Here is a 91540-nt window from a genome sequence, read left to right on the forward strand (position 1 = left end):
TCGGCCTGGGTTTGGCCGGGCAAGGTCCGCAACGCGGCGAGCGTGCGTGCCACGGTTCGCGGGCCCGGCGAGAATTTGAAGACACGACCTAGCGTCAGCCGGTCAGTAGCCGCGCCGCATGTCCGGCCACATGACCGACCACGGTGCGGTGGTCCCGGTGCACAACTGGACCTGCGCGTCCTGCTCCTCGTTGTCGACGTCCTTGCCGTTGTCGACGCGCCCGACCAGCCGGCAGCCGGTGAAGAAGCGGTCCTGGCCCTCGGCGTCGTCGATGCGCACCAGGAGCACCGGCCCGTTCGCCGAGTCCGGCGGCGGCCCCCAGTCGGCGAAGGCCATGTGGCCCGAGTACGGCTCGGGAAGGCCGCGTTCGGGTCCGTAGCGCACCAGCGCGCCCGCCTCCCCGTAGTTCCCGGCGAACACCACCGCACGGGCCTGCTGGTCGGCGGGGACCTGCCGCCAGCCGAGCGCGACCGCGTCGGCCAGTTCCGGCCAGCCGACCTGCTCGCCCTGCTCCTTGTTCATCGCGTTGGGCACGTCGAGCGAGTCGGCGGGCAGCACGGGCAGGGTGACGACCGCGTTGACCACCGCCGACACCGCCAACCCGGCGATGACCAGCCGGGCCCGGCCGGTACGCCACCCGTCGCGCATCCACCGCACGACGGGCGCACAGCCGGCCGCGGTCATGACCAGCAGCAGCGGCAGCGCGTAGTACGACTTGCCGCCGGTCGCCAGCACTGCGAGGCACACCAGCGGATAAGCGATGGCGACCGCCCGCGCCCAGCGCAGCGCCGGGTCGCGGAACAGCGCGACCAGTCCGGCGGCCCACACGGGGACCAGGAACGGCGACAGCATGATGATCTGCTGCGGCACGAACATCGCCCGGTTCTCGCCGCCGTCCTCCTCGCGGATGCCCTCCGCGACATCGAGGGTCGGCCAGTCGTGGTCGATCTGCCACAGCACGTTGGGCAGGGCCAGCGCCACCACGATCGCGGCGCCGACGAGCAGCCACCAACTGCGCAGCACCCGTCGGGGGCCGACCGCGAGCACGGCCACCAGGAGTGCGCCGGCGAGCATCGCCACGAGGTGCTTGTTGAACAGGCCGATGCCGACGGCGACGCCCATGGCCGGCCACCAGCGTCCGTCGCCGGTGCGCAGCAGCCGCAGTGCGATCCAGGTGATGACCAGCCAGCACAGCAGGTCGAACGTCGAGGTCGAGACCATGTGCCCGCTCGCGAGCACGTACGCCGACACCGTCGCGCACAGCGCCGCGAGCACCTGGACCCTTGGTGTGCCCCCGAGTTCGCGTGCGGTGAGGGCGACCACGAACACCGCGGCGACGGCGGCGAGCAGGGCGACCACACGTAACCCGGTGGGGGAGTCGCCGAACAACTCCGTGCTCGCGCGCGCGAGTAAGGGGGTGAGCGGCGGCTGGTCGACGTAGCCCCAGGCGAGGTGGTCGCCGGCGGCCATGAAGTACAGCTCGTCGCGGTGGAACCCGTAGCGGCCGGAGAAGGCGGCCTGCACGGCCGCGAAGACGACCGCGACGACGGCGACCGGCTTCACCGCGAACGCCGGGAGGTCCGGGATCCGGGCGGTGGCCGAGGTGGGGGTGGCGGGGGCAGTTGGGGCGGCGGTGGACGCGGGCGCCTCCGGGCGCGTTTCGGGATCCGGCCCGGTGCGCTTCGTCTGATCGGAACTCACAAGTCCCCCAAGATGGTTGACCACGAGGCGCCGCCGCACCGCGCCGACCTGCGGTCCACCGGGACCTGCCCGTCCCGCCGGAGCCGCCCCCAAGGATGCCTCGCCCCGTGGCGTTGCGAAACCCCTGGTCTTCAATCATCCGTTTGAATTTTGTTCGACGCCGCGCGGGCGGCGCGGGACGCGTCCGGGCCCCGGTGGACCCGTGCCAGGGCGGGTCGTCGCCGACCTGCGGGCGGAGGTCCTCTCCGGGCACAGGGCACAGGGCGTCGGGCACCGGGAGGCCGGTCGCCGGGACCGCGCGGGGCGGGTGGATCAGTGGCACGCGGGTGGGCGCGGTGCGCCGAACGGGTGGGCGCTTCGTGCGCGGCAGCGCGGAACGCCGTGCGCGCGGCGGGGGACCAGTACCTTCCGGAGTGGTTTGTCACATTGTCTTTAGATTGGGGCCTGCCATGCCGCACGTCGACACCGTCTTCACCGGTGCCGGTGGCCGCACCGGAGCGCGCCTGACCCGTGCACTCCTCGCGGGGGTGCGCCGATGAGCGGCATCGCACGCGTCGACGTCCTCGGCGTCGGCATCAGCGTCGTCAACCGGGCCGCCGCGGTCCACGAGATCACCCGGTGGATCGACACCGGCGAACGCCACTACGTGTGCGTCACGGACGTGCAGGGCGTCATGGCGTCCCGGCGGGACCGCGAACTCCGGCGCGCGCACAACGAATCCGGGCTCACCGTGCCCGGCGGCACGGCGATGGTCCGGGCCGGGCACCGCGCGGGCGCGCCCGGCATGCGGCAGGTGACCGGGCCGGACCTGATGCTGGACGTGCTGGCCCGCGCGGTGGAGCGCGGATGGACGTCGTACTTCTACGGCGGCGCGGAAGGCGTGCCCGAGATGTTGGCGAACCACCTGGGCCTGCGGTTCCCCGGCCTCAAGGTGGTCGGCGCCTACTCGCCGCCCTCCCGTCCGCTGACGCCGCGCGAGCATGCGGCGATCACCGCCCGCATCAACGGCAGCGGCGCGGACCTGCTCTGGGTCGGCCTCCCCACACCCGAGCAGGAGCGGTGGATGGCGGAGCACCGCGGCCGGCTCGAAGCCCCCGTCGTGCTGGGGGTGGGCACGGCGTTCGACAGCCACGCAAGCCGCAGGTCGCAGTCGTGGGCGACGGGACCACGCCGGCTGTGGCAGCGGTACGCGCGCGACAACCCGGCGTACCTGACCCGCATCGCGTTGCGGCGACCGCGGCTGCGCATGCCCGCGGACAGGTGAGGGCGAGGCGCGTCGGCGACGTGCGGCAGACGACCGCGCTCCGCCGAAGCGCGCGGGCGGGCGATGTCGGAGGCTTTGCATAGGGTGGCCGGAACCCCCGAACCGCCGCAAGGAGATCGCGTATGCCCGCCTCGTCCTCCGACCGCCGAACCGCCGCAGCGGACCAACACGACGTGATCCAGGTGCGCGGCGCCCGCGAGAACAACCTGCGGGATGTGTCGCTGGACCTGCCCAAGCGGCGTCTGAGCGTGTTCACCGGGGTGTCCGGATCGGGCAAGTCCTCCCTGGTGTTCGGCACCATCGCCGCCGAGTCGCAGCGGTTGATCAACGAGACCTACACCGCGTTCATCCAGTCGTTCATGCCGAACCTCGGGCGCCCCGACGTCGACGGGCTGCACAACCTGAGTGCGGCGATCGTCGTCGACCAGGAGCGCATGGGCGTCAACTCGCGGTCCACCGTCGGCACCGCGACCGACGCGTACACGATGCTGCGCATCATCTTCAGCCGGCTCGGGCAGCCGCACGTCGGCACCTCGACCGCGTTCAGCTTCAACAGCCCCGAGGGCATGTGCCCGCGCTGCGAAGGCATCGGGCAGACCTCCGACATCGACATCGACCAACTCGTGGACCGCACCAAGTCGCTGAACGAGGGGGCCATCACCGTCCCCGGCTTCAACGTCGACGGGTGGTACGGCCAGACGATGGCGAACTCCGGCTTCTACAGCCCGGACAAGAAGCTCGCCGACTTCACCGAGCAGGAGTGGGAGGACCTTCTCCACAAGCCCGCCTGCAAGGTCAAGATCGGCTCCAACAACATCAGTTACGAGGGCCTGGTCGTCAAGGTCCGCCGCATCTACCTCGCCAAGGACCGCGAGGCGATGCAGTCGCACATCCGCGCGTTCGTCGACCGCGCGGTCGTCTTCGCCGACTGCGCGGACTGCGGGGGCACGCGCCTGAGCGCGGCGGCGCTGTCGTCCCGCATCAACGGGCGCAACATCGCCGAGTGCTCGGCGATGCAGATCAGCGACCTCGCCGAGTTCGTACGCGGCGTGGACGACCCGTCGGTGGCGCCGATGCTGGCGAGCCTGCGCGCGCTCCTGGAGTCGCTGGTCGAGATCGGCCTCGGGTACCTCAGCCTCGACCGCACCTCGTCGACGCTGTCCGGCGGCGAGGCGCAGCGCGTCAAGATGGTGCGGCACCTCGGGTCGAGCCTGACCGACGTGACGTACGTCTTCGACGAGCCGACCGTCGGCCTGCACCCGCACGACATCCAGCGCATGAACGACCTGCTGCTCCTGCTGCGCGACAAGGGCAACACCGTGCTCGTCGTCGAGCACAAGCCCGAGGTCATCGCGATCGCCGACCACGTGGTCGACCTCGGGCCCGGCGCCGGGACCTCGGGCGGCGAAATCTGCTACACCGGGGACGTGGCGGGCCTGCGGGCGTCCGGCACGCTCACCGGCCGCCACCTGGGGCACCGCGTGCGGCTGCGCGACAGAGCGCGCAGGCCGACCGGGCACATCGCCATCGAGGGCGCGGACCAGCACAACCTGAAGGACGTGAGCGTCGACATCCCGCTCGGCGTGCTGACCGTCGTCACGGGCGTCGCCGGATCCGGCAAGAGCTCGCTGATCCACGGCAACCTGTCCGGCCGGGACGGCGTCGTGGTCGCCGACCAGTCGGCGATCCGCGGATCGCGGCGCTCGAACCCGGCGACGTACACGGGGCTGCTCAACCCGATCCGCACCGCGTTCGCCAAGGAGAACGGGGTCAAGGCCGCGCTGTTCAGCGCCAACTCGGAGGGCGCCTGCCCGACCTGCAACGGCATCGGACTGGTCTACACCGACCTGGCGATGATGGCCGGGGTCGCGTCGGTGTGCGAGGCGTGCGAGGGAAAGCGGTTCACGCCCGAGGTGCTGACGTACCGGCTGCGCGGCAAGAACATCAGCGAGGTCCTGGACATGCCGATCGAGGAGGCGTACGCGTTCTTCCCGTCCGGGCAGGCGCACACCATCCTCGGCCGGCTGAACGACGTGGGGCTCGGCTACCTGCGGCTCGGGCAGCCGCTCAACACGCTGTCCGGCGGCGAGCGGCAGCGCATCAAGCTGGCGATCCACATGGCCGAGAAGTCGTCGACGTACGTCCTGGACGAGCCCACGACCGGCCTGCACATGGCCGACGTCGACAACCTCCTCGCGCTGCTGGACCGCCTCGTGGACGAGGGCAACACGGTCGTCGTCATCGAGCACCACCAGGCCGTGATGGCGCACGCGGACTGGCTGATCGACCTGGGCCCCGGCGGCGGGCACGACGGCGGCGAGGTGGTCTTCACCGGGACGCCCGCCGACCTGGTCGCGAGCGCGGACACCCTCACCGCCCGCCACCTGCGCGACTACGTCAAGTCCTAGGCCGCCACGGCAAAGTCGCGCCGGGCGCGGGAGCTGCCCGGCGCGACTTTCCGGGCACCGTACTAGCGGTTGTGCGGGAGGGCCGCCCAGCGGATGGCGCTGTCGGGGTCGGCCGCGTCGGCGACGCGGTGCCGCAGGCGGTCGTGCAGCCGGTCGCGGAGCGCCGCGACGCCGGGGGCCCGGGAGCCGGGGAGCAGCGGCCCGGGGTAGCGGTCGAGCAGTTCGGGAACCGGCGCCGCGGCGACGTCGCGGTCGAGGGCGAGGAAGTCGGCCTCGAACTCGCCGGTGACGCGATAGGGGTCGGAGGCCAGTCGGTGGCCGAGGACGGCGCGCAGCCGGGCCAGTTCGGCGCGTACGGTGATGGCCCGCCCCTCGGGGCCGTACACCTCGGTGGCCAGGGCCTTCGCGGTCATGCCGCCCGGGTCGGCGAGCAGCAGCGCCATGATCTCGCTGTGCCGGCGCGCCAGTTCGTGGGTGGTTCCGGCTATCTCCAGGCTCGCCCGGGCGCGGCCCAGACCGTGGAAGCGCAGTGTCGGCGTGACGACCGGGCCGGTCGCGGCGTCGCCCGCGGTCACCAGGAACAGCCCGCCCGCGGCGAGGCGTTCCAGCAGCACGACCTGGCCGCCCGGGAGTACCGCGGGGCCTTCGCGCGGCGGACCGGGGAGCCGGGCCGGCAGCCAACCCGGCGGGTCGGAGTGCACGATGGCGCCGTCCGGCGCGGCTATCGCGCTGCGGGTGCCGAGGCGCCGGGTGAGGCGTTCGACGTAGCGGTTGCGCACCCGGGCGGTCTCGCGCAGGCGTACCGCCTCCAGTTCGGACAGCGCGAGCCGGCGCGCGGTGTCCAGCAGCGGCACCGCGAGCGGCTGCCAGTCGCGTTCCGCACACGTGAAGTCCAGGACGCCCAGCAATTCGCCGGTCGCGGGGTCGTGGATCGGGGTGGCGGTGCAGGTGAAGGCGGTTGCCGCGGAAAGGAAGTGCTCGGCGCCGAAGACCTGGAAGGGCCGGCCGGTCGCCAGCGCCGTGCCCACGCCGCTGGTCCCCGCGAACTCCTCGCTCCACAGCGCGCCCGGCAGCAGGTGCGCCCGCTCGGCGACGCGCAGGGTGGCGTGGTCGCCTTCGACCCACAGCAAGTGGCCGTCGGCGTCGCTGAGGAACAGCAGTTGCCCCGGGCCGGCGGTGGCCGCGGCCAGCGAACGCCGCAGCACCGGCCACACCTTGGCCAGCGGGTGCGCGTCGCGGCGCCGCGCGAGCGCGTGCTCGTCCAACGGCACGGGAGGCAGATACGCGTCCGGGGGAAGGTTGTTGCGTCGTGCCCGTGACCAGGAAGCCCGGATCGACGGGCGGACGTCGGAGGACGGCCCGCCGCCCCCCAAGGCGCGGTCCCGCGCCCGCGCGCCCCGTCGGTCCGACATACCGCCCACGCTACAACCCTGACGCAACCCCTTGCGTGCGCGTGCTCACAGCGTGGCGCGTCGGCCACAATCGGGAACCGAGTCGCCGAGCGTTTCGTCGAACTGGTCAGCGCCCGCTGTAGCGGAGGATGGGGTCCCCAGTGCCATACGTGGAGTTGTCCGACGGTCTGCCGCTGTCTTACGAGGACCACGGAACGGGCCGTCCCGTCGTCCTGCTGCACGGTTGGACGATGAACAGCGGTTTCTGGGCCGGCAACGTGCCCGCGCTGTCGGCGGACCACCGCGTCATAGCCCCGGACTTCCGCGGCCACGGCAAATCGGGCAAGACGCCTGAAGGCCATTCGATACCCCAATACGCCCGCGACGTCCGCGAGTTGCTCAAGGCGCTGGACGCCGAGGACGCCACGCTCGTCGGTTGGTCGATGGGCACCGCCGTGATCCTGTCGTACGTCCGGCAGTTCGGCTGCGACGGCCTGCGCAGCGCGGTCTTCGTCGACCAGTCGCCGCGCTTTCTGGACGGCCCCGACTGGGACTTCGCGCTCATGGGCGGCTACTCGGCGACCGATCTCGCGGTCTTCGCGCAGACCGTGCGGCACGCCCGGCCGCTGGCGATAAAGCCGTTCATCGAGGCCTGCTTCGCCAAGCTGCCGCCCGCGGAGAACGTCGACGCCGCCTATGCGGAGACGACGCAAACCCCCACGGAAGCCGCATTGGACGTGTGGATGGACATGGCGCACGCGGACTTCCGCGGGGTTTTGCCGGAAGTCCGCGTGCCGACCTTGTTGATCTACGGAGAACAGAGCAAGATTTTCCCCGGCGACCTCGCGGGCCACCTGGCCGACGCACTTCCGGACGCACAGGTGGAGCGCTTCGCCGAGAGCGGACATGTGCCATTCGTCGAGGAGCAGGGCCGCTTCGACACCGTCGTGACGGACTTCCTCCGCCGCTGACTCCCCCGTGACGGGTGGAGGAGGCAGCGGGGCCGCCCGGCGGGATCCACCCCCGGCCCGCCGGGTGCCCCGCGACCAGACCGGAGAACACGAGTGATGCCGATGCCGGAGGACGAGCGCGGGTCCCGCGCGCGCTCCGCATGCCGGGCGCCGGACGCGATGGGGGCGCAGCGACTGCCCCCGCCGCGCGGCCAGGCCGTGCCGCCGCAGGCGGCGCACCCGCCCGAGCCGCTTCCGGTGCGTGTCCCGCTGTTCCGTACCGACCGGCCGCACCCGGCCCGCATGTACGACTACTACCTCGGCGGCAAGGACAACTTCGCGATCGACCGCGAGGCCGCCGAGACCGCCCTCGCGGCGGCCCCGGAGATCCGCGAGATGGCCCGGCACAACCGGGGCTTCCTGCGCCGCGCCGTCGCCTTCGCGGCACGCACCGGGGTCGGGCAGTTCCTCGACATCGGGGCGGGCCTCCCCACCGCGGGTGACACGTACGACTACGCCCGCACCGGGTCCCGCGACGTGCGCGTGGTGTATGTCGACAACGACCCCATGGTCCTCGCGCACGCCCGCGCCCTGCTGGCCCGTCCCGGCGGCGCGGCGAGCGTGGTGGGCGGCGACCTGCGCGAACCCGAGGCGCTGCTCGGCAGCCCGGAACTGGGCGAGGTGCTGGACCTCGCGCGGCCGGTGGCGGTGGTCCTGACCGCCGTCGTGCACTACCTCTCCGAGGAGGACGACCCCGGGCGGATCCTGGCGACCCTCATGGGCGCGCTCGCCCCGGGCAGTCTCATGATCCTTTCGCACACCACCGGCGACGTGAACAGCGACTCCGCGCACGCGGCCGCGGACGCCTACCAGAGCGCGTCGACGTCGATGACGCTGCGCTCGCACAAGGAGGTCGCCGAGCTGTTCGACGGCCTGGAGATCGTGGAGCCCGGCATCGTGCAGGTGCCGTACTGGCGTCCCGACCGCCACCCGCGCGGCGGCAGCGACCGCATGTGGATGTACGCGGGAGTGGGCCGCAAGCCGTAGCGGTTCCGCAGCCCTTCCCGCGGCCGTTTCGCGCGGCCGCGCGCGGCCGTTCCGGGGTCCCTCCGATGTGCGGCTCCGCTTGACACGGGACCGGGGGAGGCGTACCCCGAGAACTATGTGCGAGCGATCGGCGCGGCACGCGCCGCGCCGCGCGAGCCGGCACGCAGGTACGGCACGATGACCGGCATCGCGCCCGAGCCCGGGGCTGTGCACAGGCGTGCCCACGGCCCCCAGACCCCCGCCCACCCTGCGCACGGGCCGCCCGCGCCCGGTCCCGGCGGCCACGACACCCTCACCGACGCCCTCGACGAGGCGCTCTCGACCGGGCTCGCCCAGGCGGTCCAGGCCACCGGCGCGTACGGCGGCGTCGCCTACCTCAGGTCACCCGATCGACGGGCTCTGGTGCTGGCAAAAGTCGCCGGCCTGTCGGTCTCCCTCGTCGACCCGTGGGGGCGCATCCCGGTGCACGGCGCGATGCCCGCCGCCGAGGCGTTCCGGACAGGGCGAATCGTTTTTCTCGCCGACGCGGGGGAGACGGTGCGGCGCTTCCCGCAGCTGGCGCTGGGCATGCCGTACGCCTTCGCCTCGGCCACCGCCGCCGTGCGCTGCGGGGACGAGGCCTACGGCGCGATCGTGCTCCTGTGGCCCGCGACGCCGGGCCAGGGCCTCACCGGGGCGCGCCGCCGCCGGCTGCGGGCGGCCTGCGTGCGCCTGGGCAACGTGCTGGCCGAGATCGCCGGCCGCGGCGAACCGGTCGAGTACGACGGCCCGCCGACCGCCGCCCCGCTGTGGACCCCGGTCCTGTCGCCGATCCGCGTCGGCCTGTTCGACTGGAACACCGAGACCGGCGCCTTCGCGGCCGACGACGTGCTCTGCGAGCTGTTCGGCGTGCCCCCGGCCGACTTCGACGGCCGCGCGACCACCCTGGCCGACCGCGTCGTATCCGGCGGCGGACGGGAGTTCCGTGAGGCCGCCCGGCGCGCCGTGGACACCGGGCGCGTGCTCGCGTGGCGCCTCCAGGTCGAGGGGGAGGGCGGCGTACGCAGGCTCCTGGAGCTGTGGGGCCGTGTCCCCGACGACTCCGGGCCGCACCTGGTCGGCGCGGTCCTCGACCTCGGCTTCGGCGCCGCCGCGGCCGAGGCCGTCGAGCGGCTGCGCGACGGCGTCTTCTCGCTCGACCCGGACGGCCGCATCACGTACGCCAACCGCAACCTCCAGGGCATGCTCGGGATCCGCCTCGAGGACGTCATCGGCCGCACTCCGTGGGAGGCGTTCCCGTGGCTGGCGGACCCCTCGTACGAGGACCGCTACCGCGCCGCGATGCTCTCGCAGCAGCCCGGCGCGTTCCTGGCCCGCACCCCGCACGACCGCTGGCTCGCCTTCTCGCTCTACCCCGACCCCTACGGCGTGACCGGCAAGGTCGTCCCGGTCGGCCCGCCGCCCGGCGCACCGGGAGGCCGTGGCACCGAGCACGACGACCGTCCCGCGCCCCCGCCGACCCTCCCCGCGACACCCGCCCGGCTCGGCGCGATCTACCACGTGCTCCAGATGGCCGGCGCGCTCACCGAGGCGGTCAGCGTCGACGAGGTCTGCGAGGTCGTCGCCGATCAGATCCTGCCGGCCTTCGGCGGTCAGGAGCTGGCCGTCTACATCGTGCGCGACGGCCGCTTCCACCTGGTCCGGCAGACCGGCTACCCGGAAGGCTTCCTGGATCCCTTCGAGGGGGTCACGACCGACGCCGGGCTGCCCGGCGTCGACGTGCTCACGCACGGCGTGCCGATCTTCTTCGAGTCGGTGAGCGACCTGACCGGCGCGTACCCGGGCATCCCCGTCGACGAGATGTCGTCGTGGGCGTTCCTGCCGCTGATCGCGTCGGACCGGCCGGTCGGCAGCTGCATCCTGGGCTTCGGCCGACGCCACGTGTTCAGCCCCGAGGAGCGCTCGGTGCTCACCGCGCTCAGCGGCCTGATCGCCCAGGCGCTCGAGCGCGCGCGGCTGTTCGACGCGGAATCCGCGCTCGCCCGCGGCCTCCAGCACGCCCTGCTCCCGCACCGGCTGCCCGACCTGCCGCACCTGGAGGTCGCCGCGCGCTACCTGCCCGGCACCCAGGGCATGGAAATCGGCGGCGACTGGTACGACGTCATCGACACGGGCAACGCCGTCGCCCTGGTGATCGGCGACGTCGAGGGCCACAGCGTCGCGGCGGCCGGGATCATGGGCCAACTCCGCAGCGCCGTCCGTGCCTTCTCGACCGGCGGCAAGGAACCGGGGCAGGTCGTCGCGTGTACCAACCGGCTGCTCGCCGACCTGGACCCGGGGCTGTTCGCCAGCTGCTGCTACATCGAACTCGACACGCGTACCGGCGTGTGCCGCATCGTCCGGGCCGGGCACCCGCCGCCGATCGTGTGCGGCCCCGACGCCGACGCCCGCGTCCTGGACGTGGCGGGCGGCACCCTCCTCGGGGTGGACCGCTCGTCCGACTACCCGGTGACACGGGTCGTCCTGCGCCCCGGTTCGCTCCTCGCCCTGTACACCGACGGCCTGGTGGAGGATGCGGGCGACGACATCGGCAACGGCATCGAACGGCTGCGCGCGTCCGTGGCCCGCGGCCGCCCGCCGGGCGGGTCGCGCGCGACGGTGGCGGTCGCCGACCTCGCGGACCGCCTGGTACGCGAGGCGGGCCGGGTCACCGACCGGGCCGACGACGTGGCCCTGTTGCTCACGCGCTGGACGGGGCAGGGAGAGAGAGGGAGCGAGACCCGGGTTGACACCGGGACCGCCACCGGGACCGACGACACCGGGACCGACACGGGGACCGACGACACCGGGACCGACACCGAGACCAATGCGGGGGCCGACGGGGAGCACCGACGACGGAATGAGGTGGAGAACCATGGGCACGCCGAACGCCCGGCCTGACGGCCGCGACGCCGACGAGCCCTGGAGGCTCCCGGCCGGCTGGGACTGGGCACTCGTCGACCACCTCCTCGGCCGCGCACCCCTGGGCATGGCCCTCATGGACACCGACCTGCGCTGCGTATGGCTCAACGACACCCTCGAACGCGGCGGAGGGATCCCGCGCGCGAAGCGCCTCGGGCGCACCCTCGGCGAAGTCCTGCCGGACCTCCCGGCCGCATCCATCGAGGCCAACATGCGCCGCGTGCTCGCCTCCGGCGAACCGCTGATCGATCTGGAGTACCGCGGGCGCACGGCCGCGGATCCGGAGCACGAGCACGCGTACTCCACCTCGTTCTTCCGGGTCGACGACCCGGCCGGGCAACCGCTCGGCATCTGCTACGTCGTCGTCGACGTCACCGACCGCTGGCGCGCCCGGCGGCGCATGGCGCTGCTGAGCGAGGCCGGCATGCGCATCGGCACGACGCTGGACGTCGCCCGCACCGCCCAGGAACTCGCCGACGTCGCGGTGCCCGGCCTCGCCGACTTCGCCGCGGTCGACCTGCGCGAGTCCGTGTTGCGCGGCATCGAGCCGGCCCCGGGCCCGGTGCCCGGCGACCCCGGCCTGCGACGCGTGGGGCAGCGCTCGGCCCGCGACGATCCGCGCGAGTCGTACGCCCGGAACGGCGAGTACGTCCCGGTCCGCGCCGACTCGCCCGCCGCCCGCTGCCTCGTCGACCGCCGCGCCGTCCTCGAACCGGTGCTCGACCCGGACTCGGTCGGCTGGATCGCCCGGGACCCCGAGGTGGCCCGCCGCCTGCGCGCGGTGGGGCTGCACTCGCTGATGGTGGTCCCGATCGCGGTCCGCGACCGCGTGCTCGGCGTGGCGCACTTCTTCCGGCGCGGCAGCCCCGAGCCGTTCGAGGGCGACGACCTCATCCTCGCCGAGGAGTTCGTGTCGCGCGCCGCGGTCAGCATCGACAACGCCCGCCGCTTCGCCCACGAGCACGCCGCGACGCTCGCCTTGCAGCGCAGCCTCCTGCCGCACGGGCTGCCCCGGCAGACCGCGGTCGAGGTGACCTCGCGCTACCTCCCCGCCGACGACCGCACCGGCGTGGGCGGCGACTGGTTCGACGTGATCCCGCTGTCCGGCGCGCGCGTGGCCTTGGTCGTGGGCGACGTCGTCGGCCACGGAACCCACGCGGCCGCGACCATGGGACGCCTGCGGGCGTCCGTGCACACCCTCGCCGACCTTGACATGCCTCCGGACGAACTACTCGCCCACCTGGACGACTTGGTCATGCGCTTCGTCGACGAGGAAGGCCGGGGCGAAGGCGGCCTCGACACCACGGCCCTGGGCGCAAGCTGCCTCTACGCGGTGTACGACCCGGTGAGCCGCGTCTGCACCCTCGCCCGCGCCGGCCACCCGCCGCCCGCACTTGTGCGTCCCGACGGGACGGTGGAGTTCCCCGACCTGCCGGCGGGTCCGCCGCTCGGGCTGGGCGGCATGCTGTTCGAGTCGACGGAACTCGAACTCCCGTCCGGCACCCTGATGGTGCTCTACACGGACGGCCTGGTGGAGTCGCGGGCCCACGACATCGACCAGGGCCTCGACCTGCTGGGCGTGGCGCTCGACCGCCCGGACCGCCCGCTCGACGACATCTGCGCGACGGTGCTGGACACCCTTGTACGCCAGCCGCCGGAGGACGACGTCGCGCTGCTGGTCGCCCGCACCCGCACCCTGGACGCCTCGCATGTCGTGTCGTGGGAGCTGCCCGCGGACCCGGCCGTGGTGGCGGAGGCGCGCGAGCGTACGACCCGGCAGCTCGCCGACTGGGGGCTCGACGACATCGCCTTCACCACCGAGCTGGTGGTCAGCGAACTGGTCACCAACGCGATCCGGTACGCCGCCGGCCCGATCAACCTGCGCCTGATCCGGGACGACAGCCTCATCTGCGAGGTGTCGGACGCGACGAGCACGTCTCCGCGCCTGCGGCACGCCCGTACGTCGGACGAGGGCGGCCGCGGGCTGTTCCTGGTCGCGCAGTTCACCCAGCGGTGGGGCACGCGCTACACGGCCGGCGGCAAGACGATCTGGGCAGAGCAACCGATCGCCGCCGCCTGAGGCCGCCGGGCCGGTCCCCGCGTCGCGGCCGACGCACGGCCCCTTCACCCGTCCGAGTCGTCATCGCGCGAAGTCGAATGCCCGGTTGGCGCCTTGGGTACGGCCCCTGCGGCGCCGCAGCGGCGCCTGACGCCGTGCCCGGTCCGCGTGCGCTCCGGGTCGAACGAGTTGGGGGATCCACGTGCGTGTTCGCGCCGTCGTCGGCGGGCTGGTCGTCGTGCTCCTGTCCGCACTCCTCGGCCCCGGGGCCGGGACCGCCGAGGCGGCGGGGGTGGACTGCCGCCATGCCAAGTGCGTCGCACTGACGTACGACGACGGACCCGCGGCGGCATCGACGGGACGCCTGCTCGACCACCTGCGCGCACACCGGGCCAAGGCGACGTTCTTCATGCTGGGCGTGCAGGCCGACAAGTTCCCGCGCGTCGCCCGCCGGGTGGCGGACGAAGGCCACGAGATCGCGAACCACACGTACGCGCACAAGGACCTGCGCACGCTCTCCACGACCGCCGTGCGCCGTGAGGTGAGCCGCTCCGCTACCGCGATCACCCGGGCGACCGGGCGCTACCCCTCGCTCGTGCGGCCACCGTACGGCGCGCACAACGAGCGCGTCCGGGCCGCGATCAAGGCGCCCGTCGTCATGTGGAGCGTCGACCCGCGCGACTGGGCCGACCGCGACGCACGCGTCGTCACGTCGCGGGTCCTGGGCAATGTGCGCCCCGGCTCGATCGTCCTGATGCACGACATCCACCGCTCGACCGCGGACGCCGCCCCTGCGATCATCACCGGGCTGCGCAAGCGGGGCTACCACCTCGTCACCGTCTCCGAGCTGTACGGCGGCACGAGGCTGACGCCGGGCAGGGTCTACACCAAGCGCTGACCGCCCGCGCTCCCGCACACGCGCAACCGGGCCGCACCACCCCTCCACAACCCGGCGCACCCCAAGCTTTGGGCAAACAACTCTCCCGGAGCCCCGGCCCGCTCGGCACAGGCCCGTGCCGCCTCATACGATGGTGATCAAGTGAGGGGGCGGTGTGAGCGTCAAGACCGTAGGACCGGCATGGTCGCCGGCAAGAGCGGGACTGGGCCCGGTCGCCGCATGGGCGTCGGCCGAGGGTTCGCCGCGTGAGGCATTGTTCCTGGGCTTCCCCGCCGAGCGGGGGTCCGAGGTGGACAGTGCCGTCGAGGCCGTACGCGGCCTCGGGGCCCGGACCGCGGTGATCGCGGACGTACCGTACGGCGTCCACCCGCCGGCCCCGGGCGGAGCGCGGCCGCGCGCCTCCCGTCCGTTCTCCCCGCGCGTGCTGCTGCTGCTCGGCGACGAGTCGGCGCGGCTGGCGGTGGGCTCGGCCGCACCGGTCGGCGCCTCGGGCGGCGACGCCCTGTGGACCTCGGTCGCCTGCGACGGCGGCGCCTCGCACGCGATGCTGGCCGACCTCGCGGACTGGCTGGAGATGCTGCCGGGGACCGTCGGGTTCCCGCCGTGGGCGGAAACCCATCTGCGCGACCTGGCCGACATCATCGCCGAGCGACATATAAGCGCCCCCGACGACACGGCGCCGGGGCAACCCGGTACCGAGGCACGCCTCCTGCACAACCTGCACGCTCCTCTGCTCGGCCGCCTTCCCGAGGGCCCCGTGGACGAACTGCATTTGTCCGCACCGGTGGTGGACGCCGACGCACGGGCCGTACGCGCCCTCGTCGAACGCCTCGCCCCCGCCCGCATCGCGCTCGCCCTCCCGCCGCCGCGCGTCGGCTACGACCCCGACGCGTTCGCCCGCGCCCTCGCCGGCCGCGACGCGGAGATCCGTATCGTCGACGACGCGCACATGCCGCAAGGACGCCTCGTCCAGTGGCGTACCGGCGACACCTGGACCGTGCTGACCGGCGGATCCGACCTCACCTGGGCCGCTCTCGGCGAGTCGGCCGGCGCCGGCGGGACCGTGGAACTCGCGGTCCTCGCGGGCGGCGACCCGGCGCTGATGCCCCGCGACGGGCTGCGGATCGCGCAGACCGCTGGAGACCCGGCGGTGGAGGCCCAGGATGCCGCGGCTCCGCGCGCCGCGGCGGTTGTCCCGCCCACAGCTGCACCGACGCCCACCGCGGCGCCGGTGTCGGCGCCGGTTCCGGCAGCCGTCCCCGCGCCCGAGCGGGTCCACCCGCAGGTGGCCGCGGCCGTCCCCACACCTGCTCCGGCTCCGGCACCCGCCGCACCCCCGGCCCCCGAAGCCGCGGACGCAGCAGTGCCCGCCGCGCTCACCCCGCCCGCGCCCACCCTGCCCGCGCCGAGCTGGCAAGAGGACGATTTCCTGGACGACACACCGGAGTTCGAGGGCCCGTACGCCGACGCCCTGGCGTCCCTCGCGCAGTCCGGCTGGTCGGCGGACGACCAGGACGGGATCTGGGAGGTCACCGGCTCGTTCGCCAACCCGCTGCCGGTGGCGGCGCAGGCGGTGGACGCGCTCGGGCCGCACCACGAGGGGCTGTTGCTGGTCCGCGCGGCGAGCAAGGGCCGCTGGGTGTTCCTCGCCTGGAACGGCCACGACCTCGTGATGCTGAAGCACGACCAGCCGGTGTGGCGGACGTACCGCGTGGACGCGCCCGCCACCCCCGGCTCGCGCTTCAGCGGCGGCAGCGTCGCCGTGCCCGGTCTGGTCGCCACGACCCCGCAGGTCAAGGGAGCCCCGCCGGTGCTGGCCGGCATGCTCGGCGAACTGGGCTGGGACTACCCCGAGTTGATCAAGCGGCTGTTCGTCGACTGACGGACCCCGCGCATGCCGTGCCGTGCGCGCACGACATGCGCGGGGACTCGGCAGCCGCCTCAGCCTCCGTGGCCTCCTGACGATCTCCGCGGGCCGCCGGCTTGCCGGGAAACCGGCGGGTCCGCCGGCGACTCAGTCCGGGAGTCCGGCCCGCGCAGCGACCGCCGTGTCCGGCTGGTCGGCGAACACGCCGTCCAGGCCGAGGCCGTAGAACAGCTCGTACTCTGCGGTGAGGTCGCCGCGGGCGTTCGGGTCGGCGCCGAGGCGGAAGTCGGTCGGCAGGAACTGGTTCTCGGCCCGGAACGTCCAGGCGTGCACGACCAGTCCGACGCGGTGCGCGTCGCGTACCACCGTCGTCGGGGCGAGCAGCTTGCCGCCCGCGTCACGCGGCACCAGCAGGTTCTTGTTGGTGCCCACGCCGTCCGCGTACGTCGAGATCCACTTCAGGTTCGCGGCCTTCGCGAGGTCCTGGTAGGTGCGCGGGTCGCCGGACACCACGAAGTCGTACGGCTTGCCGGCCGCGTCCAGCAGCTGCGCGAGCCGGACGTCCGTCATCTTGTCGAGCTTGCGCAGGTTCGCCGTCTCGAAGGATTGGACGATCACCGGCGCCTTGCGGCCGGTCAGCCGGTTCCGGCGCAGCAGGTCCACCAAGGGCTCCTCCAGGGGGAGGCCGATGGACTGGAAGTATGTCGGGTGCTTCGTCTCCGGGTAGATGCCGACCGTGCGGCCGAGCCGACGGCCCTCGCTGCGTGCGAGGTCCACGACCTCCTGGAGCGTGGGCACCTCGAAGCGGCCGTCGAAGGTCGTGTTGGTCGGCCGGACCAGCGGCAGGCGCTCCTTCGCCCGGAGCGTCTTGAGCTCGGTGAGCGTGAAGTCCTCGGTGAACCACCCTGTGACGGACACCCCGTCGATGGTCTTGGTCGCCTTGCGCCCCAGGAACTCCGTGCGCGTGGCGACGTCGGTCGTACCGGAGATCTCGTTCTCGTGCCGCGCCACCAGCACGCCGTCCCGCGTCGCCACGAGGTCGGGCTCGATGTAGTCGGCACCCATGCGGATCGCGAGACGGAACGCCTCGAGAGTGTGCTCCGGACGGTAGCCGCTGGCCCCCCGGTGCGCGATCACCAACGGCTCCGCGGACGACCGCGACGGCCGGTCTCCGCTGCCGTGCGCAGATGCGGGCCCCGCGGCGCCTGTCGTGACCAGGGTGGCAAGCAGCGCGCCGGCCAGCCCGAGTGCGGGAAGAACACGTCTCAACGTCGTCTCCTGTCGTTTGACCCGGCTTTCCGAGCTGAGTCAAACGACGAAGGGCGACGCGGGGTGGCGGTGGACCTGACACACGGATGAAGCTCTCGCGAACGTCCGGAGCACCCCGCTACCGGGTAGTCCCGCACACGACGGCGCGGCAGCGCATCGCGACCGGGGACCATCCTCCCCGACCGAAGCCCCGGCCCGGACGACGGCGTACGAGGCGGACCGCCCCGCGAGTCCGGTCCGGTCCGGTGATTTCTGCGGCCGGGACTACGCCTCCCCGGGGACCACCGTCGATTCCGGGGGCTTCGGGGTGTCCGTCTCCGGTGTTGTGCCGTTGGATGACGTGGTGGCGGCTTTGCCGTTCTCCGCAGGTGTTGCGGCTGTCGTCGTCGGCTTCTCGGGCATTCCGGGGCGGCGGCGGATCGACTGGAGCAGGACCTCCGACACGTCGGTGACGCGTACCGACTCGGCTGCCTTGCCTTCCTGCTTCCGCACCGCGACGCCGTCGGTCAGCATCACGATGCAGTACGGGCACGCCGCGGTGACCAGGTCCGGTTCGGTGCCCAGCGCCTCGTCGGTCCGGGTCTCGTTGATCCGCGTGCCGATCGTCTCCTCCATCCACATGCGCGCGCCGCCCGCGCCGCAGCAGAAGGAGCGTTCCCGGTTGCGCGGCATTTCGGTGAGGCGAACTCCCGGAACACTGCCGAGAATTGCGCGCGGCGGGCTGAACACGCGGTTGTGCCTGCCGAGGTAGCACGGGTCGTGGTACGTCACCGCGGCGTCGATCTCGTTGGTCGGCACGAGCTTGCCGTCCTCGACCAGCTTGGCCAGCAACTCCGTGTGGTGGACCACCTCGTAGTGGCCGCCGAGCTGCGGGTACTCCTTGCCCAGGGTGTTGAAGCAGTGTGCGCAGGTGACCACGATTTTCTTCGTCTCGCGCTCGCCGAACGCGGCGTTCAGCGTCTCGACGTTCTGCGTCGCCAGTTCGTGGAACAGCAGTTCGTTGCCCATGCGCCGGGCGGCGTCGCCGGTACAGCCTTCGTCGCGGCCGAGGACCGCGTACCCGACGCCCGCTTCGTGCAGCAGCTCGGCGACCGCGCGGCTGGTCTTCTTGGCGTGGTCGTCGAGTGAGCCGGCGCAGCCGACCCAGTACAGGTACTCGACGTCCTCGGGGATCTCCTCGCCGCCCAACACCCGGACCTCGAAGGGGAGTCCGGCGGCCCACTCCATCCGGGCCTTCTTTCCGCGTCCCCACGGGTCGCCCTTGCGCTCCAGGTTGCGCATCATCGAGGCGGCTTCCTTGGGGAACTCCGACTCCATCATCACCTGGTAGCGGCGCATGTCGACGATGTGGTCGACGTGTTCGATGTCGACGGGGCACTGCTCGACGCACGCGCCGCAGGTGACGCACGACCACAGGACGTCGGGGTCGATGACGCCGTTGACGTCCGAGCCGCCGACGAGCGGGCGTTCGGCCTCGGCGATCTGTTCCGCGGGGAGTGCCGCGCGGGCCTCGTCGGAGGAGGCGAGCAGGTACGGGGCCTTGGCGAGCGCGTGGTCGCGCAGCGACATGATGAGCAGCTTGGGGGAGAGCGGCTTGTCGGTGTTCCAGGCGGGGCACTGCGACTGGCAGCGGCCGCACTCGGTACAAGTCGCGAAGTCGAGCAGGCCCTTCCAGGTGAAGTCCTCGATCGCGCCGCGGCCGATCTTGTCGTCCTCGTCGGGGTCGTCGAAGTCGACCTTCTTGCCGCCCGAGTAGACCGGGAGCAGCGTGCCGAGGGCGCGCGGGCGCCGCGAGAACAGGACGTTCAGCGGGGCGAGGAAGATGTGCAGGTGCTTGGAGTACACGACCAGCACCAGGAACGTCAGCACGATGCCCAGCGACAGCAACACCGCGACGTGTTCCAGGATTTCGTTGTTGTGCTCGCCCATCGGCTCCAGCACCTCGCCCACCGCTTCGGAGGCGAACGCGCCGTTCTCGAACGGGAAGGTGCCGGTGTTGGTCTGCGAGCCGCGGAAGAGCAGCAGCGTCCACATCACGTTGAAGATCATGAACAGCACCAGCCACGCGGCACCGGTGTGCGAGCCGAAGAACCGCGAGCCCCGGCCCTCCCGTTCGGGCGACTGGCGCAACCGGATCGCGGCGAACGCCACGATGCCGACCAGGACGGCGACGATGAAGGTGTCCTCGAGGGCGCCGAGCCACGCCATCTTGCCGATCAGCGGAATGTGGAAGTCCTCGTCGAACAACGCCCCGTAGCCTTCGACGATCGTCGCGCCGAGGATCACGAAGCCCCAGAACACCGCGAAGTGCGCGGCCCCCGCACCGGTCCACTTGAGCAGCTTGCGTTGCCCGAACACCTCGGTGGTGACGGCCCACAGCCGGGTCCCGACGTCACGTGTGCGGTCCGGGTCTACCGGCTGGCCCTTGCCGCCCAGCCGGTAGAGGGTCAGGACACGCCGACCGGCGAGCGCGAACGCCACCGCCGTGATCGCCAGTCCGATGACGAGTCGTGCGACCACTTACGCCTCCGCGAGGTCTCGGGTACCGGTACGCCGTGCCCTGTGCTCCGTTCTCGCCGTGCTGTTCCGTCGTGCCGTTCCGTTGTGCTGTTCCGTTGTGCTGTTCCGTCTGCTGTTCCGTTGTGCTGTCAGATCGCTTCGGTGGCGGCCGGGTTCCGGCGCCGGGCCAGTTCCTCCAACAGCGCGGGGAGCACTTCGTGCAGGTCGCCGACCACGCCCACGTCGGCGATCCGGAAGATGGGTGCCGTCGGGTCGCGGTCGATCGCGACGATCGTCGCGGCGTGCTGGATCCCCGCGCGGTGGTGCACGGACCCGGAGATCCCGCACGCGATGTAGAGGCGCGGATGCACGATCGCACCGGTCTGCCCGATGAGCGCGTCGTGCGGGCACCACCCCAGATCCGCCGCCGCGTGGGTCCCGCCGACCGCCGCGCCGAGCGCGTCCGCGACCTTCTCCACCAGCGCGAACCCCTCGGCGGAGCCGACGCCGCGGCCGCCCGCCACCACCACCGAGGCGGCGGCCACCGACGGCCTGCGGTCCGGCTTGCGGGTACGCGCCACCACGCGCACCCGGCGGTCCGCCTCGGGCAGCGTGACGCGCATCAGTTCGACCGCCGGTTCCGCGATGGCCTCGGCGGGAGCCGGGGCGGGGGCGGCACTTCCGCAGGCGACCGTGATCACCGGCGCGGTGCCGCGGACCACCGACTCCACGCGGTAGGCGCCGCCGCACACTTCCTGCACGGTGACCGGCCCGTCCGGGTCCGCGAACACGTCGACCGCGTCCGTGACGATCCCCGAGCCGAGCCGTACCGCGACGCGCGCGGCGATCTCCCGGCCTTCGCGGTCGGACGGCACCAGCACGGCCGCCGCGGACATCTGCCAGGCGAGTTCGGAGATCGCGTGCACGGCGACGGCAGTCGAGGCCACGCCGCGCGCACCACCGGCGCCGGCTGTTCCGACGGCCGGTTCCGCCATGTCCTCGACCACGCAGACGCGTGTCGCGCCGTACCGTCCCAACGCCGCGATGACGCGCGGCTCCACGGGCCGCCGTACGACCGCCACGGGCGAGCCCAGCCGCCGGGCCATGCCGAGCAACCGGTACCCGGACACACAGACGGCGCCTTCGGCGCCGTCACATTCCACGAGCACGAGCACAGGTTGCATGCAGAGCCTCCCGCGCATTCCTCGGCCGGACCGCCGGCTCAGATCAGTTGGTGCTCCGACAGGTAGCTCGCGAGCCGTTCCGCCGCATCACGGGCGTCGCCGCGGACGATCAGGGCCGGTCCCTGTCCCGCGTACGGCGTCACGCTGCGCACCACGGTCGCCGACGCGCCGAGGCCCACTTCGTCGGGGCGGATCCGCAGGTCCGCGAGGGACCACGTGCGTACGACCTTGCCGCGCGCCTCGACCACCGAGCGGTACGCCGGATAGCGCGGCTCGCCGACCCGTTCGGTGACCGACACGACGGCGGGCAGCGTCAGGGCGATGTCGTCCGTGGTCGGACCGGCGTCGCGGCGTACCACGACCTCGTCCTCGCCGGCCCACACCGCGTCCGCCTCGCACGCCACCGGCACGCCGAGCCGCTCGGCGACCATGGCGGGCACCACGGACATCCCGGAGTCGGTGGACGCCGTACCGCACAGCACCAGGTCGAAGCCGATGCGGCGGACCGCCGCGGCCAGCACCAGCGACGTCGCCTGCGCGTCGGAGCCGTGCAGCGCGTCGTCGACGACGTGCACGGCCTCGTCCGCGCCGAGGGCCAGGGCCCGCACCAACGCCCGTGCGGCGCCCGGTGGTCCCATCGTCACGACGCAGATCTGCACGTCCATGCGGCGCCGGGCGATCCGCATCGCCTGTTCGACGGCATATTCGTCGGGCTCGCCGAGCCGACAGGTCAGTGCCTCCCGGTCCACCGTCAGGTCGTCGGCGAACACCCCGTCCGTCAGGGGACGGTCGACGGTCTCGTCGGGGACGTGCTTGACCAACACCACAAGCTTCACCGCTGCTCGCCTCCGCTCAGCTGCGGATCGTGCTGCCGGATGCCGAGTGTAGGGGCAGCGCATCACGATCGACAGGGGGTCGCGAGCATTGGATCAGCGGCGAAATCCCTTGCCACGCATGATCATTCGTCACCTTGATCGATGCGCGGAGAGGATCACGGGGAGGGTCGCGGATGGTTGGGGCGTGATCCCCAGGCGCGTGATGCCTCCGAGGGTGCGACGCCCCGCCGCGTCAGCGGAGTTTGGCGGTTCCGATACGGCGCAGCCACGGCTCGCCGCCTCGGCGGGGCCGCATGGCGCGGTCCAGGGCCAGTTCGGCTCCGCGGCCGTGAAGGGTGAGGGTCATCAGGTGGTTGCCGAACCAAGGCCCGCCGAGTTTGGTCCAGTGCACCGGCTTGGGCGGGAGGTCCGCGTGACGGGCGAGGAAGGTGCCCAGGCGGGTGGCCGCGGCGCCCCAGCCGAGGCGGAAACCGATCCGGATTCCGGCGGGGACCGCGTTGTGCAGCGGCGAACAGGTGAACTGGACGACGCGGGAAGGCCGTTGGGAATCTCCGCCGACGGTGGAACGGGCGTCGCGGTCGAGCCAGTGGGCCTCTGCGGCGTACGCGTGGTGCACGTCGCCGGACAGTACCGAGATCGTCGCGGGCGGCCGGCCCTCGGCTTGGGGACCTTCCGCGGAGATGCGCTCCAGCAGTGCGGTGAACGTCGCGAAGGACTCACGGAAAGCGGCCCAGTGCTCCAAGTCACCGGCGCGGCGCACCTTTTCGCTGAGGCGGGCGATCCGCGGCCCGCGTGCGCCCGCGCACAGCGCCTCGTTCCAGGACTCCAGATCGTGGATGGCATGCGGCAGCAGCCAGGGCAGTGAGCTGCCGATCAGGAGATGGTCGTAACCCCCCTCGTCGAACTGCTCTTCCGCCCAAGCCATTTCGCCCGAGCTGATGATGTGGCGGTGCTTCGGGGTGAGCACGCGTCCGGCGCGGGTGTCCAGCATGACCAGGCGGGTGCGTCCGAAGTCGCGGCGGTAGCTCCACCACGCGCGCGGGCTGTCCTGGTCGTCGTTGTCCGCGTCGGCATCGGCGCGCAGGGCGAAAGAGCGGAGGATCTCGTCGGCCTGTTTGGCGTCGGCCGCTTCGCGCACCGCGATGTAGGTCTCGTCGGCGGCCAACGCTTCGGGGTCCAGGTTGCCGAGGTGCTGGTACACCCAGTACGAGGCGAACGCCCCGCTGATCCGCTCCGACCACCACGGCAGTTGCGCCATGTCGGCGCGCCACGAGTACGAGGTGTTCCAGTCGTCCACGATCTCGTGGTCGTCGAAGATCATGGCGCTCTGCACCGTCGAGAGCAGCCAGCGGATCTGCGGGTCGCTCCAGGACTCCTGGTAGAGCAGCGCGTATTCGTCGAAGTCGGCGACCTGCGGGCCCGGCGGCCGGCTGAGGTCGCGGCGGGCGGCGAGGGTGTCCCGCATGCGTTCGGAGATCTCGTCCGCGTACACCTGGTCGCCGAGCAGGAGCAGGGCGTCCGGCAGTTCGTCCGGGGTGCCGCGCGCGAGCCGGGACGCGAGGGTGTCGAGAACGTCCGGGTCGAGGTGGCGCTCGTCGGGCTCCTCACGGCTGGGCGGGCGCGACCACCGGCACGAGCCGAAGGAGATTCGCTGGGGCTCGGAGTCGTCGCCCACCGTACGGATCATGCTCGGCGGGAACACCGAGGGGCGCGGGGGCCACACCTGGTGTCCGTCCAGCACCACCCGGTAGGGGCGCGTGCGGCCGGGAGCCAGGCCCTCGACGACCACGATCGCGTAGTGCCGGTCGAACACCGACCAGGTGGCGGCCTCGCCCGCGGCGTCGTCGCACTCCACGCGTACGGTCCCCGGCCCGTCGGTCTCCACCCACACGGTGGCGGTCGTGCGTCCCGCGTAGCGCAGCACGGGGCCCAGCACGAGGTCGGCCATTGCGGCACCTTTCCTCTGCCGGCTCGGTGGCCGGATCGGTTTTTGGCTCCGCCATGTGTCTGCCCGGTCGTGGGCAGGGTACGCGGAAGCGCCCTGCCCACCGAGCCGGGATGCCGCACGCCCCGTCAGCCCGCGGCGATGACCTCCACCTCGACCAGCCACTCGCCGACGAGCGTTTCGGCGACGATCGCGGTGGTCGGGACGGCCCGGCCGTTCAGGGCCGCCACGCGCGCGGCGGCGTTCGCCTCGGCGTAGGACGCGTCCCGCAGGTAGCTGGTCAGCCGCACGATGTTGTCCACCGTCATGCCGGCGGAGGCGAGGATGGCCCTGATGTTCGTCCAGAGCAGATCGAGTTGTTCGGCGAGGGTGGCGCCGGGCTTTCCGTCGGGGGCCAGGCCCATCGTGCCGGCCACGAACAGCAACCGCTCGGCGCCGCGTACCTCCATGGCGTGCACGTAGTCGTCGGTGGCCGGGTAGACGCCCTCGGTCGGGTTGTGCGGCAGAAGCTGCATGCGCTAGCCCTTCAGGATGGGAAGGCGGGGAGCGGAGATGGCGGGGAAGCCGTGCCGTCCGTCGGACCTCAGCGCAGCCCGTGCCGCCGCGACACCATGCGTTCCGCGGCACCGCGCGGCAGCAGGCGGCGCAGGGCGAAGACCAGGGGCGCGTTGCTGCCCACGGCGTACAGGGGCTTCGGCCGCGCGGCGTCGATCGCCTTGAGGACGACGGCCGCCACGTCGTCGGCCGAGATCCCGTCGGCTTCGTTGGTGTTCAGCGCGGTGAGCATGGTGTGGTACTCGTCCCGGTAGGGGGAGTCGTCGGCGAGGTACTGCGTCCGCCGGGCGCTGATCCCGGTGTTGATCGACCCGGGCTCGACGGTCGTGATGCCGATGCCGTAGGGCGCCACCTCGCGCCGCGCCGCGCTCGCGAAGCCCTTGAGCGCCGCCTTCGAGGCGACGTACGACGAGCGGTACGCGAGCGGGAAGCTGGCCAGCATCGACCCGACCATCACGATGCGGCCACCGCGCCGAGCGCGCATGCCCGGCAGGAGGAGCTGGGTAAGGCGCACCGGCCCCAGCACGTTGGTGCGGAACAGCCGTTCGAGCGCGTCGGGCGGCAGCTCCTCCAGCGGTCCGCTCTGGCTTTCGCCGGCGTTGTTGACCAGCACGTCGACGTCGCCGGCCGCCGCCGCACACGCCTCGACCGACGCGTTGTCGGCCAGATCCAGGGCGAGGTACTCGACGCCGGGCAGCGGGTCGGTGATCTTGGCGGGGTCGCGCGTCGTCCCGAGGACGTGGTCGCCGCGCCGCACGAGGGCCGCGGCCACCGCGGCGCCGATGCCCGACGACGCGCCCGTGACGAGCGCCGTGCGCGGGCTCATCCGAGGCTCCTGGCGAGTGCGCGGCCCGCCGCACGGCCCGAGAAGATGCAGCCGCCGAGGAACGTGCCCTCCAGTGCGTTGTAGCCGTGCATGCCGCCGCCGCCGAAGCCGGCGACCTCGCCGGCCGCGTACAGCCCGTCGAACACCTCGCCGTCGGGCCGCACCACCTGGGAGTCGAGCGTCGTCTCCAGGCCGCCGAGGGTCTTGCGGGTGAGCAGGTGCAGCCGGACCGCGATCAGCGGGCCGTGCGCCGGGTCCAGGAACCGGTGCGGCGCCGCGACCCGGGTGATCTTGTCGGGCAGGTAGGCGCGCGCGTTGCGCACGGCCATCAGCTGGAGGTCCTTGGAGTACGCGTTGCCCACGTTCCGGTCGTGCGCGAGCACTTCGCGCTCGACGTCCGCGAAGTCGAGCGCGGGGCCGGGGGAGATGGCGTTCATGCCGTCCACGAGTTCGCGCAGCGTCGGGCGTACGACGAAGTCCTCGCCGTGGTCGAGGAACGCCTGCACCGGGCCGGGGGCGCCCTTCTTCACCCGGGACAGGACCAGCTTGAGGTCCTTGCCGGTGACGTCGGGGTTCTGCTCGGAACCGGAGAGCGCGAACTCCTTCTCCACGATCGAGCGCGTCAGCACGAACCACGAGTGGTCGTGCCCGGTGGACAGGATGTGCCGCATGGTCGCGAGCGTGTCGTGGCCGGGGAACAGCGGGGCGGGCAGGCGCCGCCCGGTCGCGTCGAGCCACAGCGACGACGGGCCGGGGATAATGCGGATCGCGTGGTCGGGCCACACCGGGTCCCAGTTCTTGATGCCCTCGGTGTAGTGCCACATGCGGTCGCGGTTGACGATCGACCCGCCCGCGCCCTCGGTGATCTCCAGCATGCGGCCGTCCACGTACGCCGGAACGCCGGTGATCATCGCGCGCGGTGCCGGGCCCAGGCGGTCCACGGGCCAGTTCTTGCGCACGAGTTCGTGGTTCCCGCCGATGCCGCCGGACGTCACGACGACCGCCTGCCCGCGCAGCTCGAACTCCCCGGCGGCCTCCCGCTCCGCGGCCACGCCGCGGCCGTGCGAGGAGGTGGCCAACACGGTCCCGCGTACGCCGACCGCCGCACCGTCCTCGACGACCAGCCCGTCGACCTGGTGCCCGTACTTGAACGTGACGAGCCCGCGCGCCGCCGCGGCGAGCACCGGCTCGCGGAACACGCGCACGACCTCGGGCCCGGTGCCCCAGGTCAGATGGAAGCGCGGCACCGAGTTGCCGTGCCCGGTCGCCGTCCCGCCGCCGCGCTCGGCCCAGCCGACCGTGGGCATCACCCGCAGGCCGAGGCCGTGCAGGTACGCCCGCTTCTCACCGGCCGCGAAGTCGACGTACGCGTGGGCCCATTGGCGCGGCCAGTGGTCCTCACGATCGCGGTCGAACCCGGCCGAGCCCAGCCAGTCGGCGAGCGCGAGTTCGTAGGAGTCGTTGATGCCCATGCGCCGCTGCTCGGGGCTGTTGACCAGGAACAGCCCGCCGAGCGACCAGAACGCCTGGCCGCCGAGGTTGGCCTCGTTCTCCTGGTCGACGACGAGCACCCGCCGCCCCGCGCGCGTGAGTTCGTACGTGGCCACGAGCCCGGCCAGTCCCGCTCCCACCACAATGACGTCGGCGTCGTCCTTCATCGTGCTTCCTCCGGGGCGGGTGTCGGCATGGCGGTCCGCGGGGTTGGCCGCGCGGGTGGCGCAAGCGTCGTGTCGGGTGTGCTGTACGCGTCGAGCACGGCCGTGAAGAGCGCACGGCGGCGCTCCCGCACCACCGGGTCGTGCGGCTCCAGGAGCACCTGCACGGCGGTGCCGTCGTGCACCGCGACGAGCGCGTGGCCGAGCCCGGTCCGGTCGGTGACGCGGCGGCCGAGTCGGGCCAGTGCGGCGACCAGGGCCGGCAGCACGGTGTCCTGGATCGCCTGCTCCCGCGCGGCCATCACCCGGCGCAGCGGCGGGTTGCGCAGCGCGTGCGCGGTGAACTCGGCGGTCACGCGGTACCACGCGTCGTCCACCGGGATGGCGTCCACGGCGGCCCGCAGGCCTTCCTCGGCCGACGCGGCGGACACCTCGGCGAGTGCCGCGCGGACGCCGTCGAGCATGGCGCGCGAGCGCTGCTCCCACATCGCCAGGAACAGTTCGTCGAGGGAGGTGAAGTTGGAGTAGAAGGCCCCGCGGGTGAACCCCGCCCGCTCGCAGACCTGCTCGACCGTGGCGCGTCCGAAGCCTTCCTCGGCGAACACGTCGAGTGCGGCGTCCAGCAGGCGCTGCCGGGTGTGTGCCCGCCGCGCGGTGACGGATGCGACCACCGGTCCCACCCCCTCTCGATACACGAACGTATCCAATACGTTCGTGTATCGACAAGGCTCGGCCCGCTCTCTCGGCAGTCCCGGTGGCGCGTCCCCGGTCCCGCGTCCTCAGTCCGTCGTGGGCACGCACAGGACCGGGATCGGCGACAGGTGCAGCAGCTTGTGCGGCGTCGACCCCAGCAGCGCCCCCCGCAGCGGGCTCTCGCTCCAACTGCCCACCACGATCACCCGGGCGGAATGCCGTGCCGCCGCGTCGACCAGCGCCTCGGCCGGCTTCTCGTCCAGGATCTCCACAGTGGTCTCCAGCCCGGCCTCCTCGGCGGTCCGCACCGCGCGGCCGAGCGCGGTACGTCCCATCTGCCGCACCGCCTCGTAGTGCGACTGGTACTCCTCGCCGCCGAGCCCCGGCGGCGCCGCGCCGAAGACCAGCACGAGCGGTTCGCCGAACGCCGACGCCCACTCGATCGCGACGCCCAGCGCCCGTGCGGCCCCCGCCGACTCGTCGTATCCCAGGACGACCGACATCTCACGACTCCTTGCCGGCCGCGGACTTCCGCGGCACCAAAGCGGGATCCACCACGCCACGGCGTTCGGACCAGAACGCGGCCGACCGAACGCGCCACACGAGCATGATGGCGACGCCGACGGCCGTGATGCCGATACCGATGACCAGCGGCGGTCCGAGGCCGAGCCACGAGTCGCCGCTGTACGAGTTCTCCGGGTCGGCCATGTCCCGCACCGACTCCACCAGCAGCCACGCGAGCAGGCCGGCGCCCACCAGCGGACCGACACCGATCAGGAAGAAGTTGCGGGCGCTCTCGGTCAGGTGCCGCCGGTAGTAGACCGCGCACGCGACACCGGTGAGCGCGTAGTAGAAGGCGATCAGGAGCGACAGCGCGGTCAGCGAGTCGAACAGTGCGTTCTCGCTGATCTGGTTGACCACCACGTACCAGACGATCGCCACCGCGGCGACCCACCACGTGGCGATGTCCGGGGTGCGGAACCGCGGGTTGATGCGGGCGAACTGCCGCGGCAGCGCGCCGCGCCGGGCCATCGACAGCGCGGTACGGGACGCGGGGATGATCGTCGTCTGGGTCGACGCGAACGCCGACGTCGACACCGCGAGCAGGACCACCCAGTCCCAGCCGCCCATCGCCTCGTTCGCCAGCAGCGCGAAGATCGACTCCTCCTCGTCGGCGTTCTCCGCGAGGAAGGTGGTGCCGGCGTACGCCACCACCGCGATGCACACCGACAGGTACGTCACCAGCAGCAGGATCGTCGACCAGATGCCGGCCCTGCCGGGTGCCGTCGCGGAGTCCTCGACCTCCTCGGTCAGGTTGACCGCCGACTCCCAGCCCCAGTACATGAACACGCCCAGCAGCAGGCCGCCGGTCAGCGGGGAGCCGCCCTCGCCGAACGGGTTGAGCCACGACCAGCTCGGCTCGATGCTGTCCGGAAGGCCGTTGTCCGCGTACACGCGCGAGATCGCCACGATCGCGAAGACCAGCAGGAACGCCACCTGGGCCAGGATCAGCACGCGCTGCACCCGGGCCGACGCCTCGGTGCCGATGACGCACAGCGCGGTCAGCGCGATGATCACGAAGACCGCGAGGGGCTGCCGGATCGCCTCGTTGTCCGCCCAGTCGTCGAGGTTGACCGCCAGCAGCCCGAAGCGCACCGCGACATCGGCCAGTGAGCCGACCACCAGCACGCCGGTCATCATGATCGCCCAGCCGCCGAGCCAGCCCGCCCACGGGCCCATCGCGCGGGTCACCCACGAGAACGTCGTCCCGGCGTCCTGGTCGGCCTTGTTGAGGTAGTAGAACGCCGAGGCGATGAGCAGCATCGGCACGAACGACGCGAGCACCACGCCGGGGGCGTACACCCCCACGAGGGCGACGACCGCGCCGATGACCGCCGCCAGCGAGTATGCGGGCGACGTCGCGTTGAGACCGATCACCAGCGCGTCGAGGAACCCGATGGCGTTGGCCTTGAGGCCGACTTCCTCGGGAGCGGGCGGCTGGGCTTCGCGCTCGACACCGTGAGTCATGGCCTGCCTCACTTCAGCGGTACGCCGACAGAAAGGGCGGCCGCTGCCCTAACGGGCCGGTCGCCCCCTGCCACCGGTGCGCGTGTGCCGCGCGTGCCCTCTGAGTTGCCGTCCCAGGGGTCATATACCCCGATCGCGTGTTCGGCGCATAGGCCGTACGAGTGTCGGTCTCATACCGAAAGCGGCAGTCTCGTGCCGCGTTCAGGCGACCTCGACGCCGAAGTCGGCGAGCAGCGGTTCCAGGCCGTCGGGGTACCCCCGGCCGCCGACCACGAACTTCCAGTCGCCGTTCGCCCGGCGCCGGAACGAGCCCAGCACCAGCGCCGTCTCCCCGGCCCGGCCGTCGGACACGGCCAGGCGGTCCAGCTCGGCGCCGGACGCGTTCGACAGCCGGATCGCGGCGTCGGTGAAACCGGACAGGTCCGCGGTCGGGTTGACCGCCGGATCGATCGCCGCGACCAGGACCACCCGGTCGGCCCGGGCGGGCAGGGCGTCGAAGCGCACCGCGACCGCGGCCTTGTCGGAGCCGCGCGCCGCGACCGAGCGGACCGTGCCGTCGGGCGTCGCGGGGTTGTTGTAGAAGACGAAGAAGTCGTCGCCGAGCACCCGGTCGCCGCGGCACACGAGCGCGCACACGTCCAGGGCCACGCCGCCCGACCAGGTCATGCCGAGCACGGCGGCGTCCTCGGCGGGCGGGTCGCCGGCGGCGGCGGGGACCGCGAAGCCGTTCGCGGGCAGGGTGCCGTCCGGTGTCGCGGCGGCGCCCGGGCCCGAGGCCCGGCCGGAGGACGCGCGGGGGCCGGGCACCGCGTCGCCCCGGCTCGTGCGCGAACCGCCGCGTCCGCCGCCACCACCGCCACCCGCACCGGGGCCGCCGGGAGCGTCGCCGGTGCCCAGCCTGCCGCGCAGCCCGCACTGGGCCAGCAGGTCCACCAGTTCGTCGCCGTTGATCAGGGTCAGCGGCTTGCCGCGGGCGAACGTGTAGGAGGTCGGCCCGAACGAGGACGTCGTCACCAGCACGCCCTTGTTCGCCCCGACGTCGTGGACCGTGCCGTACAAGTCCCGCACCGCGGTCGGCGGCACGGTGTGCCGGTACCGCTTCACCTGCACGACGATCTTGCCGCCGCTCAGCGGGTCCGGGTCCAGCGCCTCGACGTCGACACCGCCGTCGCCCGAGCGCTGGGTGGTGACCGCCTGGAGCCCGCGGGCCCGGAACAACTCGGCGACCAGGCCCTCGAAGGCGATCGGGTCCATCTCCAGCAGGTTCGGCACGGCGTCGTCGTCCGCGTGCGACACCACGGCCGCGCTGCCGCCCACCTCGTCGGGGCGGCGTACCGCACGGACCGCCGTACGCTGGTCCGGCCGCGCGGACAACTTGCCGTCGAGCGCATCCGCCAGGCAGTCCTGCGCGCTCACCCGCGCGAGGTCCAGCCGGGTGAAGTCGGCGCGCGTCGCCCGGACCGACGCCAGCACGATCTTCGCCGGGCGGCCGGTCGCCGGATCCCGGTCGTCCACGAAGCCGTTCACCACGGCCGACTCCAGCGCGCCGAACTCGTCGGCGGCGAACACCTCGCGCAGCACCAGCAGCACGGTCTGCGCGAGCACGTCCCGGTACAGCGCGCGCCGCTGCGTCACCGGGCGCGCGACTTCCTTGTCCTGGTCGGTGCTCGGCATGTACCGGACCGCCTTGGCCTCGGGGACGACGTCGATGCCGGGCAACTGCCAGTCGAGCACCAGCTCGCGCGTGCCCCGGTCGTACGCGGCGGCGACCTGGTGCGGGAAGCCGTCCGGCCACGCCGCCGACGAGTACAGCGCGGCCGAGAAGTACTGCACCGCGGCATCGGGGTCGCCGCGGCGCAGCGTGTCGCCCAACGTCCGCACCTGCGCGTTGTGGTGGCGGATCTGGGTCAGCGTCGTCTCGGCCCACTGCTGGTACTGCTGCCGGTACGCCTCCAGTTGCCGCAGCCGCTGAGCCTCGGCGTCCTGCGCCGCGTACCAGTCGCGCTCGAACCTGGCCCGTGCCTCCGCGCGCGCCTGCGCACTCGGGCCGAATCCCCAACCACCCTGTGCGGGCTGGTAGTTGGCCTCGACCGGGGCCGGGACCGCGACCGCGAGATGCCCCGGCTGGAACGGCTCGACGTGCTCCGCGCGCAGCATCGCGGACGTGCGGAACGCCGGCCCCCGGCACCCGGCGGCCAGCAGCCCTTCCAGCACCGCGACCCGGGCCTCGATCTCGTCGGTCCGCAGCCGCGCGTCCGCCTCGCGGCGCTGCTTGTACGCCGCCTGCTGCTCGCGGTGCGCCTGGGCCATCGCCCGCTCCGCGGCCCGCTGTTGCCGCTCGGCCTCGCGCCGCTGCTGCTCGCGGGTTCTGCGCTGTGCGTCCTGTCGGCGCTGCTCCTGCCGCTGAGCCTCGGCCCAGCCCCCGATCAGCCCGTCGTTGCGCCGAGTCATGAACGCCGTCGTCCTCCCCACCACCAGCGGATACCCGCCGACTCTAGCGCGCGGGGACCGACAGCTTCCGGCGGCTCGTCAGGTCCGGTCCGGCGCCTCGGGTTCGTGGTCCCAGTCGGCGGTTCCCTCGGCGGAGTGGAAGACCAGGCGTCCGCCGGTCTGTTCGTAGCGGCGCATCAGGGTGAGGGCGGGGGAGTAGACGTGCAGGGACACGGCGTGACCCGCCTGGGCGGTGTTGCGGACGTCGTGGATGTGGTCGCGGGGGAAGGAACGCGCGGAGCCGGAGGGGAGGCGGACCTGCGTCTCGGTGCCGGGCGTGAACGGCACGTCCACGTGGCTGCCGGGACGCACGTCGGGATGCGGGGGCGTGAACTCGTGCAGGGTTCCGCGGACCACGAGGAACGCGCCGACCGCGCCGCCGTGGTCGTGCCAGCCGGTGCCGGTGCCGGGCGGCCAGCCGATGAGCCACGCCTCGGCGGCGCCGGGGCCGCCGATCCGCAGCCATGTCCGGTCGACGGGGTCGAGGGGCAGGCGGGCGACGAGCGAGGGGTCGGCGGCGGCCCGGTCGGCGAAGGCCAGGAGCGCGGCCGGGTTCGGTGCGGGAGCCGGGGCAGGGGTGAGCGAACGTGCGGGCATGTCGTCCTCGTACGTAGTGAAGGCGTCGGGCGTCGGAGGTGGGGCGGTCTACCGGCAGCCCGAACAGAGCGCTCCGGCAAAGCGCATGAGGTCGACGTGGACCCGCTTCACAAGGATTCGACGTGAGTTGCACACAGTGCCGGTACGCAAGCAGGCCCGTGTCGCCGCGGTCAAATCCGTGTTCCGGCGAACAACCGCGCCAGTAACCCGGATTGCCCTGTCGATCAAGACCACGAAGCGCAAATGGCCCGCGCTTTCCGCCCCACCGGGAAGCCCCGGCAACAACTGCGTGATACCAGTGGAACCCGCCAGTTGCCGACCGGCCGACGCGCGACGGACCGCAACGCTGCGGGTCCGGCGCTCCGGCCGACCGGCGGCCCGGCGAAAGCCCGACGGACCGACGGACGACAGACCGGCGGACGAGACCGAGGAGGGGCCCGTGTCGGAGCGCCCGTTCGGTCTGCCGTGCGCAATCGTCCGGCACCGCATCTGGCAGCTTCCCGTCCCGCCCGGCACCCGCTGTCGGTGAACCGCCCGGACGCGCGCCCGCACCGCCAAGCGCCGTCCGCCGCATGCAGGTTCCCGATATGCAGGTTCCCGACCACCGGCGACGGAAGCGAAGACGACACCCATGTCTGCCACCACGCGGCGACGCGGCCCGCACCCATTTCCCGAGATCCTCGCCGGTGTCCTGACGGCGGCCGCGCTCGGCATCCTGCTCCTCGGCTACGTCGCCCGGCGCGGCGGCACGCTCGCCGCCGTGCTGTCGGCGGCCGCCTTGGGCGCGGCGGGAGTTCTGGTCGTGACGGCGGTGCGGCTGCGCGCCCGGCGGCCCGCGATCGACCGGACCGCGCGGCTGCTCGCCGGGCCGGCGGACCTGCCCGGCATGACGACGTCCGGAGCGGCGGCGACGGCCGCCCGGCTCGGCGTCCGGGCCCACGACCCCGGGGTGTTCATCGGCCGGTCGGTACGCCGCGACCGCGAACTGTGGGGTTCGTGGGAGGACATGCACATGGACATCTGGGGTCCGCGTACCGGCAAGACCGCCGCCCGGGCCATCCCCGCCGCGGCCGCGGCCCCGGGTGCGCTCGTGGTGACGTCCAACAAGCGCGACATCGTCGACGCCACCCGCGGGATACGCGAAAAGCGCGGCCCGGTATGGGTCTTCGACCCGCAGGGGCAGGCCGGCGAGCAGCCCACCTGGTGGTGGAACCCGCTCTCGTTCGTCGGTGACAACGTCGTCAAGGGCCTCATGCTCGCGTCGTTCTTCAACGGCATCAACCGGCAGTCCCACGTCCGCGCGGACGGGTACTTCGAGCCCGCCGGCCAGCAGTTGTTCGGTGCGCTGCTGCTCGCCGCGTCCCTCGACGAGCAGCCGGTCACGCGGACCCTGACCTGGCTGAACCGCCCGACCGACGACACTCCGGTACGCATCCTCCGGGCGGCCGGGGCCGACCGGGTGGCCGACGCGGCCGAGATGATCATCGCGGCCCCCGCGTCGCAGCGGGCGGGGGTGTACGGTGCCGCGTCCCAGATGGCGTCGCCGCTGGCCGCACCGGACGTCACCCGGTGGGTCACGCCCGGCAGCGGACCGCGGCGCCCCGAGTTCCGGCACGCCGACTTCGGGGACCGCGACGACGGCACGATCTACCTGTTGTCGGAGGAGACCAACCGCGCCGCGGCGCCGCTGATCCTCACGCTCACCTCCGCACTCGCGTACTCGCTGGAGGGCCGGGCCATCGCAAGTCCGGGAGGCCGCCTGCCGGTGCCCGCGGTCTTCGTCCTCGACGAGGCCGCCAACGTCTGCCCGTGGCACGAACTGCCGTTTCTCTACAGCCACTACGGTTCGCGTGGGATCGTCATGATGACGATCCTCCAGTCCTGGGCGCAGGGGGTCACAATCTGGGGCGAGCACGGCATGGCGTCGATGTGGAGCGCGGCAAACGTCCGGGTCTACGGGGGTGGTTCGGCCGATGCCCGGTTCCTGCACGACCTCGCGCAGGCTGCCCCGAGGTTCGAACCCCGGACGAAGTCCGTCTCCTCGCGCGTGGGAATGCCGTTCGCCGGCTCGACCACGCGGTCTTCCCGAGAGGAGCAGGTGCTCGACATCGCCGACCTGGGCGCCATGCCCCGGGGGCGGGCGCTCGTGCAGGTGAGCGGGGCCAGGCCCACGCTGGTGCGCACCGTTCCGTGGTGGCAGGGCCCGTACGCGGAGGAGATCAGGGAGTCGTTGGCCGCGTACGCCCCGGGCCCCGGCACGCGCGCTGATACCGGGCAACGGGATGCCGGACGGCGGACGGCGTGACGACGGACAGCACTGCGGGGACGGCGTGACGGCGTGTCGAACGGGCCGCGGCCGGGGACTACGGCGTACGCGCCGCGGAGGCGCAGGACGACAACGCGCGAAGACCCTGGAAGCAGGGTCTTCGCGCGGGTGTGGGTCGGCGCGGGCCGGTATGGGCGGCCCGGCGGCCGTGCCCGGTCGGGGGCCCGGTCCGCGGGCCCGGTGGATCGGCTCGGTACGTGGGCCGGTCGGCCGGCTCAGTATCCGAGGGGAGAGGACGGGTCGAACTGGGTGGGAGCCGGGTTCGCCGCGGGAGCCGGGTGGCAGGTGAAGCCGATCCGGGTCAGCGCCCGGACGACCTCCTTCGCGGAGAAGTCGCGGCGGTCCTGGCGGGTGATCACTTCGCCCACCTGCTTGACGGGGTAGACCCGGCGACCGATGGTCACCGAGTCCCCTTCGACGGGTTCCGGCTTGATGTCCCGCATCGCTGCCTCGACCTCGTTCTTGACGAGGTCGAAGGAGAATCCGGCGATGACGCAGCGCATAGGGCCTCGGCAGAGTTGAGAGAAGGGACGGCCATACCGCCGACCCGGTGGGTTCAGCCTGTCACAGCGAGGGCTCGCCGTGGGGGGATCCTCAGTCGCTTCCGCGCGGTCCCGAGCGGCGGCGGCGGGTTCCCGCACCCCGGGGCGCCCGGCGCCGGCCGGGCTCCGGGGGCCGTCCGGATCCGCGGCGGCGCTCGCCCCGCGGCGCGCCGCCCCCGGACGAGCCGTGCTCCTTGGTGCGCTCCGCGGTCACGGTGGGTGCGACCGGTACGCCGGACGGGGCCTGTGCCCCGGTGATGCGGCTGAGCTCGGCGTCGCCCGAGCGCACGCGGGTGGTGCGCGGCGTGATGCCGGCGTCCGCCATCAGGCGCGACATGTCGCGGCGCTGGTCGGGCAGGACGAGGGTGACGACCCGGCCCGACTCGCCGGCGCGTGCGGTGCGGCCGCCCCGGTGCAGGTAGTCCTTGTGGTCGCCGGGCGGGTCCACGTTGACCACCAGGTCGAGCTGGTCGATGTGGATGCCGCGCGCCGCGACGTTGGTGGCCACGAGCGCGGTGACGTGGCCGGTCTTGAAGTGCGCGAGCGTGCGCGTGCGCTGGGCCTGCGACTTCCCGCCGTGCAGCGCGCCCGCCCGCACCCCGCTCTTCAGCAGGTGCTTCGTGAGCTTGTCCACGGCGTGCTTGGTGTCCAGGAACATGATCACGCGGCCGTCGCGGGCCGCGATCTCGGTGGTGGCCGCGAACTTGTCGGCCAGGTCGACCTGGAGCACGTGGTGCTCCATCGTGCCGACCGCGGCGGCGGACGGGTCGACCGAGTGCACGACCGGGTCGTCGAGGTAGCGGCGGACCAACTGGTCGATGTTGCGGTCCAGCGTCGCGGAGAACAGCATGCGCTGGCCGCCCGGGCGGACCTGGTCGAGGAGCCGGGTGACCTGCGGCATGAAGCCCATGTCGGCCATCTGGTCGGCTTCGTCCAGCACGCACGCCGCGACCTGGTCGAGGCGGCAGTCGCCGCGCTCTATGAGGTCGGTGAGGCGCCCGGGGGTCGCCACGACGATCTCGACGCCGCCGCGCAGGGCCGCGGACTGGCGGCCGAGCGAGACGCCGCCGACGACGGTGGTCACCCGGAGGCGCAGCGCGCGGGCGTACGGCGTCAGCGCGTCGGTGACCTGCTGGGCCAGCTCGCGGGTCGGCACGAGGACCAGGCCGAGGGGCTGCTTCGGGTCGGCGCGGCGGCCCGCGGTGCGGGCCAGCAGGGCCAGGCCGAACGCGAGGGTCTTGCCGGAACCGGTCCGGCCGCGGCCGAGGACGTCGCGGCCCGCCAGGGTGTTCGGCAGTGTCGCCGACTGGATCGGGAAGGGCACGGTCAGGCCCTCGGACGTCAGCGCCGTCAGCAGGGCCGCCGGCATGTCGAGTTCCTCGAACCGGGACACCGGGGGCAGAGGGGGTGTTGCGGTGACCGGGAGGGCGAACTCCCGGGGGCGTGCGGGTGCGGCGGAGCGGTGTTGCCTGGGGGCACCGGAACGGCCGCGGCCTCCGGGCCGGCCGTCCGGACGGCGAGCCGTACGGGTCATGCGAAACCTCCTTGATCCGGCACGCATCAAGGAATTCCGGGCGGCGCCGGGAGGCGCCGTGGATCGCAAGACCGAGCCGAAGTATGCCGGCGAAAGCCGGTGAATGCCGATGGGACGGCAAGGGGAATTAACCGGGCCGAGTGCCCGCCGTCAGAACGGCGGGACCGCCGCGGTTAATCCCGGTGCGAAAACGCAGCGCTGGGGCCCGCACCCGAAGGTGCGGGCCCCAGCGCCGGGATAAACGCGTCAGGCGGGAACGATGTTCTCCGCCTGCGGGCCCTTCTGGCCCTGCGTGATGTCGAAGGAGACCTTCTGGCCTTCCTGCAGCTCACGGAAGCCCTGGGTGGCGATGTTCGAGTAGTGCGCGAACACGTCGGCGCCGCCGCCGTCCTGAGCGATGAAGCCGAAGCCCTTTTCCGAGTTGAACCACTTCACGGTACCGGTAGCCATGTCATATCTCCTTCGGGGCAGTTGCCCGGAGTCCGCACTGCGCGGAGCCCGCATCGCCGCAATGATGCCCCTCCGAAAAAGCCGGAGACACAGAAATGCACCCGACGGCCGCATCGGCCGAAGAGTGCACTTGAAGTCTTTGGGAACCACAACCGCAACTGGTTCCAACCGTATCACGTTGCACGCGACCGGATGCGGGACGTTATATCGGTGTCGTGAACTCCGGGTGAATCACCGAGGGCGCCGTGCGAATTTCTCCCGTGGCCGCTGGAGATTTTTTGTCTCCGCGGGCGCGTGCCACGCCATTTCCGGCGCTGCGTCGGACACGGCGTCGAGCGGTACGTCGGGCGGTGTTCCCGGCGGTGTTCCGGGCGGCGTGTCGGGCGGCGTGTCCGACGGTGTGCCGGGCGCGGTGTCCGCGGTGCCACCCGATCGGCGGAGCTCCTCGTTGATCCGCAAGGCGCCCGCCAACCGGTCCTCCAGGCTGATGATGCGACACGCGGTGTCGATCGCCGTGCCCTGGTCGACGAGTTCGCGGGCCCGCAGCGCGACGCGCAGATGCGCGCGCGAATATCTGCGGTGCCCGCCCTCCGAACGCTCGGGAGTGATGAGCCCCGCATCCCCGATCGCCCGCAGGAACGCGGGCGTGGCCCCGATCAGTTCCGCCGCCCGCCCCATCGTGTACGCGGGATAGTCGTGGTCGTCGAGCCGGTCGGCCTGACCCGCTCCGCTGTCTGGAACCACTGCACCTCTTCATCCGGCTCTCCACACGGCCCGCCCGACGGACGCCGCCGTGGACGCCGCGACGGACGCCACCGGGGAAAAGGGTATCCACGTCGGTCAGGCGGCGGAGCGTACGGCGGCGGCCGGGGGAGCGGCCACGAGGTGCAGCCGCTCGCGCGCGACCGCGGCCTTCCGCAGCCGCAGGATCTGCACAAGGCCGACGATCTCCAGCACGAACACCGACGAGAACGCGATGCGGTAGTCGTCGCCGGTCGCGTCGAGCAGGACCCCGACCGTCAGCAGGGTCACCATCGACGCGACGAATCCCCCCATATTGACGATCCCGGACGCGGTGCCCTGCCGCTCCGGCGGGTTGGCGGGCCGGGCGAAGTCGAAGCCGATCATCGACGCCGGGCCGCAGGCCCCGAGGACCGTGCACAGCACCACGAGCAGCCACATCGGCGCGCCGTCGCCCGGATGGCCGATCGCCGCGGCCCAGCTCGCCGCCGTCGCGGCCACCGTGCCGAGCGCCAGCGGCAGCCGGGCGGCGCGCGCCCGCGTGATGATCTGGCCGTACGCCAGCCCGAAGACCATGCTCGACACCACCGTCAGCGTCAGCAGCCCGCCCGCGGTCCCCCGGGACAGTCCCTGCGCCTCGACGAGGAACGGCATGCCCCACAGCAGCAGGAACACCATCGCCGGGAACTGCGTCGTGAAGTGCGTCCACAGGCCCAGCCGGGTGCCCGGCTCGCGCCACGACTCGGCGATCTGGCGGCGGACGAACGCCGCCCCGCGCTGCGGCAGCGCCTCCGGCTCGTGCCCCTCCGGATGGTCCTTCAGGAACACCAGCAGGAGGACGAGGACCCCGATCCCCAGCAGCGCGCTGCCCGCGAACGCCTGCGTCCAGCCGACATCGTGCAGCATCCGGGACAGCACCAGCGTCGAGACGAGATTGCCGCCCATGCCCGCGAGTGCGGCCAGTTGCGCGACCAGCGGGCCGCGCCGGGCCGGGAACCAGCGGGTGCCGAGCCGCAGCACGCTGATGAAGGTGAGGGCGTCGCCGCAGCCGAGCAGCGCCCGCGAGGCGAGCGCCATGCCGTACGTGGGGGAGAACGCGAAGCCCAACTGGCCCACGGTGAACAGCACGACGCCCATCGTCAGCACCTTCTTGGTGCCGAACCGGTCGACCAGCACGCCGACGGGTATCTGCATGCCCGCGTACACGAGCAGTTGCAGGATCGAGAACGTCGACAGCGCCGAGGCGTTGACGTCGAACCGGTCGGCGGCGTCGAGGCCGGCGACGCCGAGCGAGGTCCGGAAGATCACCGCGACGAAGTACACCGCGACGCCGACCGACCAGACCGCGACGGCCCGGCGGCCGCCCGGCGGGTCGAGCCGCGGTGCCGCGGCGGCCGCGCTCATCGGGCCTCGCCCCGGACCAGTTCGGACACCCATCCGACGTGCCGGTGCACGGCGTCGACCGCCGCGTCCGCGTCGCCGGCACGCAGCGCCGCGAGGATCTCCTCGTGCCCGGTCAGCGTCCGGGCGACCCGGTCGGGATGCGAGTGGAGGAAGGCCACGCCCATGCGCAGCTGGCGGTCGCGGAGCTGGTCGTACAGCCGGATCAGGATGGCGTTGCCGCAGTTGCGCACGATCGCGGCGTGGAAGCAGCGGTCGGTGGTCGCGGCGGCGGCCAGGTCGCCGGCCTCGACCTCGCGCTTCTGCCGCGCGAGCAGTTCCTCCAGGCGCGTGATCAGGTCCGGGGGCGCGGGCACCGCCTTGCGGGCCGCGTGCTCCTCGACGAGTTGCCGGGTCTCCACGACGTCGGTGATCTCCTGGGCCGAGACCGGCAGGACGAGCGCGCCCTTCTTGGGGTAGAGGCGGATCAGCCCCTCGACCTCCAGGCGCAGCAGTGCCTCGCGTACGGGTGTGCGCGAGACGCCGACGGCATCCGCCACCTCGCCCTCGGTCAGCAGCGTGCCGCCCTCGTAGTGGCGTTCGAGAACGGCCTGCTTGACGTGCCGGTAGACGCGGTCGGCGGCGGTGGGTGCGGCTGGCATGCGCACAAGATAGATACATCAGCGGGTGCGATGCCCGTTCCGTCCACGATTCGGAATGCACCCGGTGTGCCGGTCGGGGTACGAGGCAGCCGCACCGCGGTCGCGGGCCGGCCCCGGCTTGCGCGGCCGGCCGGTAGCGTTCCGGGTATGCCGCGCGATCCCGAGCCCGCCCGCCGCAAACTGCTCGACGCCGCTCTCCTGCTGTTCGCCCGCGACGGCATCGAGGCGGTGAGCATGCGCGAGATCCGCCTCGCCGCGGGCCAGCGCAACTCCGCGGCCACGCAGTACCACTTCGGGTCCAAGGAAGGCGTCCTCAAGGCGCTCCTGGAGGACGTGCTCCCGCCCGTGGTCGCGCGCCGCCGCGAACTGCTGACCGCGGCGACGGCCGACGAGCCGCGCACGATCGCCGAGGTCGCCGTCACCCCTCTCGCGGAACTGGCGACCGGCGACGACCGGCAGCGCGCGGTGGTCCGGTTCCTCTCCCAACTGGTCGACGACGAGAACCGCTCGCCGGCGCGCCTGGCCGACCTGCTCGGCGACACCGTCGCGGCGGACGCCACCGCACTGCTGCGCGCCTGGATCCCCGACGTCCCGCGCGATGTCATGGACGAGCGCATCCTCGTCGGCCTCACCGGCGTCACCCACGCCTGCGCGTTCTACGCCCGCGGTGTCGATGCCGGGCGGCGGCGCGACCCGGACCTGTTCACGGACAACCTGGTCGACATGTTCATCGGCGCCATGTCCGCCCCGGTACGCGCCACCGCCCGCTGACCTCATTCAGTCCGCCACGCCGCCGCCCGCGACCGGGCCGCCCAGCCCGCCGGGAGCAGCGCCCCCAACGTGGCCAGCACCGCTCCCGAGACGGCGAGCACCGCGTACGCGGGCACTCCGTACACCGACACCATCGAGTCGGGCAGCCGCAGATCCGCGGTCGAAGCCATGACCGGCGCCACCAAGTGGTGCAGCGCCACCCCGAGCGGGATGCCCGCGGCACCCCCGACCAGGCCGAGCCCGACCACGGACGTCACGACCATGGCCATGGTCTGACGCGGTGTCATGCCCAGGGACTTCAGGACACCTATCGACTGCGCGCGCTCGCGCGTGTCGAGGGCGACCGTGTTGAGCACACCCAGCCCCGCGACCCCGGCGATCAGCAGGGTCAGCGTCCCGATCAGGCCGATCAGGATCGGGATCGTCGAGTTCTCCTCGCTGCGCGGCATCGCGGCCCCGGCCCCGGCCGCGAACACGCCGGCCTCGGAGATCCGCTCCGCGTACGCGTCCGCATTCGTCCCCGGCGTCACCTGCACCTCGTACGCGGTGATCGCCGCATCGGGCTTGAGCTGCAAGAGCGTGGCGCGGTCGGTGAGCAACGCCTCCTCGTCGGAGGAGAACGCCTCGCCGACGATCCGCACCGTCACGCGCCGCCCGTCGTGGTCGAGCGCGACCTCGTCGCCCACCCGCAGCGCGGACGTGCGCAGGAACGACGTCGGCACCACGATTTCCCCCGCCCCCTGCAACCAGCGCCCGGCGACCACCGGGTACCCCAGCCAGGACGAGTCCGTGTCGTACCCGGTCAGCTCCAATGGCCGGGTGCGCCCCGGCACTTCGACCTCCAGCGTGGTGACCGAGGTGAACCGCGCGGTCGCCGCGTCGGCGCGCAGCATGTCCGCCACTGCCACAGGGTCCGCGGACGGCGGCTGCTCGGCGGTCGGCCGCCCCGATTGCGGGCCCCTGGGCGGGGCGGGCGGCGCGGGCGGCGCGGGCGGACCTCCCGCCGCACCGGCCGTGCCGGCACCTTCCGGCGGCCCCTGATGCATCCCACCCTGTTCGCCCACCATCCCCAGGCTGACCGTGATTTGCGACGACCCCTCCCGCGACAAGCCGTCGTCGGCCCGAGTCAGCGTCTGGCCGAGCCCGTACGCGAACGTCACCGCCGTGGTGCCCAGGAGCAGCGCCGCCAGCGTCATGCCGGTGCGCGCCGGCCGCGCGAACGGGCCGGCCAGCCCGAGGGCGACGGCCCGCGGCAGGCGCGAGCGGGCCAGGAGCCGGTGCGCCCGGAACCCCCGGCCGGCCCGCGGCGCGCGTCCGACGGCGATCGCCTGGATCGCCGGGATCCGCCCCGCGCGCAGTGCCGGGATCAGCGCCGCCACGCAGACGACCAGGAGCAGGCCGACGGGTACCAGGACGTCCACCCACCAGGGGACCCCGGCCACTTCGGGGACCGCGTACGACTGCTCGGTGTCCGCGAGCAGCGGAACGGCCAGCGCGTGGCCCGCGAACATGCCCGCCGCCGCACCCGCCAGCGCGGGCAGCAGGACCTGCGCCAGATACACCGCACTGACCTGCCGCGGAGTGAACCCGAGCGTCTTGAGCACCCCGATCCCGCGGTACCCGGCCACCACCGCGCCGCTCACCACGTTGCCGACGATGAGCACCGACATGACCACGCCGAGCACGCTGAACGCGGTGACGAACGGGACCACGAGAGCCGCCGTCCCGGCCGCCTCGCGCCGGGCGTCCAGGTACGACGTCGACCCGAGCGCCGCCCCGGACGGCAGCGCGGCGCGCACCGCGGCGACGCCGTCCGCCACCGCGTCGCTGTCGCCCGCGTCCGCGAAGCGGTAGAGCGCCTGGAACGTCTTCGCGGCGCCCCCGGGTTCGAGTGCGGCGATCTGGTCCGGCACGGTCCACGCGCCCGCCGTGTCGGTGACGGACGCCGCGATGCCCACGACCGTCAGCTCGACCCCGCCCAGCCGCAACCGGTCCCCGACGCCCAGCCGCGGCCCCTCGCCGTCCCCGAGGACGACCTCGCCCGGCGCCCGGACCCACCGGCCCGACCGGAGCTTGAGCGTGTCGAGCGGACCGTTCGGATCGGCCCGTCCGACCACGGTCATGGTCCCGTGCGCGACCGCGTCGCCGGGCAGCATGATCGGCGCGCTCGTCGACGGATAGGGCCCGGCGACCTCGGCGACCCCGGACCCGGCGCCGGTGGCGCGGACCTGCTCGGCGGTCGCCCGGCCCGCGTCGACGCTCACCGTCGCGTGCGCGCCGTGCAGCGCGGAGAACGCGTGGTCGAACGGCGCCATCGACGCGACCAGCAGGCCGAAGGCGAGCACCGAGGTCGCCGTCGCGAGCAGCGCCACGACGGCGGTCACCACGGTCTGCACCCGGCGGCGTACGACTGCCGCCCAGGCGGCCTTGACGACCGCGTTCACCGGGACGCCTCCGTCGTGCGCCCGTCCTGCGCGTCGTCCCACAGCGAGTCCTGCGGGCCGCCCGGGTCGTGGGCCTGCGGCGTGGCGTCGAGCCTTCCGTCCACGATCCGCACGATGCGGCTCGTGCACGCGCGCGCCAGCTGCAGGTCGTGCGTGACCATCAGCAACGCCTGCCCGTCGCGGTTGAGTTCGGCGAGCAGCTCGGTGATGTGCCGCCCGTTGGCGGTGTCCACGGCCCCCGTCGGCTCGTCGGCGAGCAGCAGCGGCGGCCGGTTCATGAGCGCCCGGGCGATGGCGACGCGCTGCCGCTCGCCGCCGGACAGCCGTGCCGGGTACGCGTCCGCGTGCCCCGCGATGCCGAGGTAGCCGAGCAGTTCGTCGGCGCGCGTCCGGGCGGCGCGCGGCGAGATCCCGCCCAGGCGGGCGGGCATCAGCACGTTGTCGAGCACCGTCAGGTCGTCGAGCAGGTTGAAGAACTGGAAGATCATGCCGATGTGCCGGCGCCGGAACTTGGCGAGCGCGGTCTCCGACAGGCCGCCGAGACCGACACCGGCCACCGTGACCGCACCCTCGGTCGGCCGGTCCAGCCCCGCGATCAGATTGAGCAGCGTGGACTTGCCGCTGCCGGACGGGCCCATGACGGCCACGGCCTCGCGCGCGCCGACGACCAGGTCCACCCGGTCGAGTGCGGCGGGGCCCGTTCCCTCGTACCTCTTCGTCACGGCTTCGAGCCGGATCACGTCTGTCATGGCCCCGGACGCTAGGTTCCGGACCGGCCGCCGGGCGTCCGCACGGCGAGCCAACCTGCGGTCGCTCGCGCGGGGGAGGGCGGGTCGGGTAGCTCTCCCGAGGGACCCCGGACAGCTCGCACGCATGATGTACGCGCCGCGCACAACCGGCGAGAATGCCCGGGTGACGCCCGCCGCACCGCTGACGCCGACCCCGCGCGCCCGGCTGACGCTCCCTCAGAGTGTTCGCCGGGCCGCCGAGTTGCTACGCCGCCCGGGACCGCTGGGCGGGGACGGCCTGCTCGCCCTCGTGTTGGGCGTCGCCACGGCCGTCATGCTCGGGTACAACTTCCCGACGGACGACGCCGGCGGCCCGCCTCCGTACCCCAGGCCCCCCTACGGCGAGATCCCGTACGCGTACCCGGACTCACCGGAGCACGCCGCCTCCGGGCCGAGCGCGTGGACGTTCGCCGTGTGCCTCTTGGCTGCCGCCATGATCGCCTGGCGGCGCACGCAGCCGGTCACGGCGTTCGCGGTGCAGTTCGCCGTCACGCTGGCCATCGACCCCGACTACATGGAGGTCCCCGGGGTCGTGGCCCTCGCGATCGGCGCGTACTCGGTCGCGGCGCACGTACCGCGTTTTTCGTTGGCGGCGGGGGTCTCCGGTGCGGCGACGCTCGCCCTCATGGCGAAGTTCCCCGACGAGGACAACGGCCCGCCCGGCCTGCTGGTGCTCGCCATCATGGCGTCGATGTTCGTCATCGGCCGCACCATCGGCACATGGCGTACCCGGGCCGGGGCCTTCCACCGCCGGGCGCTGCGTGCCGAGCGCGAGCGCGAGGTCGCGGTGGCCCACGAACGCGCCCGGATCGCCCGGGAATTGCACGACGTGGTCAGCCACAATGTGAGCGTGATGGTGATCCAGTCCGGCGCCGCCCGCATGGTCCTGCGCTCGGATCCCGAGGCGGCGACCGAGGCGCTGCGCGCGGTCGAGGCGAGCGGGCGCGAGACGATGGCCGAGCTGCGCCAGATGCTCGACGTGCTCACCGCCCAGGGTGCGCCGCCGCCGCAGGGCGATCCGGGGACGGTGCCGGACGGCGACGCGCTGGGACCGCCGCTGGCGCCGCAGCCCGACCTGTCGCGGCTGCCCGTGCTCGTGGACCGGGTGCGCACCGCGGGGCTCGACGTGCGGTTCACGACCCAGGGCGAGGCGCGGCCGCTGCCACCGGGGATCGAGCTCACCGTGTACCGGGTCGTGCAGGAGGCGCTCACCAACGCGCTGAAGTACGCGCCGGGGGCGCGTACCGAGGTGACCGTGACCTACCGGCCGGACGCGATGCGCATCGAGGTCGCCGACGACGGGCCCGCCGACGGGCGCCGCCCCGAGCCGCTGGGCGCCGGACGCGGTCTGCTCGGCCTCACCCAGCGACTGGCGCTGCACGGCGGCGGGCTGCGCGCGGGGCACCGGCCGACCGGCGGCTACCGCGTGCAGGCCTCGATCCCGGTGCCGACGCCGTGAGCGCGGCAGCGGCGCTGCGCGTCGTCGTGGCCGACGACCAGGCGCTCGTACGCTCCGGGTTCCGCATGATCCTGGCCGCCGACGGCATCGACGTCGTCGCCGAGGCGGCCGGCGGCGACGAGGCGTGCGCCGCGGTCCGCCGCACCCGGCCGGACGTGGTCCTGATGGACATCCGCATGCCCGGACTCGACGGCCTGGAGGCCACGCGCCGCATCATGGCCGATCCGTCGCCCGCGCTGGACGGACGGCCGTGCCGCATCATCATCCTCACCACGTTCGACCTCGACCACTACGTCTACGAGGCGCTGAACGCGGGGGCGAGCGGGTTCCTGCTCAAGGACGTGACGCCCGAGCAACTGGTGGCCGCCGTACGCCTGGTCAGCGCGGGCGACGCGCTCCTCGCGCCGACCATCACGCGGCGGCTCGTGGAGCGCTTCGCGCGTCCGGCCCCCGCGGAACGCGCGCCGGGCGGCGACCTGTCCGTGCTCACGCCGCGCGAAATGGAAGTGCTGCGCCTTCTCGCCCGGGGCATGAGCAACGCGGAACTGGCGGCGGCCCTGACGCTGAGCGTCGAGACGGTGAAGACGCACGTCACGCGCATTCTGACGAAGCTTCACCTGCGGGACCGGGTGCAGGCCGTCGTTCTGGCGTACGAGACGGCGCTCGTGACCCCGGGCGCCCCCGGCGGCGCCGGCGCGATCGAGGCGCCCGGGGGCTGACCGGGCTGATCAAGAGCTGATTGGGCCCGGGCGGCGGTCGACCGGCCGGGTTTTTCCGTGTTCGTGGACGTGCGGCACCCCGGCGAGGCCACGTCGTTCTGGGGCATCCGACGCCGGAGAACCCGCGCGCGGTCGGCAACTGGCCCGACTTCGACCGGCCGGGCGCCGGCGCTCGGTGACGGTCGTGATCCGCAAGCGCGACGGGGGCGTCATCGGGACGTGACGGCCGCTCGCTTCCCTGCCTACGGCGTACGGGGTACGGCGTACGGAGCGTACGGATCACGTCGTGTGACGTACCGTCACGGGGCCAGTCCGGAGAGCGGCAGGACCAGCGCCTCGGCGTCGGCCGCCTCGCGCATCGTCTGGTCGAAGCGCAACACGCTCGTGCCGATGGCGGCGAGGTCGTCGGGGCCGAGCAGTACCACGATGCCGGTGTCGGTGTGCGCGAGCACGCACGGTACGCGGCCTTCGCTGGCCGCGGCCACCGCGTCGTCCCGTTCGTTCAGGTACACCACGTCGAACGGAACACCGAGCGTCGCCAGCAGCGCGTCCCACTCGGGTCTGCGGCGACGGCCGGCATGCGTGAGGTCGCTCAGCGCACAGTGCGCGGTGCCGCGTGCCCTGCCTATGGCGTACGCAAGTTCGCCGCGGAAACCGCCGTCCGCATCGCAGACACCGGTCAGTCGCTGTACTGTCCGTGCTCCTGCCATGGATCCAGTGTGCGCCCGCGGCACAATGCCGCACCTCACACGCTCGACCGAACGCCGGCTCCCCGTACTTACTTCTCCAGTCGTGCGCTCAAGCCGCTATCGTCCGCACCCTGCACGTCCTGCACGTCCTGCACGTCCTGCACGTCCGTCACTTCCCGCGCGCCGACGACCGGCCGCGACGGCCGGCGGCCGCCCGGCACGCTGGCGACGGCGAGCACCGCGGCCGTCCCGCACGCCGCGGCGAGCAGCGCGAACATGTGCGGGTAGCCGCCGAGCGGCCCGGCCAGCGCGGCGCCGGCCCACGGCGCGATCGCCGAGGCGGCCATGGCGGGAGCGGAGAGGATCCCGGACAGCGTTCCGTACGACGACGCGCCCCAGCGCTCGGTGATCGCCGTGGCGTTCAGCAGCGTCGCCACCCCGCGTGCGGTCCCGGCCAGGACCGACAGTGCGACGAGCAGCCAGATCGGTCCGGGGACGAACGCCAGCAGGGCGGTGGTTGCGGCGGTGGCGGCCAGGACGCCGACGGTGCGGGTGCGCACGCTGGTGCGGCGGGCGAAGGCGGCGTACCCGATGCGCCCGACGACCTGGCCGGCGCCGCCGAGGCCGAGCGCCCACGCGGCGACGGTCGTGCCGGAGCCGCGCTCGTCGAGCAGCGGGACGATGTTGACCACACCCGCGTACATGCCGAACGAGCCGAGCGTCATCGCGACGACCAGCACGACGAACGGGCGGCTGCGGACGATCGACCGCACGTCGTCCGGCACTTCCGCGGACCGCTTGCTCGGCGGCGCCGCGGGCCAGGGGCGCCGCAGCACGATCGCGTGCAGCGGAACGGTCACGACGGCCAGCACCACGGCCAGCACGACGTAGACCCCGCGCCACGACAACCAGTGCGACAACGCCACCGTGATCGGCGCGAACACGGTGCTCGCCAGGCCCGCGACGAGGGTCACGGTGGTGAGCGCGGCGAGGTGCCGGGGCCCGTACCAGCGCGTCAGCGCGGCGAACGCGGGCTGGTAGAGGATCGACGACATCGCGACCCCGGCGAGCACCCATCCGGCGGTGAACCACACCAGGTTGGGCGCCCACGCCACGACGAGCACCGCCAGCGACGCGACGACCGACCCCACAGTCATCAGTAGGTGCGGCCCGCGGCGGTCCAGCATCCGCCCCATCGGAATACCGACGATCCCCGACACCGCCAACGCCACCGAGAACGCCGCGGTCGCGGCCGACGTGGACCACCCCGTGTCCTCGGTGATCGCGGGCGCAAGCACCGGGAACGCGTAGTACAGGATCCCCCAGCTGGTGATCTCCGTGACGCACAACGCCACCAACACCGCCCGAAGCCCCGCCCCGCCCCCGCCCTTTGACCCCACCCCGCCAACGATCACCCCGCCAACCTAGAACCACCCCCCACCAGAAACCACCACACCCCTCACCCGGCAGCCATCGCCCCCTCCTCGACGTCAGCCCCCTCCTCACCGCCACCCCCACGAGGCACCGCCCCCCCGTACAACCTGCATGACGTCGCGGGAAAGGCGGTCCACTGGTAGCCGTATGCGTCCCGGTCGGTCAGGGGGATTCGAGTAGGGCGGCTAGGGCGGTTAGGGACATTTGGGTGCCTTGTTCGTTGTCGGCTCGGGGGATGGTGTCGGGGATGCCCTCGTGGAGGATGCGGACCTCGGTGCCACCGGGGACGTCGGTGAGGGTGGTGGTCAGGGTCATGGTGCCCTGGAGGGTGGGGTCGTCGGTCTCGAACTCGAGTTCTTCGGCGACCAGTTCGTCGGGGACGAGGCGGGTGAAGCGGCCGTGGTACGTGTCGGTGTGCGCGCTGGTCTTGCCGACGCCGTCCGGGGCTTCGTAGGTGAGGGAGACGCGGAACCGGCCGCCTTCGCGCGGCTCGAACTCGTGGACGTGGCTGCGCATGTCGTCCGGCACCCGCCACCTGGCGACCGCTTCCGGGTCGAGCAGCGCGCGGTAGACCGCGGGGCGGGCGGCCTTGATGTGCCGGGAGACCTCGGTGGTGTACGCCATCCGGCCAACGTAACCCGCGGTGCGGACAGTGCGGCGGAGGCGAAGCGGGGGCGGGGTAGGCACACCGGGTGCGGACAGCCGGGCGTGGATAGTCGGGCGCGGACGCGCGCCTTCGCGGCGAGGGCGAAGGCGCGCGCGCGGGGGTTACGCGGCGGCCGGGAGGGATGTCTCGCGGACCCAGCGGCGGCCGAGGACCGCGTACGCGGCCGCGGACACGATCAGCGGCAGGAACCAGCTGAGGTCGGCGCCGTCCATGCGCGTGCTCAACCAGCCCTTGACCAGCGCCGAGTTGATGGTCAGCAGAGCCGTCGCCATGCCGGCCAGCATCGAGACGATGCCCGCGACGTTGACGCCCGCGGTGCCCCAGTAGCGGGACGCGGGGGTGCTGATGTGCACGGACTCGCGGTCGTACGTCCAGCGCCGCATCACGCCGTCGGTGATCCACACCGCGCAGAACGGGCCCGCCCAGACCACCACCAGGGCCAGGAACTCGTTGAGGGCGTGCTCGAAGTCGTAGATGAACAGGACCCAGAGGACGGCGGCGAGCGCGAGCATCGCGTCGACGGCGGTGGCGACCCAGCGCCGCGCCGGGATGCCGATGGCCTGGATGGCGAGGCCGGAGGAGTAGAACACCGAGGCGTTGTTGCCGACCGCGCCGGTGAACGACGCCACGATGTAGAGGACGAACAGCCAGCCCGGCAGCAACGGCTCCATGCCCGCGACCGGGTCGGACAGGTCGGCGCGGGTGGCGGCGACGGCGCCGACGGTGCCCAGGAACATCACCATGCCCGCGCCGCCTGCGAAGACCGCGCGGAAGATCTTGCGGGTGGGCGTGCCGCTCGGCAGGTACCGCGCGTAGTCGGGCGCGACGACCATGTACGACAGCGGCCCGGACGAGATGAGCGCGCAGGCGATCAGCACCAGCGCGACGCCGCCCCACCCGGTGGCGGGGTCGTCCGGCTTCCAGCCCCAGTCCACGTCGCCGACGATGTTGCCGACGATCAGCAGGAAGATCAGGGTGACGGCGGCCGCGAAGTACGGCTGGACCCGGACCAGCGCGCGGTGGCCGTACACCGCGATCACGATGGATCCGCCGAGGACGACGACGGTCGCGACGACCTTGCCGAGCGCGCCGCCGGAGTCGTGCCAGCCGAGCTGGTCGAAGAGCGCGAGCATGGCGAACACGCCCAGCAGGCCGTTGACCGTCTTGAAGCCCAGCGACATCGCCCACGTGCACACCGCGTTGACGCGGTTGCCCAGCACGCCGAACGCCGCGCGGCTGAAGGCCGTCGTCGGCATGCCGGCGCGCGGGCCCGCGACCGAGCAGTACGCGACGACGCCGAAGAGCAGGTTGCCGCACGCGATCGCGATGATCGCCTGGACCAGCGACAGCCCCATCCCGACCGCGATCGAGCCCAGTACGAAGAAGAACTGGTACGCGTTGATGCCCATCCAGAACAGCCCCAGCTGGCGCGGGGTCATGTACCGGTCGGACTCCGGGATGTAGTCGTAGCCGTGCTGCTCGACGCCGCCGCCGGACGCGGCGTCCCGCCCGGCCCCGGGCGGGGGTGAGCCGGTGGGCGGGGTCTTGGTGGGGGACGAGCCGGCGGGGGACCGGCCGAGTGTCGCGCTCATGATCTTGCGCCTTTCGCTGGGGAAAGCCTAAGCGGCCGGTGGGACGCCACCGGGCAGGGCGGCGAGGGGTGGAGGGTGAGGGGGCGGGGATCGGCGGCGGTGCCTCAGGTCGTGAGGGCCGCGGGACCGGCGACGGGTTCACGGGCCGGACAAGTGGTTTGCGAGCCCGTCACGCGTCACGGGGGTGCCACGAGAACTACGCGGAACACGAGGAACGCCGCGGAGGCGCAGCCGCGGCCCGGTCAGTTCGCGGACCAGGCCCGGGCGCCGCCGATCCAGGTCTCGGCCACGCCGAGAGCGGCGAAGACCGCCGGGTCGGCGACCGTGTAGGGGTCGATGTCCATGACCACGAAGTCGGCCAGCAGTCCCGGCCGCAGCGAACCGACGGATTGCTCGCGGTGCAGCGCGACCGCGCCGCCGATCCCGTGCGCGGCAAGGCCCTCGGCCGTCGGCAGCCGCATCTCGGGGGTGCCGAGGACGGTCCCGAGCACCGTGCGCCGGGTGGCCGCCGCGGCGGCCGACTCGAAGGGGTTGGGCCGCGCGACCGGGGCGTCCGAGCTGATCGCGAACGCCGTGCCGGCCGCGGCGAGCAGCCCGCACGGGTTGTAGCGGTGGCCCATCTCGCCGATCGCGGTCAGCGTCCCGTCACCGGTCCTCAGGTGGTGCTGCGGCTGGAGGCACGCGTGTACGCCCAGGTCGCGCATGCGGGTGATCTGCTCGTCGGTGGGCAGGCCGCAGTGCTCGATCCGGTGCCGCATGTCCGGGCGCGGGGTGTCCGCCTGCGCCTTCTCGACCGCGTCGAGGACCATGCCGATCGCGAACGGGGACTGCGCGTGGGTGGCGGTCTGCAGGCCCGCGGCGTGCGCGCGCCGCAGGAGGTCCGCGTACTCGCCGGGCTCGTGGTAGAGCTGGCCGTGGTGGCAGCAGTCGTGCGCGTACCCCTCGGGGAAGTACGCCGTCCACCCGCCGAGCGTGCCGTCCGCGTAGAGCTTGACGCCCTGCACGAGCAGCCGGTCGTCGCCCAGCGCGCGGCCGAGCCCGAGGTCGAGCGCGTCGTCGAGCATCGCCGAGGTGAGGTACGCGGACACCCGCATCCGCAGGTCGCCGCCGTCCCGGGCGCGCAGGTACGTCTCCAGCTCCCGGCGTGAGACCTGCGCGTCGCCGACCGTGGTGACCCCCGCCGCGAGGAAGTGCTCCTGGGCGCGCAGCAGGTGGCCGCGCATCTCGTCCTCGGGGTCGTCGAGGTGGAAGTTCGGGCCGTGGTTGGTGGTCTTGACGCCGTCGTCGCCGGTGATGAGGTCGCAGGCGCCGTCCCACAGTTCGCCGTTGGGCGTGCCGTCGGGGTGGCGCCCGATGTGGCCGCCGACCGGGTCGGGCGACTCGCGGGTGATGCCGTATTTCCGGAGGGTGAAGGTGTTGACGACCCCGCCGTGCCCGGACGCGTTCATGACGTAGACCTCGCGGTCGTCGGCGACGCGGTCGAGGTCGGCGGCGACCGGGTGGCGGCCCTCGGCGAGGCGGCGGTGCTCGTACCCGAAGCCGCGTACCGGCGTGTCCGGGCGCAGGTTGCCGGCGAAGCGCCGCATCACCGCGACGAGGGTGTCGATGTCGGGCACGAGTTCGGGGCGGAGGTCGGCCCAGGCGAGGTTCTGGCCGTACATGACCGGGTGGCAGTGCGCGTCGGTGAACCCGGGCAGTACGGTCCGCCCGGCCAGGTCCAGTTCGGCATCGACGCGCCCGAGCGCGGCCCGGCAGTCGGCGGCGGTGCCCGCGTGCACGATCCGGTCGCCCCGGACGGCGAGGGCTTCGACGGCACCGAGCGGGCCGCCGGTGTGCACGGTTCCTCCCGCGACCAGCAGGGTCCGCTCGCGGTCCGGCGTCGTGGTGGCGCTTCGCATGATCCTTCGCCCTTCGTAGTGCTCAATCGAGAGCGAATCATCTGCCGGATGAACCACAGGCGAACGTTTCGCTCGCGATGACCATAGGGAATGAACGAAGCGTTGGCCAGAGTCAATCTGAGGAGATGATCCGATCGTTACCTTGAATCGGGCGAACGAATCGTCTGCCGGGCCCGCGCCACGCGGACGATTCGTCGCCCCACGCCCCTGAACCGTCACACTGGGACCGCCACCGTTCCTCCGCCCCGGGAGTCCGCCTACGTGCGCCGCGCCGACGAACCCATCCCGCACGACCACGCGCCCCACGGCACCCCGGCCACAGCCGCGGCCGCAGCCGCCGGCACGGCCCTGGGCCCGGCACAGGGCCCGGATCCAGGCACGGCCGACTTCGACCGCGTGGCCCTGGACCGGGTGGACAAAGCCCTCGTCGCGGAACTCCAGCGGGACGGCCGGCAGACGTACGAGGCACTGGCCGCCGCGGTCGGCGTCTCCCGCGCCGCCGCGAGATCCCGCGTCCTGCGTCTGCTCGACGCCCGGCTGGTACGCGTCGTCGCCGTCGTCCACCCCCGGGTCGCGGGCCGCACGTCCATCGCGCACCTCGCGGTGACCGCCGACGGACCCGCCGGGCCCGTCGCACGCGGCATCGCCGATCTGCCCGAGTCGGTGTTCGTGACGCTGACCGCGGGCCGCGCCGCCGTCGCGGCCGAGGTGCGCGCGGACTCCTTCGAGGCCCTGTCCCGCGCCGTCGACCGCGTGCGCGCCCTCCCGGGCGTCGCCGCCGCCGACGCGCTGCCCTACACGCGCGTCGTCAAGGACCCCTACGCGCTGCCCCACGACCTGGACACCGCCGCGACCGAGACGGACGAACTCGACCGCGCCATCATGGCGTTGCTGGAACAGGACGGGCGCCAGTCGTTCGCCGACCTCGCCGCCCGCGTCGGGCTCTCGGCCGGCGCCACCCGGGCACGCACGCTGCGCATGCTGGACGCCGGGGTCTTCCGCGTCGTCGCCCTTGTGGAACCCGGCGTCCTGGGCGCCACGCGACTGCTGGGCACGGCGCTGAGCGTGGCCGGGCCCGACGCGCTCACCGCACTGACCGCCGCGGACGGCGTGCAGTTCGTGGCCACCTGCCTGGGCCGGGCCGATGCGGTGGCCACGCTCGGCGCCGACAGCACCGCGGCGGTGCTGGACGTTTTGGAGGACGTGCGCCGGCTGCCCGGCGTACGGGTGCTCGACTCCTGGCTGCACATGCGCATGGTCAAGGAGCGCTACGACGTCCGGAACGGCGGCTGAACCACCGCGTCGCCTGGCACGCCTCGGAAGCCTGGTAGGCCTCGGAGTCCGATACACCTCAGAGCCTGGTGCGGCTCACACCTTGGCTCGGCTCACAGCTTGGTCCGGCTCACAGCTTGGTCCGGCGCAGCGCGTCGTCCAGGATCTCGGCGGCCGTGTCGATCTCGTCGTCGCTCACCGTCAGCGGCGGCGCGACCCGCGCGCAGGCGCTCATCGGACCCGACTGGCTGCGCACGATGTTCATGCACAGCCCGGCCTTCTCGCACGCGGCCGTCACGGCGTCGCCGAACTCCGAGGCGGGCTCCCGGGTTTCCCGGTCCCGTACGAACTCGACGCCCCACAGCAGGCCGAGGCCGCGCACGTCGCCGATCGCCTCGTGCCGCTTCTGCAACTCACGCAGGTGACCGCCCAGTCGCTCGCCCCGCTCGCGCGCCTTCGCCACCAGGCCCTCGTCCCGCACGACGTCGAGCACCGCGAGACCGGCCGCCGCCGGGAGCGGGTCGGACTGGTGGGACGTGAAGTAGAACAACCCCTTGTCGTACGCCGCCTGCTCGATCTCCGCCGTCGTCACCACCGCGCTGATCGGCAGGCCGCCGCCCAGCGACTTGGACAGCGTCACGAACTCCGGCTGGAAATCGAAGAGTTCAAAGCCGAACATGACTCCCAGGCGGCCGAAGCCGGTCTGTGCCTCGTCCAGGAACACCGGCATGCCGCGGTCCCGGGCCAGGCCCGCGAGCCGGGCGAAGTAGCCGGGCGGCGGGACGATCACGCCGCCCGCGGACAGCACCGGTTCGGCGATGACGGCGGCCGGCGCGCCGGTGGTCTGCTCGTCGAACTGCTCGAACCCGACCTCCAGGCAGGTCGTGTCGCAGGTGTCGGAGCAGTGCCGGATCGGGCAGCGGTACGCGTACGGCGCGGGCAGCGCGAACGCCCCCGGCGCCAAAGGCCCGTGGCCACGCCGCGCGGCCGCGTACGTGACCGCCTGCGATCCCATCGTCATGCCGTGCCAGCTGCGCGTCAGGCCCAGCACCTCGAAGCCGCCGGTGGCGAGCTTGGCCATGCGCAGCGCGGCCTCGTTCGCCTCGCCGCCCGTGCTCAGCAGCATGACCCGGTCCAGGCCCTCCGGCATGAGTCCCACCAGGGTCTCCGCGAGGTCCAGGACCGGGGTGGACAGCATGCGGGAGTTCAGGTGCACGGTCTCGCGCAGCGAGCGCTCGATCGCCTCCGTGACGTGCGGGTGCGAGTGGCCGACGGTCGCGCAGAGCTGTCCCGACGTGAAGTCCAGGACGCGGCGTCCGTCGGCCGTCTCCAGCCACGACCCCGACGCGCGCGTGATCACCTCGGGCCAGAAGGCACCGGCATAACGGACCATCAGTTCCGCGCGTGGGTCCATGACTTGGCTCCTCGGATGGGGTACGCGGCGACGCCCGCCGCGCCGGGCGCCGCCTGCCGCCGGGTGCCCGCTCACCCGACGATGCTCCCCGCCGGGATCCGTCGAAACCAGCGCATCTTTTCGACGGATTCACCTGGCAGTATTCGCACGATGATGGACCTGCACCGGTTGCGCCTGCTGAGCGAACTGCGCCGTCGCGGCACCGTCGCCGCGGTGGCGCGGGCGCTGGCCTACAGTCCCTCGACCGTTTCGCACCAACTGGCGGCCCTACAGCGCGAGGCGGGCACGGAACTGCTCCGGCGGGAGGGGCGGCTGCTGCGCCTGACCCCGGCGGCGTACGTGCTAGCCGACCACGCCGACGCCCTCCTCGCCCGCATGGAGCAGGCCGAGGCCGAAGTCGCCGCCACGGCGGGCCTCGTCGCCGGTGTCGTACGCGTGGCCTGCTTCCCGACGGCGGTCAGCCTGGTCGGCCCGGCCATCGCCCATCTCGCCCGGCACCACCCGGCGGTACGTGTCCAGACGACGGTCACCGAACCGCACATCGCGCTCGACATGCTGGAGAGCCGCAGCTGCGACCTGGCGATATGCGACGAGTTCGACGCGGACCCGCGCCCCCGCGTCCCCGGCCTGCACTTCGCCGAACTGGATCCGGACCGCATCTGGCTCGTCGTGCCGCGCGACCATCCACAGGCCGGCGCGTCCGCCGCCCGCATCGGCGAACTGGCGGACGAGGTCTGGGCCGGCGGTCCCACCGAGACCAGTCACGGCCGGATCGTCGCCGAAGTGTGCCGGGAGCGCGGCGGCTTCGCGCCCGACATCCGGCACCGCACGTCCGACGCACAGGCGTTGCTGTTCCTGGTCGGTGCGGGGCAGGCCGTCACGCTGCTGCCGGAGTTGGCGCGCCCGGAGCAGGCGACAGAGGTCGCGGCGGTGGCGATCGAGGGCCCGCCGGTCGTACGGCGCATCCTGGCGGTCGTCCGCGAAACGGCGCTGCGCGACCCGGCGGTGAGTGCGGTACGCGCCGCTCTGCGCCCGCCCGGCCGCCCGGCATCGGGGTGAGCCGCACGGCTGCACGCGTCGCGCACGGCTGCACGGGCCGCGCAGGGCCGCACGCGCCGCACCCGCCGCACCCGCCGCACCCGCCGTACGGCCCGCACCTGCCTGCGTACCCGCATTACCTATACGCGACCGATTCCCCGTCCTCACGGCACTCGTAGCGTTCTGGTCACGGAACACGAACCGCACCACACAGCGGTAAATGCCAACGAAGGGACGTGGTGACCATGTCGACCAACGTGATCGGCGCGACGATCGGCGGGCTCCGGACCTACCGCGCGGACCGCCAGGGATTCCTGCGCTCGGTCCTCTACCTGGACGCGATCGTCACGGGTGCCAACGGCGTCGCGTACCTCGCACTCGCCCAGGTGCTCGACTCCTTCCTCGGCATCGACGCCGCGGTGCTCTACGGAATCGGCGCCTTCCTCACCCTCTACGCGATCGACGTGGCGCTGGTCGCCCGCAAGGCCGCCATCAGCCGCGCCGCGGTCGTTGTGATCGTGCTCCTCAACGCCGCATGGGCCGTCGGCAGCATCACCCTCGCGGTGACCGACACGTTGACGATGACCACCGTCGGTACGACGTGGGCCATCATGCAGGCCGCGGTGGTGGCGCTGTTCGCCGATCTGCAGTTGATGGGCCTGCGCACCAAGACGAGGACCCAGGCCACCCCCGAGGGGGCCCGCGGCTGACCGTGCCGCCGTCGCCCCCCGCCCAGTTGCGGGCGTGCGGCCGGCCGTACGCGGCCCGCAACCGAAGACCCGCCCGGCGCCTGTGACGCGCCGGGCGGGTTTCTCAGTGCGCCATCGCCCGTGGCTGCGAAGGGTCCGGCCTGCCCGCCGGGAGCAGCATCGGTCCGGCCACCGCGACGACGGCGGCGATGACCGCGGCGGCGGTGAACGGCTCGCCGAACCCGCCCGTCCCGGCCGACGGCCCGCCGGTCAGGCTCGCACCGGCGACCGTCGCGATCACCGCGACGCCCAGTGCCGCCCCGAGTTCGTGCGCGGTGCCGACCAACCCCGACGCGGTGCCCGTCTCCCGGTGGTCGAGCCCGGTCATGGCCGCCGTCGTCGCGCACACGAACCCGGCGCCAAGGCCGAGGGACAGCAGGGCGAATCCGGGGACGAGGCCAGACCAGACGCCACTGTCCGCGGACAACCCGGCCAGCAGGCCCGCGCCGACGGCGGCGACCGCGAACGCGGCGGTGCCGACCGTACGCCACCCGAACCGGCCCACCGCGACGCCGCCCAGGTGGGCGCCGACCGTCACGGCAACGGCCACCGGCAGGAACGCCAGACCGGTCTTGAGCGCCGAGTAGCCCGCGACGTGCTGGAGGTAGAACGAGCACAGGAAGAACGCCGAGATGAGCAGCCCCGACGCGGCCAGCATCACGACGCTGCCGCCCCACAAGCTACGACGGGCGAGAACTTCGAGGCGTACCAGCGGATTTCGGGCGCGGCGCTCGACCGCGACGAACACCGCCGTACACATGAGGGCGGCGGCCAGAGGGGCGAGCGTGGACGGAGCGTCGAAGCCGTGGTCGCGCGCCCGCACCAGGCCGTAGATCAGCAGCGCGGGTGCTGCGGTCAGGGCGAGCGCCCCGGGCAGGTCGAGCGGTACACGTTCGGGCGAGGGCCCCACCAGGGACGCCGCCCCGCCGATCAGCACCGGAACCCCGATCAGCGCGACCAGCCCGGCGGGCACGTTGACGAAGAAGATCCACTCCCAGCCCGGCCCGGACACGAACACCCCGCCAAGCAGCACCCCGACCGCCGATCCGGCGCCGCCGACGGCCGCCCACACGCCGAGCGCCTTGGTACGCGCCGGCCCGTGGAACAGCGTTGTGATCAGCGCCATCGCCGCGGGGGAGAGGAGTGCCGCGCCCACGCCCTGGGCGGAGCGTGCGGCTATGAGCAGCCCGCCGTCGGAGGCGAGGCCCGACGCCACGGACGCCGCGGTGAACACCCCCAGTCCGACCAGGAACATGCGCAACTTGCCCACCGCATCGGACAGTCGGCCGCCGAGCAGGAGGAGGCTACCGAAGAAGAGCGTGTACGCGGTGACGACCCACGTCAACGCCGAGCCGTCCAGGTCGAGTTCGTCGCCGATGGTGGGCAGCGCGACGTTCACCACCGTCACGTCGGCGACCAGCATGAACTGGGCGAGGCACAGCAGAACGAGGAGGCGTCCGCGGCCGGGGAGGTCCGGCGGTGGCTCGTGGTGGTGACCGACGGCGTGCGGATCGCCGCCTTGGCGCTCCTGACCGTGCCGCGGCTCTCCACTCCCCTCGGACGCCGAGGTGGAGCCGGCCGACGAGGCAGGCGGGACATGCAGGTTCGGTTCGGAATGCATGGTTGCCGCTCCCTAAACTTAACAGCAGTGTTAGGGATAACGTAAGCGGTGTCACCGCCAAATGTGAACACCTCTGTTAAGTTTGTTGTCTGCCGACAGATCGGCAGATCGGCAGAGCAGCGCCTGAGCAGAGCCGCGGATGGGCAGAGCAGCCGGCGGGCAGCGGCGGACCGACGGGCCGCCACCGACGAGGAGGCAGCAGTGGCAGGACGCCCGGCAGGGCAGCAAGCGGCCGGACAGTCGGCGGGGGAGTCCGCAGGGCAGTCCGTGGAGCATCCGGCAAAGGGCGCGGCGGCACCCGAGCGGCCCCGGCGGCGCGACGCGGAGCGCAACGCCGCCGCGATCGTCGACGCCGGCCTGACCTGCCTGCTGGCCGACCCGCAAGCGGGGATGGCGGCCATCGCACGGGCCGCGGGCGTCAGCCGGGTCACGCTCTACGCGCACTTCCCCACGCGCGAAAGCCTGTTGGAGGCAGCCCTCGACCGGTCGGTCGCGGAAGCGGTGGACGCGGTGGCCGGTACGACCGACTCGGGCCCGGCCGACGAAGCGCTCGCCGGGCTCATCCGCTCGTCATGGCAGGTCCTCGACCGCCACGCGTCCCTTTTCACCGCTGTGTCGGCATCGCTGACGCCCGATCAGATGCGGGAGCGCCACGAGCGGATCCTCGCGCCCGTCCACCGACTCGTGCTGCGGGGGCGGCGCGACGGCGTCTTCCGCGACGACGTGCCGGCGACCTGGCTGGTAACCGTCCTCTACAGCCTGGTGCACGCGGCCGCGGCCGAAATGCAGGCAGGGCGGCTGTCTTCGCGGGAGGCCCCCGACCTGCTCGTCACGACCGTCCTGGCCACCTGGCGCCCGCAGCCGGCGTAGTACCGCGCGTACAGCCGACGCGGCCACCGACGCCGACCCGGGCGCCGAACCCAACGCGCGACCCAACGCGCGACCCAACGCGCGACCCAGCGCCCAACCCAGCGCCCAACCCGACGCAGACCCGCCGCCTAGGCCGCCGCGGACCGGCCGTTGACAGACGCACAAAAGCGGCGTCCAGCCCGGTCCGTCGGGACCGGCCTGGACGCCGCCGTCACTTCTCCCCGCGAACCGTCAGACGCGCACGTCGAACCGGTCGAGGTCCATCACCTTGGCCCACGCCGCGACGAAGTCCTTCACGAACTTCTCCTTCGCGTCGTCGCTCGCGTACACCTCGGCCAGCGCCCGCAGTTCGGAGTTCGACCCGAAGACGAGGTCGACCCGGCTCGCGGTCCACTTGACCTCGCCCGAGGCGTCGCGGCCCTCGAAGGAGTTCGCGTCCTCCGACTCCGGCGTCCACGTCGTCCCCATGTCGAGCAGGTTGACGAAGAAGTCGTTGGTCAGCGTGCCCGGGGTCGCGGTGAACACGCCCTGCTGCGACTGCTGGTGGTTCGCGCCGAGCACCCGCAGACCGCCGACCAGGACCGTCAGCTCCGGCGCGCTCAGCGTCAGCAGGTTCGCCCGGTCGAGCAGCAGGTACTCGGCCGGCAACCGGTTGCCCTTGCCGAGGTAGTTGCGGAACCCGTCCGCGGTCGGCTCCAGCGCGGCGAACGACTCGACGTCCGTCTGGTCCTGCGTGGCGTCGACCCGGCCCGGCGTGAACGGCACCTCGACCTGGACGCCGCCGTCCCGGGCCGCCTTCTCCACCGCGGCCGCGCCCGCGAGCACGACCACGTCGGCGAACGAGACCCGCTTGCCGTTGCTCTGCCCCGAGTTGAAGGCCTCCTGCACGCCCTCGAGGGTGCGCAGCACGGTCGCGAGCTGGTCCGGGTCGTTGGCCTCCCAGTCGCGCTGCGGCTCCAGGCGGACGCGTCCGCCGTTCGCGCCGCCGCGCATGTCGCTGCCGCGGTACGTCGACGCCGACGCCCACGCGGCCGACACCAGCTGCGCCACCGACAGGCCCGACGCGAGGATCTTCTCCTTGAGCGACGCCACGTCCGCGGCGTCGATCGCGTCGTAATCGGCGGCCGGCAGCGGGTCCTGCCACAGCAGGGTCTCGCTCGGGACCTCCGGGCCGAGGTAGCGCACGATCGGGCCCATGTCGCGGTGCGTCAGCTTGTACCAGGCCCGCGCGAACGCGTCCGCGAACTCCTCGGGGTTCGCGTGGAAGCGGCGCGAGATCACCTCGTACGCCGGGTCGAAGCGCAGCGACAGGTCCGTCGTGAGCATCGTCGGGGCGTGCGTCTTGGCCGGGTCGTGCGGGTCGGGAACGGTACCCGCGCCGCCGCCGTCCTTCGGCCGCCACTGGTTCGCGCCGGCCGGGCTCTGGAACAGCTCCCACTCGTACCCGAAGAGGATGTCGAAGAAGGTGTTGTCCCAGGTGATCGGGGTGTTGGTCCAGATGCCCTCGAGGCCGCTGGTGATGGCGTCGCCGCCCACGCCGCTGCCGTGGGTGCTCTTCCAGCCGAAGCCCTGCTGCTCGACGGGCGCGGCCTCCGGGTCGGGCCCGACGCTCTCGGCCGGCCCCGCGCCGTGCGTTTTGCCGAAGGTGTGGCCGCCCGCGATCAGCGCGACCGTCTCCTCGTCGTTCATCGCCATGCGGCGGAACGTCTCCCGGATGTCGCGGGCCGCCGCGATCGGGTCCGGGTTGCCGTTCGGACCCTCGGGGTTGACGTAGATGAGGCCCATCTGCACCGCGCCGAGCGGGCTCTCCAGCTCGCGGTCGCCGGTGTAGCGCTCGTCGTCCAGCCAGACGGACTCCGGGCCCCAGTAGACGTCCTCCTCCGACTCCCAGACGTCCTCGCGGCCGCCGCCGAAGCCGAAGGTCTTGAAGCCCATGGTCTCCAGCGCGACGTTGCCGGTGAGGACCATGAGGTCGGCCCACGACAGGCTTTGGCCGTACTTCTTCTTCACCGGCCACAGCAGGCGGCGCGCCTTGTCCAGGTTGCCGTTGTCCGGCCAGCTGTTGAGCGGCGCGAAGCGCTGCTGGCCGGCCCCGGCGCCGCCGCGGCCGTCGCTGATGCGGTACGTCCCGGCGCTGTGCCACGCCATCCGGATCATGAGCGGGCCGTAGTGGCCGAAGTCGGCGGGCCACCAGTCCTGCGAGGTGGTCAGCACCTCCGCGATGTCGCGCTTCACGGCGGCCAGGTCGAGGGTGTTGAACGCCTTGGCGTAGTCGAACTCCTCGCCCAGCGGGTTCGCCACGGCGGGGTTCTTCGCGAGGATCTTCAGGTTCAGCCGCTCCGGCCACCACTGGCTGTTGCCGCCACCCTGCGTCGGGTGCGGCGCGCGCCCGTGTGCGACCGGGCAGCCGCCGCCGCCCTCCGTCTTCGCGTCTGTGACGATTGCGTCGTGGTTCTCGGACATCGGAAGTCCCTCCGGGCTAGGCGGATCACGCTGCACAGGTACTGCGTGCCAGTGCACATTCGAGGCCCGGGCTCCAGGCGTGGGAACCCGCGTCCTCTCCGATCGAGAAGCTGTGGTCGGCAGGCGCGAACAGGTGGGGCGACCCGACTCCCGGACGGCGGACACGACCGCCGGTCACGCCGATCCGGTGCGCGGCGCGGCGGAATCGCCCCGCGGCGCCCGGCGGCGCAAGACGGATGCCGGACACCCGAAATCCGGCGCCACGCGGTCGGCGGGCGGCGGCTGGGGCCTGGATCGCGCTCATAGCCCAAGCTAACTTCGCAGAGACGAACGATTCAAGGCTACTAACGACTCAAGTATGAGTGTCGCGTCCAGGCGATGTTTGCCCCGAAATGCCGAGGGGCCGTCACCGATGAGTTCCGGCGCCCGTCCCGGTCACCACTTGTGTCAGGACAGGGACGCAGCGAAGGAGAATCCGCGATGCCGAAGTTCGTCACCATCGGGTACGGCGACCAGGCAGGTTACGACCGCACCGACGCCTCGGTGCGCGACGCCGCACACGCCCACGACGACGGCCTCCGCGCCGCCGGGGCCGACATGGGGATCGCCGATTCCCCCGTACAGGTCCGCAACACCGACGGCCACGGTGTGACCGTCGAACGCGGCTCGTTCATGGCCTCGGCACTCCCGGTCGCCGGGTTCGCGCTCATCGAGGCCGCGACGCTGGAGGAGGCGGTGGAACTCGCGGCCAAGACGCCCTGCGCCGTCGCCCACGGTGTCGTCGAGGTGTGGCCCCTGCGCGACACGCCGTAGGCACGACGGCTATTGGCGCGGCTACCGGCACGGCTGACCAGGCACGGCTACAGGGCGCGGCGGGCGGTGGCTATGGCGTGGGGGTCCCAGCCCGGGCGGGGGACCGAGTCGAGCAGCAGCCGGGTGTACGGGTGGCTCGGCCGGGCCAGCACGTCCGCCGTCCCGCCCGCCTCCACGACCCTGCCGTGCCGCATCACGATCACCTCGTCGGTGACGACGCGCACCACACCCAGGTCGTGGGTGATGAAGAGGTAGCCGACCGCCGTCTGTTCGCGGATGTCGGCCAGCAGGTTGAGGATCTGCGCCTGGACCGATACGTCCAGGGCGGCCACCGCCTCGTCCAGCACCAGGATCGCCGGCTCCACGGCCAAGGCCCGGGCGATGGCGACGCGCTGGCGCTGTCCGCCCGACAGTTCGCGCGGGCGCGCGTCCGCGGCCCGGGTGCCGAGGCCCACCTGGTCGAGGAGCCGGCGGATGCGCGCGGCGTGGTCGGTTCCCGGGAAGTGCAGCTTCAGCGTCTCGCGCAGCACCGCCTCGACGCTGGTGCGCGGGTCGAGGGACAGGAACGGGTCCTGGAAGACCATCTGGACCTGCCGGGCCCTGGCGAGCCGGGCCGCCCGGCCGCGCGCCGCGCCGGTCCGGTCGCGCCCCTGGACGTGGACCGTCCCCGCGTCGGCCCGCTCCAGACCGACGACGATCCGTGCGGTCGTGGTCTTCCCGGAACCGGACTCGCCGACGATGCCGAGCGAACCGCCCGACGCCAGCGTGAAGGACACGTCGTCGACGGCTTTCACGTCGCCGAAAGCACGGCACAAACCGGCGACTTCGAGCAGATTGTCAGGCATCGACAGACTTCCCTTCGAGTCGGCTGCCCGCCAGCGCATCGCTGTGGTGGCACGCCGCGCGGTGTGCCGGTACCCCCGGCGCCGGGGTCGCCGACGGCGCTTCCCGCCCGCACAGGTCGGTCGCGAACGCGCACCGGGCCGCGAACGCGCACCCCGTCAACTCCTCGCGCAGGTCCGGCGGTTGCCCGTCGATCGCGGCCAGTCGACGCGGCGGTGGCCCCTCGGACGAGGGCGACGGCGTGGAGCCCAGCAATGCCGCGGTGTACGGGTGCCGCGGCCGCGCGAACAACTCCTCGGCGGGCCCCGTCTCGGCGACGCGCCCCGCGTACATCACGTACACGCGATCGCTGATCGCCGCCGCGAGACCCAGGTCGTGGGTCACGAACAGCAGCCCCGTACCGAAGCGTTGCCGCAGATCGGTGAGCAGCGCGACCACTTCGGCCTGGGTGGTGACGTCAAGCGCGGTCGTCGGCTCATCGGCGAGCAGCAGCGCGGGGTCGCCCATCAGCGCGGCCGCGATCATGACCCGTTGCAGCATGCCGCCGGACAACTGACCCGGGTAGCGGTGCAGCGTCCCGGCGGGCAGGCCGACCGCGTCCAGCAGTTCGACGGCGCGGGCCTCGGCCGCGGACGCCGTCATGATGCGGTTCAGGCGCATGCTCTCGGTGAGGAAGTCGCCGATCCGGCGCAGCGGGTTGATCGCGGCGCGCGGGTCCTGGAACACCATCGCCGCGGTCCGGGTGCGCAACGTGCGCAACTGCCGCGCGTCCATGGCCAGGACGTCGTCGCCGGCGACCGCGACCGTGCCCTCCGCGACCGCGCCGCGGGGCAGCAGCCGCAGCACGGTGCGCGAGGTCAGCGTCTTGCCCGAGCCCGACTCGCCGACCAGCGCGACGGTTTCGCCCGCGCCCACCGTCAGGTCGACGCCGTCGAGGACGGGACGCGCCGTGTTCGGCAGCCGCAGCCGCAGCCCCTTGATGTCGAGCGTGTTCACCGGTTCCTCCCAGCGACCTTGTCGGCCCAGCGTTCGCCGACGACGTTGAAGGCGACGACGGTCAGGACGATCACCACGCACGGCACGATCGCGGACAGCGGATAGCCGCTCTGGATCGCCGACTTGCCGTCGAAGACCATGCGCCCCCAGTCGGGCGTCAGCGCCGGGACGCCGAGCCCGAGGAAGCTCAGCCCCGCCAGGTCGATCAGCGCGTAGCCGAAGTTCACGGTGGACTGCGCCAGCACCACCGGGGCGATGTTCGGCACCACATGGCGCACGCAGATCTGCAGGTCGGAGTGGCCCTGGACCTGGTACGCCGCCACGTACGGCCGCTCGCGCTCGGCAAGCACCAGCGACCGGGTCAGCCGGCTGACGTACGGGAAGTACGCGATGGCGAGCGCGACGACGGGTGCCATCAGGCCCTCGCCGTACACCGCCACGAACAGGATCGCCAGCAGCAGGCCCGGGAACGCCAGCGCGAGTTCCGAACCGCGCGACAGCACCGAGTCCAGCCACCCGCCCCGCCAGCCCGCCGCCACGCCGACCGCGGCGCCCAGCACGGTGGAGAAGACCACCACGCCGAGCGGGCCGAGCAGCGACGTACGCGCGCCCTCGACGATCCGCGACAGCGTGTCGCGGCCCGCGGAGTCCACCCCGAGCAGGTGGTCGCCGGACGGCGGCGCGAGCGCGTTGCCCAGCTCGACCGCGTTGGGGTCGTGCGGCGCGATCCACGGGGCGAGCAGCGCGACCAGGACCACGAGCCCGACGAAGCCGGCGCTGATCACGTAGAGCGGGGCGCGCTTGGTGCGGACCCGGGCCAGACCGGGCCGCCGTACGAGAGTCATGGTCATGATGAGGACCGCGTTCCGAGGGTGATGCGCGGATCGACCAGCGGGAGCAGCAGGTCGACGACGAGGTTCACGGTCATGAAGAGCCCGATGATGATCAGGCAGATCGCCTGGACCGTGGGGAAGTCCTTGGTGGTGGCCGCCAGTTCGAGCAGCTGGCCGATGCCGCCGACGCTGAACGCGGTCTCCACCAGGACGGTGCACACCATCAGCGTGGAGACGATCAGCCCGGCCGTGGTCAGCACCGCGCCCAGCGCGTTGCGGAAGACGTGCCGCCGGACCACGTGCCGCTCCGGTACGCCCCGGCTGCGGGCGACGACGACGTGCTCGCCCTCCAGCGCCTCCAGCATCGCCGAGCGGGTGACCCGGGCGAGCAGCCCGACCAGGTAGAGCGCCAGGGCGAGAGAGGGCAGGGTCAGGTGCCACATCATCTGTCCGATGCCGTGCCCGCTTCCGCTGCCGCTGCTCGGGAACCACCCCAACTCGACCGCGAAGAAGCCCTGGAGCAGGATCGCGGCGACGAACGCGGGCGTGCCGACCGCGAAGGTGGTGCCGACCAGGACCGTGGAGTCCACCGCGCCGCCGCGCACCGCGGCGAGCCAGCCGAGGGCGAGGCCGAGCAGAACCACCAGGACCAGCGCCATGCCGACCAGCAGCAGCGTGGTGGGCAGCCGTGACGAGAGCAGGTCGGACACGTCGGTGCGGTACTCGAGCGACCGCCCGAAGTCGCCGTGCAGCACGTTGCCGAGCCAGCGGAGGTACTGCTCCAGGAACGGGTCGTCCAGGTGGTACTGCTTTTCGATCGCCGCCAGGGCGGCCGGGGACGCCGACCGCCCCGCGAGGAGGAAACTCGCCGGGTTGCCCGGCGCCAGGTACATCGCACCGAAGACCACGAAGGAGGCGCCGAGCAGGGTGACGGCCATTTCGAGGAGCCGCCGTACGGCGAATCTCAGCAGGTTCACCCCGCGGCCCCCACATCGGCCGCCCACGGGTAGTACATGTACGCGATCGTCGTGGGCGCCCCGGTGATCCTCTTGTTGAGGAAGACCGACGACGGCCACTCGGCGACCGGCACCCACAGCATCTCGTCGCCCGCCAGCTTCTGGAGCCGCGCCGTCAGCGCGAAGCGCTCGGCCGGGTCGTACGCGGCGGTGATCCGGTCGACCAGCTCGTCGTACGCCGGATTGCTGTAGCCGGCGTGGTTCTGGTACGCGCCGGTCCGGAAGTTGCGCAGCAGGTCGAACGGGTCGGTGACGGACAGGTAGTACGTCTCCGGAAACATGTCGATGCCCTCGCGCGCGGCCGGGTCGGTGAACAGCGCGGAGAACGCGTCCGGCGCGATCGTCTTCAGTTCGACGTCGAGGCCGATCTTCGAGCCCGCCGACTGCAGCGCGGTGGCGAGCAGCGACACGTCCAGGCCGATCGGGCTGGTCGCGACGACGAGCTTCTTGCCTTCCGCCCCCGCGTCCTTGACCAACTGCCTGGCCTTCTCGATGTCCTGCGCGGTCGGCGGCAGCGCGTCGAACGCGGCGGCCTTCGCGGCAGCCGGGGCGTCCGCCCACGAGGCCTTCGGGGTCAGCGAGTTGGTGACGGTGCCGTTGCCGGCCAGCGCGGTCTGCACGAAGCCGCCGCGGTCCAATGCCAGCGACATGGCCTGGCGCACCCGGACGTCGCCGAGCGGGCCCGTCATGCTGGTCACGTTGACATTGACGGTGCTGAGGCCCTCGCCGAAGTACAGCGTGCCCGCACCGCTGTTGCGCAGTCGGGCGTAGCTCTCGGTGGGGACGAGGAAGCCGCCGTCGACGTCGCCGCTCAGCATCGCGTTGGTGCGCGCCGACGGGTCGGTGAGGAACTTGAACTCGACCGTCTTCGCGCGGGCCTTGGTGCCCCAGTAGCCGTCGTACCGCTCCAGCTTGAGCGACTGCCCCTTGTCCCAGGCGCCGAGCCGGTACGGGCCGGTGCAGCCCAGGCTGCCGCCGGTGCCGTAGTCGGCGCCGGCCGCCTCGACGCCCTTCCTGCTCGCCACGACTCCGGCGGCGGTGGCCATGAGCTGCGGGAAGAGCGAGTCCGCCTTCTTGAGTTCGAAGGTGACCTGGAGGGGCCCGGTGGCGGTGACGGAATCGACGTTCTCGAAGGACTCCGCCCACGCGGCGCCGAGTTCCGGGTCCATCTGGCGGCCCACGCTGAAGACGACGTCGTCGGCGGTCATGGGCGAGCCGTCGTGGAACGTGACGCCGGGGCGCAGGTCGTACACCCATGTCGTCGGGTCGGGGTTCGACGCCTTCTCGGCGAGGCCCGGTGCGACGGTGAGTTGCGGTGTCCAGCGCATCAGGCTCTCGCACACGTTGGACAGCACGGTGTTCTGCGGGTAGTCGAACGCCTGCGTGTAGTCCAGGGTGAGCGGCTCGGCGTACAGCGCCCAGCGGAACGCGTCGATCGGGCCGGCGGCGGCCGGGGTTCCCGCCGACAGCTTGTAGTCCTCGGCCTGCTTGGCCTCGTCCTTCTTGGGTGGACCGGAGCAGGCGGCAACGAGGGCGAACGCCGAGATCGCGGCCACCGGCAGGGCGGTCCGGCGCAGGGCGCGTGCGCCTCGCGGGGAACGGGAAGCGGGTCTCATCGGTGGTTCCTTCCGGGCTCGGCGGAACTCAGCCGCTCTGGGCGGAGGTTCGGGGGGCGGAGTCCGGACCGGAGGGGACCGCCGGGACCTGCTGTGTGATGCAGTGGATGCCGCCGCCGCCGAACGCGACGACGCGGGTGGGCACGCCCACGACCTTCCGGTCCGGGAACGCGCCCTGGATCACGTCGAGCGCCGCCGCGTCCTCGGGGTGGTCGGCGACCGGCACGACCACCCCGCCGTTGGCGATGTAGAAGTTGAGGTAGCCGACCTCGACCTCGGTGCCGCCCGCCTCGACGAACGCCGCCTGGGTGACCTCGACGACCTCCAGCGTGCGGCCGCGCGCGTCCGGAGTCGCCGCCAGCACCGCGCGGTTGGCGCGCATGCGGGCGTAGTCGGGGTGCCCGGGGTCGGCGGGCAGCTGCACGACGACCTTGCCGGGCGCCGCGAACGCGCATACGCCGTCGACGTGTCCGTCGGTCTCGGTGTCGAGGAGCCCGCCGTACGGCAGCCAGATGACCTTGGTGACGCCGAGTTTGGCCTTGAGTTCGGCCTCGATCTCGTCGCGGGAGAGCCCGGGGTTGCGGTTGGGGTGCAGCAGGCACTGCTCGGTCGTGATCAGCGTGCCTTCGCCGTCGACGGTGATCGAACCGCCCTCGAGGATCAGGTCCGAGCCGATGCGCACGTCGCCGAGGCGCTTGATCAGCAAGGCGCTGATCTTGTCGTCGCTGTCCCACGGGTGGTGCTTGCGGCCCCAGGCGTTGAAGCGGAAGTCCACGCCCGCACGCGTGCCGTCCTCGTCCACCACGTAGATGGGGCCGGAGTCACGGAACCACGAGTCGTCGATCGGGAGTTCGACGACCTCGACACGGTCGCCGCACAGCGCGCGGGCCTCGGCCCCGGCGCCGGGCAGGGCGACCATCGTGACCGGCTCGAACTGGGATATGGCGCGGGCGACTTCGGCGTACTCGCGCTTCGCCTCGGCGAACACCGGGCCCCACAGGTCAGGGCGTGTCGGCCAGGCCATCAGGCAGCGCTCGTGCTCGGTCCACTCGGCCGGCATGCGGTAGGTCATGTGCTTGTCTCCCAGGTTCGGGTCGGCGTGCTGTTGGTGCCGTTGATTCGGTGGTGGTGGGGTGGTGGCGCGCTGTGGCGTCCCGCCGCCGGGGGCAGGACGCCCGCATTCGGCCGTGGCTAGGGGGTCGGTTCCTGCATGGTCGTGCAGTGGATTCCGCCGCCGCCCTCGCCGATGCGGTCGGTGTTGAGCTGGATGACCTGGCGGCCGGGGTAGGCCCCGGCGACGACCCGCCGGGCCGCCTCGTCCTTTGCGCCGTCCCCGAACTGGGACATCACGACGGCGCTGTTGGTGACGTGGAAGTTGACGTACGAGTCCACGAAGTCCGGGCTGGTGGACCGCACTCGGTCCGGACCGTCGATGCGGATCACCTGGAGGCGGCGACCCTTGGCGTCGGTCGCCGCGGAGAGGATCGCGAGCTGCTCGCGGGCGTCCCGCGCCCAGATGTCGGTGCGGTTCGCCGGGGGTACCTGCACCATGACGACGCCGGGGCGGACGAACCGCGACGTGGCGTCGATGTGGTCGTCGGTGATGTCCTGGCCCTTGACGCCGGGCACCCAGATCATCTTGCTCGCGCCGTACGCCGCGAGCACCGCCGCCTCGATCTGCGCCTTGCTCTTGCCGCGGTTGCGGTTGTTGTTGACCAGGCTGCTCTCGGTCGCCATGACCGTGCCGTCGCCGTCGGCCTCGATCGCGCCGCCCTCACCGGTGAAGCCGGCGCGGGTGAAGGAGAGGCCGGTGTACGCCGCGATCCGCGAGGCCACCAGGGCGTCCTTGGTGTGCGTCTGCTTGTTGCCCCAGCCGTTGAAGCCCAGGCCGACCGCGTCCCGGCCGCCCTGGCCGTCGGTCCGGAAGACGGGCGCGGTGTCGCGGGCCCACAGGTCGTCGACGGGGATGGAGCTGATCACCATGACCCCGGAGCCGCACTTGGCCCGGGCGGCGGTGGCGCTGCTCGCGTCGGGAGCGCACATGACGACGGGCTCGTAGCGGGCGATCGTCCGGGCGATCAGGGCGACGTCGTCCTGGATGCCGCTCAGCAGCCGGCCCCAGATGGAGCTGCGGGTCGGCCAGGCCATCCAGGTGCGGACGTGCGGGACGTCGTCGCAGGGGACGCGCAGCGTCGTCGCGGCGGCGCTCGCCGACGCGGACCAAGCCAGTTGGCCGCCCACGGCGAGGCCGGCCGCGCCGGCCACCGCCGCGCCGAGCACGCTGCGGCGCGAAGGTCCGGCGTCGGCGGGGTCGCGGGCATCCGACGGATTCGTGCGGTGCGCTCCATGCATGGCTGACTTCTCCCAATCGGGTTTCGCTCCGCCACCGCGGCGGCGCGGGTGGGACGGGGGCTGCACGCATCAGGCCGCCGGGCGTCCGGGCTCACGTCACCCGGTGCCGTCGACGGCCGGCCTGGCCTGGCCTGGTTGATTCGGCCGAACCGGTCCTCGCGGGCCGCCGGGGAGGCGGGCGCTGCGGGGGTGGGCCGGTTCGGCGGTGTCCACACTTTGGCACTGACTGAAAAATCAGTCAATACTGCGGACGGGAATCGACGAGGAGGCGTCACGGAGGTAGGCGGAGGGTGAACCAGGCCGTGGTGTCGGCCCACGGCGACGCCACGCGGCCCGCAGTACCGCGGCGGACCGCCGTGTCGCAGCGGTCCGCGATGTCACGGCGAATCGCGCCCGGCCGGCTGCCCGGCCACGCGCTATTCGGCCGTGCGCTATCCGGACACGGGCTACTTGGCCAGGTGGGTGAGTTCCACGGTGATGGCCGCCAGTATCAGTTCGCGGGCCCGGTCCACGGTCAGGCCGCCGCTCAGCCAGCGGCCGCTGAGACCTTCGAGCAACGTCGTGAGGCGCTGGGCGGCGGCCAGTGCCGCACTCGGCGCGAGCGACGGCACGACGTCGGCGATCAGGTCGGCGACCTCCTGGTCCCACACCTTCGTGGCCTCGGCCAGGTCCGCGCGCAGCAGGTCGTCGAACATCGCGCTGGCGCGGAGTTCGCCCCAGGCGGTGCTGTTCTCGCGTACCTCGGCGGTGTCCTGGAACTCCAGCAGCAGGGTCTGCTCCAACACCCTGCGGGGGTCGGACAGATGCTCGGCCGCCACGTGGTCGCGGGTGTAGCGCTCGGCGCGGTCGTTGATGAACTCCAGTGTCGCGCGCAGGACTCCGGCGCGGTCCTTGAAGTGGTAGTAGATCAGCCCGTTCGAGACCTCGGCCTCGGCGGCCAGTTCCTCGATGCGAAGGCCCCGGACGCCCCGGCGGGCGATGAGCCGCGCGGCGGCTTCCATGATCACGGTACGACGGTCGGCCACGGGTGAACCCTACCTTCCGTCCCGGTTCCGGCCGGGGCGCCCCACCCGCCGCGCGGCCGCCCGGACTTGCCGAACGGGCGCCGTGGACGCCCCGGTACGGGTCCCAGGCCGGTGCGGCGGACGTACCGGGCCCGTCCGGTGCCGCTGCTGTCGCGCCGCCGAGGCTGGGGACCCGCCCCGGCTCCCGGCTCGGGCCCCACCGGTTACTATGACTGAATATTCAGTCAGTCAATGGGGTCGGGAGGCCCCACTTGGGGGCCAGTGTGTCGAGTCGTCAGGTGCAGATCCTGGAAGCCGCCGCCCGGATGATCGCCCGCCGGGGCGTCCGCGGCCTGCGCGTGGACGAACTGGCGGCCGAGGCCGGCGTCTCGATCGGCCTGGTCTACTACCACTTCGGCGACCGGGCCGGGCTGATGCAGCGCACCTGGGAGTTCATCAACGAGCGGGCCGAGCAGTACACCAAATCCGCCATCGACCCGGCCGTCGACCCGCGCGGCCATCTGGAGGAGATGCTGCTGCGCGAACTCCAGGACGAGCCGGACGTCGTGGAGAACAGCACCGCATGGGGCGAGTACCGGGCCAGCGCCGTTTTCGACCCCGAGCTCGGCCGCCAACTGCGCGAGGCCACCGCCGGGTGGGTCCGCGACGCCGACGACCTCATCCGCGCCGGCCAGAAGACCGGCGACATCGATCCGCACGTCGTCCCCGCCGACGCCGCCGAACGCCTCACCGCCCTCGTCGAGGGCATCAGCGAACGCTGGGTCTCCGGCTCCCTGCCCCTCGCCCGCGCGCGTGCCCTCCTGCGCTCGGCCATCGCCCTCGAACTGGGCGCCGACCGGCGGACGGTTCAGGCCGGTTCGGAGGCGCGGTCGCCGGCCGCACGGGCGCGGCCCCACGACGGCGTCACACCGCAGCCGCCGCGCCGGTAGTTGCGCCATCGTGAGGGTTGGCATGCCCGGCCCGCCGCCGCACGTACCCTTGCACCGGGCGTTCGGCGAGCCGGCCCGCGGCGTCGACTGATCCGGCTTCAAACGCCGGACCGGCCCCGGGACTTCACTCCTCGGAGACCAGGCATCCCGCACGCTCCGGGCACTGGGCTGATGCCCAGCGTTCGCGCGCCGGAGGTGCCAGCGTGACACTGCGGGCCGGTGCGCAGACGCTCTTCTTCCGGGCAACGGCGCCATCCGGCGTACGTCGGTACGCGGTGCTCCGCGCGATGCCGCCGCCCTGTCACGCCGAGGCGATTGCGCTCGCTTCCCGGGTCTCTTCACTTACGGGCGCCGTCACTGCGGCCACGCCGACATCCACCAGGTTCGCGACGAACAGCGCGTGGGTCCGGTGGTACTCGGCCGGGTCGGCGCCGCCCATGTCGAGGGCTCGGGCGCGGGCGGCGGTCGCCCGGACGACGAAGGCGGCCACGAGCAGGATGCGGTCGGCCTGGAGGTCGGCGGGGACGTCCGGGCAGCGCCGGACGAGTTCCGCGGTGACCTCGGGGCCGCCGCCGTTGCGGGTGGCGTGGGCGACGGCGGCGGTGGTCCACGCCGGGTGCCCGGTGAGGTCGGCGTGGATCTGCGCGTACGCCCGGTCCCGCCAGTCGCCGTCGGCGAGGTCGGCCCGCGGCAGTACGAAGGCCTTCATGACCGGCCGGACGTCCGTCGGGGACGCGGCGACCGCGTCGGCGAGCATGGCCATGCGGCGCTCGCGCAGCCGCGCCACGTTCTCGCCGAGGACGGCCCGCAGTATTCCGTCGAGGTCGCCGAAGTGGTAGACGAGCGCGGCGGTGTTCCGCTGCCCGGCGGCACGGCCGATCTCGGCGCGTGAGACGCCCGCGACGCCGTGCCGGGCGAAGAGGGTGGTGGCCGCGTCGATGAGCTTGCGTCGCGTCGGGCCGGGGTCGGGCGCCATGGCTCCGATCGTATCGACGGGTGGTGGCCGGTCGCGGACGTGCGGGCTGGTCGGACGTACCGCGGACGCGCCCGTGGGCCGCCCTGCGGCCCTGGCCCTCAGACGTAGTCGGACAGGGTCTGCATCTGCACGATCTCGGTCTCCTGCTCGGTGATGATGTGCGCGGCGAGGTTGCGGGCGAACACGTTGCCGCCGTCGGCGGCTTCGGTTCGGGCCATGGCGACGGCGCCGCGGTGGTGCTCGATCATCAGGTCGAGGAAGAGCTGTGACGCGGTCGCGCCGTCGGCGGCCGTCAGACCGGCCATCTGCTGGGTGGTGAGCATGCCGCCGGTGCCGCCGTGGTGGGCCGCGTGGCTTGCCGCGGCCTGTGAGTCGGCCGGTATGGGGTCCTGGCCCCACGCCGCGAGCCACGCGTTCATGTCGGTGATCTCGCGCTGCTGGTCGGCGAGGATGCGCTCGGCGAGCGTGGTGACCAGATGGTGCACGCCGGGCTTGGCGAGGACGATGCGGCTCATTTCCACGGCCTGGGCGTGGTGCGGGACCATCCCGAGCGCGAAGGTGAGGTCGGCGGCGTTGGGCGGTTTGGGGGACGAGGTCGAGGGGCCGGAGCCGGCGGGCACTGCCGTCCCGGGGCCGGGCACGCCCGGTGACGCGGCGGCGGTTGCCGCGGGTGACGCGGGTGCGGCGGCCGGGGCCGCCGAACCGGAGGTGCCGGAGAAGGCGATCGCGGTGAGTGCGATGCCCGCGCCGGTGACGAACAGGGCGCCGGTGACGGCGAGTCCGCGCAGCACGCGGGTCTCCTTCGGGTCTGGTCGAGCCGCCCGTACCGGATGGGTACGGGCTGTCGCGTGGGCCGGCCGCCCGCGGGGGACGGCCGGCCTTGGTGCCTGCTCGGATCAGCCGACCTGTCCGTTGTTGTCCGTGCGGCCCTTCGGCGTGAGCGGGTTCATCGCCGTCACGTCGCGGGGCAGCAGGTCGAAGCCCTGCCAGTGGACGGGCATCGGGCTCTGGTCCTCGTCCCGCGGAATGTGGTGGAACGGGACGGTGACCCACATCAGCGGATCCGTCAGCTTCTCCCCGTTGACGTAGCCGGGGATGTCCTGCGCGCCGCACTCCGGGTCGGCGTTGAAGCTCGCGAACTTCTCGCACGCCTTGGCCTGCGTGAAGGACACCGCCGGAGACTGCGGCGCGTTCGCCGTGTACTGCTGGTTCGTGGTGTTCTGCACCAGCTCGTAGCTGCGGTTGTGGCCGTCGGCGTTCTTGCTCGACTGGCTGCTGATCCGCCACCACCGCAGGTTGGCGTTCTGGAAGGAGCCTTCCTTGGTGATGTCGGTCTTGGCCGTGCTGTAGACCTCGCCGCGCTTGCCGCGCACACCGGTGTCGACGGTGTCGTACTGCTCGACCTTCTCGCCGCCGCCGCCGCCGCCGTCGCCGTCGATGTCGAAGTCCACGCGCCAGGTGGCGTTGTGGAAGTGGTTGCCGGATATCGCGGTGGCGTCCTTGCCGATCGGCCAGCCCTTGTCGGGCGTCGTCCAGTCCTCCGGGGACAGGTCGCCGGTGGCACCGAGGCGCGCGGAGATCTGGCCGTCGTCGGCGAAGCGCCACTCGGTGACGTACTCGTACCAGTCGACCTTGGAGATCGTGTAGACCACCAGGTCCTGCCCCTGCGCGGTGAACAGGTCACCGAGGTCGGGGCTCATCCACTCCTGCTCCTGCGAGCGGTAGGCCAGTCCGGAATCGACCTTCTGGACGCAGAGGACCTTCTTGGCGTCCTCCTTCTTGCCGATCCACTGGCCTTCGAGCTTGCCGCCGGGGCATTCCTTCTTGGCGATGGCGTGCGAGTAGTAGCCGCCGAAGCCGTAGGAGGTGATGTCGTTCCACTGGTGCTCGCCGGAGTCGTACGGCACGTTCAGCTGCGCCAGCTGCGCCGAACGCATCACGGTGATCGGGTACTTCTCGCCCTTCGGCTTGTAGCCGACGCGCTCCAGGATCAGTCCGGCCTTGGTGTCGACGCGCCAGCACATGCGCCACTCGGTGCCGGTCTTCAGGGTCTCCTTGACCATGGCGTTGTTGCCGCAGTAGTTGAAGCGGTCCCGGTTGTCGTCGTGCGCGAGCGCGGGACCGGAGAGCACGGTCGGTACGAGCGCCAGCGCACCGAGCACGGCGACCGTCCCGGTGAGCCGGCGTCGGATTCTGCCCATCATCTGTTGTTTCCTCGAATCTGGTGCGGGGGGACCGGAGTTCGGCTCACGCGGGCGGCGTGACGGTGCGCGCGGACAAGTTGACGACGGTCCGCGTGGTGTCCAGGTACACCCCGCCGCGGACCTTGACGAAGAGGATCAGGCAGCGCTCGGCGCCGCACTTCGCCGTCGTGGTGTCGCCGGGGCCCGCGATGTACGACGAGCCGTTGGCGTCGAGTTCGTCGACGCCGGTGAAGTCCTTGCCGGTGGCTGCCTTGTACTGGGCCTTGAGGGCGACGCCCGCGGGGGAGTCGACCAGCAGCTTCAGTGCCGCGGCCGTCTCGGGGCGGGACGGCGCGGGCTGCATGTTCGGCGCCTGGGCGGATCGTTCCAGCACCCCGGCGTTCAGGTTGACGACCCGCTTGACCAGCGTGTTGTCCGCGTAGTTGTAGAAGTAGACGTCCGCGCGCCGCGGCGACTTCTCCGGGTCGGTCTCGTTCGGCAGCGGCTCGGACAGGTCGACGGTGAGCGGTTCGGGTCCGGGCGCGCCGGTGACCGTACGCGCGTTCTGCCGCAGTGCGGGATCCACCGCCAGGCGCAGTGCGGTCTCGACCTCGTCCGGGGTGAGCGGGTCGCGGCCGACGCCCTTGGCCGGCGCGGGGCCCTCGGGCACGCTTTCGGCCTGGGCCTCGCCGTCGCCGGGCGCGGGGGCGGTGGAAGGCGTCGAACCGCCGTTCGCGGCAGGCGCACCCGGGGCGGCCGCGCCGCCGCCGGAGCCCGGCGCGGCGGGTTCGGACGCGGCGGGCGACGGGCCGCGCGACGCGTTCTGGCTGCCCGAGGCGCCCAGAGGTATCGCTATCGCGATCGAGGCGACCGCCGCGGCGACGCTCAGTCCGGCGCCGAAGACGATGCGCCGGGTGCGGCCGTGGCCGGCCGTGGCCTCGTCGGCGGGGCCCGGCGGCGATTCTTCCGCCGGAACTTCCCCCGGGTCTGGGGTTCTGCTGTCCACACATCCTCCAATGCGGCAGGCCGGCCGACCGGAAGGGCCGACTCCGCTCAGGAGGATCGAGGCACCAGGTAACGCTGGACGGCGCCATTTATTTCTGTTCAGTTAAATGAAATGAGAGGGTTATATGTCCAGGTAAAACCGCCTCTCATGGTATCCAACGGGATATTTTTGGAGTGTTGTTCCGGGCTCCGGGAACAATTTTTGAAAAGCTTTTGAAAGTCGAGTGCCCGGCGGCGCGCGGGCAGCGGGACCACCCGCGGCCCCGGGCACCGGCCGGCCCCAACTCGGCCCGACCCGCCCCGGCCCGGGCGGCGCGCCGGGCGCCACCGGGGTCAGGCGTCCCGGCGTTCCGTCAGCAGGAGGGCCGGGGCCAGGGCGACGACGGCGTACGCGGCCAGGAGCAGGGCGGCCACCGGCATTCCGGGCTGTGGATCGGGTTGGAGCGTGGTCAGCGAATCGGCCAGGCCGAGAAAGGTGTAGTGGCTCGCCGTGTCCCCGGCAGAGTTCGGGAGCACCGCGGGCACCGCGCTCATGACCACGAACGTCACGGCCATGAACACGGTGATCGCGGCGCCCGTCCCGCGCAGCGCCGCGCCGACCGCGAATCCGAACGCGGCGATGAACACCGTGTACGCGATCATCCCGAGCAGGGCCTTCCACGCGCCCCCGTCGCCGAGCGCTATCCCGAGGCCGTCCGGATAGACGGCCTGGGACAGGAAGAACGTCCCGAAGGTGAGCAACGACGCCACTGCCGCCACCACCGCCAGCAGCACGGCGAGTTTGGCCACCAGCAGGCGCCGCCGGTACGGGACGGCCAGGAGCGAGGTGCGGATCTGGCCCGTCGAATGCTCCGAGGTGATCGTCAGCACCCCCAGCACGCCGAACGCGAACTGCGCCAGCAGCACGCCGCTCAGCGGTCTGAGCGGGTCGAACGCGTCGTCCGCGGCCAACCCCGCCTTGGGCTGCGCCGCGGCCTCGACCGCGTCCGTCGCCAGCGCGGTCAGCACCGCGAACACCGGTACCAGGACTGCCGCGGTGCCCAGGCACCACCACGTCGAACGTACCGAAACCAACTTGATCCACTCGGACTTGACCCACCGGGACTTGATCCACCGGGACTTGACCCATTCCGACTCGAGCGTTGTCACGGCCGGACCTCCCGGGTGTGGAACTCGACTGCCTTGCCGGTCAGTTCCAGGTACGCGTCCTCCAGCGACGCGGCCCCGGTCAGCTCGCCGATCGGGGCGTCGGCGAGCAGTCGGCCGCGGCCGATCACGACGAGGTGGTCGGCGGTGTTCGCCATCTCCGCCATCAGGTGCGAGGAGACGAACACGGTCCGCCCCTCGGCGGCCAGGCCGCGCATCAGCGTGCGCACCCACAGGATGCCCTCCGCGTCGAGACCGTTGACCGGCTCGTCGAAGAGCAGTACGTCCGGGTCGCCGAGCAACGCCGTGGCGATGCCCAGCCGTTGCCGCATGCCCAGGCTGAAGCCGCGGATCCGGCGGCCCGCCACCGCGGCGAGCCCGGCCAGTTCCAGGCAGGCGTCGACCCGGTCGTCCCCGATGCCGCCGGCCGCCGCGACGGCCCGCAGGTGGGCGCGGGCGGTCCGTCCTCCGTGCACGGCCGAGGCGTCCAGCAGCGCCCCGACCCGGCTGAGCGGCCGGTCGAGTTCGCGCAGCGGCCGGCCGTCGATCAGCGCGCGGCCCTCGGTGGCCCGGTCCAGTCCGAGGATGATCCGCATCGTGGTGGACTTGCCCGCGCCGTTCGGTCCGAGGAACCCGGTGACGCGGCCCGGTCGGACGCAGAACGTGAGCCCGTCGACGGCGACGGCTTTGCCGTAGCGCTTGACCAGCCCTGTGACTTTGATCATCAATGCCTCCCGGGGACCACGGTCGCCGACCGGGTGTGCGGCGCGCTTCCGCCCGGGGTGCCGACCGTGCTTCCGACCGTGGGGGGAAGTGGCCCGCGTCCTCGGGGGGATAGCGTCACCGTGTGATCGAACTGCGGCCGTGGCACTGGGTCTGCCTGGACGCCGTCGCCATCGTGCTGCTGGCGGTGACAGCAGCGGACGGCGACGGCGAACCCGGCCTGATACCCGCCCTGCTGCTGGTCACCGCCCCGGTGCTGCTGCGCCGCAGGTACCCGGTGCCGGTGCTGATCTGGACCAACGCGGTCACCTACCTGTACGTCCTCGAACTCGACACCACGCTCCAGCCCACCGTCTGGATGATGGCGTCGTACTCGGCGGCGGTCCGCTCGCGGCGCGCGGCCGTCCTGACCGCGGCCGGCACCTGGCTGCTCGCTCAGGCAATCGTCCTCACTCAGCACGACATGACCCCGCTCCAGCTCGTGGTGGTCCCGCTGATCGTCGCGCTGCCGCCGTGTGTGCTCGCCGAGGTCGTCCGCCAGCGGCGCGAGTGGCGGACCGCGTTCGCCGATCAGCAGCGACGTCGGGCGGACGCCGAGGCCGAGGCCCGTCTCGCCGCCGAACGACTGGCCATCGCCCGGGAACTGCACGACGTCGTCGCGCACGGCGTCACGCTGATGACCGTCCAGGCCGGCGTCGCCCGCCTCCGCTCCGCCCCCGACGACGCCCTGCACGAGGTCGTCGCCACGATCGAACGGACCGGCCGTTCCTCGCTGGGGGAGATGCGGCGGCTGATGAACGTTCTGCGCGGCGACGACGCCGACGGCCTGGCGCCCCAGCCCGGTCTGGCCGACCTCGCGGACCTGGTCGCCGCCACCTCCGCCGCGGGCCTGCGTACCGAACTGGCCGTCCACGGGCCCCCGGGCCCCCTCGCCGCGGGCGCCGACCTGGCCGCGTACCGGATCGTCCAGGAGGCGCTGACCAACGCGGTCAAGCACGCCGCCACACGTTCGGCGGTGGTCGACATCACGCACGAGACCGACGGCGGCGTCCGCATGCGGGTCACCAACCCCGGCCCCGTCGCCGCGAGCGGCGACGGACAGGGCATCCACGGCATGCGCGAACGAGTCCGCCTCTACGGAGGCAGCGTCACGGCCGGGCCCGCGCCCCGGGATGGCTGGCAGGTCGAAGCCTGGCTCCCGTACACCCCCAACCCCGACGAGGCCTGCCCGTGACCCCACCTGCGTTTCCCGAGGTCCCCGAGGTCCCCGAGGTCCCCGAGGTCCCTGTGCAGTCCCGGATGCCTGCCCCGCCCGAGGTACCCGCGCGGCCCGAGATCCGCGTCATGCTCGCCGACGACCAGGCCCTTCTCCGGGTCTCCCTCGCCGCCCTGCTGAACACCGAACCGGGTATGCGGGTCGTCGGCGCCGCCCAGGACGGCGCCCAGGCTGTGGACCTGGCGCTCGAACTCCGCCCCGACGTCGTGCTGATGGACATCCGCATGCCCGGCATGAACGGCATAGACGCCACCCGCGAGATCACCCGCGCGTCGGCCGCCCGCGTCGTCATCCTGACCTCGTTCGACCTGGACGAGTACGTCTTCTCCGGGCTGCGGGCGGGGGCCAGCGGTTTCCTGGTGAAGGACTCCCCGCCCGAGGACATCCTGACCGCGATCCGTGTGGTGGCGGCCGGCGACGCCCTTCTCACGCCGGCGGCCACCCGCCGCCTCATCGACCGCTTCACCGCCACACCGCCGACACCCGCCGACGCGCCCGAGCCCCATCCGTCCCGCCTGCGCCTGGCCACCCTCACCGAACGCGAACGCGACGTCCTTGCCCGGGTCGCGAAAGGCATGTCCAACGCGGAGACGGCCGCCGACCTCGTCCTGGCCACCAGCACGGTCAAGACCCACCTGACCAATCTGCTGGCCAAGACGAACTCCCGGGACCGGGCGCAACTGGTGATCTTCGCCTACGAGTCCGGCCTGGCCGTCTGAGCCGGAACGGGACAGGACAGGACAGGACAGCACGGCATGGGCCGGCCGCGGCCACCACGCCGCGGGGCTCGGCGGCGCGTACCGGCGACGTGTGTCAGCCGCCCAGGTGCTCGCGGAAGAACTGCGCCGCCAGGGCCTGCGTGTTCGCGAACTCCTTGTTGTAGACGACGAAATGGCCGCCTGGGAGGGTGACGAGCCGCTTGGGGTGCAGCGCGCGTTCGTACGCGGCGAACGCGAGATCGCTGTGGGTGAGGATGTCGTGCTGGGCGACGACCATGAGCAGCGGCGTGGGCGAGATGCGGGCGATGTAGTCGGCCGGCTCGTACCCGGAGAGGAGTTCGACGGACCGCACGGTGACCTCGTTGCGCCAGGTGGCCAGGCGCTCCGGCTCGATGGTCTGGTACCAGGCGTACGTCTCCCGGTCGGCCAGCGCCGCCATTGCCCCGGGATCCTCGGTGATCAGGGGGATCAGCCCCGGTTCGGCACCGCGGAACCGGCCCAGCCGGTCCTGGGCGAACATCTCGCGCACGCCCTGCAGGGCCTCCGAACTGATGAAGCGGGAGAGGCTGGTGCCGCCGCTGATCACCGGGACCTGGGCGTACACCGCCTTGACGCGCCGGTCGATCGCGCCGACGACGAGCACGTGTCCGCCGGAGTAGCTGGTGCCGAAGACGCCGATGCGGTCGTGGGCCACGTCGGCACGGGTGTGCAGGTACGTGACGGCGTGCCGGTAGCCGTCGATCTGCGCCCAGGGGTCGACCTCCTGCCGTGGCAGGCCGTCGCTGGCACCGAAGTTGGGGTGGTCGTAGAGGAGCGCGGCGAACCCCTCGGCGGCGAGGGAATCGGCGATCACGTCGGTGTACTGCTCCTTGACCGCGCCGAAGCCGTGGGTGAGGACGACCGCGGGAAACGGGCCGGTGCCCTCGGGCAGGTGGAGGGTGCCGCGCAGGGTGGTGCCGTCGGCGTCGAATTCGACCTCTTCACTCATGGCTGTCCTTCCGTTGGTGGGGTGGGGGTTGGCCGGGCTCTGGGCCGGTGCACATCGCGAACCACACGGACTTCCCGGTTCCGCTCGGGTGCCATCCCCAGTCGAGGGCGAATCCGGCGACGAGGGCGAGTCCGCGTCCCGATTCGCCGGCGTCCGCGTCGTTCCCGGCGCACCGGATTGCCGGGGCCGGAGGCCGGGGGTCGGGGTCGTCGACGAGCACGGCGAACGTCCGGTGCCGGGGGTCGTGCACGAGGCGGACCGCGATGTGTCCGGCCGGCGTGTGGCGTACGGCGTTCGTGAACAGCTCGTTCGCCAGCAGCACGGCGTCGTCGGCCGTGTGGTCGGGCGCACTGGTGTGGTGCAGGAGTTGTTCGCGGACGAAGCGGCGGACGGCGTGCGCCCGGCTGCCGTCGGCAGGCACCCGCAGCTCGGCGACGACCTGCCCGGGAGGGGCGGGCGCCGCCGGTGCTCGCGGTACGGGCGCGCCGCGGGCGTCCGCCTCGTCGGCGGTGACTGCGGCGGTACAAGTACTGGGCAGTTCCACGGGGATCTCCGAGGAGAGTTTGGGCGAGGGCCCCGAGTGCCGCGGCCGGTCGGTCGCCGTGCGAAACGGCGTGTGATCGACCGCGATCCCCAGACTAACGCTAGAATTCTTGCATTAATAGTCCCCCGGGTTGACCTGCGAACCCGCGAACCCGCGAACGGTCGGAGGCCGCGTGAGCGAGTCGGCGAACAATCCCGGGGCGCAGCGCCCCGGCGGGCGCACCGCGCGCAACCGCGAGGCGGTGCTCGACGCCGTGTTCGCCGAACTGGGCGAGACCGGCTACGCGGGGCTGACCATGGAGAACGTCGCGCGGCGCGCGGGCGTGCACGTGACCACCGTGTACCGGCGCTGGCGTACCGTCGAAGGGCTGGTCGTCGACCTGCTGACCCGCCTGGGGACGACCGAACTCCCTTTTCCCGACGCCGGTTCGCTGGCCGACGACCTCCGCGACTTCGCGCGGTCCATCGTCACGCTGTACGTGGAGAACGCCACGATCCGCGCGCTCATCGAGACCGTCGTCGCGGCGGCCACCAAGAACCCGCGCGCGTCCGACGCTCTGCACGCGTTCTTCGCGGACCGCAACCGGCGTGCCGCCGTCATCGTCGAACACGCCGTCGGGCGGGGCGAATTGCCGTCAACCACGGACGGCGTCGAGCTCATCGCGGCCCTCGCCGCGCCGATCTACTACCGGATGCTGGTCTCGCGCAGGCCCATCGACATCCCGCTCGCCGACCGCGCCGCGAACGCGACGTACATCGCGGCACTGAGCGGCGCGTTCGACGGCGGAGCATAGGACAACCTCGTGCCGGTCACCACGGCTGACTTGCGGCCGGCCATCAGGAGGCGAAGAGTGGATCTTGTCAATCGGGGGGACGGTTGAACTTTCGCATCCGGTGACTTTGGCCCGGTTCCAGGGCCGAGGGCGGCACCGGCCCAGCAGCAATCCCCGAACGCACCTGGATTCACCATGTCCAAAACCGCCCGGCGACAGCTCTCCCGGATAGTCGGCGTCTCCTGCCTGGCCGCCGCAGTCGCGTTCCCCACCGCGGCCGCCGCCGCGCCGGACGCCGATTCCCGGGCCCCGAACGCGCCCGTCGCCGACACACCGGCACCACCCGACCCGCCGTCGCCGGAACCCCCGGCACCCGATCCGCCGGACCCGCAGTCACCCGACGCACCCGAGCCGGAGTCCGAGCAGCCGGACGCGCCGGACGGAGGCACTCCCTCGGACAACGAGCCCGGCACGCCCTCGGAGGGGGAGTCCGGCAGTCCCTCGCAGGGCGAATCGCAGGCTCCGCAGATCCCGAAGCAGTTGCAGCAGTTCCAGGCGGGCGTGACGCCCCAGGAGGTCGAGGCCCGGATCGCCGCCCTCAACGTGTCCGAGGACGTGAAGAAGCAGCTCCGGGACGGGCTGGCCACGGCGTTGAAGGTCATCAACGATCCGGCCGCGACGCAGCAGAACAAGGACGTCTACAAGGTCATCGTGGACAACGTCAACGTGGTCCTGAAGGAGGCCTCGGCGCCCACGACTTCGGCGGCCGACAAGGCGCTCTACACCAAGCTCGCCCAGGGCATCAACGAAGCGGTGCGGCGCAGTCAGGACCCGAACCTGTCGGCGGCCGACCGGGAGAAGAACCAGGCGATCGCGCAGAACCTCGCCTTCTACTCGGCGGTGGCCCTGGACCCGATGACCCCGGCGGCGAACAAGGCCGACCTGCTCAAGACCGCCGACGAGATCGCCGGCGGCCTGGTGGCCGTCCAGAAGCCGGAGACGGCTCCGGAAAAGCCGGAGGACAAGGCGAAGGTCGAGGACGTCCTGAAGGAGAAGGCCGACGAGGTCGCGGACGCGGTGGTGGTCCTCCAGAACCCGAACGCGTCGCCGGAGGCGAGGTCGGCCGCGCAGCAGACGCTGCAGCAGCAGGCCGCCGTACCGGGCTCGTCCGGCTCGCCGGAGGACTCCAAGTACAACGAGTTCCTGGCGGCGGTCAGGAGTTATGACCCGCCGCAGGCTTGCATCGACGCCATCCAGAGCCGGACCAGCGAGGCCGGTTGGCCCGAGGGTGCCCTCTGGGGCCTGAGCGATGACTCGTGTGCCGACACGCTGTCCAAGGCTGCCGCCGACGACGACAGCAAGTGGAACCAGCTGTTCGACTGCGTCCTGAACAGCGCGTTCAGCACGTGCACCGCGTACATCCCGGAGAACTGACCCGGCGAGGACCGCGCGTGGACGGTCATCCGGTGCGCTCAGGGGCGGGCGTCCGGTGCCGGGGCCGGCGGCCTGCGGCGATGCGGGCCTCGGCGAGTTGACGGCGGTAGACGGTCGTGAAGAGCGCGGCGTAGACGCCGGCGCCGACGACCGGCCCGAGAATCGCCGAGGTGTCGGCACCGCCGAGTGCGTCGGCTACGGGGCCGACGTACATGGTGGAGTTCAGGCACAGCAACGCCACGGTGCTGCCCAGGAGTTGCGCGGCCAGCCCAGCGGTGTTGACGCCACCGTGGTACCAGTACGCGCCGGTGGGTGACTCGTCGTGGAGGCCCGGGCCCGGGTAGTGGTTGCGGCGCAGGACGAGGTCGGCCGCGCTGATGGCCAGGCCGGGGCCGAGGACCACCACGGTGAGTTCGAGGATGTTGTTCAGTGCGTCGAGGAAGTCGGTGACGAACAGCGCGTACGCGGCCACCGCCGTGGCGATCGCGCCGTCGAGGAGGACGGCGGTCCACTGGCCGACGCGTACCCCGATCGCCTGCAGCGCGAGCGCGGAGCTGTAGGTGGTGAGGATGTTGTTGGCGACCGAGCCGACCACGACGGCCAGGAGGAACAGCGGGTAGAACCACCCGGGCACGATCTCCCGCAAGGAGACCTGCGGATCGGTCATGTCGACGGCGGTGCCGGCCAGGACGCCGACCGCACCCAGGACGACCGAGGGGAGGAACCCGCCGAGCGCGGTCCAGCCGGCCACCGCACGGCGGGAGGCGTCGGCAGGCAGGTAGCGGGCGTAGTCGGCGCCGGTGCCCCAGGACAGCGGCCCGGAGGCGACGACCGCGAACCCGAGCAGCGCGGCGGCGAGCAGGTCCGCGCCCTGCGGGGCGCCGTCGGGCCGTCGGCCGGGGTCGGCGTGCACGACGACGAAGGCGGTGAGTGCGGTGAGGACGACCGCCAGGACCAGGGTGAACACCGGGCTGAGGCGCAGGATCAGGGCGTGCCCGTAGACGCCGACCACGAGCGTGCCGGCCGCGAGGACGGCGACGACGACGGCCTCGGTCGCGGTGGTCACGGTCATGCCGAGGTGGTCGAGCAGGGCGAAGGCGGCCAGGGACCCCATGGCGAGGTTGATCGCGGCGTACGCCACGCACACCGACCAGTTCGTGAGGACGACCGCGACGCGGTTGCCCCGGACGCCGTAGGTGGCACGGGCGAGCACACTGCACGGGGTCCCGGAGACCGGGCCGCTGACCGCGAGGAGGCCGTTGAACGCCCAGAACAGGTTGCCGAGGAGGACCACCAGCAGGCCCTGCCAGGTGTCGAGGCCGAGGAGGACGAGGGAGCCGCCGAGCACGATGGGCAGGTAGTTGATGTTCGCGCCGGCCCACACGAAGAAGAGCTCGCGGGGCCGGCCGTGGCGCTCGTCGAGCGGGATGAAGTCGATGCCGTGGGTCTCGATGTGCGAGGGGGGAGTTGCGGGCGCCGTGGCGGTGACCGTGCCGTCGGGCCCGAACGCGTCGGCGGCTCCCGCCGGTTCGGCGGATTCAGCGGTGGACACGGGGCCTCCTGGCGGGGATTTGGGCGGGGATTCGGGCGGGGAGCGGGGCAGGAACCGGGCTGGGGCCGGGGCTGGGGCACTGGTCCGGGGGCGATGGTCAGGGGAAGACGGGCAGGTGGGGTTGGGCAGGTCGAGTCGGGCAGGTCGAGTCGGGCAGGTCGAGTCGGGCCAGGGACTGGGGCGGCGGGTGCCCGGGGCTGCGGGCACCCGCCTGGTCGGTGGGGGCGGGGGCGTACCTGTCGTGCGGTGCCCCGCGCTCTCGTCAGCTGCCGGGATCAGCGGGCCGCGGACGCCTTGCCGCCGCGTCCGTCCAGCAGCGGCCGGGCGGGCTGCCAGGCGTCCCCGCGACGGCGGGCGGCCATGCCGGACAGGGCTTCGAGGACGATGCGGTTGCCCAGGAAGGCGGTGATGTCGGCGTGGTCGTACGGCGGTGAGACCTCGACGACGTCCATGCCGACGATCGGCAGTGTGAACGCGAGTCGCCGTACGGTGTCGAGGAGTTGCCGGGAGGTCAGGCCGCCGGGCTCGGGCGTGCCGGTGCCGGGTGCCATGCCCGGGTCGACGACGTCGACGTCGACGGAGAGGAAGACGCCGTCGCAGTCGTCCAGGGCGATGCCCATGGCCTCGTCCACGCACGTGTCGAGGCCGCGGGCGACGATCTCGCTCATCTCGTACGAGCGCATGTCCTGGTCGGCCATCCAGTCCAGCGTCTCGGCGTCGGGCCAGTAGCCGCGCAGGCCCATCTGGAGGAACCGGTCGCCGCGTACCGCCCCCGACTCCAGGAGGCGGCGCATCGGCTGCCCGTGCCCGTGCAGGTGCCCGAACTCGATGTGCGCGGTGTCGGCGTGTGCGTCGAAGTGGATGACGGAGACACGGCCGAATCCGTGGTGGCGGGCGACCCCTGTGATGTCGGGGAGGGCGACGGTGTGGTCGCCGCCGAGGACGAGCGGCACCGCGCCGGACGCGGCGACGGTCGCGACGGCGTCCTCGATCGCCTTGATACTGCCCTCGATGTCGCCCGCGAACATCTCGACGTCCCCGGCGTCCAGGACGCGCAGGTCCCGCAAGGCGTCGACGCGCAGCGGGAGGGACGGGCGGGACCCGTCGTGCGTGTTGTAGTCCGTGGACCGCATCGCGGACGGGCCGAAGCGGGTGCCGGGGCGGTGGCTGACACCGCCGTCGAACGGCGCCCCGACGATCACGACGTCGGCGTCCGCGTAGGTGGCGGGCTCGTCCAGCGTGCAGGGGTCCACCCCGAGGAAGGTGATGTCGGGGCCGAACATCGCTCCGTAGCGACTCATGGTGCTCTCCTTGCGCGATCTCCTGATGTTAAAGTCAGGAGGAGGTGGCCTGACATTAAAGTCAGGATCGGGGCGAGAGCAAGGGCTGTGACAGGATCGATGCCGTGAAAAAGCAGTCGGCGCAGGCGGAGGAAGCAACCGCGGGAACCTCGGGCGGGGCGCGCGAGGGCATTTTGCAGGCGGCCCTGGAGCTGATCGCCCGGGACGGCTTCGACGGGGTGCGCATCGCCGACATCGCGGCCCGGGCGGGCGTGTCCAGTCCGCTGGTGCACTACCACTTCGCCGATCGCGAGAAGCTGCTCACCGACGCGCTGACACACTCGCTGGCGCGCGCCGAGGCGCGGTTGGCACGCCGTACCCGGCACGCGCACCGCGACACCCCGGCCGAACGCCTGGCCGACCTGGTCGACTTCGGGCTCCCGCTCACGCACGACGACGTGCTCGAGTGCCGGCTGTGGACCGAGCTGGAGTCCCGGTCCGCCGGATCGGCGGAACTCGCCGCCACTCTCGGGGAGTTCCGCAACCGGGTCCTGCGTCCCTTTGCCGCCGTCGTCGAAGACGGCCTGGAGACCGGCGACTTCCGCGACTGCGACCCCGACGAGGTCGCCACCGTCGCCATGGCCCTGCTCGACGGCCTGACGATCCGGCTCCTCACCGGTGCCCCCGCCCTGGATCTCGCGGACGCCAGGCGCCTGGCCGCCCGCCAGCTCTGCCTGGCCGTCGGCTACCGCGGCGACCTGCCGTTCCAGCCGCTGCCCGACCCGGGCCCCCCGCCGCCCCCGCGGGCCCCGCAGCCGCCCGCCCGGCGGCGCCGCGCACCCCGGGCCTCGGCCCGCTTGTGACCCAGGGCGACGGCCCGTGGCTCTTCGCCACCCATCAAGGTCTGATCTGGAGTCGGGACCCCTGACAGCGCATACTGGCCCTACATGATGAAACGACCCGCGCCCCGGCGCCAGCTGTCCACAAGCCCCTTCACGGTCCCGGCCGCGCCGGTGGCCAAACACTTCGATCCAGGGGAACGGGTCTCACACGACCGTTACGGCCTGGGCAAGGTCATCGGTGTCGAGGACGAGACGGCGATGCTCGTCGACTTCGGCTCGTACAAAGTCCGGATCCTCAACCCCTACACAGGACTCCACAAGCTTTGACCCCATGAGCCGACCGGTCGTCGAGCACGTTCGAGGACTTCGGCCACCCGCCCAGGTCGGGCCCGAGAACGACCTGCGCGTCACAGCCATGCGCGGAACAACCGCGGACTGTTGACCGCAAGCGCTCCCACCACCGGGCAGCCCTGGACGCGCGTGCCGACCCTGTCCTGGTCGCGTTTGCAATCGTGAGGCGCAGGCCGAGTACTTCGGCGTACGGAAATTGCCGGCAGCCGACGCATCGCCCCGGGCGCGACCACCGTGTCCGCCCGGCGAAGCGACAGCGTGCGCGCGTTGCCGGATCCACTCCGCGTTGCTTCCAACGGGCCGCAATCTTGTCCTGGCCGACAAGGGTGGGCGGCAGCCATGCCTTGTGCCCGGACGCAAGTGCCATCCGCGCGTCGGCCAATCGGCCGATGGTGCGCGTACCTGCCGGACGATCCGGGCTGCGCCCGCGTCTTCCGATGAGCGTGTCCCACAGGAGACTTGCCGTGGCGGGGCACGACCGGGACGCCAAGTCCCGGCGGGGACCGAGCGGACGCCGTCCCCCCCACACACACACGGCTGTGAGCGGAATCCGGCCACCATCAGTCGGGCGAAGACCCGTGCCCTTCCTGCCCTTTGCTTGACATCTCAGGCTGCGCGATCAAATCTATGCCCGACCGGTCGGTCATAAACGACGGGGCAGTCGCCGACGCCCTTGGCAAGTTCGGTGCACCAGCCATGGACCGTGCCGTGCCCACAGGCCCGTACGAACGCGGGCCGCAGACTTCGGGGGACCACCAGTGAAACGCAGCCTCACCATGTCCGCCGCGGCGGTCGCCACGGCGGTCGCCGCTTTTGCGACCGCGCTCGTCGGCCCGTCCGCCGCGCGGGCCGAAGACCCGCCCACCTCTCCGCCGGTTCTTGCCGACGCGTACGGGCTGACCCAGCTGCCGACCGCGCCCAGGCCGGAAGTGCCCAACACCGCACACGACTTCGTGATCACCGTGTCGACCCCCGAGGTCGCCGGGACGGCGCTGAACGACGGCGGGCACCACATCAGGATCGTGCTGCCGTCCGACTACTACACCAACCCCGGCAAGCGCTATCCCGTGCTCTACCTGCTCAACGGCTCCAGCCCAACATCCGACCCCGCCACGTACTTCTCCGCCTACCCGACGATCGGCAGCTCGGCCGGGATGATCTTCGTGATGCCGGACGGCGGCCCGCGGGGCTGGTACGCCAACTGGCTCAACCAGAACAGCGCCGCCGGCCCCCAGCGGTGGGAGAACTTCCATATCAACCAGGTGATTCCGTTCATCGACGCGAACCTGCGTACCGCCCCCGACAAGCAGCACCGGGCCGTCGCCGGCATCTCCATGGGCGGCTTCGGCGCCGTCCGCTACGCCGAGCGCCACCCCGAACTGTTCTCCCAGGTCGCCTCGTTCTCCGGCGACCTGGACCTGTCCCGCATGTCCGCCGACCTGCGCCTGGCCGTCGTCGCCTCGCTGACCACCTACAGCCCCCAGGTCGGCAGCGACGACTTGTTCGGCACCCCGTACCCGTTCTCCGTCAACTACCCCTACTCCGACGTCCTGTGGAACGACGCCAGCCCGGCCACGCACGCCGCCGCCCTGCGCGGCATCGGCGTCTCCATCTACGTCGGCAACGGCGGCGGCGGCGCGGTCCCGCCCGTCCCCGTCAACGACCCCTACGGCCTCGCCCTCGAATGGTGGCTGCCCGGCGCCGCCAACCACTTCAAGGCAGCCCTGGACGCCGCCGGCGTGCCCTCCTACTTCGTCAACTACGGCGACGGCACCGGCACCCCCTGGGCCGACTGCCGCGGCGGCCACAACTACCTCTGCTGGAAGCAGGACCTCGCCGACTACATCCCCCGTCTCCAACAAGCCTTCAACATCGCCTGACCCCCGCCCCGCCCCGACCCCAGGCCTGCCCGCCACGGCACCCGACACCCCCCGTGGCGGGCAAGGCGCCCACCCAGCTGTCCGCCCCCATGGGGGCGGCCGCCGCGGCTGCGCCTTGTCGCGGATTTCACCGCAAGCGATACGTCCACACGCAACACCACACGAGGGTCCGCCAGGGGCGTCAATGACCGCCGCGACCTCCGCGGCCACCAAGGTCTCAATCGGGTCGCTGTCGGTCTTCGACATGTCGGGCATTGACTGGGAGGATCGCCAGACGTCGCCGACGGATTCGTGACCACGGGCGCGCCCGGCCAGTTCGGTTAGGAAACGGGGGGCTTGGCGGCAGCCGTTGCCGACGAGTATCGGCCGGACGTACACGATCGCCCGTCGGAGCCGGGGAGGCAGTGAGGGGTTTGTCGTCGGGGAGATCCCGCGTACCGCCCTGGGGTCCGACATGTACTGGACGCCGGCCGATGGCTGGCTGTTCACGACGGAGTACATGGCCCGGTGGAAGTGCCGTACCGCCTCGCCAAGTCAGTAGCGCGAGCAGTCACCGCAGCACCGCGGATTCCGCCCCTTCGATACGCGGATCTCGAATCGCGCGGGCACACGTGAGCGACGTCCGCTCTCAAGCCGGGGCCCGGTGAACGTCCTACAGCAGCGGTTGGGGCACACGCATTGCCCGGAATACAGGCCGAGGCAGCCGCAAAGTTCGCGGCCCTCTGAACCTGATCAGTGTTGCACTCGGTGTTGCTGCCCGAAATGCAAAAAAGCCCTGTGACCAGGGCTTTTGCCGGTGTCCGAGGGGGGACTTGAACCCC

Annotated in this window: 74 protein-coding genes and 1 pseudogene; 25 read left to right on the forward strand and 50 right to left on the reverse strand. The window is 72.5% G+C overall.

Annotation, left to right across the window (positions count from 1 at the left end; translation table 11 throughout):
• Positions 1-102: 102 nt before the first annotated feature.
• Positions 103-1701, reverse strand: a complete 1599-nt coding sequence (locus tag AB0C36_RS09190; RefSeq protein ID WP_358351546.1) for an ArnT family glycosyltransferase — start codon at positions 1699-1701, stop codon at positions 103-105.
• 535 nt (positions 1702-2236) lie between these two features.
• On the opposite strand from AB0C36_RS09190, the gene AB0C36_RS09195 reads away from it, so the two are divergent.
• Positions 2237-2965: a WecB/TagA/CpsF family glycosyltransferase gene (locus AB0C36_RS09195; protein WP_358351549.1), complete on the forward strand. Its 729-nt coding sequence runs from the start codon at positions 2237-2239 to the stop codon at positions 2963-2965.
• A gap of 122 nt (positions 2966-3087) precedes the next feature.
• Positions 3088-5373, forward strand: coding sequence for an ATP-binding cassette domain-containing protein (locus AB0C36_RS09200; RefSeq protein WP_358351552.1), 2286 nt, complete (start codon positions 3088-3090; stop codon positions 5371-5373).
• 62 nt (positions 5374-5435) lie between these two features.
• Here AB0C36_RS09200 and AB0C36_RS09205 read toward each other — a convergent pair whose 3' ends face one another.
• Positions 5436-6785, reverse strand: coding sequence for a GAF domain-containing protein (locus tag AB0C36_RS09205; protein ID WP_494410243.1), 1350 nt, complete (start codon positions 6783-6785; stop codon positions 5436-5438).
• A gap of 140 nt (positions 6786-6925) precedes the next feature.
• Here AB0C36_RS09205 and AB0C36_RS09210 point away from each other — a divergent pair, with 140 nt between their 5' ends.
• The 6 genes from AB0C36_RS09210 (at position 6926) to AB0C36_RS09235 (ending at position 16540) form a co-directional block, all read left to right on the forward strand.
• Complete coding sequence (locus AB0C36_RS09210) at positions 6926-7735, forward strand: alpha/beta fold hydrolase (RefSeq protein ID WP_358351558.1); 810 nt, start codon at positions 6926-6928, stop codon at positions 7733-7735.
• Positions 7736-7831: 96 nt separating this feature from the next.
• A complete protein-coding gene (locus tag AB0C36_RS09215) occupies positions 7832-8761 on the forward strand; it encodes an SAM-dependent methyltransferase (RefSeq protein ID WP_358351561.1) in 930 nt (309 codons plus the stop codon).
• Between the two features lie 177 nt (positions 8762-8938).
• Positions 8939-11680: a SpoIIE family protein phosphatase gene (locus AB0C36_RS09220; protein WP_358351563.1), complete on the forward strand. Its 2742-nt coding sequence runs from the start codon at positions 8939-8941 to the stop codon at positions 11678-11680.
• Positions 11655-13781, forward strand: coding sequence for a SpoIIE family protein phosphatase (locus tag AB0C36_RS09225; RefSeq protein WP_358351566.1), 2127 nt, complete (start codon positions 11655-11657; stop codon positions 13779-13781). The genes AB0C36_RS09220 and AB0C36_RS09225 overlap by 26 nt, the downstream gene beginning before the upstream one ends.
• A gap of 181 nt (positions 13782-13962) precedes the next feature.
• Complete coding sequence (locus AB0C36_RS09230; RefSeq protein ID WP_358351569.1) at positions 13963-14658, forward strand: polysaccharide deacetylase family protein; 696 nt, start codon at positions 13963-13965, stop codon at positions 14656-14658.
• A gap of 154 nt (positions 14659-14812) precedes the next feature.
• A complete protein-coding gene (locus tag AB0C36_RS09235; RefSeq protein ID WP_358351572.1) occupies positions 14813-16540 on the forward strand; it encodes a hypothetical protein in 1728 nt (575 codons plus the stop codon).
• 132 nt (positions 16541-16672) lie between these two features.
• On the opposite strand, the gene AB0C36_RS09240 is transcribed toward AB0C36_RS09235, so the two are convergent.
• The 14 genes from AB0C36_RS09240 to AB0C36_RS09305 all read right to left on the reverse strand — a co-directional run bounded on the left by AB0C36_RS09240 (position 16673) and on the right by AB0C36_RS09305 (position 33816).
• On the reverse strand, positions 16673-17794 hold the full coding sequence (locus tag AB0C36_RS09240; RefSeq protein WP_358351575.1) for a glycerophosphodiester phosphodiesterase: 1122 nt from the start codon (positions 17792-17794) through the stop codon (positions 16673-16675).
• Positions 17795-18058: 264 nt separating this feature from the next.
• Positions 18059-20314: a (Fe-S)-binding protein gene (locus tag AB0C36_RS09245; protein ID WP_358351577.1), complete on the reverse strand. Its 2256-nt coding sequence runs from the start codon at positions 20312-20314 to the stop codon at positions 18059-18061.
• Positions 20315-20442: 128 nt separating this feature from the next.
• Positions 20443-21477, reverse strand: a complete 1035-nt coding sequence (locus AB0C36_RS09250; RefSeq protein ID WP_358351579.1) for an electron transfer flavoprotein subunit alpha/FixB family protein — start codon at positions 21475-21477, stop codon at positions 20443-20445.
• A 38-nt stretch (positions 21478-21515) separates the two neighbouring features.
• A complete protein-coding gene (locus tag AB0C36_RS09255) occupies positions 21516-22313 on the reverse strand; it encodes an electron transfer flavoprotein subunit beta/FixA family protein (protein WP_358351582.1) in 798 nt (265 codons plus the stop codon).
• A gap of 232 nt (positions 22314-22545) precedes the next feature.
• A complete protein-coding gene (locus AB0C36_RS09260) occupies positions 22546-24261 on the reverse strand; it encodes an alkaline phosphatase D family protein (RefSeq protein WP_358351585.1) in 1716 nt (571 codons plus the stop codon).
• A 125-nt stretch (positions 24262-24386) separates the two neighbouring features.
• Positions 24387-24773: a RidA family protein gene (locus tag AB0C36_RS09265; RefSeq protein ID WP_358351587.1), complete on the reverse strand. Its 387-nt coding sequence runs from the start codon at positions 24771-24773 to the stop codon at positions 24387-24389.
• 68 nt (positions 24774-24841) lie between these two features.
• Positions 24842-25639, reverse strand: coding sequence for an SDR family oxidoreductase (locus AB0C36_RS09270; RefSeq protein WP_358351590.1), 798 nt, complete (start codon positions 25637-25639; stop codon positions 24842-24844).
• A complete protein-coding gene (locus tag AB0C36_RS09275; protein WP_358351593.1) occupies positions 25636-27297 on the reverse strand; it encodes an FAD-binding dehydrogenase in 1662 nt (553 codons plus the stop codon). The genes AB0C36_RS09270 and AB0C36_RS09275 overlap by 4 nt, the downstream gene beginning before the upstream one ends.
• Positions 27294-27965 (reverse strand): TetR/AcrR family transcriptional regulator, encoded by a 672-nt coding sequence (locus AB0C36_RS09280; RefSeq protein WP_358351596.1) that lies wholly within the window; start codon positions 27963-27965, stop codon positions 27294-27296. Before AB0C36_RS09280 ends, AB0C36_RS09275 begins: the two co-directional genes overlap by 4 nt.
• 108 nt (positions 27966-28073) lie before the next feature.
• Positions 28074-28490 (reverse strand): universal stress protein, encoded by a 417-nt coding sequence (locus tag AB0C36_RS09285; RefSeq protein ID WP_358351598.1) that lies wholly within the window; start codon positions 28488-28490, stop codon positions 28074-28076.
• 1 nt (position 28491) lies between these two features.
• Positions 28492-30015, reverse strand: coding sequence for an APC family permease (locus tag AB0C36_RS09290; protein ID WP_358351601.1), 1524 nt, complete (start codon positions 30013-30015; stop codon positions 28492-28494).
• Positions 30016-30216: 201 nt separating this feature from the next.
• The gene (locus AB0C36_RS09295; protein WP_358351604.1) at positions 30217-32466 is read right to left on the reverse strand and encodes a restriction endonuclease; all 2250 of its coding nucleotides are present in this window, start codon (positions 32464-32466) and stop codon (positions 30217-30219) included.
• Positions 32467-32544: 78 nt separating this feature from the next.
• Positions 32545-33102: a cupin domain-containing protein gene (locus tag AB0C36_RS09300; RefSeq protein WP_358351607.1), complete on the reverse strand. Its 558-nt coding sequence runs from the start codon at positions 33100-33102 to the stop codon at positions 32545-32547.
• 48 nt (positions 33103-33150) lie between these two features.
• Positions 33151-33816 carry a putative leader peptide gene (locus tag AB0C36_RS09305; protein WP_358351610.1) on the reverse strand — a complete coding sequence of 222 codons (666 nt, stop codon included), beginning with the start codon at positions 33814-33816 and terminating at the stop codon, positions 33151-33153.
• Between AB0C36_RS09305 and AB0C36_RS09310 the strand changes: the two genes are divergently transcribed.
• The gene (locus AB0C36_RS09310) at positions 33734-35407 is read left to right on the forward strand and encodes a type IV secretory system conjugative DNA transfer family protein (protein ID WP_358351612.1); all 1674 of its coding nucleotides are present in this window, start codon (positions 33734-33736) and stop codon (positions 35405-35407) included. The two genes, AB0C36_RS09305 and AB0C36_RS09310, sit on opposite strands and share 83 nt — an antisense overlap.
• 236 nt (positions 35408-35643) lie before the next feature.
• On the opposite strand, the gene AB0C36_RS09315 is transcribed toward AB0C36_RS09310, so the two are convergent.
• The 6 genes and pseudogenes from AB0C36_RS09315 to AB0C36_RS09340 form a co-directional block, all read right to left on the reverse strand.
• Positions 35644-35931, reverse strand: a complete 288-nt coding sequence (locus tag AB0C36_RS09315) for an SCO5918 family protein (RefSeq protein ID WP_358351615.1) — start codon at positions 35929-35931, stop codon at positions 35644-35646.
• A 91-nt stretch (positions 35932-36022) separates the two neighbouring features.
• Positions 36023-37531: a DEAD/DEAH box helicase gene (locus AB0C36_RS09320; protein WP_435839013.1), complete on the reverse strand. Its 1509-nt coding sequence runs from the start codon at positions 37529-37531 to the stop codon at positions 36023-36025.
• 219 nt (positions 37532-37750) lie between these two features.
• Complete coding sequence (locus tag AB0C36_RS09325; protein ID WP_358351621.1) at positions 37751-37954, reverse strand: cold-shock protein; 204 nt, start codon at positions 37952-37954, stop codon at positions 37751-37753.
• Between the two features lie 414 nt (positions 37955-38368).
• Positions 38369-38632 (reverse strand): annotated as a pseudogene (locus AB0C36_RS09330) (helix-turn-helix domain-containing protein); the annotation flags it as partial.
• Between the two features lie 162 nt (positions 38633-38794).
• Entirely contained in the window at positions 38795-40099 is a 1305-nt protein-coding gene (locus AB0C36_RS09335; RefSeq protein ID WP_358351624.1) for an MFS transporter, read from the reverse strand.
• Entirely contained in the window at positions 40096-40737 is a 642-nt protein-coding gene (locus AB0C36_RS09340; protein ID WP_358351627.1) for a GntR family transcriptional regulator, read from the reverse strand. Before AB0C36_RS09340 ends, AB0C36_RS09335 begins: the two co-directional genes overlap by 4 nt.
• A 147-nt stretch (positions 40738-40884) precedes the next feature.
• On the opposite strand from AB0C36_RS09340, the gene AB0C36_RS09345 reads away from it, so the two are divergent.
• The gene (locus AB0C36_RS09345; RefSeq protein ID WP_358351630.1) at positions 40885-41508 is read left to right on the forward strand and encodes a TetR family transcriptional regulator; all 624 of its coding nucleotides are present in this window, start codon (positions 40885-40887) and stop codon (positions 41506-41508) included.
• A 2-nt stretch (positions 41509-41510) separates the two neighbouring features.
• On the opposite strand, the gene AB0C36_RS09350 is transcribed toward AB0C36_RS09345, so the two are convergent.
• Both AB0C36_RS09350 and AB0C36_RS09355 read right to left on the reverse strand, forming a co-directional pair.
• Positions 41511-43952: an ABC transporter permease gene (locus AB0C36_RS09350; RefSeq protein WP_358351633.1), complete on the reverse strand. Its 2442-nt coding sequence runs from the start codon at positions 43950-43952 to the stop codon at positions 41511-41513.
• Positions 43949-44701 carry an ABC transporter ATP-binding protein gene (locus tag AB0C36_RS09355; RefSeq protein WP_358351635.1) on the reverse strand — a complete coding sequence of 251 codons (753 nt, stop codon included), beginning with the start codon at positions 44699-44701 and terminating at the stop codon, positions 43949-43951. The genes AB0C36_RS09350 and AB0C36_RS09355 overlap by 4 nt, the downstream gene beginning before the upstream one ends.
• A gap of 163 nt (positions 44702-44864) precedes the next feature.
• Here AB0C36_RS09355 and AB0C36_RS09360 point away from each other — a divergent pair, with 163 nt between their 5' ends.
• Both AB0C36_RS09360 and AB0C36_RS09365 read left to right on the forward strand, forming a co-directional pair.
• A complete protein-coding gene (locus tag AB0C36_RS09360; protein ID WP_358351638.1) occupies positions 44865-46199 on the forward strand; it encodes a sensor histidine kinase in 1335 nt (444 codons plus the stop codon).
• Positions 46196-46918 (forward strand): response regulator, encoded by a 723-nt coding sequence (locus tag AB0C36_RS09365; RefSeq protein ID WP_358351641.1) that lies wholly within the window; start codon positions 46196-46198, stop codon positions 46916-46918. The genes AB0C36_RS09360 and AB0C36_RS09365 overlap by 4 nt, the downstream gene beginning before the upstream one ends.
• Before the next feature lie 299 nt (positions 46919-47217).
• Here the strand turns inward: AB0C36_RS09365 and AB0C36_RS09370 are convergent, their stop codons facing one another.
• The 5 genes from AB0C36_RS09370 to AB0C36_RS09390 all read right to left on the reverse strand — a co-directional run bounded on the left by AB0C36_RS09370 (position 47218) and on the right by AB0C36_RS09390 (position 53198).
• Positions 47218-47628: a hypothetical protein gene (locus AB0C36_RS09370; RefSeq protein WP_358351643.1), complete on the reverse strand. Its 411-nt coding sequence runs from the start codon at positions 47626-47628 to the stop codon at positions 47218-47220.
• A 68-nt stretch (positions 47629-47696) separates the two neighbouring features.
• Entirely contained in the window at positions 47697-49007 is a 1311-nt protein-coding gene (locus tag AB0C36_RS09375; protein WP_358351646.1) for an MFS transporter, read from the reverse strand.
• A 196-nt stretch (positions 49008-49203) separates the two neighbouring features.
• Positions 49204-49665, reverse strand: coding sequence for an SRPBCC domain-containing protein (locus AB0C36_RS09380; protein ID WP_358351648.1), 462 nt, complete (start codon positions 49663-49665; stop codon positions 49204-49206).
• 144 nt (positions 49666-49809) lie between these two features.
• Positions 49810-51300, reverse strand: coding sequence for a purine-cytosine permease family protein (locus AB0C36_RS09385; RefSeq protein ID WP_358351650.1), 1491 nt, complete (start codon positions 51298-51300; stop codon positions 49810-49812).
• A 242-nt stretch (positions 51301-51542) separates the two neighbouring features.
• Positions 51543-53198, reverse strand: coding sequence for an amidohydrolase (locus tag AB0C36_RS09390; protein ID WP_358351653.1), 1656 nt, complete (start codon positions 53196-53198; stop codon positions 51543-51545).
• A gap of 261 nt (positions 53199-53459) precedes the next feature.
• On the opposite strand from AB0C36_RS09390, the gene AB0C36_RS09395 reads away from it, so the two are divergent.
• The gene (locus tag AB0C36_RS09395; RefSeq protein ID WP_358351656.1) at positions 53460-54491 is read left to right on the forward strand and encodes an Lrp/AsnC family transcriptional regulator; all 1032 of its coding nucleotides are present in this window, start codon (positions 53460-53462) and stop codon (positions 54489-54491) included.
• A 109-nt stretch (positions 54492-54600) separates the two neighbouring features.
• On the opposite strand, the gene AB0C36_RS09400 is transcribed toward AB0C36_RS09395, so the two are convergent.
• The gene (locus AB0C36_RS09400) at positions 54601-55884 is read right to left on the reverse strand and encodes an aspartate aminotransferase family protein (RefSeq protein WP_358351658.1); all 1284 of its coding nucleotides are present in this window, start codon (positions 55882-55884) and stop codon (positions 54601-54603) included.
• A gap of 150 nt (positions 55885-56034) precedes the next feature.
• Here AB0C36_RS09400 and AB0C36_RS09405 point away from each other — a divergent pair, with 150 nt between their 5' ends.
• Entirely contained in the window at positions 56035-56943 is a 909-nt protein-coding gene (locus tag AB0C36_RS09405) for a LysR substrate-binding domain-containing protein (RefSeq protein WP_358351660.1), read from the forward strand.
• A gap of 224 nt (positions 56944-57167) precedes the next feature.
• Positions 57168-57632 carry a hypothetical protein gene (locus tag AB0C36_RS09410; RefSeq protein ID WP_358351662.1) on the forward strand — a complete coding sequence of 155 codons (465 nt, stop codon included), beginning with the start codon at positions 57168-57170 and terminating at the stop codon, positions 57630-57632.
• Positions 57633-57735: 103 nt separating this feature from the next.
• On the opposite strand, the gene AB0C36_RS09415 is transcribed toward AB0C36_RS09410, so the two are convergent.
• Complete coding sequence (locus tag AB0C36_RS09415) at positions 57736-59292, reverse strand: MFS transporter (protein WP_358351664.1); 1557 nt, start codon at positions 59290-59292, stop codon at positions 57736-57738.
• A gap of 201 nt (positions 59293-59493) precedes the next feature.
• On the opposite strand from AB0C36_RS09415, the gene AB0C36_RS09420 reads away from it, so the two are divergent.
• Positions 59494-60162, forward strand: a complete 669-nt coding sequence (locus tag AB0C36_RS09420; protein ID WP_358351666.1) for a TetR/AcrR family transcriptional regulator — start codon at positions 59494-59496, stop codon at positions 60160-60162.
• 231 nt (positions 60163-60393) lie between these two features.
• Here the strand turns inward: AB0C36_RS09420 and katG are convergent, their stop codons facing one another.
• The gene (gene katG / locus AB0C36_RS09425) at positions 60394-62625 is read right to left on the reverse strand and encodes a catalase/peroxidase HPI (protein WP_358351668.1); all 2232 of its coding nucleotides are present in this window, start codon (positions 62623-62625) and stop codon (positions 60394-60396) included.
• A gap of 480 nt (positions 62626-63105) precedes the next feature.
• On the opposite strand from katG, the gene AB0C36_RS09430 reads away from it, so the two are divergent.
• Positions 63106-63438, forward strand: a complete 333-nt coding sequence (locus AB0C36_RS09430; RefSeq protein WP_358351671.1) for a YciI family protein — start codon at positions 63106-63108, stop codon at positions 63436-63438.
• Between the two features lie 47 nt (positions 63439-63485).
• Here the strand turns inward: AB0C36_RS09430 and AB0C36_RS09435 are convergent, their stop codons facing one another.
• From AB0C36_RS09435 to AB0C36_RS09470, 8 genes are all read right to left on the reverse strand, one after another.
• On the reverse strand, positions 63486-64283 hold the full coding sequence (locus AB0C36_RS09435) for an ABC transporter ATP-binding protein (protein WP_358351674.1): 798 nt from the start codon (positions 64281-64283) through the stop codon (positions 63486-63488).
• Positions 64276-65277 (reverse strand): ABC transporter ATP-binding protein, encoded by a 1002-nt coding sequence (locus AB0C36_RS09440; RefSeq protein ID WP_358351677.1) that lies wholly within the window; start codon positions 65275-65277, stop codon positions 64276-64278. The genes AB0C36_RS09435 and AB0C36_RS09440 overlap by 8 nt, the downstream gene beginning before the upstream one ends.
• A complete protein-coding gene (locus tag AB0C36_RS09445; protein ID WP_358351680.1) occupies positions 65274-66128 on the reverse strand; it encodes an ABC transporter permease in 855 nt (284 codons plus the stop codon). Before AB0C36_RS09445 ends, AB0C36_RS09440 begins: the two co-directional genes overlap by 4 nt.
• Positions 66125-67087 (reverse strand): ABC transporter permease, encoded by a 963-nt coding sequence (locus tag AB0C36_RS09450; protein ID WP_358351683.1) that lies wholly within the window; start codon positions 67085-67087, stop codon positions 66125-66127. Before AB0C36_RS09450 ends, AB0C36_RS09445 begins: the two co-directional genes overlap by 4 nt.
• The gene (locus tag AB0C36_RS09455) at positions 67084-68742 is read right to left on the reverse strand and encodes an ABC transporter substrate-binding protein (protein ID WP_358351686.1); all 1659 of its coding nucleotides are present in this window, start codon (positions 68740-68742) and stop codon (positions 67084-67086) included. The genes AB0C36_RS09450 and AB0C36_RS09455 overlap by 4 nt, the downstream gene beginning before the upstream one ends.
• A 28-nt stretch (positions 68743-68770) precedes the next feature.
• Entirely contained in the window at positions 68771-69814 is a 1044-nt protein-coding gene (locus AB0C36_RS09460) for an agmatine deiminase family protein (RefSeq protein WP_358351689.1), read from the reverse strand.
• A gap of 119 nt (positions 69815-69933) precedes the next feature.
• Complete coding sequence (locus AB0C36_RS09465; protein ID WP_358351692.1) at positions 69934-71094, reverse strand: agmatine deiminase family protein; 1161 nt, start codon at positions 71092-71094, stop codon at positions 69934-69936.
• A gap of 446 nt (positions 71095-71540) precedes the next feature.
• Positions 71541-72119 carry a TetR/AcrR family transcriptional regulator gene (locus AB0C36_RS09470; RefSeq protein ID WP_358351694.1) on the reverse strand — a complete coding sequence of 193 codons (579 nt, stop codon included), beginning with the start codon at positions 72117-72119 and terminating at the stop codon, positions 71541-71543.
• A gap of 263 nt (positions 72120-72382) precedes the next feature.
• Between AB0C36_RS09470 and AB0C36_RS09475 the strand changes: the two genes are divergently transcribed.
• Positions 72383-73048: a TetR/AcrR family transcriptional regulator gene (locus AB0C36_RS09475; protein WP_358351697.1), complete on the forward strand. Its 666-nt coding sequence runs from the start codon at positions 72383-72385 to the stop codon at positions 73046-73048.
• Between the two features lie 301 nt (positions 73049-73349).
• On the opposite strand, the gene AB0C36_RS09480 is transcribed toward AB0C36_RS09475, so the two are convergent.
• The 6 genes from AB0C36_RS09480 to AB0C36_RS09505 all read right to left on the reverse strand — a co-directional run bounded on the left by AB0C36_RS09480 (position 73350) and on the right by AB0C36_RS09505 (position 79083).
• Positions 73350-74024: a TetR/AcrR family transcriptional regulator gene (locus AB0C36_RS09480; protein WP_358351700.1), complete on the reverse strand. Its 675-nt coding sequence runs from the start codon at positions 74022-74024 to the stop codon at positions 73350-73352.
• Between the two features lie 98 nt (positions 74025-74122).
• The gene (locus tag AB0C36_RS09485) at positions 74123-74815 is read right to left on the reverse strand and encodes a DUF305 domain-containing protein (RefSeq protein ID WP_358351703.1); all 693 of its coding nucleotides are present in this window, start codon (positions 74813-74815) and stop codon (positions 74123-74125) included.
• 105 nt (positions 74816-74920) lie between these two features.
• Entirely contained in the window at positions 74921-76228 is a 1308-nt protein-coding gene (locus AB0C36_RS09490) for a copper amine oxidase (RefSeq protein ID WP_358351706.1), read from the reverse strand.
• Between the two features lie 43 nt (positions 76229-76271).
• Positions 76272-77213, reverse strand: coding sequence for a Tat pathway signal sequence domain protein (locus AB0C36_RS09495; protein ID WP_358351709.1), 942 nt, complete (start codon positions 77211-77213; stop codon positions 76272-76274).
• Positions 77214-77545: 332 nt separating this feature from the next.
• On the reverse strand, positions 77546-78361 hold the full coding sequence (locus AB0C36_RS09500) for an ABC transporter permease (protein WP_358351712.1): 816 nt from the start codon (positions 78359-78361) through the stop codon (positions 77546-77548).
• Positions 78358-79083: an ABC transporter ATP-binding protein gene (locus AB0C36_RS09505; protein WP_358351715.1), complete on the reverse strand. Its 726-nt coding sequence runs from the start codon at positions 79081-79083 to the stop codon at positions 78358-78360. The genes AB0C36_RS09500 and AB0C36_RS09505 overlap by 4 nt, the downstream gene beginning before the upstream one ends.
• 122 nt (positions 79084-79205) lie before the next feature.
• Between AB0C36_RS09505 and AB0C36_RS09510 the strand changes: the two genes are divergently transcribed.
• Together AB0C36_RS09510 and AB0C36_RS09515 are read left to right on the forward strand one after the other, a co-directional pair.
• The gene (locus AB0C36_RS09510) at positions 79206-80315 is read left to right on the forward strand and encodes a sensor histidine kinase (RefSeq protein ID WP_358351717.1); all 1110 of its coding nucleotides are present in this window, start codon (positions 79206-79208) and stop codon (positions 80313-80315) included.
• Positions 80312-81076 carry a response regulator gene (locus tag AB0C36_RS09515; RefSeq protein ID WP_358351720.1) on the forward strand — a complete coding sequence of 255 codons (765 nt, stop codon included), beginning with the start codon at positions 80312-80314 and terminating at the stop codon, positions 81074-81076. Before AB0C36_RS09510 ends, AB0C36_RS09515 begins: the two co-directional genes overlap by 4 nt.
• Before the next feature lie 94 nt (positions 81077-81170).
• Here AB0C36_RS09515 and AB0C36_RS09520 read toward each other — a convergent pair whose 3' ends face one another.
• Positions 81171-82064, reverse strand: coding sequence for an alpha/beta hydrolase (locus AB0C36_RS09520; protein WP_358351723.1), 894 nt, complete (start codon positions 82062-82064; stop codon positions 81171-81173).
• Positions 82057-82608 carry an ATP-binding protein gene (locus AB0C36_RS09525; protein WP_358351726.1) on the reverse strand — a complete coding sequence of 184 codons (552 nt, stop codon included), beginning with the start codon at positions 82606-82608 and terminating at the stop codon, positions 82057-82059. The genes AB0C36_RS09520 and AB0C36_RS09525 overlap by 8 nt, the downstream gene beginning before the upstream one ends.
• A 172-nt stretch (positions 82609-82780) precedes the next feature.
• Here AB0C36_RS09525 and AB0C36_RS09530 point away from each other — a divergent pair, with 172 nt between their 5' ends.
• Both AB0C36_RS09530 and AB0C36_RS09535 read left to right on the forward strand, forming a co-directional pair.
• Positions 82781-83401: a TetR/AcrR family transcriptional regulator gene (locus tag AB0C36_RS09530; RefSeq protein ID WP_358351728.1), complete on the forward strand. Its 621-nt coding sequence runs from the start codon at positions 82781-82783 to the stop codon at positions 83399-83401.
• Positions 83402-83575: 174 nt separating this feature from the next.
• On the forward strand, positions 83576-84814 hold the full coding sequence (locus AB0C36_RS09535; RefSeq protein WP_358351731.1) for a hypothetical protein: 1239 nt from the start codon (positions 83576-83578) through the stop codon (positions 84812-84814).
• 25 nt (positions 84815-84839) lie between these two features.
• Here the strand turns inward: AB0C36_RS09535 and AB0C36_RS09540 are convergent, their stop codons facing one another.
• Complete coding sequence (locus tag AB0C36_RS09540) at positions 84840-86366, reverse strand: purine-cytosine permease family protein (RefSeq protein WP_358351734.1); 1527 nt, start codon at positions 86364-86366, stop codon at positions 84840-84842.
• 275 nt (positions 86367-86641) lie between these two features.
• Positions 86642-87667: an agmatinase gene (speB, locus tag AB0C36_RS09545; protein ID WP_358351737.1), complete on the reverse strand. Its 1026-nt coding sequence runs from the start codon at positions 87665-87667 to the stop codon at positions 86642-86644.
• 104 nt (positions 87668-87771) lie between these two features.
• On the opposite strand from speB, the gene AB0C36_RS09550 reads away from it, so the two are divergent.
• The 3 genes from AB0C36_RS09550 (at position 87772) to AB0C36_RS09560 (ending at position 90719) form a co-directional block, all read left to right on the forward strand.
• Positions 87772-88509, forward strand: coding sequence for a TetR/AcrR family transcriptional regulator (locus AB0C36_RS09550; protein ID WP_358351740.1), 738 nt, complete (start codon positions 87772-87774; stop codon positions 88507-88509).
• An 84-nt stretch (positions 88510-88593) separates the two neighbouring features.
• Complete coding sequence (locus AB0C36_RS09555) at positions 88594-88815, forward strand: hypothetical protein (RefSeq protein ID WP_358351743.1); 222 nt, start codon at positions 88594-88596, stop codon at positions 88813-88815.
• 782 nt (positions 88816-89597) lie between these two features.
• Positions 89598-90719 carry an alpha/beta hydrolase gene (locus tag AB0C36_RS09560; RefSeq protein WP_358351746.1) on the forward strand — a complete coding sequence of 374 codons (1122 nt, stop codon included), beginning with the start codon at positions 89598-89600 and terminating at the stop codon, positions 90717-90719.
• Positions 90720-91540: the final 821 nt, after the last annotated feature.

Origin of the sequence: Streptodolium elevatio (genome assembly GCF_040649515.1) — a bacterium.
Classification (GTDB): domain Bacteria; phylum Actinomycetota; class Actinomycetes; order Streptomycetales; family Streptomycetaceae; genus Yinghuangia; species Yinghuangia elevatio.

Excerpts from the sequence above, each read along its gene's own strand:
- AB0C36_RS09340 (WP_358351627.1), bottom strand. The coding sequence starts at position 40,737 with ATGCCAGCCGCACCCACCGCCGCCGACCGCGTCTACCGGCACGTCAAG.
- AB0C36_RS09275 (WP_358351593.1), bottom strand. The coding sequence starts at position 27,297 with ATGAAGGACGACGCCGACGTCATTGTGGTGGGAGCGGGACTGGCCGGG.
- AB0C36_RS09300 (WP_358351607.1), bottom strand. The coding sequence starts at position 33,102 with ATGCCCGCACGTTCGCTCACCCCTGCCCCGGCTCCCGCACCGAACCCG.
- AB0C36_RS09380 (WP_358351648.1), bottom strand. The coding sequence starts at position 49,665 with ATGGCGTACACCACCGAGGTCTCCCGGCACATCAAGGCCGCCCGCCCC.
- katG (WP_358351668.1), bottom strand. The coding sequence starts at position 62,625 with ATGTCCGAGAACCACGACGCAATCGTCACAGACGCGAAGACGGAGGGC.
- AB0C36_RS09435 (WP_358351674.1), bottom strand. The coding sequence starts at position 64,283 with ATGCCTGACAATCTGCTCGAAGTCGCCGGTTTGTGCCGTGCTTTCGGC.
- AB0C36_RS09335 (WP_358351624.1), bottom strand. The coding sequence starts at position 40,099 with ATGAGCGCGGCCGCCGCGGCACCGCGGCTCGACCCGCCGGGCGGCCGC.
- AB0C36_RS09520 (WP_358351723.1), bottom strand. The coding sequence starts at position 82,064 with ATGAGTGAAGAGGTCGAATTCGACGCCGACGGCACCACCCTGCGCGGC.
- AB0C36_RS09400 (WP_358351658.1), bottom strand. The coding sequence starts at position 55,884 with ATGGACCCACGCGCGGAACTGATGGTCCGTTATGCCGGTGCCTTCTGG.
- AB0C36_RS09480 (WP_358351700.1), bottom strand. The coding sequence starts at position 74,024 with ATGGCGCCCGACCCCGGCCCGACGCGACGCAAGCTCATCGACGCGGCC.
- AB0C36_RS09195 (WP_358351549.1), top strand. The coding sequence starts at position 2,237 with ATGAGCGGCATCGCACGCGTCGACGTCCTCGGCGTCGGCATCAGCGTC.
- AB0C36_RS09305 (WP_358351610.1), bottom strand. The coding sequence starts at position 33,816 with ATGCCGAGCGCGGCCGCCGTCAGGACACCGGCGAGGATCTCGGGAAAT.
- AB0C36_RS09355 (WP_358351635.1), bottom strand. The coding sequence starts at position 44,701 with ATGACAGACGTGATCCGGCTCGAAGCCGTGACGAAGAGGTACGAGGGA.
- AB0C36_RS09285 (WP_358351598.1), bottom strand. The coding sequence starts at position 28,490 with ATGTCGGTCGTCCTGGGATACGACGAGTCGGCGGGGGCCGCACGGGCG.
- AB0C36_RS09265 (WP_358351587.1), bottom strand. The coding sequence starts at position 24,773 with ATGCAGCTTCTGCCGCACAACCCGACCGAGGGCGTCTACCCGGCCACC.
- AB0C36_RS09415 (WP_358351664.1), bottom strand. The coding sequence starts at position 59,292 with ATGCATTCCGAACCGAACCTGCATGTCCCGCCTGCCTCGTCGGCCGGC.
- AB0C36_RS09390 (WP_358351653.1), bottom strand. The coding sequence starts at position 53,198 with ATGCGAAGCGCCACCACGACGCCGGACCGCGAGCGGACCCTGCTGGTC.
- AB0C36_RS09260 (WP_358351585.1), bottom strand. The coding sequence starts at position 24,261 with ATGGCCGACCTCGTGCTGGGCCCCGTGCTGCGCTACGCGGGACGCACG.
- AB0C36_RS09535 (WP_358351731.1), top strand. The coding sequence starts at position 83,576 with ATGTCCAAAACCGCCCGGCGACAGCTCTCCCGGATAGTCGGCGTCTCC.
- AB0C36_RS09205 (WP_494410243.1), bottom strand. The coding sequence starts at position 6,785 with ATGTCGGACCGACGGGGCGCGCGGGCGCGGGACCGCGCCTTGGGGGGC.
- AB0C36_RS09325 (WP_358351621.1), bottom strand. The coding sequence starts at position 37,954 with ATGGCTACCGGTACCGTGAAGTGGTTCAACTCGGAAAAGGGCTTCGGC.
- AB0C36_RS09225 (WP_358351566.1), top strand. The coding sequence starts at position 11,655 with ATGGGCACGCCGAACGCCCGGCCTGACGGCCGCGACGCCGACGAGCCC.
- AB0C36_RS09505 (WP_358351715.1), bottom strand. The coding sequence starts at position 79,083 with ATGATCAAAGTCACAGGGCTGGTCAAGCGCTACGGCAAAGCCGTCGCC.
- AB0C36_RS09200 (WP_358351552.1), top strand. The coding sequence starts at position 3,088 with ATGCCCGCCTCGTCCTCCGACCGCCGAACCGCCGCAGCGGACCAACAC.
- AB0C36_RS09345 (WP_358351630.1), top strand. The coding sequence starts at position 40,885 with ATGCCGCGCGATCCCGAGCCCGCCCGCCGCAAACTGCTCGACGCCGCT.
- AB0C36_RS09490 (WP_358351706.1), bottom strand. The coding sequence starts at position 76,228 with ATGATGGGCAGAATCCGACGCCGGCTCACCGGGACGGTCGCCGTGCTC.
- AB0C36_RS09430 (WP_358351671.1), top strand. The coding sequence starts at position 63,106 with ATGCCGAAGTTCGTCACCATCGGGTACGGCGACCAGGCAGGTTACGAC.
- AB0C36_RS09320 (WP_435839013.1), bottom strand. The coding sequence starts at position 37,531 with ATGCGTGCCGGATCAAGGAGGTTTCGCATGACCCGTACGGCTCGCCGT.
- AB0C36_RS09250 (WP_358351579.1), bottom strand. The coding sequence starts at position 21,477 with ATGCAACCTGTGCTCGTGCTCGTGGAATGTGACGGCGCCGAAGGCGCC.
- AB0C36_RS09215 (WP_358351561.1), top strand. The coding sequence starts at position 7,832 with ATGCCGATGCCGGAGGACGAGCGCGGGTCCCGCGCGCGCTCCGCATGC.
- AB0C36_RS09455 (WP_358351686.1), bottom strand. The coding sequence starts at position 68,742 with ATGAGACCCGCTTCCCGTTCCCCGCGAGGCGCACGCGCCCTGCGCCGG.
- AB0C36_RS09445 (WP_358351680.1), bottom strand. The coding sequence starts at position 66,128 with ATGACCATGACTCTCGTACGGCGGCCCGGTCTGGCCCGGGTCCGCACC.
- AB0C36_RS09385 (WP_358351650.1), bottom strand. The coding sequence starts at position 51,300 with ATGAGCGCGACACTCGGCCGGTCCCCCGCCGGCTCGTCCCCCACCAAG.
- AB0C36_RS09370 (WP_358351643.1), bottom strand. The coding sequence starts at position 47,628 with ATGGCAGGAGCACGGACAGTACAGCGACTGACCGGTGTCTGCGATGCG.
- AB0C36_RS09220 (WP_358351563.1), top strand. The coding sequence starts at position 8,939 with ATGACCGGCATCGCGCCCGAGCCCGGGGCTGTGCACAGGCGTGCCCAC.
- AB0C36_RS09410 (WP_358351662.1), top strand. The coding sequence starts at position 57,168 with ATGTCGACCAACGTGATCGGCGCGACGATCGGCGGGCTCCGGACCTAC.
- speB (WP_358351737.1), bottom strand. The coding sequence starts at position 87,667 with ATGAGTCGCTACGGAGCGATGTTCGGCCCCGACATCACCTTCCTCGGG.
- AB0C36_RS09295 (WP_358351604.1), bottom strand. The coding sequence starts at position 32,466 with ATGACTCGGCGCAACGACGGGCTGATCGGGGGCTGGGCCGAGGCTCAG.
- AB0C36_RS09555 (WP_358351743.1), top strand. The coding sequence starts at position 88,594 with ATGATGAAACGACCCGCGCCCCGGCGCCAGCTGTCCACAAGCCCCTTC.
- AB0C36_RS09460 (WP_358351689.1), bottom strand. The coding sequence starts at position 69,814 with ATGACCTACCGCATGCCGGCCGAGTGGACCGAGCACGAGCGCTGCCTG.
- AB0C36_RS09290 (WP_358351601.1), bottom strand. The coding sequence starts at position 30,015 with ATGACTCACGGTGTCGAGCGCGAAGCCCAGCCGCCCGCTCCCGAGGAA.
- AB0C36_RS09310 (WP_358351612.1), top strand. The coding sequence starts at position 33,734 with ATGTCTGCCACCACGCGGCGACGCGGCCCGCACCCATTTCCCGAGATC.
- AB0C36_RS09270 (WP_358351590.1), bottom strand. The coding sequence starts at position 25,639 with ATGAGCCCGCGCACGGCGCTCGTCACGGGCGCGTCGTCGGGCATCGGC.
- AB0C36_RS09405 (WP_358351660.1), top strand. The coding sequence starts at position 56,035 with ATGATGGACCTGCACCGGTTGCGCCTGCTGAGCGAACTGCGCCGTCGC.
- AB0C36_RS09465 (WP_358351692.1), bottom strand. The coding sequence starts at position 71,094 with ATGCATGGAGCGCACCGCACGAATCCGTCGGATGCCCGCGACCCCGCC.
- AB0C36_RS09315 (WP_358351615.1), bottom strand. The coding sequence starts at position 35,931 with ATGCGCTGCGTCATCGCCGGATTCTCCTTCGACCTCGTCAAGAACGAG.